Here is a 115343-nt window from a genome sequence, read left to right on the forward strand (position 1 = left end):
ACTCGGCCACCATCGCCTTCGGCCACGGCCTTTCCGTTGCGCCGCTGCAGGCGGTGATGGCGGTGAACTCCATGGTGAACGGCGGCTACCTCATCCCCCCCACCTTCCTCAAGCGCGACCAGGACGAAGCGCAGAAGGTGGCGGCGCGGGTGCTGAAGACCGAGACTTCCGACAAGATGCGCTACATCATGCGCCTCAACGCCGAGAAGGGCACCGCCAAGAAGGCCGACGTGGCCGGCTACATGGTGGGCGGCAAGACCGGCACCGCCGAGAAGGTGGTGAACGGGCGCTACGCCAAGAACAAGCTGCTCACCTCCTTCACCGCCGTCTTCCCCATGGACAAGCCGCGCTACCTGATCCTGGTGATGCTGGACGAGCCCAAGGCCACGTCCGAAACCTATGGCTTTGCCACCTCCGGCTGGAACGCGGCCCCCACCGCCGGCAAGATCGTGGAGCGCATCGCCCCCATGCTGAACGTGGCGCCGCGCCAGAACCTGCCCACCGCCGACCAGATGCTGCGCAACGCCTCGCCGAAGGTGGCGGAGCGGCAGTGACCGGCCGGGACGGACGCCCCGCCGGCCCCGCCATCCGCGCCGACCTCCCCTGCAACCGGCGGGCGTGACAACCCACCGGCCCGATGCCAAAGAACACCGGTTGCCGCATCGGGACGCGAGACGCCGATGGCTCGACCGCCGGGAGCCGGCGGCGCCAATACCGAACACAGGAGGCTCCGACGACCGTCCAGACCCTCGGATCGCTCCTCGGCGGTCACGCCCGCATCCTGTCCGCCCATGGCGCCGACCAGCGCATCACGGGGGTGACGGCGGACAGCCGCAAGGCGAAGCCGGGCTTCCTGTTCGTGGCGGTGCCCGGCACCCACGAGGACGGCGGCCGCTACATCCTCGACGCCATCCGCCGGGGCGCCATCGCCATCGTGATGGAGCCCACGGCCGGCCTCATCGAGACGCCCCGGGGCGTCACCTTCGCCTTCTCCCTCGACGTGCGCCGCTCGCTGGCGCTGGCGGCGGCGCGCTTTTATCCGCGCCAGCCGGCGGTGATCGCCGCCGTCACCGGCACCGCCGGCAAGACCTCGGTGGCCTATTTCCTGCGCCAGATCTGGGCCCATCTCGGCCATCAGGCCGCCTATCTGGGCACCATCGGCCTCATCACGCCGGACGGCGCCACCTATGGCAGCCTCACCACTCCCGATCCGGTGGAACTGCACGCGACCCTTGACCGGCTGGCAGGCGCCGGCATTACCCACATGGCGCTGGAGGCCTCCTCCCACGGGCTGGACCAGCGGCGGCTCGATGGCGTGCGGCTGGCCGCCGGCGCCTTCACCAACCTCGGCCGCGACCATCTGGACTACCATCCCACGGTGGAGGCCTATTTCAAGGCCAAGCTGCGCCTGTTCACGGAGCTGCTGCCGCCGGACGCGACGGCGGTCGGCGTGCTGGACGCGCCCTATGCCGCCACCGCCCTCGCCTGGGCCGAGACGCGCGGCCTGAAGACCGTGAGTTTCGGCGACGACTTCTCGTGCGCCACCATCGAGGTGCTGGACGTGACGCCGGCCGGCGCCGGCCAGCTGATCCGCTTCGGCGGCGGGCTGGAAATCGCGCTGCCCCTCGCCGGCCGGTTCCAGGCCGACAATGCCCTGGTGGCGGCCGGCCTCGCCATCGCCTGCGGCGCCGGGCGCGCGGAGGCGCTCGGCGCGCTGGCGCACCTGAAGGGCGTGCCGGGCCGCCTGGAACGCATCGGCGACGACCCGGTCCGGCCGGTGTTCGTGGACTATGCCCACAAGCCGGAGGCCCTGGCCGCGGTGCTCGACACCCTGCGCGGAGCGGTCACCGGTCGGCTCATGGTGGTGTTCGGCTGCGGCGGCGACCGCGATCGGGGCAAACGCCCCATCATGGGCGCAATCGCATCGCAGAAGGCCGACCTCGTCATCATCACCGACGACAACCCCCGCAGCGAGGCGCCGGCCGACATCCGCGCCGAGATCCTGGCCGCCGCGCCCGGAGCGCGCGAAATCGGCGACCGGCGCGCAGCCATCCGCGCCGCCGTGGCGCTGATGGAACCGGGTGACGCCCTGGTGGTGGCGGGCAAGGGCCATGAAACCGGCCAGATTATCGGCGACCGCACGGATCCGTTCTCGGACGCGGCGGAAGTCCTCGCCGCACTCGCGGAGGTTCGAGCATGACCATCGGCGCCCGCCGCCTCTATCGTCCCGACGAGATCGCCGCCGCCATGTCCGCCACCGCGCGCGGCCCGGTGGGCGAGGTCTCCGGCATCTCCATCGACAGCCGCACCCTGGCGCCGGGCGACGCCTTCTTCGCCATCACCGGCGAGAACACCGACGGCCATGATTACGTGGACCGGGCGCTAAAGGCCGGGGCCGCCGTGGCGGTGGTGGCGCGCGCGCGGGCCGACCGCTTCCCGCCCGACGCCCCGCTGCTGCTGGTGGACGACGTGCTCGCCGGGCTGACCGACCTCGCCCGCGCCGCCCGCGCCCGCACGGCGGCGGGCATCGTCGCGGTCACCGGCTCGGTGGGCAAGACCACCACCAAGGAGGCGTTGCGCCTGGCGCTCGGCGCGGATGGGGAGACCCACGCCTCGGCCGCCTCCTACAACAATCACTGGGGCGTGCCGCTGTCGCTGGCGCGGCTGCCGCAGACCGCCCGCTACGGCGTGTTCGAGATCGGCATGAACCACCCCGGCGAGATCACGCCGCTGGTGCGGCTGGTGCGGCCCCAGGTGGCCGTCATCACCACCGTGGAGCCGGTGCACATCGCCCAGTTCTCCGGCATCGAGGAGATCGCCGACGCCAAGGCGGAGATTTTCGACGGGCTGGAGCCGGGCGGCACCGCCGTGCTGAACCTCGACAACCCGCTGTTCCCCCGCCTCAAGGCGGCCGCCACGGCCAAGGGCGTCGCCCGCATCGTCACCTTCGGCGCGGCCGAGGGCGCCGATGTGCGGCTCGAAACGGTGTCGCTGCAGCCGGCCTGCTCGGTGATGGTGGCCAACGTGATGGGCACCCGCGTCACCCTCAAGGTGCCCATGCCCGGCCGCCATATCGTGCAGAACGCGCTTGCGGTGCTGGCGGCGACCCGGCTGCTGGGGGCCGACCTGGCGCTGGCGGCCATCGGCCTTGGCCACCTCAAGCCGCCGCCCGGGCGCGGCGTGCCGATCACGCTGGCGCTGAAAGGCGGCCCCGCCACCCTCATCGACGAGAGCTACAACGCCAATCCCGCCTCCATGCGCGCCGCCCTCGACGTGCTGAGCCGCACCCCGGTGGGGTCGCGCGGCCGGCGCATCGCCGTGCTGGGCGACATGCTGGAGCTGGGCGAGGGCGCCGCCGCCATGCATGCCGGCCTGGCCAGCGCGGTGAAGGACGGCCGCATCGATCAGGTGTTCTGCTGCGGCCCGCTCATGCATGCGCTCTGGCAGGAGCTGCCGCCGGACCGGCGCGGCGGCTATGCCCACCATGCCACCCACCTGGAGCCCATGGTGGCGGCGGCGCTGCGCGCCGGCGACACGCTCATGGTGAAAGGCTCCAACGGCAGCCGCATGGGGCCCCTGGTGAAGAGCCTCTCCGACCGCTTCCGCACGAGCGAGGACGCGCTCCTCGAAGGATGACCCATGCTTCAGTGGCTAGCTGAGTTCCACCAGTCGTTTCCCGCGTTCAACGTGTTCCGCTACATCACCTTCCGCACCGGCGGGGCGGTGGTGACGGCGCTGCTGTTCGTGTTCATGTTCGGCCCGTCGATGATCTCGACCCTGCGGCTGAAGCAGGGCAAGGGCCAGCCCATCCGCACCGACGGGCCGCAATCCCACCTGCTGACCAAGAAGGGCACGCCGACCATGGGCGGGCTCATGATCCTGTCCGGCATCGTGGTGGCGACGCTGCTGTGGTCGAACCTCGCCAACCCCTATGTCTGGGTGGTGCTGCTGGTCACCCTCGGCTTCGGCATGATCGGCTTCTACGACGACTACCTGAAGGTCACCAAGCAGACCCACAACGGCCTGTCGGGCAAGGCCCGCCTCGCCATCGAGGGGGTGATCGCCGGGGTCGCGGTGGTGGTGGTCATGAACGTGGGCAAGCCCGGCCTCGCCACCTCGGTGTCGTTTCCCTTCTTCAAGGACCTGCTGCTGGACCTGGGCATCTTTTTCGTCATCTTCGGCGGCTTCGTGGTGGTGGCCGCCGGCAATGCGGTGAACCTGACCGACGGGCTCGACGGCCTCGCCATCGTGCCAGTGATGATCGCGGCCGGCACCTTCGGCCTCATCGCCTATCTCTCCGGCAACGTGGTGTTCGCCGACTATCTGCAGATCCACTACGTGGCCGGCGTCGGCGAGCTGGCGGTGATCTGCGGCGCGCTCATGGGCGCCGGCCTGGGCTTCCTGTGGTTCAACGCGCCCCCGGCCCAGGTGTTCATGGGCGACACCGGCTCGCTGGCGCTGGGCGGCCTCATCGGCACGGTGGCGGTGGCCACCAAGCACGAGATCGTGCTGGCGGTGGTGGGCGGCCTGTTCGTGCTGGAGGCGGTGTCAGTGATCGTGCAGGTGGCCTCGTTCAAGCTCACCGGCAAGCGCGTGTTCAAGATGGCGCCCATCCACCACCATTTCGAGCAGCTCGGCTGGACCGAGCCCCAGGTGGTGATCCGCTTCTGGATCATCGCCGTGGTGCTGGCCCTGATCGGCCTCGCCACCCTGAAGCTGCGGTAAGGAGCTATAGTGAGGACATGGGCCCTGCGGACACGCTCCGCCGGGCCCCGCCCTTCGACCGGCGATCGCCCGCGCTTCAGCGGGTCGGGCAGGTGCTGATGCCGAACGGCACATAGGCCGGGCAGAAGCGGAACACGGCGGTGAGCAGCATCAGCAGCCCCCACGCCCCGATGAGCCACGCCCACGCCCCGAGCACCGCCAGGACCGGCAGCGCCGGCGCCAGGAACGGCACCACCAGCAGCACCAGCCCCGCCACGAACCGCAGCACCCGGTCGAGGCCCCCAACATTCGCCGTCATGTCATCCTCCCTCAGCCTGTGGAATTAAACATTCCATGTTTTTAATGTAACCGTGAGTCAAGGCCTCTTTTCCAATCGGCCATTCTGTCGCACGCCGCCATCGCCCGATGTGCGAGAATGCTTCCCTCGCGGCGCGGCGCGGATTAGACGGGGGCGCGACACCGGCCAGCCGGCTTCGATTGCCCCGTCGAGACCATTGCGAGACTTTGCCAGCCATGACTCCCGTCACCGTCTTCAAGGACCAGACCGTCGCCCTTTTCGGGCTCGGCGGCTCCGGGCTTGCCACCGCCGAAGCGCTCAAGGCCGGCGGCGCCCATGTGATCGCCTATGACGACGCGGAGGCCTCGCGCCGCACGGCCGGGGAGGCGGGCATCCTGGTCCAGGACCTCCACGACATCGACTGGGCGCCGGTCCAGGCGCTGGTCCTGGCGCCGGGCGTGCCGCTCACCCATCCCGCGCCGCACTGGTCGGTCGAGCTGGCGCAGCGCGCCGGGGTCGAGGTGATCGGCGACATCGAGCTGTTCTGCCGCGAGCGCCACGCCATCGCCCGCCGCTCACCGTTCATCGCCATCACCGGCACCAACGGCAAGTCCACCACCACCGCCCTCATCACCCACATCCTGCGGGTGGCCGGGCGCGACGTGCAGATGGGCGGCAACATCGGCACCGCCATCCTGTCGCTGTCGCCGCCAAAGATCGGCCGCGTCCATGTGGTGGAGTGCTCGTCCTACCAGATCGACCTTGCCCCCAGCATCGACCCCTCGGTCGCGGTGATGCTGAACGTGACCCCCGATCACCTCGACCGCCACGGCAGCATCGAGAATTACGCGGCCATCAAGGAGCGCCTGGTGTCCGGCGTGGAGGGCGGCGGCTCCGCCGTGGTCGGCGTGGACGACGACTTCTCCGCCGCCATGGCCGACCGCGCCGAGCGGGCCGGCAAGCACGTGGTGCGCCTGTCGATGCGCCGGCCACTCGCCGACGGCATCTGGCGCGACGGTGAGACCCTGGTGGTGTCCGAAGGCGGGGCCGAGCGCTTCCGCCTGAACCTCGGCGGCATCGGCTCCCTGCGCGGCGTGCACAATGCGCAGAACGCCGCCGCCGCCTATGCCGCCGCCCGCGCCGTGGGCGTGGCACCGGAGATCATCGCCGTGGCCATGGCGCGCTTTCCCGGCCTTGCCCACCGCATGGAGCAGGTGGGATCGAAAGGCGCGGTGCTGTTCGTCAACGACAGCAAGGCCACCAATGCCGACGCCGCCGAGCGCGCGCTGGTGAGCTTCGAGGACATCTTCTGGATTGCCGGCGGCAAGCCCAAGGCGGGCGGCATCGCCCCGCTGGCGCCCCATTTCGGGCGGGTGGCCAAGGCCTATCTCATCGGCGAGGCAGCAACCGCGTTCGCCGAAACCCTGGGCGAGGCCGTGCCCCACGCCATCGTCGGCACGCTGGAGGCGGCAGTGGCGGCGGCGGCGCGCGATGCGGAGGCCTCCGGCCGTGCCCATCCGGTGGTGCTGCTCTCCCCGGCCTGCGCCAGCTTTGACCAGTATCCCAATTTCGAGGTCCGGGGCGACGCCTTCTGCGAGCTGGTGAAGGGGGTTCCCGACATCGTCCTGCGCCCGCGCGCCACGCCGCCGGCGGCGCAGAAGGAGCAGCCCCGCTCCGGCCACGGCATGTCGCCCCACGGCGCCCCGCACGGCATGCCGAAAGGCATGGGACACCCGGGCGGGCATCCGGGTGGCGGACATCCCGGTGGGCATCCTGGAATGGGGCACCCCGGCGGGCATCCAGGCGGCGGGCATCCCGGCGGGGTGCCGCGCAAGGGACCGGCGGGCGGGCACTGAGGGCCCCGGCGCAGCGCCATCGCCGCTCCCGAAGGCTCAGGGGCGGCGGGCGGCGCCGTGCAGGAACAGCCTGATGCAGCGGCGGATGTGGCTGCGCTGCGCCTCCGCCTCCGCCTCCGGCCAGTGGACCGCACCGCCGGCCTGCGGCAGGACGGCGCCGAACACCATGTCCATGAGGATGCGCGCCATGGCGGACGCATCGTCCAGCACCAGCCGGCCGTCGGCGGCCGCGGCCGCCAGCCACGCGGCGAGGTCGGCCCGCGCCCGCTCGGCGCCCGCCCGCTCCACAATCTCCGCCAATTCGGGATGCCGCGCGCCCTCGCTCACCACCAGCCGCAGCAGCGCCCGGCGCGCGCGGTCCTCCTCCGGCGAGATGTCGATGCGGAAGATGGCCTCCAGCGCCCTGTCGAGCGGCAGGTGGGCATGGTCGCCGGGCAGCGCCAGCATGCTGTGGCGATGGGCCTCCACCACCGCGGCGAACAGCTCCGCCTTGCCGGGAAAGAAGCGGTACAAGGTGCGCTTGGAGATGCGGCATTCCGCCGCCACCCCGTCCATGGTGGTACCACCGTAACCCGCGCACACGAAAAGGTGATGGGCCCCGGCGACGATGGCGGCGCGCTGCACGGCGTCAGGCGCCGCCTTCGGCCGGCCGGGCCGGCGCAGCCCCGGTGCCGGATTGGAAGCATTCTCAAGGGTGGCCGGCGCCTTGACAGGCCTCGCGCGGCGCATGCATCTCCCCCACATTGACAGCGGCACCCGTCGACAATATGGGTCCTTCAAAGTTTCTTAAATAGTCTCTTCAGTGCGATTTCCTTGCCTCCTTGGTCACGGCCTGAGGGCGGAGGCTTTGATCGACATGTCATCCTGGGTGCCAGGCGCTTTCGGGCGATCCGGCTTCCGGGGGAGCGCGGGAGTGTCGTGCCTGCACGAAGGTGAAAGCCGCGTGAGCCACCGCGTCCATCGACCCCGTTTCCCGCACGCCCTGTTCCCGCGGGCCTTGCGCCTCGGTCGTGCCCGTGCCCGCATCGCCCCTGCGCGTGCCGCCGCGCCGCGCGCGATCAGCGCGCTGGCCCTGGCGGCGCTGCTCGGCGGCTGCGCGGTGGGGCCCGACTATGCCACCCCCGCCTTCGACCTGCCGGCGCGCTGGTCCGACCAGGCGGCGGCGCGGGCGGAGCCGGCAGCCCCGAAGCTCGCGCACTGGTGGGAGCGCCTCAAGGACCCCACCCTCAACGGGCTGGTCGCCACCGCCGTGGACGGCAATCTCGACGTCGCCGCCGCCAAGGCCCGCATCCGCGAGTCGCGCGCCACCTATCGCCAGCAGGTGGGCGGCCTGTTCCCGCAGGTTGACTTCTCCGCCTCCGGCACGCGCGGGCAGAACGGCTCGCGGGTCTCCAGCGGCGGCGACATCACCGTGGGCGGGCTCTACACCCAGTACCAGGCCGGCTTCGACGCCTCCTGGGAACTGGACCTGTTCGGCGCCAACCGCCGTGGCGTGGAGGCCGCCGCCGCCGCCGCCCAGGCGGCCGAGGACGACCTGCGCGGCACGCTGCTGACCCTGGTCGGCGATGTCGCCTCCAACTATGTGGCGGCGCGCGGCTACCAGGCGCGCATCGCCCTGGCCGAGCGCACCGCCGGCGCCCAGCGGGAAACCGCCGCCCTCACCCGCACCAAGCTGGAGGCCGGCGCCGCCAACGCCATGGATGTCGCCAACGCCGCCGGCCTTGCCGCTTCCACCGAAGCCAACATTCCCGGGCTGAAGGCGCAGCTCGCCCAGTCCATCCACCGCCTCGGCGTGCTCACCGGGCAACCGCCGGCCGCCCTCGCCGGCCGGCTCCAGCGCGGCGGCCCCATCCCCAACCCGCGCGCGGCGGTGGCCAAGGGCGTGCCGGCCGACGTGCTGCGCAATCGTCCCGACGTGCGCCAGGCCGAGCGGACCCTGGCCCAGTCCACCGCCCTGGTGGGCCAGGCGGAAGCCGCGCGCTACCCGGCGATCAGTCTCACCGGCAACATCAACACCGCCGGGACCAAAGTGGGTGACCTGGTGCGCGGCTCCACCATCAGCTGGTCCTATGGGCCCACCTTGAGCGTGCCGGTGTTCACCGGCGGCCAGCTCAAGGCGGCGGTGGAGGTGGCGCAGGCCCAGCGCGACCAGTCGTTCGTGGCCTACCATGCCGCCATCCTCACGGCGCTCGAGGATGTGGAAAACGCTGCGGTGGGCCTCAACCAGGAGCGGGTGAAGGCCGGCAAGCTCGGCCAGTCGGCGGCGTCCTACCGCGACGCGGCGCGGCTCGCCCGCGCGCTCTACCAGAGCGGCTCCACCAGCTTCCTGGAAGTGCTGGACGCCGAGCGCTCGCTCTATTCGGCCGAAGACTCCCTGCTGCAGAGCCAGGTCGCCATCGCCACCGACTATGTCGCCCTCAACAAGGCCCTGGGCGGGGGCTGGGATGGCGCCATGGACGTGACCACGCCGGCGGTGGTGGACACCAATGCCGGACCTCACTTTTCCCCTGTTCAACCATGAGCTGCCCGTGCCCCACCGCCCGATGCCGTGCCCGGCCGCGCCGTTGACCGCGCCTTCCCCCTCCCCCGCCGCCAGGAGCCGCAAGTGAGCGCCCTCAAGTCGAGCGCCGCCCGTTCCGGCCAGCGCCGGGTCATCCTCCTCGCTGCCGTGCTCATCGCCGGGCTGCTCGGCCTGTACCTCTACAAGGACGCCCTGTTCGCGCCCGAGCCGGTGAAAATGATGACGGCCCGCGTCGCCATCGGCACGGTGGAAGAGACAGTGCTCGCCACCGGCACGCTGAAGCCGGCCAAGCTGGTGGCCGTGGGCGCGCAGGTGTCCGGCCGCATCACCGCGCTCAAGGTACGGCTCGGCGACACCGTGCGCCAGGGCGACCCGGTGGCCGAGATCGATTCCGTCACCCAGCAGAACGCGCTTCGCACCGCCGAGGCGGCCCTCGCCAACGTGCGCGCCCAGAAGCAGGAGAAGGAGGCGAGCCTGGTGCTGGCCCAGCAGACCCTGGCCCGCCAGAGGAAGCTGATCGCCCAGACCGCCGTATCCCAGGCCGATGTCGAAACCGCCGAGGCCAGCGTCGCCACCACCCGCGCCCAGATCGCCGCCCTCGACGCGCAGATCGCCGAGGCGGTGGTGGCGGTGGACACCGCCCGGGTCAACCTGGGTTATACCCGCATCACCGCCCCCATGGACGGCACCGTGCTCTACATCGTCAGCCAGGAAGGCCAGACGGTGAACGCCGCCCAGACCGCGCCCACCATCATCATCCTGGGCGACCTCGCCAGCATGATGGTGCGGGCGGAAATCTCGGAAGCCGACGTGGTGCGCGTCAAGGCCGGCCAGAAGCTCTATTTCAACATCATCGGCGAGCCCGACCGGCGCTATGAGGCGGTGCTCGAATTCATCGAGCCGGCGCCCGAATCCATCACCAGCGACAGCGCCGTATCCACGTCGTCGTCCAGCACCAGCAAGTCGAGCTCGTCTTCCTCCTCCAGCTCGGCGGCCATCTATTACAACGGCATCTTCTATGTGCCGAACCCTGACGGACGCCTGCGCACCTACATGACGGCGGAGGTCCACATCATCCTCGGCCGCGCCAGGGATGTGCTCACCATCCCCTCCGCCGCCCTCGGGCCGCGCCAGCGCGACGGGCGCTACGCCGTGCAGGTGCTGGACGCCGCCGGACAGGTCACCAGCCGCGCCGTGAGCGTCGGCCTCAACAACAAGACCCTGGCCGAGATCGTCAGCGGCCTGGAGGCCGGGGAAACCGTGGTCACCGGCCAGCTCACCCCCGGCGCGGCGCCCAGCGGCGCCCGGCGCGGCCCGCCGCCGCCGCCCATGGGCCTGTGAGGGAGGCGCCTGTGAGGGAGGAGCTCGCGAGGGATGCCGCCATGGCCACGCCGCTGATCGAACTCACCCAGTTGCGGCGGGAGTATCCCGCCGGCGAGGGCGTGCTCACCGTTCTCAAGGACATCGACCTCACCATTCATGAAGGAGAGATGGTGGCCATCGTCGGCGCCTCCGGCTCCGGCAAGTCCACCCTCATGAACATCCTGGGGTGCCTCTCCCGCCCCACTTCCGGCAGCTACCGCATCGCCGGCCGCGAGACCGCCGACCTGGGGCCGGACGAGCTGGCGGCGCTGCGCCGCGAGCATTTCGGCTTCATCTTCCAGCGCTATCACCTGCTGGGCGAGCTGACGGCGCTGGGCAACGTGGAGATTCCCGCCATCTATGCCGGCTGGACCGCCCAGGACCGCCGCCAGCGGGCACTGGGGCTGCTCGGCCGGCTCGGCATGGGCGACCGCACCGGCCACCGGCCCGGCCAGCTCTCCGGCGGCCAGCAGCAGCGTGTCTCCATCGCCCGCGCGCTCATGAACGGCGCCCAGCTGATCCTGGCGGACGAGCCCACCGGCGCCCTCGACAAAAGCTCCGGCGAAGAGGTGTTGCGCATCCTCGACGAGCTCAACGCCGAGGGCAAGACCATCGTCATCGTCACCCACGACATGAGGGTAGCCGAGCGAGCCGCGCGCATCATCGAATTTTCCGACGGCGCCATCATCTCCGACCGGCGCACCGGCAAGGCCCGCACCCCACCGGCCGCCGCCGCCGACCGGGGCGAGCCGGCGGCCGCCGGCGCCGCCGCCACCCGCTCCTGGCAGGCGCTGGCCCTGCGCTTCCAGGAAGCCTTCCGCATGGCGCTGCTGGCCATGAACGCGCACCGGCTGCGCACCTTCCTCACCATGCTGGGCATCATCATCGGCATCGCCTCGGTGGTGTGCGTGGTGGCGCTGGGCGAGGGCTCGCGCCAGAAAGTGCTCGCCAACATCTCCAGCCTCGGCACCAACACGCTGGAGGTGTTTCCCGGCAAGACCTTCGGCGACGTGCGCTCGGGCAAGATCACCACGCTCGTGGTGCCCGACGCCAAGGCCCTGGCCGACCAGCCCTATGTGGCGGCGGTGACACCCACCGTGTCCACCTCCAAGACGGTGCGGTTCGGGCCGGTGGAGGCCAGCGCCCTCGTCAACGGCGTGGGCGAGCAGTATTTCGCCGCGCGGGGCAGCAAGCTGGCCCAGGGCCGCTTCTTCGACGCCGAGGCGGTGCGCACCTATGCCCAGGATGCGGTGATCGACGAGAATACCCGCAAGACCCTGTTCTCGGACTTCTCCGGCGATCCCATCGGCCAGGTGATCCTGGTGGGCGACGTGCCGTGCCGCGTGGTGGGCATCACCCAGCTGCAGCAGGGGGGCTTCGGCTCCAGCCAGAACCTCGCCGTCTACCTGCCCTACACCACGGTGCAGGCACGCATTCTCGGCACCACGGCGCTGCGCTCCATCACCGTGCGGGTGAACGACGACACCGACACCGCCTTGGCCGAGCAGGCGGTGACGGCCTTCCTCACCCAGCGCCACGGCAAGCAGGACTTCTTCATCCTCAACACCGACGACATCCGCAAGACCATCACCTCCACCACCGAGACGCTGACACTGCTGATCGCCGCCATCGCCCTCATCTCGCTGCTGGTGGGCGGCATCGGGGTGATGAACATCATGCTGGTGTCGGTGTCCGAGCGGGTGGGCGAAATCGGCGTGCGCATGGCGGTGGGCGCGCGGCGCTCCGACATCCTCCAGCAATTCCTCATCGAGGCGGTCTTGGTGTGCCTCATCGGCGGCGTGCTGGGCATCGCCCTGGCGCTGGGGTTCGGCGTGCTGTTCGCCTATGCGGGGTCGAACTTCACCCTGGTCTATTCCACGGCGTCCATCGTGGTGGCGTTCGTCTCCTCCAGCCTGATCGGCGGCCTGTTCGGCTTCCTGCCCGCCCGCAACGCCTCCCTGCTCGACCCGGTGGAAGCGCTCTCGCGCGATTGAAGGGGCCGGTCAACGACGCGAACCGGGCTTGATGAAGGAGATTTTAGTGTACACTTCAGATCGGCAGAGCGTCATATTCCTTCCGGAAAATGGCTGGAATGACGCGTTTAAGCAGAATTTTTTTCAAATTCATTAGCATCCATTTTCATACGGAAGCCATGATATCATTTTAATAAAATATAATACTCATGATATAATTTATATATTTCTAATTAAATGAAAATAAATTATAATGAAACATTAAATACCATAATATTTAATTCTTATACGCCGAATTTATTTTTACGGACCAGATCTTACGCGGATTTATACGTACAAATATTATGGCGAGACCCGACATGTTGCCATGGTCATGGTCGATGAGGAATGCTTCGTCGTAGTCTACACGATGCGAAGCCAAGCGCTTCGCCTCATCAGTGCATGGAAAGGAGGCCGCGATGAGCGCGCCGATTATGAAGCGGGCCTCGCTCGAGGAGATCCGCAGGATGAAGCAGGCGAATGAGCTGTTTCACAATCCCGACGCCCGCGAGGGCGAAAGCCTCGGCGCGGATTTCTGGGCAAAGGCCGACATTCAGGCGCCGGCCAAGCGCCGTTCCGTCCATCTGAAACTCGATCCCGAGGTCTTTGACTTCTTCTTCGAACAAAGTCACGGCAAGGGTCACCTGACGCGCATGCAGAATGTCCTGAAAGCCTATGTGAGGGCCCACAAGCCGGCCTGATCGGGGCCCTGCCCTCAGCCGCCGTCCGGCCCCGGCGCCCCGGCGTGGCCGGCTTCCCAGCCCAATATGGCGCGCTTGCGGGTGAGGCCCCAGTGGTAGCCGGTGAGGTCGCCGCTCTTGCCCAGCACCCGGTGGCACGGCACCACGAACGAGATGGGGTTCTTGCCCACTGCCGCGCCCACCGCCCGCGCCGCCCTGGGCTTGCCCACATGGGCGGCGATGGACGAATAGGTGGTGGCCCGGCCCATGGGGATGCGCAGCAGCGTCTCCCACACCCTGATCTCGAAATCGGTGCCGATGAAGACGATGCGCAACGGCTGGTCGCCCCGCCAGGACGCGGGATCGAAGATGCGCGCCACCAGCGGCGCCGTGGCGGCGGCGTCCTCCACATAAGCGGCGTTGGGCCAGCGCGCGCTCATGTCGGCGAACGCCGCCGCGTCCTCCCCCGCCTCGGCGAAGGCGAGGCCGCACAGGCCGCGCGCCGTGGACATGGCCAGCGCCCGTCCGAACGGCGAGGGATGAAACCCGTAGCGGATCACCAGACCCGCGCCGCCGGTCTTCCACTCCCCCGGCGACATGGCCTCGTGCACCACGAACAGGTCGTGCAGCCGGCCGGGCCCGGACAGGCCCAGCTCGAAGGCGGCGTCGAGCACGTTCGGGCATTCGGCCAGGATGCGCCGGGCGCGGTCCAGGGTCACCGCCTGCAGGAAGGCCTTGGGCGTCAGCCCGCACCAGCGGCGGAACAGCTCGGTCAGCGCGCGCGCGGTGACGCCGGCGGCGGCGGCGATCTCCTCCACCTCGGGCTGGCGGCGCGCCTGCTGCGAGATATGGGCCACGGCGCGGCGAACCACGTCATAGTCGCGGGCGGCGATCTCCAGAGGGGTGGCGGGCATCGCGATCATGGGACCTGAAGCGGGAGGTCTGCGCAGGACGGGAACATCGAGCACCGGCACGGGGGTGTCTCCATCACGGGGAACGTGCCGCATTTCAGCAGGCCGGGAAAGCCCGGCCCACCCGATTTCGCCGGCCCAGAACTCTGGCGGGGGAGGTCCGGCGCGGCGGCCGGTGCCGCCTCCGCCCGCCCGCTCCCAGGGCTGGACGCCGTGGGCGCGTCGTGCGCATCAGCTCGCCGGCTTGCCCGAGGCCAGGGCACCGAAGCGTTCGGCGAAAACCAGGTCTTCCAGCGGCAGGCGCTTGCGCCAGCCGGCCCGCTCCAGGTCGGGCGTGGCCTGGAACTGCTCCACGTAGCCCATGCATAGCAGGGCGATGGGGACGATGGGGTCGGGAATGCCGAGGATGGCCTTGAGGTCGGCCAGCGCGAGGATGGAAACCCAGCCCACGCCCAGGTTCTCCGCCCGCGCCGCCAGCCAGATGTTCTGCACCGCGCAGACGGTGGAATAGATGTCCATCTCGCTCTGGTGGGTCCGTCCCAGCACCACCGGCCCGGCGCGGTCGCGCTCGCAGGTCACGCACAGCAGCAGCGGCGCTTCCGTGAGGCCTTCCAGCTTCAAGGTGCGGTAGAGCTGCGCCCGCTCCGGCTCGAACAGCGCCGCCGCCTCCCCATTGGCGCGGGTGAAGGCGCCGTGCAGGGCGGACTTGGTGGCGGGATCGCGGATGACAATGAAGTTCCAGGGCTGGAGAAACCCCACCGAGGGCGCCGCATGGCCGGCGGCGAGCACCCGGCCCAGCACGTCGTCCGGCACCGGATCGGGCCGGAAATCGCGCCGCACGTCCCGCCGCTGCGCGATACAGCGGTAGATGGCGGCTCGCTCGGCGCAGGAGAAGCCGTCCGGGTGGCGCGGATCGTCCTGCGGCCCGTCGTCATGGTCCAGATCATGCCGTTCCATGTCGCTCCCTCCCGCTTTTCTATTTTCCAGCCATTCGGCGTCCATTCGCCACGTCGGTCAAGGCCATGATGGCGCCTTCACGGCCTGTTGCCCGGGGGCGGGCCGATGAGGCGTTCGACGGCCTCGCGCCACAGGCCGATGCGGCGCCGCCGTTCGGAGGGTTCCATGCGCGGCTCGAACCGCCGATCGCGGCGCCAGCTGGCGGCGAAGGCCTCCGGCGGCGGAAAGAACCCGTTCGCGAGACCAGCCAGATAGGCGGCGCCGAGAACGCTCGCCTCGCGCTGGTGCGGCCGGTCCACCGGCGCGCCGATCAGGTCGGCCAGGCGCTGCAGGGTGAAGTCGGAGGCGGTCATGCCGCCGTCCACGCGCAGCACCGTGTCGCGGCCGCCGGTGTCGGCCCAGTCGGCGTGCATGGCCTCCATCAGGTCCAGGGTCTGGAAGCACACGCTCTCCAGGGCCGCCCGCGACAGCTCCGCCGGGGTGGTGCCACGGGTGAGGCCGAACAGGGCGCCGCGCGCCTCGGGCCGCCAATAGGGCGCGCCGAGGCCGACGAAGGCCGGCACCAGGATCACATCCTGTGCGTCGTCGGCGAGGGCGGCGAGGCGGTCGCCATCGGCGGCGCTGGCGATCACCTTCAGCCCGTCGCGCAGCCACTGCACCGCCGCCCCGGCAATGAAGATGGCGCCTTCCAGGGCGTAGGTGCGCCGGCCATCGAGCTGGTAGGCGATGGTGGTCAGGAGCCGGTGGCGCGAGGCCACCGGAACCGGCCCGGTGTTGAGCAGGGCGAAGCAGCCGGTGCCATAAGTGGATTTCATCATGCCCGGGGCGAAGCAGGCCTGGCCGACCATGGCCGCCTGCTGGTCGCCCGCCACGCCGCGAATGGGAATGGCGGCGCCGAACAGCGCCGGATCGGTGGCGCCGAAATCGGCGGCGCAGTCCATGACCCGGGGCAACAGCGCTTCCGGCACCTGGAACAGGGCCAGCATGTCCGCATCCCAGCGACCGGCATGGATGTCGAACAGCAGGGTGCGGGCGGCGTTGGTGGCGTCGGTGGCGTGCACCCGGCCGCCGGTCAGGTGCCAGAGCAGGAACGAATCCACCGTGCCGAAGGCCAGCTCGCCCCGTTCCGCCCGCGCCCGGGCGCCCGGAACGGCATCGAGGATGAAGGCGATCTTGGTGGCGGAGAAATAGGGGTCGATGACGAGGCCGGTGGTGGCGCTCACCTTCGGCCCGTGTCCCTGCGCGATGAGCCGGGCGCACGCCTCCGCCGTGCGCCGGTCCTGCCAGACGATGGCGCGATGAATGGGCCGGCCGGTGGCGCGGTCCCACACCAGGGTGGTCTCGCGCTGGTTGGTGATGCCGATGGCCGCCACGTCCGCGGCGCCCGCGCCGGCCTCGGCAAGGACGGCGCGGGCGCACTCAAGGGTCGTGCGCCAGATGTCTTCGGGCTCCTGCTCCACCAGACCCGGGGCGGGGAAATGCTGGGGCAGCTCCTGCCGGGCCTGGGCGGCGATGGAGGTGTCGGGCCGCACCAGCACCGCGCGCGACGAGGTCGTGCCCTGGTCCAGGGCGAGAATCATGGACGTCATCGGTCCTCTCTTGTCCGGCCGCCGCCGGCCGGTTCCACGACGGCCCGGGCGATGGCCGGCACCGGGAACGCATCGGGCCGCGCGCCGGCGCGCGGCATCATCCCCGCCGGGCCACGCGCAGCGCCATGTAGGTGGCGAGCGCGGCCTGGTCCTCAAGCCCCAGGCGCAGGCCCAGCTTGGTGCGGCGCCACAGCACGTCGTCGGCGGTGTGGGCCCATTCCGTGTCCATCAGGTAGTCCACCTCCCGCTGGCACAGGTGGGTGCCGAACCAGGGGCCGAGGTCGTCCTCGCCCCTGACCCCGTCCAGCAGGCGATAGGCGCGGGTGCCGTAGGCGCGGGCCAGCCGGCGCAGCAGCGCCGGGTCCAGCTCGGGAAAGGCGCGCCGCATCTGCGCCACCAGCGTGTCGAAGCCCTGGCGGGGGAAGTCGCCGCCCGGCAGCGGGGCGGAGCCGGTCCAGGGGCCGCCGGTCGGCGACAGGTGGGGCGCGAGCCGGGCCAGCGCCGCCTCGGCCAGCCGGCGATGGGTGGTGATCTTGCCGCCCAGGACGGTGAGCAGCGGCGCGGTGCCCCCGGCGGCGTCGAGGGTCAGCACATAGTCCCGGGTGGCGTCCTGCGCCCTGGCGGCGCCGTCGTCGTGGAGCGCCCGCACCCCCGAGTAGCTCCACACCACGTCTGCCGGCTTCACCGGCGCCGCGAAATAGGCGCTGGCGGCGGCGCAGAGATAGAAAACGTCCTGCGGCGGCGGCGCCACGTCGTCGGGGTGCCCGGCGTAATCGCGATCGGTCGTGCCGATCAGGGTGAAATCCCCCTCGAACGGCAGCGCGAACACCATCCGCCCGTCGCTGTTCTGAAAGATGTAGCCGCCCGGATGACGGAACAGCCCGCGCACCACGATGTGGCTGCCCTGGACCAGCCGCACGCCGGCCGGGGCGGCCACGCCCGCCGCCCCATCCACCTGCGCGGCCCAGGGGCCGGCGGCGTTCACCAGGACCCGCGCGCGGACCTCGCGCGGGTGGCCGTCGTGGGAGATCTGGATGACCCACAGGCCATCGGCCCGCCGCGCGCCGGTGACCGGCGTGCGCGGATGGATGCGGGCGCCGCGCTCGGCGGCGTCGCGGGCGGTGAGCACCACCAGCCGCGCGTCTTCCACCCAGCAGTCGGAATATTCGAAGCCGCGCGTGAAGCCGGGCTTGAGCGGGGCGCCCGCCGGATCGCGCCGCAGGTCCAGGGTGCGGGTGCCGGGCAGGCGCTGGCGCCCGCCCAGATGGTCATAGACCCACAGGCCGAGCCGCAGCATCCAGGCCGGCCTCAGGCCCGGGTGGTGGGGCAGCACGAAACGCAACGGCCAGACGATATGGGGAGCGATGCCCCACAGCACCTCGCGTTCCGCCAGCGCTTCCCGCACCAGGCGAAAGGCGCCGTGCTCCAGATAGCGCAGCCCGCCATGGATGAGCTTGGTGGACGCCGACGAGGTGCCGCCGGCGAGGTCTCCCTTGTCGAACACGATCACCGAAAGACCACGCCCGGCGGCGTCGCGGGCGATGGCGGCGCCGTTCACCCCGGCGCCGACGATGGCCAGATCGAAGATCGCAGCCTCATCGTCGATCTGCGGCGTTCCGGTCATTCCACCTGCTCCCGCCCGGCGGCCCGGTTCTCAGCCGGAGAGTCGATCCCGCGGAGAATCGGCGGCCCGCCGTCCCGACCATGGCGGCTCCGCCGGCCGCGTCAACTGCAATCACGGCGGGCCTCTCTCTCTTGCGGCGCAGCATGAGCGGGGGCTGGCAAAAGCCGGTGAATGCCTTGCGCAAGCGAAGCCGGCGGGCCAGCATGGCGGCAACGAGAGACCCGCGCCAAGCGGGCTCCGGTTCGAGGAAACGGGTCCGCAGCGGACCCGCGCAAGGAGCTTGTCCACATATGAGCCTGACCCGTCGCACCCTGTTGCAGGCGAGCGCCGCCACCGCTTTGGCGGGGGGCGTCTTCGCCCCGTTCGTGGCGCGCGCCCAAGGGCCCGAGTTTTCCTACAAATACGCCAACAACCTGCCCGTCACCCACCCCATGAACGTGCGCGCCGGCGAGATGGCCGAGGCCATCCGCAAGGACACTGGCGGGCGGGTCGAAATCAACATCTTCCCCTCCAGCCAGCTCGGCGGCGACACCGACATGCTGAGCCAGCTGCGCTCGGGGGGCATCGAGTTCTTCACCCTGTCGCCGCTGATCCTGTCCACCCTGGTGCCGAACGCCTCCGTCAGCGGCATCGGCTTCGCCTTCCCGGATTATCCGGCGGTGTGGAAGGCCATGGACGGCAAGCTCGGCGAATATGTGCGCGGGCAGATCGCCAAGGCCGGCATCATCGCCATGGACAAGATCTGGGACAACGGCTTCCGCCAGATCACCACCTCCACCAAGCCGATCGAGACCGCCGCCGACCTCAAGGGGTTGAAGATCCGCGTGCCGGTTTCGCCGCTGTGGACCTCCATGTTCAAGGCGTTCGGCTCCGCCCCGGCGAGCCTCAACTTCGCCGAGGTCTACACCGCGCTGCAGACCGGTACCGTGGATGCCCAGGAAAATCCCCTGGCCATCATCTCCACGGCCAAGCTGTACGAAGTGCAGAAATATTGCTCGCTCACCAACCACATGTGGGACGGCTTCTGGTTCCTGGCCAACCGCCGCGCCTTCCAGGCCCTGCCGGAGGACCTGCGCACCATCGTCGCCGGCCACATCAACGCCGCCGGCCTGAAGGAGCGCGAGGACGTGGCGGCCCTGAACGCGCAGCTGCAGAAGGACCTGACCGCCAAGGGCCTCGCCTTCAACCCCACCACGCCGGACAGCTTCCGCGCCGAGCTCAACAAGGCCGGCTTCTACGCCGAGTGGAAGGGCAAGTATGGCGACGAGGCGTGGTCGATCCTGGAGAGCTACACCGGCAAGCTGGCCTGAGCGCCGGACCCGGGGAGATGGGCGGCGGGCGGGAGCGCCGGCCGCCGCCCGGCACGCGATGCCCGCCCTCTTGCGCGCCCTTCGGTTCACGCGCCGCGTCCGGGCCAGCCTGGACACGGCTTCTCCCTGGACGCGCCTTCCCGACACGAACCGGCGGCCACATTGCCGAAAACGCCTTGCACCGGCGGTCCCGGCCTTTGACCGGCGCCCGGCGGGTTCGCTCGGACGCCGCGCGGGCCTTAGCGCCGCGCGGCCCCGGGTGTCACGAGCGATAGGCGCGCGTCACCATGGCCAGGCCGGCGGAGGCGCCCGTCCCGAAGTTCCCGGTCAGCAGGGCGAGCGCCGCCCCGGCGCCGGACATGACCTGAGGGGCGGCCTTGGCCGCGGCGGGAATCCGGATTTCGAGAGCGCCGCTCGCCGCCAGTTCGATCCGGAACGAGAATTCTTCCGCCGGAAACAGGTCGCGGTACTTGGCGATGGTCGCCGCCAGTTCCTTGTGAAAGGTGCTCTGCACCGTGGTGCCGTTGGCGGGATCGGCATCGCGTCGCGCCGGATCGACCTTCACCCGACCCGTGCGCGCCTGTTCGGCCTGCGCCAGGTCCGCCCGGTAGAAGGCGTTGAGGGACTGCCGCAGGTCCTCATTGTAGCGGAACAGGTTCACGACCTGGTTGGTGATGCCGATCTGGCCCCGGAACACCTTGGCGTGCCGGACGGCGATGGCCCTGGCGTTGGTGATGGCCCTTTCCTGCGGCGTCTCGACGAACCTCACCACCCGCACCTATGTGGAAATCGCAACCAGGGTCCGCCCCGACCTGCCTGATGATCCGATTTGACGAGGGGTCCCGATGACGTGTCCGGTCCGCGCCTGACCTTGCGCGGAACGCGGCCGTTCCAGCCGGAGTCCCGGCCCGGCACGCGGGACGCGAGGAACCCGGGGCGCACCGCTGCTGTTGCCGCCAGCGGGCGGGCGGGCTACCACCTGTTCATGGACCAGTTCGTTCGCCTCCTGATGCGCATGTCCCTCTGGGTGCGACGGCCGCCGTCGCGCATGCAGATCCTGATCATGGCGGCGGTGGTCGCCCTGGCTGCGGCCTGCTTCGCCATCGAGGCGATCTGGGGCTGGCCATCCTGGCTGACGGCGAACCAGGCGCCGCGCAATCTGGGGTTCCGCCCGCTGTGACGGGCCGGCGCGCCTTTGCCGGCGGCCACCCTCCCTTGTCGCCCTCCCCTTGCCTTTCGCGCCGGCCTCCTGTAACCAACGCGCCTTCGGACCGGCCGGCGAAAAAGGGCTGCCGCGACGGTTCGTCTCGCTCAACAGCAACAAGAGGCTGAGCGTCCCCGCCCGCAAGGCGCGAGAGGTCGCGGCCACGGAGAGCCAAATGCCCAAGATGAAGACCAAGTCGGGAGCCAAGAAGCGCTTCCGCCTCACGGGTACTGGAAAGGTCATCGCCGCCCAGGCCGGCAAGCGCCACGGCATGATCAAGCGCACCAACAACCAGATCCGCAACCTGCGCGGCACCACCATCCTGAGCGAAAGTGACGGGCGGGTCATCCGCAAGCACTTCCTGCCTAACGGCTGACGCCCCAAGCGATCTGAAGGAGCAATTCCATGGCCCGCGTGAAACGTGGCGTTACCGCCCACGCCAAGCACAAGAAGGTCTACAAAGCCGCCAAGGGCTTTTACGGCCGTCGCAAGAATACCATCCGCGCCGCGAAGTCCGCCGTCGAGCGGTCGATGCAGTATGCGTATCGCGACCGCAAGGTGAAGAAGCGGAATTTCCGCGCCTTGTGGATCCAGCGCATCAATGCCGGCGTGCGCGCGCTCGATCTCGACCTCACCTATTCGCGATTTATCGATGGTCTCGGCAAGGCCGGGATCGAGGTCGATCGCAAGGTGCTCTCGGATATCGCCATCCATGAGCCCGAGGCGTTCAAGGCCCTGGTGGAGCAGGCCAAGGCCGCCCTGGCCTGACCCTTCCGCCTTCCGAGACCTTAAAGAGAAGCCCCGGCGGTTCACCGTGCGGGGCTTTTCCGCTTGTGGCCTCCCCCTCTATAAGCGGCGCGACCCTCGCCCGACCCGGCCGGCGACCCCAATGTCCCGGCCGCCACGGCATGGCCCCTGTGCGGGGCGCGCCTCCGCGACGACTGGCAGCTGAAGGACCTCCCATGTCCGACCCCGTCACCACCGACCCCGCCGCCCTCGACGCCCTGGAGCAGGAGATCGGCACCGCCGTCCTGCGGGCCGGCGACGAAGCCGCCCTGGAGCAGGTGCGCATTTCCGCGCTCGGCAAGAAGGGGCAGGTCTCCGAGCTCCTGAAGTCCCTCGGCGGCATGACGCCCGACGAGCGCAAGGTGAAGGGCCCGGCCATCAACGGCCTGCGCGATCGGGTGCAGGAGCTCATCGGCAAGCGCAAGGCGGCCCTGCGGACGCAGGCGCTCCAGGCGCGCCTCGCCACCGAGACCGTGGACGTGACCCTTCCCGTGCGCGAGACCCCGGCCGAGACCGGGCGCATCCATCCCATCTCGCAGGTGATGGAGGAGCTGACCGCCATTTTCGCCGACATGGGCTTCTCGGTGGCGGAAGGCCCGGACATCGAGGACGACTTCCACAATTTCACCGCGCTGAACTTCCCGCCCGGCCATCCCGCCCGCGAGATGCACGACACCTTCTTCCTGCCCCCGGACGCCACCGGCGCCCGCAAGGTGCTGCGCACCCACACCTCGCCGGTGCAGGTGCGCACCATGCAGTCGAAGACGCCGCCCATCCGCGTCATCTGCCCCGGCCGCACCTATCGTTGCGACAGCGACCAGACCCACACCCCCATGTTCCACCAGGTGGAAGGCCTGGTGATCGACAAGGGCGCCCACCTCGGGCACCTGAAATGGATCCTGGAAGAATTCTGCAAGGCCTTCTTCGAGGTGGAAGGGGTGAAAATGCGCTTTCGCCCCTCCTTCTTCCCCTTCACCGAGCCATCCATGGAAGTCGACATCCAGTGCGACCGCTCCCGCCCGGGCGAGATCCGCTTCGGCGAGGGCAGCGACTGGCTGGAGATCCTCGGCTGCGGCATGGTGCACCCCAATGTGCTGCGCAATTGCGGGCTCGATCCGGATGAATACCAGGGCTTTGCCTGGGGCATGGGCATCGACCGCATCGCCATGCTGAAATATGGCATGAGCGACCTGCGCGCCTTCTTCGAGGCCGACATGCGCTGGCTCTCCCACTACGGCTTCCGCCCGCTCGACCTGCCCACCCTGGCCGGCGGCCTGAGCGCGTAAGGAGCAGGACCCATGAAGTTCACTTATTCCTGGCTTCAGGAGCACCTGGAGCCCACCGCGTCCTTCGAGGCCATCGTCGAGCGCCTCTCCCTCATCGGCCTGGAGGTCGAAGGAGTGGAGGACAAGGCCAAGGCGCTTTCGGCCTTCGTGGTGGGAGAGATCCTCGCCGCCGCCAAGCACCCCAATGCGGACAAGCTGCAGGTGTGCTCGGTGTCCATCGGCACCGGCGAGCCGGTGCAGGTGGTGTGCGGGGCGCCCAATGCCCGCGCCGGCCTGAAGACCGTGTTCGCGGCCCCCGGCACCGTCATCCCCACCAGCGGGATGCAGCTCAAGATCGGCAAGATCCGCGACGTGGAAAGCCGGGGCATGCTGTGCTCGGCGCGCGAGCTCGGCCTCTCCGAAGAGCACGACGGCATCCTGGAGCTGCCGGCGGATGCCCCCGTCGGCGCCCCGTTTGCGCAGGTGATCGGCCTCGACGACCCGGTGGTGGAGATCGCCGTGACGCCCAACCGCGCCGATTGCCTCGGCGTCGCCGGCGTGGCGCGGGATCTCGCCGCCGCCGGCCTCGGCGAGCTGATGGCGCCGCGCATCAAGCCGGTGGAGGGAGCCTTCCCCGCGCCCGTCAATGTGCGCCTCGACTTCGGCGACACCCCGTCGCTGTGCCCCGCCTTCGCCCTGCGCGTCATTCGCGGCGTGAAGAACGGGCCCTCGCCGCAATGGATGCAGGACAAGCTGCGCGCCATCGGCCTGCGCCCCATCAACGCGCTGGTGGACGTCACCAACTTCCTCACCTTCGACCGCAACCGCCCGCTCCACGTGTTCGATGGCGGCAAGGTGAAGGGTGATCTGGTGGTGCGCCGGGCCAGGGCGGGCGAGACCCTGCTGGCCCTCGACGGCAAGACCTACACCCTCGACGACACCATGTGCGTCATCGCCGACGACGCCGGCGTGGAGAGCCTGGCCGGGGTCATGGGCGGCGAGGCGTCCGGCTGCGACGAGGCCACCACCGACGTGGTGGTGGAATCGGCCCTGTGGGACCCCATCAACATCGCCCAGACCGGGCGCAGGCTGGGGCTCAATTCCGACGCCCGCTTCCGCTTCGAGCGCGGCATCGATCCCGCCTTCACCCTGCCGGGGCTGGACCTGGCCACCCACCTGATCCTCGACATCTGCGGCGGCACGCCGTCCGAGGTGGTGCTGGCGGGCGCCATTCCCGACACCACCCGCACCATCGCCTTCCCGCTCACCGAGGTGAAGCGCCTCACCGGCCTTGAGGCCAGCGAGCAGGAAATCCGCCATGTGCTCGGCGCCCTGGGCTTCGCCGTCTCCGGCGCCGCGCCGGTGCTGGACGTGGTGCCGCCCTCCTGGCGCGGCGACATCGAGGGCAAGGCGGACCTGGTGGAAGAGGTGGTGCGCATCCTGGGCCTGGAGCGCGTGCCCTCCACCGAGCTGCCGCGCGGCGACGATGCCAGGAAGCCCATCCTCACCCCGCTGCAGCGGCGCAGCCGCAAGGCGCGCCGGGCGCTCGCCGCGCGCGGGCTGGTGGAGGCCGTGACCTGGTCGTTCGTTTCCCACGCCGAGGCCGAGCAGTTCGGCGGCGGGGCGCCGGCGGTGGCGCTGTCCAATCCCATCGCCGCGGAGTTGTCCGACATGCGGCCGAGCCTGCTGCCGGGGCTTATCCGCGCCGCCAAGGCCAATGCCGCCAAGGGCTTCGCCGATACCGCCCTGTTCGAGGTGGGCCAGGTGTTCGCCGGCGACCAGCCGGCCGACCAGCGCCAGCACGCCTCCGGCGTGCGCCACGGCAGCGCCAAGCCGTTCGGCGCCGGCCGCCATTGGGCGGGGGCGGCGGGGCGCGTGGATGCCTTCGACGCCAAGGCCGATGCCCTGGCGGCGCTGGCCGCCGCCAACGCGCCGGCCGCGAACCTCCAGGTCACCGCCGACGCGCCCTCCTGGTACCATCCCGGACGCTCCGGCACCTTGCGCCTGGGGTCGAACGCCATGGCCCATTTCGGCGAGATCCATCCGCTGGTGCTGGAAGCGCTGGACGTGGACGGGCCGCTGGTTGCGTTCGAGATCGTGCTCGACAAGATCCCCGAGCCCAAGGCCAAGCCGACGCGGGCGAAGCCGCAGCTCGACTTGTCCCCGTTCCAGCCGGTGACGCGCGATTTCGCCTTCGTGGTGGGGCGCCAGGTGCCGGCGGCGGACATCCTGAAGGCTGCCCAGGGGGCCGACAAGAAGCTCATCACCGGCGTCGGCCTGTTCGATCTCTACGAGGGGGCGGGCATCGAGGCGGACAAGAAGTCGGTGGCGGTGGAAGTCACCCTCCAGCCGCGCGAGCGCACCTTGACCGACAAGGAGATCGACGAGGTGGCGGGTAAGATCGTCGCCGAGGTGACCAAGAAGACTGGCGCGGTGCTGCGCGGATGATGATGCGGCCGCGCGGTCTCGCCGGGAGCGAGGCCGCGCGGCTTTCCTGCGCCGTCGCGGGCGATCGGCCTCAGGTGCCGCGCAGGGCCTTGAGCTTGATCCGCTCGAGCTCCTCGTCGGTGAGGGCGCCGGAGCGGTGCAGTTCGGCTGCGGCGTGCAGATCGGTGATGGAGCCGCCCTCCGGCGCGCCGGCGCGATAGAAACGGTACGCCAGGAACCAGCAGAGCGGCAGGGAGATCGGCCAGGACGGGATCAGCAGTTCTGCGATCACCGGAGCACCGTGGAAAACTTGAAGCTGTTCGCGGTGTCGGACATGTCCTCTCCTTGCGCTGCCACGCACTGGTTGTGCACTGCACGTTTTCGCAATTTAAGAGAGCATTAACGGGAAAATAAACATAAAAGTGTAGCGGGGCTCGCGCACACCCGTCCATGCGCGCCCCTGCGCGCGAACTTCGTGCCGGCATCACTGATTAGGTCACACTTTTCGTGCTATGCCCCCCGACCCAGAAGACACGCTTGGCATGCCGTATGGAGAAGCGCTTCATGTTCCCGATCCCGAAGCCCGTCCTGACGCCCAACACCTACGCCTATGAATCCGAGCCCATGGTGAAGCCGACGGGGTTCCGGGAATACGACGCCCGCTGGCTGTTCCAGAAGGAAATCAACCTGATGGGCATCCAGGCGCTGGGCATGGGCCTCGGCACGCTGATGCATGAGATGGGGGTACGGCCGGAGATCGTGACCGGCCACGACTTCCGCGGCTATTCCTCCTCCATCAAGTACACGCTGGTGAGCGGGCTGATGGCGGCGGGCATCAAGGTGCACGACATCGGCCTCGCCCTGTCGCCGATGGCCTATTTCGCCCAGTTCGCCCTGGACGTGCCGGCGGTGGCGATGGTGACCGCCTCCCACAACGACAACGGCTGGACCGGCGTGAAGATGGGCGTGAACCGCCCGCTCACCTTCGGGCCGGACGAGATGACCCGCCTGAAGGAGATCGTGCTTGCCGCCCGCTTCGATCTGCGTGGCGGCGGCGCCTATCATTTCGTGGAGAATTTCCCGGACGTCTATGTGAACGACCTCACCGACCGGCCCAAGCTCAAGCGGCCGCTGAAGGTGGTGGTGGCCTGCGGCAACGGCACCGCCGGCGCCTTCGCCCCGCGCGTGATCGAGGCGCTGGGCGCGCAGGTGATCCCGCTCGACTGCGCGCTCGACCACTCCTTCCCCAAGTACAACCCCAATCCCGAAGACCTGGAGATGCTCCACGCCATGCGCGACGCGGTGCTGGAGCACAACGCCGACCTGGCGCTGGGCTTCGACGGCGACGGCGACCGCTGCGGCGTGGTGGACAACACCGGCGAGGAGATCTTCGCCGACAAGATGGGTGTTCTGCTGGCCCGGGACCTCGCCAAGCTGCACCCCGGGTCCACCTTCGTGGTGGATGTGAAGTCCACCGGCCTGTTCGCCACCGATCCGGAGCTGATCGCGCTGGGCGTGAAGGCCGACTACTGGAAGACCGGCCATTCCTACATGAAGCGGCGGGTGAACGAGAGCGGCGCCCTGGTCGGCTTCGAGAAGAGCGGCCACTATTTCTTCAACGCGCCGGTGGGGCGCGGCTATGACGATGGCCTGGTTTCCGCCATCGCCGTGCTCGACATGCTGGATCGCGCCCCCGGCAAGTCGCTGGCGGAGCTGCGCGAGGGGCTGCCCAAGACCTGGTCGTCTCCCACCATGTCGCCCCACTGCGCCGACGAGGCCAAGTATGGCATCGTCGAGAAGGTGGTGCAGCACTACGAGGCGAAGGCCGCCGAGGGGGCGCTGGTGACCGGCCAGAAGATCCGCGACCTGGTCACCGTCAATGGCGTGCGCGTCACCTGCGAGGATGGCTCGTGGGGCCTGGTGCGCGCCTCCTCCAACAAGCCGGAGCTGGTGGTGGTGGTGGAGAGCCCGGTTTCCGAGGCCCGGATGCGCGAGATGTTCGCGGAAGTGGACAGCGTGCTGCGCACCCATCCGGAAGTCGGCGCCTACAACCAGACCATCTGAGCCCGCGCGGCTCCGGCCAGCGCTTCCGCTCGGCATCGCGCGGGGACCGGCATGCCGGTCCCCGTTTCGGTTCGGCCGCGGGCCCGGGCCCGCTCAGGCGTTCTCCACGGCGCAGGCGGCGTCCTCGACCTCGGGGCCGGCGCGCCGCTCCGAGAGATAGGCGGTCGCCATCGCCGCCACCGGCACCACGCCCGCCACCAGCGGCACCGCCCACAGCCCCGGCCCGGCATCGATGATGAAGCCGCCCAGCGCGGCGCCGATGGCATTGCCCAGGTTGAAGGCCGCGATGTTGAAGGACGAAGCGAAGGTCTGCCCGGCGCCCTCGGCCTTTTTCAAGACCCACATCTGCAGCGGCGCCACCGTGGCGAAGGCCACCGCGCCCAGCACGCCCACCGCCACCACGGCGGCGATCTTGTTGTCGAGGGCCGGCGCCAGTGCCACCAGCACCACCGCCAGCAGGCCCAGGCTGCCGTAGACGGTCGGTACCAGCCAGCGGTCGGCGAAGCGCCCTCCGGCGAGATTGCCCACCACCAGGCCGGCGCCGAACACCAGCAGGATGGGGGACACGGCCGCCTCGGAGAAGCCGGCGATGCGCGTCAGCATGGGCGCGATGTAGGTAAAGGCGGCGAACACGCCGACCCAGCTCAGCACCGTGGTGGCGAGCCCCAGCAGCAGCGCCGGCCGGCGCAGCACCTTGAGATCGTCGGCAAGGCGGGTGGCCGCCGGCACGCCGTGGTCCTTCGGCACCAGGGTGGCGATGATGGCGAGCGCCACCAGCCCAACGCCGGTGACCGCCAGGAACGTGGCGCGCCAGCCGGCGAGCTGGCCGAGCCAGGTGCCGAACGGCACGCCCAGAATGTTCGCCACAGTGAGGCCGGTGAACATGATGGCGATGGCGGACGCCTTCTTGTTGGCGGGCACGAGGTCGGTGGCCACCACCGAGCCGACGCCGAAGAAGGTGGCATGGGCAAAGGAGGTGAGCACCCGCGCCGCCATCAGCCATCCATAATCGGGCGCCAGGGCGCAGGCGAGGTTGCCCAAAGTGAACACGGCCATCAGCCCCAGCAGAACGTTCTTGCGCGGCCAGCGGGCGGTGAGCGCGGTGAGCAGCGGCGCTCCCACCACCACGCCCAGGGCATAGCCAGAAATGAGCAGGCCAGCGGCGGAGATGGAAACGCCAAGATCGGCGCTGACCTCCAGCAGCAGGCCCATGATGACGAATTCCGTGACGCCGATGCCGAATGCGCCGGCAGCGAGCGCATAAAGTGCGACTGGCATGATTGCGCGCTTTCTCGAAAGGAGGCCCGATCCCGCCGGGCGGATGCAACGCAACATGGACCCCAGACGGCTCATGAACTAGCATGCGGAAGGTCATAGCATTCCTGATTTGAAGTCACAGATGGGCCAGGAGCCGTATCGCGATCCCAACCGATTCACCGAGATGGAGGTGTTCACCCGCGTGGTGGAACGGGGCGGCTTTTCCGCCGCCGCCCGCGCCTCCGGCCTCACCCCTTCGGCGGTGAGCAAGCTGGTGGCGCGGCTGGAGCGGCGGCTGGGGGTGCGGCTCATGGTGCGCACCACCCGCAGGCTCCAGCTCACGCCCGAGGGCGCCGCTTTCTATGAGCGCTCGGCGCGCATTCTCGACGAGATCGCCGCCGCCGAGCAGGAGGCCGCCGCCGGCGCCGCCCCGCGCGGGCGGCTTCGGGTCAACAGCTCGGTAAACTTCGCGATGGCCTATCTGCTGCCGCTGGTGCCCCCCTTCCTCGAGGCTCACCCGCAGATGAGCATCGAGGTGACGGTCACCGACCGGGTGGTGGACCTGATGGAGGAGCGGGCCGACGTGGCCATCCGGGTCGGCCCCATGCGCGAGTCCCGTCTCGTGGCGCGCAAGATCGCCAACAGCGGCGCCATGGTGGTGGCGGCCCCCGCTTATCTTGCCCGCATGGGGATGCCGCAAACGCCGGACGATCTCGCCCGGCACAACATGCTGGGCTTCTCCTTCAGCCGCATCGTCGAGGGCTGGCCGTTCCGCGACGGCGCCGGCGGCATCGTCTCGGTGCCGCCGCGCGGCAACGCGCTGGTGAGCGACGGCGAGGCCATGCACGCCCTCGCCCTGGCCGGCCTGGGCCTGGCGCGGCTCGCCGAATTCCAGGTGCGGGCGGAGGTGGCCGATGGCCGCTTGGTACCAGTGCTGGAGCATCTCAACCCGGGCGACGCCGTCGACGTGCACGCGGTCTACATGGGCGGCTCCGGCCCGCTCTCTGCCCGTATCCGCGCCTTCGTGGACTTCCTCGCCGCCGAGGTGCGGATCTGACCTTTGCCGGCGCATAGCAGAAGGGCGATGCACGCCCTCCGTACCGCGGGCGCCGCGTTAGGATCCAGACTCACAACCAGTCGCAGACGGTGGCGGTGGGGAAGGTGGCGGCGAGGCGGTCGTGGCGGGTGGCGACACGCCGGAAGTCCTTCAGCCGGCAGGACATGCGTTCGATGGCGTTGCGATCCCCGTAGAGCGCTGGAAAGGCGCAGGGTTTCCAGCGCCGCTTGGCCTTGGGCGGGATGTTCGGCCGGGTGCCCGCCTGTTCCACCTGACGGCGGACCGCGTTGCTGTCGCAGCCTTTGTCCCCATGCAGGATGCGGGCGTTCGGCATCTGCCGGAGCAAGCTCGCCGCGGCTGTGCGGCCGGCCACCTGGCCGCCGGTGAGCAGGAAGGCGATGGGCCGGCCGCTGCGGTCGGTCAGCGCGTGGATCCTGGCGGCGCGGGCGTTCCGGGGGCGGCCGATGGCCTGGGCCCGCTCCCCCCTGTCCCGCCCGAGGCCGAGCCGGGGGCCTTGACGGCGGAGCTGTCGATCAGCACCTGCGCGGGCGGCCCGCCGGCTCCGGCGAGCGCCTGGAAAGCGCCTGGAAGAGGCCGCTCCCCCCTTGGCGGCCCCCGCGGACATTGCGATTGTAAAGGGTCTTGCGCGGACCATGGTCGGCTGGCACATCGATCCAGCGTCCGCCGGACTTCAGCGCATGGATGATCCCGCCGATCACCCGGCGGTCATCCACACGCGGCTTGCCGCGCATGTCATTCGGCAGATCGGGCGCGATCCGCGCAAACTGCGCATCCATCAGCCAGAACAGGTCCCGTTTCATCGGCACGTCCTCCCGGATGCCGGGAATCACAACCCAGGCCCGACGCCAACCAGGTCATGGGGCCGCACCCTGATCGAGCTGTCCAACGGGCTGCGAGACCTGATGCCTGACGCAGGACGGAAGGGCGTGACGTATCGGCCGACAGCTTCAACGGCGCTGGCGATGCTCGCCTCGTTGTCGCGGGCCGTCTTCTGCGCGGCGTGCAGGGATCCCGCGTCGCCTTCGAGGAGAGGTGGCCGCTCGCGATCTGCGTCGGAGGCTTTCTCCGACACGATGCCGGTGCGGATCGGTTCGACCGTGCGTGTAGCTGCGTGTCGTCTCGGCGAGGCGGCGGCTGAGGGATTGCACACGATCGCGCTATGCAGCGAACGCAGCCCACAGGGTGACGGCCATGGACCGCGCGGCCGGGGACAGAATGTCTCGGGCGAGATGCGTAGTCATAAGCTCATCCCGCCACCCCTAAATGTAATAGTCACAAGAATTCTCCCATCATAGATCTAACGATAAATTTATGTGAGTAAATTTTTTATACAAGTGGTGGCAGATATTTAGTTGATCAGGCTAAGTTCTGGATCGCCTATCACGAATAACGTCTCTCCCCCCCTTCCGCGCGGGCGCGGAGCGATAACGAGCGAGCGCAGTGGCGCCCCCCTGTCCGGCGTCCCGGTGCGACCTATCGGAGCCGACCACGCCACGCCGAGGAACCGATCCGAGCGGCGGTGATCTGGGGCGAGGACCAGATCTGGCGAAATGCAGTCCAGAAGGCTTTGCCCCCGGATGCAAACGGTTCGCGAAAAGTGAAATCCAGAAGACCGAGCGTCCAGTTCCCGGTTATCGCGCTGGCAGCGCGGTGACGAGCGGTATTCAAAACGCGCGCGGCACGCCTCTGCGTCCATCGGCGCGGGGAGCAATGCGGTGGAGGTCCCGCTTTCAAGCTATACAATCCGGTTTCAGCCCCTCAATAATTCATGAGACCGCAGAGACGATCAAGAGCAGGACACTCCGCATGCGTTCCGTTTCGATCAAAGTCAGAATTCTCCTTCTGGTCGGGGCATTCATGGTCGGCCTGCTCGCCATTACCGCCGTGCTGCTGGCGGATTTGCGGAGCAACATGATCAAGGAACGCAAGCGCGACGTGAGCCATGTCGTGGAAGCCGTCATTTCTCAGATCAAGGGCCTCCACCAGGCCGCGCTGGACGGCAAGATCACCGGGGACGAGGCCCGAAGGCGGGCGGCCGACCTGATCCACCAGACCCGGTACGACGACACGAACTATCTGTTCGTCTATGACTTCGACGGCCGGGGCGTGCTGCACGCCATCCGGCCCGACCTCGAAAACATAGACCGCATCAACGAGACCGACTCGAAGGGCCAGTTGTTCGTCCAGCGCCAGATCGCCAATGCCAAGGCCGGCGGCGGCTTCACCAGCTTCTATTTCCCCCGCCCGGGCCCGGACCGGACCCCGGTACACAAGATCTCCTACGAAGCGCCGTTCGCACCCTGGAAATGGGTGGTCCTGTCCGGCGTGTACATGGACGACATCGACGCCACCTTCTACGCCGACCTGAAAGTGCTCGGCCTCGTCATCGTCGCCGTGCTGGCGGTGCTCGGCGCCGCCGCCTTCTTCTTCTCGCGCTCCATCACCCGGCCACTGGACGCCCTGTCGGCGGACCTGCGCGCCATCGGCGACGGCGACCTGGGCGTGGAGATCGCCACCGCTGCCCGCACCGACGAGGTGGGCGCCATCGGCAAGAGCGTGGTCTACATGCGCGACCGCATGCGCGAGGGCGAGCGCCTGAAGCGGGAGCAGGCAACCCACGAGATCGCCGAACGCAACGTCCTGGCCCGGCGCGAAACCCTTGCCACCGCCTTCGTGGCGCGCATGCAGCAGCTTGCCGCCGGCTTCGCCGGCTCCTCCTCGGAGGTCGCTGACGCGGCCAAGAACCTCTCCGCCACCGCCGAGCAGACCTCGCAGCAGGCGAACGTGGTCGCCGGCGCGGCGGAGGAAGCCACCGCCAACGTGGAGACCGTCGCCGCCTCCTCCGAGGAGATGGCCGCCTCCATCCGCGAAATCAGCAGCCAGGTGGCCCATTCGGTCCAGATCGCCGACACCGCCTTCACCGAGGCGGAAACGTCCAACGCCCGCATCGCCGAGCTGGCGGCGGCGGCGGCGGCCATCGGCGATGTCATCAACCTCATCCGCAGCATCGCCGACCAGACCAACCTTCTCGCCCTCAACGCCACCATCGAGGCGGCGCGGGCGGGCGAAGCCGGCCGTGGCTTCGCGGTGGTGGCGGAAGAGGTGAAGGAACTGGCCCACCAGACCGCCAGGGCCACCGAGGACATCGGCGCCAAGATCGCCGAAATCCAGCAGGCGACCGACAGCTCGGTGAAATCCATGGGCGGCATCGCCCAGGTCATCTCCACCATCAAGGAGATCGCCTCGGCCATCTCCGGCGCGGTGGAGCAGCAGAGCGCGGCCACCGCCGAGATTGCCCACAACTGCCAGCGGGCCGCCACCGGCACCCATCAGGTGATGCAGAATATTTCCGGCGTGGGACAGGCGGCCGGCATGACCGGAGCCGCCTCCACTCAGCTCATGGCCCTGTCGTCCGGCCTATCGGGGCAGGCGGTCGAGCTGCGCAAGGTGGTGGACACCTTCGTGGCCGACTTCGCCGCTGCCGCCTGACCCCGGCAGGAAACCGGGCGGCCGGAGGTTGGCAGAGCCGCCGGGGGTCGTGACCTTGCTGCAGGGAGCCTTCGCCGGGCCGTCCCGGCGCCAGCGAAGGGGCTGGGCCAAGTCATGAGCGGCAAGTCATGAGCGGCAAGTCATGAGCGGCAAGTCATGAGCGGCAAGTCATGAGCGGCAAGTCATGAGCGGCAAGTCATGAACCCCGCCCGCCGCTCCGCCCGGGCGGAGCGGCGGGCGGAGCGCGGACGCGTCCCAGGGCGCGTCCCGGGGTCCTGCCCCTCGACCGCTCAGCGGTCGTCGTCGCGGTCCCGCCCGAAGGAGAGGATCTCGCGCTTGCCGGCGTGGTTGGCCGGGCCGACGATGCCCTCGTTCTCCATGCGCTCCATGAGGCTGGCGGCCTTGTTGTAGCCCACCTGCAAGCGGCGCTGGATGTAGGAGGTGGAGGCCTTCCGGTCGCGCAGCACGATCGCCACCGCCTGGTCGTAGAGGTCGCCGCCGCTCTCCCCCAGCTCCCCCTTGTCGAACACCGCGTCGTCGGAGCCGGCGGGGCCCTCGGCCTCCTCGTCCTGGACCACGTCCTCCAGGTATTCCGGGCCGCCCTGCGCTTTCAGGAAAGCCACCACGTGCTCCACCTCCTGGTCGGAGACGAACGGCCCGTGCACGCGGGTGATGCGCCCGCCGCCGGCCATGAACAGCATGTCGCCCTGGCCCAGCAGCGTCTCCGCTCCCATTTCGCCGAGGATGGTGCGGCTGTCGATCTTGGAGGTCACCTGGAACGAGATGCGGGTGGGGAAATTGGCCTTGATGGTGCCGGTGATGACGTCCACCGAGGGGCGCTGGGTGGCCATCACCAGGTGGATGCCGGCGGCGCGGGCCATCTGGGCGAGACGCTGGATGGCGCCCTCGATCTCCTTGCCGGCGACCATCATCAGGTCGGCCATCTCGTCGACGATGATGACGATATAGGGCAGCGCGGTGAGGTTCATCTCCTGCTCTTCGAAGAGCGCCTCGCCGCTTTCCTTGTCGAAGCCCACCTGCACCTGGCGCTTGATGACCTCGCCCTTCTCGCGCGCCTCGGCCATGCGGGCGTTGTAGCCGTCGATGTTGCGCACCGCGAGCCGCGCCATCTTGCGGTAGCGGTCCTCCATCTCCTTCACCGCCCACTTGAGGGCGATGATGGCCTTCTTGGGGTCGGTCACCACCGGGGTCAACAGGTGCGGGATGCCCTCGTAGACGCTGAGTTCCAGCATCTTGGGATCGATCATGATGAGCCGGCAGGCATCCGGCGTATGCCGGTAGAGCAGGCTCAGGATCATGGTGTTGATGGCCACCGACTTGCCCGACCCGGTGGTGCCGGCCACCAGCAGATGCGGCATGCGGGCAAGGTCCGCGATCACCGGCGCGCCGCCGATGGTCTTGCCCAGGCAGAAGCCGAGCTTGGCGCGGGCCTCATCGAACTCGTGGGCGGCCAGAAGCTCGCGCAGCCACACGGTCTCGCGCCGCCGGTTGGGCAGCTCGATGCCGATCACGTTGCGCCCTTCCACCACCGCCACGCGCACGCTCACCGCGCTCATGGAGCGGGCGATGTCGGCGGCGAGCGCGATCACCCGCGACGACTTCACGCCCGGCGCCGGCTCGAACTCGTAGAGGGTCACCACCGGGCCGGGGTTGGCGTCGATGACCTCGCCGCGGATGCCGAAGTCGCGCAGGACCTGCTGCAGCATGGCCGAGCTCTGGTCGAGGAACTCCTCGGACAGCTCGTAATCGGGCTCCAGCGCCGGCGGCTCGCGCAGCAGGTCGATGGGCGGCAGATGATAGCCGAAGGCATCGTGGGCCGGTTCCGCCACCGGCACCACCGCCGGCAGCCCGGCGGCCACTGGCAAAGCAGGCACGGGCGCGCTGACGGCGTCCGCCTCCGCAGCCGGCGCGGGTTCGATCGCGTCACCGGCAGCCGGCCCGGCGGCCACGGGCGGGGCGCCGGCGTTGATGCTCAGATTATAGGGCTGCCAGGCGAAATGGGCGCTGATGAGGCTGGCGGCGCGGGTCGCCGTCTCCACCTCGGGGGCGGGCGCCACCGGCTCAGGCGGCAACAGGTCCTGTTCCCCGATCGCCGGCAGGGCCAGCCGGCCCACCACGATCAGCCGCGCCAGCGGGCGCAGGTGCGCGGGGGCCAGCGCCTCAGACATTGCATCAACCGCCACCGGGGCGGGCGCGGGAATCTCGGCCGCTTCAACGACGACGGGCGCCGGAGCGGCCGTCACCGGAGCGATCAGCTCCATGTCGGCCCGTTCCGCATCCGCCGACTCGGCCGCGACAGGCTCCGGCGGCACCGGCTCCAATTCACGCGCCGGGTCACACGCCACCTCAGGCGCCGAGTCGGACGCCAAGTGGGACGCCAAGTCGGACGCCAAGTGGGACGCCAAGTCGGACGCCAAGCCGACTGCCGGCTCGGGCAGCACGTCGGGCCCCATGTCGAATGCCGGTGGGATCATCGGGGCCGAAGCCTCGGCCATCACGTCATCGGGCCCCGCATCGGACGGCGCGGCGCCGGCCTCGAAGCCATCCGCCACCGCCAGAGTCGCGGCGGCGGCGGGTTCCAGCGACGGGCCGGCGCCGAGCAAAGCAGATGCACCGTCGAGCGCCGCCGCCGTCAGCTGCGCCAGCGTGCCATCGAAGGGCGCCCCGTCGAGGGGCACGGACACGAGGTCGGCATCATCGGCCGCGCCGTCAAAGTCACCGGCCACGGCGAGGTCGGCCGGGGTCGCGTCCATATTCTCCACCGCCGCCACGAAATCGGCAGCGGCTTGGTCGACAATGGCGGCGAAAGCGACGCTCTCGCTCACCTCCGGCCGCGGATTCGCGTCAAGGAGCGTCAGGTCGGTTGCGAACGGCGCTGCCACGCTGGCGGCCATGCCGTCGACGAGATCGCCAACCGGCGCCGCCGTGAGGACGCCGCACCCAAGATCCAGCGCCGCCGCGACCGCGGGCTCTGCCACGGAAACCATCGCGTCGCTCTCGAACTGCGAAGCGCCGGGCGCCTCCTGTGCCATGGCGTCGGCTGTGGCGGGCGTTTCCGACACGTCCTCGGGCGGCATCGTGACCGCGAAGCCGGCCACCGGATGGCTCGCATCCGCTGCCGTCCCGAGCTCTGGCACCGCGACGGGACCGGCATCCGTCATCACCGCCATCGGCGCGGCGATCTCGGGATCGCCGCTGCGGCCCTCGCCGAGGCCGGGCTCGTTCTGCCGTGCATCGTGCCACGACAGGACCGTCTCGACCCCGTGCTCGTCCACGCTCCAGCCCTCGGCGGTGCTGGCGCTGTCCGCCTCCGCGCCGAACGGCATATCGCGACCGTCACGGGGCGCGCGCAGGGCGGGCAGGTCGGCGAACGCCTGCTCCAGGGCTTCGAGATCGGCGCGCACGCTCGGCACCGGCGGCGGCTCATCGGCAACGTCCAGCGGCATCTCCAGGAAATGCCACGATGCCCCGGCGGTGCCGTAGCTGGGCAGCGGCACATCCGGCGGCGCCTCCTCCGGCGGGCGCAGGAAGTGGTCCGGCGTACGGGTAAAGCGGGTGTTCTGGTCGAGCGTGAACGGCCGCAGCCAGCTCGGCACGAAATCGGCGTTGATCCAGCTATGGACCGTGGAGCCGCCCAGATTCTCGAGGGCCACGCCCTCGTCCTCCTCCGAAACCAGGAGCGAGGGGAAATTCACCATTCTCGGAGGCTGGTTCGAAGACGACATCGGAGCAAACCCACAGCTACGCACTATCCATCCAGGCATAGGCGGGTGACATTAAAAGGAGGTTTCGGGTCCCGCCCGCCCCCCCGCGCGCGCCCTCTTTCTTGTGCATGCCACTGGGGAAGGCGGCGGGACGGGCGCGCCTCGTGCCATCGGCCCCGGGCCTCGACCGGCACCAACCGGGCCTCCCTCACCCGCTGGCCCGGTTGCCCCCCGGCGGGGAAACCCTTTAAGAGCGCTCCCAGCAGCCGGTGGCCCGCCGGCGCCGAAGGTCCGCGCAGCCCATGGCTTCAGCTTCCGTCCTCATCATCGGCGCCGGACCGGCCGGCCTGATCGCCGCCGAGCGCCTGTCCGCAGCCGGCCACGCCGTCGCCGTGCACGACAAGATGCCCTCCCCCGCGCGCAAGTTCCTGATGGCCGGGCGCGGCGGGCTCAACCTCACCCATTCCGAACCGTTCGACGCCTTCCTCGCCCGCTACGGCGCGGCGGCGGCGCGGCTGGAACCGGCCTTGCGCGTGTTCGGGCCGAACGACCTGCGCGCCTGGGCGGAGGGACTCGGGGAGCCCACATTCGTGGGCAGCAGCGGCCGGGTCTTTCCCCACAGTTTCAAGGCGAGTCCGCTGCTGCGGGCCTGGCTGCGGCGCCTCGCCGCCCAGGGCGTGAGCATCCACCCCCGCCATCATTGGCTGGGCTGGGACGCGGACGGACGCCCGCGCTTCGCCACGCCCGAGGGCGACATCACCCTGGCGCCCGCGGCGACGCTGCTGGCGCTGGGCGGCGGCTCCTGGCCACGCCTCGGCACCGATGGCGGCTGGGTGGCGCCGCTGCGGGCGCAGGGCCTCGCGGTGGCGGAACTGAAGCCGGCCAACATGGGCGTGCGCGTCAGTTGGACGCCCCTGTTCCGCGCCCGCTTCGCCGGCACGCCGCTCAAGCGCGTCGCCGTCACCTGCGCCGGCGTCCGGGTGCGCGGCGAGGCCATGGTGACCGAGGCCGGCCTTGAGGGCGGCGCCATCTATGCGGTGTCCCGCGCCATCCGCTCCGCTCTCGGCGAGGAGCCGGGCCCGCGTCCCGTGGCGCTGCATGTGGACCTGCGTCCCGACCTGGAGACCGCCGCCCTTGCCGCGCGGCTCGGCGCGGCCGGCTCCCGGCCCTCCTTCTCCAGCCTGCTGCGCAAGGCCGCCGGCCTTGCGCCGGTGGCGGCGGGCCTGCTGCGCGAGGCCATCGGCGCCACCCGCCCGCCCGACCCGCTGGCCTTGGCCCGGATCATCAAGGCGGTGCCGCTGGCCGTCACCGGCACCGGCGATCTCAGCCGGGCCATCTCCAGCGCCGGAGGGCTGGCCTGGGACGAGGTGGGCCCGGATTTTCAGCTGAAGCGGCTGCCGGGGGTGTTCGCGGCCGGCGAGATGCTGGACTGGGAGGCGCCCACCGGCGGCTACCTGCTACAGACCTGCTTCGCCACCGGCGTAGCGGCCGCCGGGGGCATCGACGCCTGGCTCAGCCGCTGAAGCCGCCGCCATCGAGATAGGCCTGCTCCTCCGGCGTCGTCTCGCGCCCCAATATGCGGTTGCGGTGGGGGAAGCGGCCGAAGCGGGCGATGGCGTCCTCATGCACCTGGGCGAACGCGAGCCCCTCCGCCTCCCCTGCCGATTGATACAGGGCGACGCACCGGCGCTGGTGGCGAAGGTCCTCCGCATGCATGAACGGCAGGTAGAAGAAGCCGCGCAGGCTCGGCGGCGCGTTCACCTCCGCCGCCCGATCGAAGCCGCGCGCCAGCGCCGCCTCGGCGACGGCGAGCGCCCTGTCGTCGGTGGCGAAGGCGCGGGGCGTGCCCCGGAACACGTTGCGCGGCACCTGGTCCAGCAGAATCAGCAAAGCGGCCGCGCCATCCGCCGTCTCCCGCCAGTCGGCGTGCGCGCCGGCCGCCACCGCCTCATGGAGAGGCAGCAGGCGGGCGCGGACCTCCGCATCGAAGGCCGGCCCGCCGCCGAACCAGCGGGCGCGCCCGGCTGCCCGCCACCACGCCAGGATCGCGGCCGGATCGTCGCTCATCGAACCAACCCGGGGGGCGCGAGGGGATTGTCGGTGAGGGCGGCGCGGTCGGGGGCGTCCACCTCCGGCACGCCGAGGAAGGCATTGAACAGGCGCTCGATCACCTTGGGGTCGAGATCCCGCACGATCATCACCAGCCGGGTGCGACGGTCGTCGTCAGGCCAGGCCGGCAGCCGCGCCGGCGGGTGGAGCACATGCTGCACGCCATGCAAGACGATCGGTGCCTCCGGCTCCTCCTTGAGCTTCACGATGCCCTTGAGCCGCAGCAGGCTGGCGCCGTGGGTGGCGCGCAGGAGGTCCAGGAACAGGTCGAGGGTGGCGGCGGGAATGGCGGCGTCGGTGGCGAGCGTGAAGGCGCGGATGCGGCCGTCATGACGATTGGGATCGCCGCCGCCCTGTTGGCCCGCCTCCTGTTGAGCCGCCACCGCCTCGGCGGCGAGCCAGCGGGCTACGTCCGGTGTCTTGGAGGACGGATCGTAGAGGCCGGCGCCGAGCAGGGTGGCGGCGCTGGCGTCCCGCGCCTCCAGCAGCACAGCGCCGGGGGCGAGGCGCGTCAAACGGGCGCGCAGGGCATCGAACGCGCCGCCGCCAGGGGCGAGCAGATCGGTCTTGGTCAGCACCAGACGGTCGGCCATGGCCGCCTGCTTCACCGCTTCCTCGTGGGCATCGAGGGTCGCCATCCCGTTCACCGCGTCGATAACGCAGACGAGGCCGTCGAGCCGGTAGCGCAGGGCGAGATAGGGGTGAGTCATGAGGGTGTGCAGCACCGGCGCCGGGTCGGCAAGGCCGGTGGTCTCGATAAGGACGCGGCTGAACGGCGGCAGCCGATCATTGTCGCGCCCGCGCAGCAGGTCTTCCAGCGCCGCCACCAGATCGCCGCGCACGGTGCAGCACAGGCAGCCCGAGGAGAGCATGACAATGCCCTCCTCCACCGGCCGCACGAACAGATGATCGAGGCCGATCTCGCCGAATTCGTTGATGAGAACGGCGGTGTCCGCCAGCGCCGGATCGGCCAGCAGCCGGTTGAGCAAGGTGGTCTTGCCGGCTCCCAGGAAACCGGTGAGCACGGTGACGGGGAGAGGCGGCGGCGGCCCCCGGCGGAGCGGGGCGGCGTCCTGGGATGCGGGAACGGGCATGCGGCCAAGCTATCCCATCCCGCCCGCCCGCGCACCCCCGCAAAGGGTGGTCAGGTGGGGGCGAAAAACCGGCGCCGGAAGCCACGCGCGCGGTCCGGACACGGCGGCTGTCCGGACGCGGCGACGGTGAGCGCGCTGTCGGACAAGGCCCGCCGCGTACCGAGCCGGCCGGAGGCCACGTGTGCCGCCGCCCCGGCGACGCATTGGGGCTCCTGCATCCTGGATCGCCCTGCCCCACCTCCGCCCGGCGCGGGACAACGCGAGAGGTCCGTCCCGGCCAGCACGTCCGCGCTCGGCGGTGGCCCGCCCGGCCAAGCCCAAGCGCGCAGCCAAACCAAGCAAAGCCACACCGGGCGAAGCGAACGCCGCCAGGAGAAGAAGAGGTCAGAGAACAAAGGGGTCCGGCCAGATGCGCTCGACACAGCAGCGCCGGGACCACCACCGGCATCTGGGATCGACACGATATCGACCCGCCCTGCGCCGCGCGGGACGCGTGCCCTTCGAAGGCTGCTTGGAGCCGGTTACTCGGCGGAGGTGGCTGCCGCGGGCGCGCCGTCGTCGTCCGAAGCAGGCGGACGCGGCATGGCCAGGGGCTTGGGGGACAACAGCTTGGGCTTCGGGGCCGCCGCCGCTTCCACCGGCTTGGCTGCCTGCACCGGCTTCCGGGTGCCGGTCGCGGATTCGGCCACCGCGTTCGCCGGCTTCTTCGCCGGCGGCTTGCCAGCCGGAGTGCCGGAGGCCGAGGCCGCCTTGGCGTCCCCCGGCTTGGTCGCCGGCTTCTTGCCGTCGGGCGCGAGCTTGGCGGTGGCCGCCGCCGGCTTCTTCGGCTTCTCGTCCTCGTCCGGCGCATAGGCCGAATCGAGATCCTGCGGCGCCGCGCGGGTGCCCACATAGACCGGAACCGGCGGCATGGACGGCGGCAAGGTCTGCAGCAGATCGGCACCGGAGCGCGGCAGGGTCGGATTGCCCGCCGCCAGGGCGAACGAGATGGCGCGGTTGCTCACGCCCGGCCCGTCGTCGTCGGCTTCCGAGGCGGTGACCGCCCGCTTGCCGCCGCAGACATAGGGCTTCATGTCATAAGGCGTGCCGCCGGTGTTCTGGATCGACGAGAGCATGGGCGCCGCCGCGCCGAAGATGCCCCAGGACCCCTGGAAGCCTTTCTCGAACAGCATCGCCGCCTCTTCCGCCCGCACCGTGCCCGAGCGGGCGCCGAGCACCACGGCAATGAGGCGCTTGCCGCCGCGCGTGGCGGTGGCCACCAGATTGTAGCCCGAGCCGCAGACGAAGCCGGTCTTCATGCCGTCGGCGCCGGGATAGCGGTCGATCAGGCGGTTGTAGTTGCGCAGCACGCGCTTGCCGAGCTTGATGGCCGGGATGCGGAACAGCATCTCGTGCTCGGGAAAATGATAGATCAGCGACCGCGCCAGGATGGCGAGGTCGCGGGCGGTGGACACCTGCCCCGGGTCCGGCAGCCCGTTGGGGTTCTCGTAATGGGTGCCGGTCATGCCCAGATGCGCGGCGGTGGCGTTCATCTCGTCGACGAAGCCGGACATGGAGCCGCCTACGCCCTCCGCCACCACCATCGCCATGTCATTGGCCGACTTCACCAGCACCATCTTGAGGGCATTGTCGAGGGTGACCACCGTGCCCGGCTTGAAGCCCATCTTGGAGGGCTGCTGCGATGCGGCGAAGGCCGAGACGGTGAGCGGGGAGTCCAGGGTCAAACGGCCGTTCTTGACCGCGTTCAGCGCCACATAGACCGTCATCAGCTTGGTGACGGAGGCCTGGTACCACGGCTTGCCGGCGTCCTGCTGCTCCAGCACCCGGCCGGTGTCGGCCTCCACCAGCAGCACCGGATTGGCGCGGGCCGCGCCAGCGCAGAGGCCTGCCAGAAGAACGGCGGCGGCGGCCAGCCGCGCGAGGCCGGCGGCAAAAATGGAGTTCGAGCGCGCCAACCTGTTCCGCTCCTGTGTTGGAAGGAGGCCCCCGCCTGAAGTCCCCTTTCCTACCCGCTTTCGCAGTCGCGGAAAAGTCGAAAGCTCGAACCGGCGACGGGATACGCGCTAAAATCCCCGGGAGCCCTGGCGCCGGCCGGCCACAATCTTGCCGAAGTCTGCGCCACCACCGGAAGGACTTGGGCTTCGCCGCAGTTCAGCCCTCCGCCACCGGCGCACCACCCGCCGCGGCGCCGGCCATGAACTGGGCGCGGGCAAGCGCGGCGAAGCGACCACCCAGGTGCACCAGTTCGTCGAAGCTGCCGTCTTCCACCACCCGCCCATGCTCGAACACCAGGATGCGGTCGGCATTGCGCACGGTGGCCAGGCGGTGGGCGATGACGAAGGTGGTGCGGCCCTTCATCACCTCGTCCAGGGCGGCCTGCACCTTGGCCTCGGTGGCGGCGTCGAGGGCGCTGGTGGCCTCGTCGAGGATGAGGATGGGCGGATTCTTCAGCAGCGCGCGGGCGATGGAGAGGCGCTGGCGCTCCCCGCCGGAGAGCGCCCGGCCGCGCTCGCCCACCACCGCCTCCAGGCCGAGCGGGTTGCGCTCCACCAGCTCCAGCGCCTGCGCCCGGGCCAGCGCCGCGCGCAATTCCGCGTCCGTGGCGTCGGGCTTGCCCACCCGGAGATTGTCGGCGATGGAGCGGTTAAACAGCAACGGCTCCTGGAACACCACGCCGATGCTCCGGCGCAGCGACGACAAGGTGGCGTCGCGAATGTCCATGCCGTCGATGCGGATGGCGCCCGACTGCGGGTCGAACACCCGGTGCAGCAGCGCCAGCGCGGTGGACTTGCCGGCCCCGGTGGTGCCCACGAAGGCGAAGGTGCGGCCCGGCGCGGCGTGGAACGACACGTCCTCCACCGCCGGCCGCTTGCCGTCGTAGGAGAAGGAGACGTCGTCGAACACCACGTCGCCCTTCACCTGCGCCAGCGGCCGGGCATCGGGCCGGTCGCGCACCGCGCCGACGGTGTCCAGCACGGCGAAGAACTGGCCGAGCCGCGGTGCCGACAGCAGCATGCGATTGAAGAAGCTCACGGTATAGTCCAGCCGGCCGATCAGCATGTTGGCGAAGGCCACGTAGGTGACGATCTCGCCGATGCCGGCGAGGCCATGCACATAGAGCCAAGTGCCGATGAGCAGAATCGCGAGGATGGTCAGGGTGGTGGCGGCCTTGGTGGCCATGGACACCACCGCCCACCACGACAGGACCGGGATCTGCACCGCCAGCACCCGGCTCACGGTATCCCTGAGCCCGCTCACCTCCGCCTCGATGCGGGTGTAGCTCTGGATCACCGCGACGTTGCCGAGGGCGTCCGAGGTCTGCTCGGCGAGATCGGAATTATACTCCTCCACCTGCCGCTGCATCGCCTCGGTGCGGCGGATGACCAGGGCGGTGACGACGCCGAACACCACCATCAGCGCGATCAGCACCAGCCCCAGGCGCCAGTTGATCCAGATGCCCACCGGCACCAGCACCAGCAGCGAGAAGATGGCGGCGCAATCGTCGCGAAAGAACGACAGCCACAGCCCCCACAGGGCGTCCACCCCCTCCAGCATCACCTTCAGCAGCCGCCCGGAGTGGGTCTCGCCGTGGAAGCTGAGGGGCAGTTGCAGCACATGCTCGAAATACTGCGCGAGCACCCCCAGCCGGCGACGGTGCGACAGCCGGTCCGCATGCAGCGAGATCAGCACCCCGGCGCCGATGTTGAACAGGCCGAAAGCCACCCACGCCCCCAGCAGCGGCGTGAGGTCCTGAAAGGTCGGCAGCCGCGCCGCCGCCTGCGCCGTCGCCAGCGCGTCGATGATGCGGCCGAACAGAATCGGCTCGGCGAACTGCGCCATGGCCAGGACAAGATTGCCGATGGCCAGCAGCGCCCCCATCCTCGCCTGCGGCCCGAGCAGGGAAATCGTGCGCAGATAGATGCGGATCAGGTTCATGGCGGCCCCCGGCGACGTGGCCGCAAGATGAGCCGAGCCCCGCGCCCCGCGCAAGCCTCGCGCCGCACCGCACGCGCGCCAGCTCCGACGCGGCGATTGACGGACGCCCCCCGCCCCCCTATAAGCCTGCCCAACTCAGGCGGCCCCGGCGGCCGGAGCCCAGAGGGTATTGCGTGCAGATCGCGCCGTGCAAGGCGCCACAATGCCCGCAGACCGTCATCTCTGAGCCCCGTCACCCGCTGGCACCGTCCCTCGGCCGCGACCAACCAGATATCCGGAGAACGACCCGTGAAGCGCACCTATCAACCCAGCAAGCTCGTGCGCAGCCGTCGCCACGGCTTCCGTGCGCGCATGGCGACCCGCAACGGCCGCAAGATCATCGCCGCCCGCCGCGCCCACGGCCGCAAGCGCCTGTCGGCCTGATCGCGGGCCACGCGGAGCCCGCAGACCGTGGATAAGCTCCGCAAGCGCCGCGATTTCCTGGCCGCCGCCAAGGCGGAGCGCGCAGGCGTGTCCGCCTTCCTTCTCCAGGGGCGCGACCGCGGCGACGACGGCCAGGTCCGCATCGGCTTCACAGTCACCAAGAAAACCGGCAACGCGGTGGTGCGTAATCGCATCCGCCGCCGTTTGCGCGAGGTGGCGCGGAAAGTCGTGCCAGGGGCCGGGCGCGCCGGCTACGATTATGTGATGATCGCCCGCGAACAGGCGCTTCACGCCGCCTTCGACACCTTGCTGAGCGACCTCGCGCGGGCCCTGCGCAAGCTGCACGATCCCCCGCGGTCCCATCGCGCGCCCAGCGGCCGGCGCCCGCCTAAGACCCCCGCGCGGGATACAGCGGGCGCGCCGGACACCGGGACCGCCACCGACGGCGCGGCAAATTCGCGATACCCCGGACCGCGAAAACGCGGTACAGGCAGCGCCGGAGCCGAAGGGCAGGACGCGGCGACGCGGCGCGGTCCAGCCGCGCCCACCGACGCGGCGGCGCCAGGCGATGCCCTGCATCCCGACCAGAGAATCAGTTCCGACCCCCAGTCCGACCCCCAGGCGCCATCCGCCGACGGAGGCCATCCGGCATGAGTGACAACCGCAACATGATCATCGCCATCGCACTGTCGGTGGCGATCCTCATCGGCTGGCAGTATTTCTTCGGCATTCCGCAGGCGGACCGGCAGCGCCAGGCGGCGGAACAGCAGCGCATCGCCGCCCAGCGCGACGCCGCCGCCTCCGCGGGCGCCACGCCCCAGCCGGGCGCGGTCCCCGGCGCCGTGCCCCAGGCCGGCCAGCCCAGCGCGCCGGCGCGGCCCCTCACCCGCGAGGAGGCCGTCGCCGCCACGCCGCGCGCGCTCATCGAGACCCCCCGCCTCAAGGGCTCCATCTCGCTCCGGGGCGGCCGCGTCGACGACCTGCTGCTGACCGAGTACCACGAGACCGTCGACCCCAAGAGCCCGAACATCGTGCTGCTCTCGCCGTCCGGCGCGCCGCACCCCTTCTATGCCGAGTTCGGTTGGACCTCGGCCGCCGGCGCCGGCGTCAAGGTGCCCGGGCCCGACACGCTGTGGAGCTCCAGCGGCGGCAAGCTCGCCCCCGGCGCGCCCCTGGTGCTGACCTGGGATAACGGCGGCGGCCTCACCTTCCGCCGCACCTTCACGGTGGACGACCACTACATGTTCGCGGTGAAGGACGAGGTGGACAACAAGACCGCCGGCGCCGTCACCCTCTATCCCTACGCGCTGGTGTCGCGCCACGGCCTGCCCAAGGTCGAGGGCTTCTACATCCTGCACGAGGGCCTGATCGGCGTGCTGGGCGACGCCGGCCTCCAGGAAATCGCCTATTCCAAGCTGGACAAGGACAAGCCGCAGACCTTCTCCGCCACCGGCGGCTGGCTCGGCATCACCGACAAGTACTGGGCCGCCACCGTCATTCCCGACCAGAGCGTGAAGGTGGACGCCAAGTTCTCCAGCGCCCTGCAGGGCGGCACGCCGACCTTCCAGGCCGACTTCCTGGCCGCCCCGAAGACGGTGGAGCCCGGTGCCAGCGTCGCCAGCAGCGCCCAGCTGTTCGCCGGCGCCAAGGTGGTGCAGGTGGTCGACGGCTACCAGCGCACCTATGGCATCGACCGCTTCGACCTGCTCATCGACTGGGGCTGGTTCTATTTCATCACCAAGCCGCTGTTCCTGGCCCTGGACTGGATCTATCGCCTGGTCGGCAACTTCGGCGTCGCCATCCTGATCGTGACGGTGATCCTGAAGGGCATCTTCTTCCCGCTGGCCAACAAGTCCTACGCCTCCATGGCCAAGATGAAGGCGGTGCAGCCGGAGCTCACCTCCATCCGCGAACGCTACGCCGACGACAAGGTGAAGCAGCAGCAGGCGATGATGGAGCTGTACAAGAAGGAAAAGATCAATCCGGTGGCGGGCTGCCTGCCCATCCTGATCCAGATTCCGGTGTTCTTCGCCCTCTACAAGGTGCTGTTCGTGACCATCGAGATGCGGCACGCGCCCTTCTTCGGCTGGATCCGCGACCTGTCGGCGCCCGACCCGACCACCCTGTTCAACCTGTTCGGCCTCATTCCGTGGGACCCCTCGTCGGTTCCGGTGATCGGCACCTATCTGATGCTGGGCGCCTGGCCGATCATCATGGGCATCACCATGTGGGTGCAGATGAAGCTCAATCCGGCCCCGCCGGACCCGACCCAGCAGATGATCTTCAACTGGATGCCCATCATCTTCACCTTCATGCTGGCCCATTTCGCCGCCGGCCTGGTGATCTACTGGGCCTGGAACAACACCCTCTCGGTGTCGCAACAGGCGCTCATCATGAAGCGCAACGGCGTCAAGATCGAGCTGTGGGACAACATCAAGAGCGCCTTCAAGAAGAAGGCGCCCGCCAAGAGCTGAACCGCCACCGCACGGCCGGCGGCGCGCCCCCGAAGCCAGACGCAGAAGCGGCGGCCGAGATCCTCGGCCGCCGTTTTCGTTTCAGCGGGAGCACCCAGTGAACGGCGGCACGTCTCCGATGCCGGCGCGCGCCCGCCCGGCCCAGGGCGCCGTCCGACGGAGTGCAGAACCGTGCCGTGATATGGCGCAGGCGACAGCCCGAAACCCGCTCCCGACGCCCTCGGGCAGTCCCGGGAACCGGCCTGGGCCCACACGGGCAGGCAGCCCTTGCCGCGCGCCCTTCTGCGCCGCCATCCGGATTTCGGAACCGGCACCCGCGCGACCATCGAGCCTGCCTGCGCGCCCCGCGCCCCCCCCCCGCGCCTGAACAGCCCGATGACCTCCGGTTGAACCCATACGACGGTTACCGAGCGAACCGATCGGACACCGCTCAAGACCGGGGCCGATGCCAGGAGGCCCCTGCCCGCGCTTCCGGCGACCCGCCATGAAGTGAGGCGCCGCGTCACAGCCGCGATCGGCACCCGGCGCCACGCCCTTCCACACCCATCCATCCGATACGCCAGACAGGCGCGCGCCCGCTCCGCAACCGTCGCCGGCGACGGAACAGAGCCTGTGCGGTATGGAATTGCGCCGGAAGGACGCCTGTCAGCGCTTCGACGACCGTGCCGTGACGCGCGGCGATCCGGGATGCGCCGTCAGGCGCCGCGCGCCCGCAGCACCGCCTCCGCCGCCTCGACGAAGCCGGCGCCGCCGGGGCCTCGCGCGATCCAGGCTGGCGCCACTGGAATCTGGTCCAGGTACCGGGTCACGGTGCTCACCCCCACCGCATGGGGGAAGTAGCCGAACATCGGCGCGTCGTTGACGGAATCCCCCACATAGAGCACCTGGGCGCGCGCCGCGTCGGGGGACACGCCGTAGCTCTCCTGAAGCACGCGCTTGGCCATGGCCAGCTTGTCGTAGCCGCCGCGCCAGCCGAGCACCCACAGATTGTTGACCGTGACATCGGCCCCCGCCGCACCCAGCGCGGAAACGATGGCGGCGCGTGCCGCCGCATCCTCCGGCTGGGAAAAGGCGATGCTGGTCAGACGAAAGGGCTGATCCTCGGCGAACACGGCGCCGGTTTCCGCGCTCACCCCATCGGCGATGCGCGACAGCTCGGCAAAAACCGCTGCCCGGCCAGCCGCGCCGTGCCAGAAGACGCGCTCCAGGCCATGACCGGAGGCGGCACGGCGGAAGAAGAAGCCGCCGTTCTCGCCGATGACCCCATCCACCGGCCACATGCGGGCCATCTGGTCGCACCACCCCGCCGGTGCAGCCGTCACGGGAATGACGACGATGCCCGCCGCCTGCAGCCGCTCCAAGGCGTCATAGGTGCGGGCACCGAGACGGCCGTTGAAGGTCAGCGTCTCGTCCATGTCAGTGAGGACGAACCGCACATCGCGGAAGGTCGCTGCTTCCGCCTCGCTCAAAGGGCGCATGGGCCACGCTCCGGTTGCCGGCGGCCGCGACCGGGCACCCGCCGCTATGAAGGCATGGGCTGAAAAGAAAAAGCCGACCGCCCGGGCGGTCGGCCTTCCGATCCGTCCGGCGCTGGGCTCAGCCGCCGGCCACCGGCAGGGGAATCGGCTGCGGGCCCAGGGCCACGCGGCGCGAATCGCGCCGCTCCACGTCCCGGTCCGCATACGGCAGTTCCAGGCGCTCCCATACATCCGACAAGGCCCGCGCCAAATGAGCGATGAGAGCATCGTCATGGAAAGGCGTGGGAGTGATGCGCAGGCGCTCCGTGCCGCGCGGCACGGTCGGGTAGTTGATGGGCTGGATATAGATGCCGTACTCGGCCAGCAGCAGGTCGCTCGCCATCTTGCAGGCCTTGGCGTCGCCCACCATCACCGGCACGATATGGGTGGGGGTCTCCATCTGCGGCAGGCCGGCGGCGGCGAGCGCCGCCTTCACCTTCGCCACCTGGGCGCGCTGGCCGGCGCGCTCCGCCTGGGAGTCCTTGAGGTGGCGCACGGAGGCGGTGGCGGCCGCGGCGACGGCCGGGGGCAGCGCCGTGGTGAAAATGAAGCCGGGCGCATAGGAGCGCACCGCATCGATGATGACGCGCTTGCCGGTGATGTAGCCGCCCACCACGCCGAACGCCTTGCCCAGCGTGCCCTCGATCACGTCGATGCGATGCATGACGCCGTCGCGCTCAGCCACGCCGCCGCCGCGCTCGCCATACATGCCGACCGCGTGCACCTCGTCGAGATAGGTCATGGCGCCATAGCGCTCGGCGAGGTCGCAGATGCCGGCCATGGGGGCGATGTCGCCGTCCATGGAATAGACGCTCTCGAACGCCACCAGCTTCGGCCGGTCGCCGGCCGCCTGGAGCAGTTCCTCGAGGTGGCCGAGGTCGTTGTGGCGGAAGATCGCCTTCTGGCGTCCGCCCTGGCGCACGCCCTCGATCATGGAATTGTGGTTCAGCTCGTCGGAGATCACCACGCAATCGGGAATGAGCTTCACGATGGTGGAGATGCCGGTGGCGTTCGACACGTAGCCGGAGGTGAAGACCAGACCGGATTCCTTGCCGTGCAGATCCGCCAGCTCGCGCTCGAGCATCACGATCTCGTGGCTGTTGCCGGAGATGTTGCGCGTGCCGCCGGCACCGGCGCCGCGGGCCTGGGCCGCCGCGCACATGGCTTCCACCACCTTCGGATGGCTGCCCATGCCGAGATAGTCGTTGGAGCACCACACCACGATGTCGCGCGGACCGCCCGGGGAATGCCACACCGCGCGCGGAAACTGGCGCGCGTCGCGCTCGATCTCGGCGAAGGTACGATAGCGGCGCTCCTTGCGCAGAGCGTCGATGGCGTCAGCGAAGAAATGATCGTAATTCATTCCGGACCCTGCAGACAGCGCGCGGATCGCGGGCGAACGATCCTGCGTTCTTTTGATATTATAGTTTCAGCTTGCTCCTTGTATTGATGCCAATCAACCCCCCGCGAGGGGTGCGCGGCGATCCGGCGCGGACGCCCCCGGCAAAGCCTGATGGGACAGGCATCGGCGGGGCGCGGCGGCCGCCTGTCCCGCGTCGTCGGAGGCGCTGGAAACCCGCCTTGATTTTCATCAAAATGCCACTTGCGTCGGCAGGCGGGGTGTCCTACATCCGCCTCGCCCAAATTCGCACGTGCCTGTGGTCGCGTGTCGGTCGGTAGGATCTCCGGACAAGAGGCCGGAAAGCTGCCAGGACGACCGATAGCCGGAGGGAACCGGCCCACCCCGCTCCTCACTGCGGGGGACGTGACTTGAAGCAACGACGTAAGGGCTTTTTTGGTCTGCTGGCCCTCCAAAGGTCGGCGGCGCTGAAGAGGCACTACATCTTGCCGGCCGTGCGGAGCGGGTCTTCCCCTCCAAGCGTGCGCAGTCGTCTTTCCCGTGGGGTTTCGGCCTTCGCGGGTGGCTTGGCTGCCGTTCGGTCCCATGATGCGGCCGGTTGAAAGACCGGCGAGGCGGGCATGACCCGCGGCTTGAGACGGCGCGTCCACATCGCCGCCCCACCGCCGGTGCATGCCCCGAATGGGCCAGATGCCCCACCTTCTCGTCGAAGGCGGGAGCGGTCCCGTTCGTCCTGTCGGCGCGCGGATTGTCCGCGTTTCACTGAGGCTTCAGGTCACGGAGAGGACACCATGACCGACCGCATCCGCGAGTTCCTGCGTACCCGACGCGAAGACGGCCCCTGCGTGGTGGTCGACCTCGACGTGGTCCGCGCCAATTACCAGGCGTTCGCCCGCGCCCTGCCCGACACCCGCGTGTTCTACGCGGTGAAGGCCAATCCCGATGCGGCCATTCTGAAGGCCCTGGAGGAGATGGGCTCGTGCTTCGACTGCGCCTCCACCGGCGAGATCGAGATGGTGCTGGCCACCGGCGCCGGCGCCGAGCGCATCTCCTTCGGCAACACCATCAAGAAGGAGCGCGACATCGAGCGCGCCTACAAGATGGGCGTGCGCCTGTTCGCCGTCGATTCCTACGAGGAAGTCGAGAAGATCGGCCGGGTCGCCCCGCGCTCCAAGGTGTTCTGCCGCATCCTGTGCGACGGCGCCGGCGCTGAATGGCCGCTGTCGCGCAAGTTCGGCTGCGAGCCGGAACTCGCCGTGGACGTGCTGGAGCACGCCCATCGCCTGGGCCTCACCGCCTATGGCGTGTCCTTCCACGTCGGCTCGCAGCAGAAGAACGTCAACGCCTGGGATAGCGCCCTGGCCTCCGCCGCCACCATCTTCCGCGCCTGCGCCGAGCGGGGCATCTCGCTGGCCATGGTCAATCTCGGCGGCGGCTTCCCCACCCGCTACCTCCAGGACGTACCGGCCGCGCGCGCCTATGGCGAGGCGATCTTCTCCTCGCTGCGCCGTCATTTCGGCAACCGCATTCCCGAGACCATCATGGAGCCGGGCCGCGGCATGGTGGGCAACGCCGGCCTCATCGAGGCCGAGGTGGTGCTGATCTCCCGGAAGTCCGACACCGAGGCCATGCGCTGGGTGTATCTGGATATCGGCAAGTTCGGCGGCCTCGCCGAGACCATGGACGAGGCCATCCGCTACCCGCTGCGCACCCCCCGCGACGGCGACGACACCGCGCCGTGCGTGCTGGCCGGCCCGACCTGCGATTCGGCCGACGTGATGTATGAGAAGACGCCGGTGGACCTGCCCCTGTCGCTCTCCATCGGCGACAAGGTCATCATCGAGGCCTGCGGCGCCTATACCACCACCTATTCGGCGGTGGCGTTCAACGGCTTCCCGCCGCTGAAATCCTACGTGATCTGATCGCGCCCGGCACGGCGCGGACGCCCCACCCGGCCCAGCCTTTCCGGCGGCCGGCAGGGGCATGAAACCGGGATGCCGCGCGCAGTCCCGGAGCGCCCTGTGCTGCCGCGACATCAGCTCCCTCTCGGCACCGGCGTCCGCCGTCCGAGGGCGATGAGGAGGGGCCATCCCCTCGTCTTCCGCATCCGCCCCACCCAAGGCTTGCCATCCTGGCCCTGGCCTGGTCGCTGTCGCGACCGGGGCGGCGTTCTTCACGTCTCGGTTCGGGCACGGGAGCTGCCGGTGACTGACATTGTGCTGGAATCCGTGGAAGATGTGGCCGCGCGCGAGGCGCTGCTCGACCTCTGCATGGGCGAGGACCGCCGCGCCAAAGCGTCCGAGCGCCTGCGCGAAGGCCGCGTGCCGGCGGACGGGCTCGCCTTCTCGGCCCACGGCCCGGACGGCCGCCTGGTGGCGACCCTGCGGCTGTGGAACGTTTGCGCCGGCCCCGGCCGGCCGGCCCTGTTGCTCGGCCCGCTGGCGGTCCATCCCTGGTTCCGCAAGGACGGCCTGGGCGGCGCCATGATGCGCGCCGCGATCGCGGCAGCGCATGCCCAGGGCCATGGCGCCGTGGTGCTGGTGGGTGATGCGCCTTATTATGCGCGCTTCGGCTTCTCGGCGCAGCAGACCGGCGCACTCTGGATGCCCGGTCCGTTCGACCCGGCCCGCCTGCTCGGCCTGGAACTGACGGCCGGAGCGCTGAACGGCGCCCGCGGCCTCATCAGCCCCACCGGTGCGGAGATCGCCCGGCCGTCCCTCGCCGAGCTGATCGCCGGCACCGAGCGCCGCTCAGCCTGAGCCGCGCCCTCCGGTCCGCTGGCGTCCGGCCCCGGCGCTCGCGGCGGCGGGAGCGAGAGTGCCCGGCCCCATCGTGAGCCGGGCCCGAAGCGCGCGCCCGAAAGCTGGTCGCACCCGTGGTGCGCGTGAGCCCCTCCACTGGAGCGAACAGGACCCCGCCCCGCAGGGGACGTCCTCACGCGGGGCCCGCGGGCCGCCGGCACCAATCCGGCCCCACGCCCCGGCGGCGCCGCAGCCCCCCATCGGCATCGGCCTGCGGAATGGGCTTGCGGAATGGGCCGGCAGCATGGGCTTGCCGGCCCGGAGCACCCCGCCGAAGCCAGGGGCCCCTGCCCCTGCGGGCCGCCGCGATCCCCTGCCCGATTTGCGCCTCCGCGCGGCAACCGTACGAATGCCGGACGCGCCGGACTCCGGCACCTGCCGCAGGCCCGTCCGCGCTGGCGTCACGACCCGCACGGCGGTGGCGCGCCGGGACTTGGCCCGGAAAACTGGCCCGGAAAACTGGCCCGGAAAATTGGCCCGGAAAACTGGCCCGGAAAATTGGCTCCGGCCTTTGGCCCCAGCACCTGGGGCCAACACCTGGGCCCAACACCTGGGCCCAACACCTGACCTCAACACCTGGCTCAGGCGACTGGCACCGCCCCCGGGCGTCGATGCCCCCACCTCCCGGATATGAAAAAGCCTCCCTCCCCGAACGGGGAGAGAGGCCAGAACAGGCGCGACGGCTGGGCCGTTCAGCGCACGATGATGTTCTTGAACTGCCAGGGGTCTTCGAGGTCGATGTCCTCCGGGAACAGCTTCTGGCGGCCGGTCAGGGGGGTCCAGTCGGTATAAACGCCGATCACCGGGCCGAGATAGGGCGTCTGCACCTCAAGGCAGCGATGGAAGTCCATCTCGTCGGCCTCGACGATGCCGGCGTTCGGGTTCTCCAGCGCCCAGACCATGCCGGCGAGCACCGCCGAGGTCACCTGCAGGCCGGTGGCGTTCTGGTAGGGCGCCAGTTCCCGCGCCTCCTCGATGGAAAGCTGGGAGCCGAACCAATAGGCATTCTTGGCATGGCCATAGATGAGCACGCCCAGCTCGTCCGCGCCATCGACGATCTCGTGCTCGTCCAGGATCGACCACTTGCCCTGGAAGTGCCCGCCGTTGCCGAACATCTCATGCAGCGACAGCACCGCATCGTTGCTGGGGTGGTAGGCGTAGTGGCAGGTCGGCCGGTAGACCACGGCGTCGCCGTCCCGCACCGTCAGGTAATCGGCGATGGAGATGGCCTCGTTGTGGGTGACCAGGAAGCCGTATTGCGGCCCCGGGGTCGGCGTCCAGGACCGCACGCGGGTGGCGGCGCCGGGCGAGAGCAGGTAGATGGCGGCGCCGCAACCGGCGGCATGGGTGCGCGCATCCGCCGGCAGCGCCTTCTCGTGGGTTCCCCAGCCCAGCTCGGCCGGCTGCAGGCCCTCCGAGACGAAGCCTTCCACCGACCAGGTGTTGACGAACTGGCCCATGGGCTTGGGGTTGCGGGCGCGCTGGGTGTCGCGCTCCGCCACATGGATGCCCTTCACGCCCAGGGCCCGGGCCAGCTGCGCCCATTCCTCCCGGCTCTTGGGCTCGGGCCGGTCGAGGCCGGTGTCGGCGGCGATGTTGAGAAGCGCCCGCTTGACGAACCACGACACCATGCCGGGATTGGCGCCGCAGGTGGACACCGCCGTGGTGCCGCCGGGATTGCGCCGGCGCGCCGCGAGCAGGCTCTCGCGCAGCGCATAATTGGTGCGCGCGGCGTTATCCACGCTCTCGTCGAAATAGAAGCCCTTCCAGGGCTCGATGACCGTATCCACATAGAGCGCGCCAAGCTCGCGGGTGAGTTCCATCACCGCCACCGAGGACACGTCCACGGAGAGATTGACGCAGAAGCCCTGGCCACCGCCATGGGTGAGAAGGGGCGTGAGCAGCTCGCGGTAGTTTTCCGCCGTCACCTCGGACTGGATGAAGCGGATGCCGCGCGCATCGAGCAATTTGCGGTGCTCCGCCACCGGGTCGATCACCACCATGCGCTCGCGGTCGAAGTCGAAATGACGCTCGATCAGCGGCAGCGCGCCGCGACCGATGGACCCGAAACCAATCATCACGATGGGGCCGTCGATCGTCGCGTGTACCGGCCAGTCGCTCATAATAGGGAACACTCCTCCAGGATGACGCCCGCTCAAGGGGCCGAGGCACCATGGAGTTGCCAAGCGTTGCCGTCAACAGGCGTTCAGTCGCGCCCCGCCGAAAACACCTTGCGATTTCGACATCAGGCATGACCCGATTGTCTTGATGCAAATCGTAAAGCTGCCGACCATCGCCCGCCCAAGATGCAGAAGCCGCCGCTTTTTGCGCCACGACTTGCGATGTCTTTCCATGTCTTGCAACTTGGCGCGGAGCAGCGCCGCGGGCGTCGAAAAGCTGTCATAATAGCTTCACCGCAGGTGCGTTCTGCTTCCTCAATTTTCCATCATCCATTTGATTCAAGACTACTTTCTCCCGCCGGGGCTGGCCTCGGCGTCAGCGCAGCCACAGGCCGGATCGCACGGCGGCGAGCAGTGTCAGCCCATAGGCGAGGATGGCCAGGGCCAGTGCCGCGAACAACGCCGCCAGCGACCCGGTGAGGCGCAGCGCCAGCCAGCCGCCGCCGAGCGCGATGGCCACCCGCAGGAAGCCGGCGGCGAGCGGCCAGAACAGGCGGCCGGCGCCCTGCGAGGCGAAATAGAGGGAGAGACCGACCCCGAAGAAGCCGTAGACCGGCCCGACCGTGCGCAGATAGGCGCTGCCCGCCTCGATCATCGCCGGGTCGGCGCTGAAGAGGGCGAGCCACGCGTCCGGATACAGCGCCGCCGCGACGCCGATGGCCTGCGTGACCGCGAACGCAAGACCCGCGCCGGCCATGGCGGCCGCCAGCGCCCGATCACCGCGCCCGGCCCCCATGTTGGTGCCGACCATGGCCACCATGGGGGCGCCGATGCCGAAGATCAGCGGAATGAGCAGGTATTCCAGCCGCACGGCCGTGCCGAAGCCGGCCACCGCGCCGACGCCGGCATGGGCGGCGACCAGGGCGGTCGCACCGGCGATGACGACATTGGTCTGGATCGACTGCACCGCCGACAGCGCGCCCACCCGCAGGATGCCGGCCAGCAGCGCCCAGCGCAGCCGCACCCAGCGGAGGCAGGCGGCATTGCGTCCCGAGAGGATGTACCAGACCATGGCGCCGGCGCCGCCGGCATAATAGGCGACCAGGGCCACCCCGCCCCCGGCGATGCCGAGGCCGGGAACCGGGCCGAGGCCAAAGATCAGCACCGGCGAAAGCGGAACTAGCAGCAGCACGCCGACGCAGGTCACGACGGCGGGAAACAGCATGTTGCCGGTGCCGCGAATGACGCTGGCGAGGCCGTTCATCAGCCAGGTCAGGGCATTGCCGGCGAACACCACGTTGGAATAGAGCAGCGCCGCCTCCAGCGCGCCGCCGGTGCCACCAAGAGCGCCGTAGACCGGCCGCCCGAACAGCAGGAACAACGCCGAAAAGGCGAGCCCGAGCACAAGGCTGACGACCGCCGCGTGCAGCACCAGGGCATCCGCCGCCTCGCGCCGGCCGGCGCCCAGCGCGCGCGCCACCGCCGAAGCGATGCCGCCGCCGACCGCCCCGGCCGAAATCGTGGTCATCAGCATCACCGCCGGAAACACCAGCGCCATGCCGGCCAGCGCATCGGTCCCGAGCTTCGCCACCCACCATGTCTCGATCAGTCCCGCCGAGGCCTGAGCGAGCATGATGAGCACATTCGGCCAGGCGAGCCGGATCAGCAGCGGCAGCACCGGCGCCTCGACCAGGCGCCGGGTGCGCGGATCCACCTCACGCCTGTCCCCGGTGCGGGGGTCCGTCACGGCGGCAAGATCGGTCATGGGCCAGACCTCCTCACAGCGCCTCGAGCGCCAGGGCGATGCCCTGGCCGCCGCCGATGCACAGCGTCACCACGCCCTTCGACAGGCCGTCGCGCTTCATGGCATGGAGCAGGCGCGTGACCAGGATGGCGCCGGTGGCGCCGATGGGATGGCCATGCGCCACGGCGCCGCCTTCCACGTTGACGATATCCTCCGGCAGGCCGAGGGCGCGGGCGACGGCGATGGGCACGGCGGCGAAGGCCTCGTTGATCTCGATCCGCTCGACGTCGCCGAGGGTCCAGCCCGCGCGCGCCAGCGCCATGCGCACCGCCGGCACCGGGCCAAGGCCGAACAGGCCCGGCTCGACGCCCGCCACCCCATGGCCGGCCAGCCGGCCGAGCGGCGCGATGCCCCGGCCCTCGGCGAAGCCCCGCTCGGCCACGATCATCGCCGCTGCGGCGCTGTTCAGGCCCGGCGCATTGCCGGCGGTGATGGTGCCGTCAGGCCGGAATGCCGGCCGCAGCTTGGCCAGCGCCTCCACCGTGGTGTCCGGGCGCGGCGCCTCGTCCTCCAGGAAGACTTCGACGCCCCCGCGCCCCTTCACCTCCACCGCGACGATCTCGCCGGCGAAGCGGCCCTCGGCCCGGGCCGCCGCGAAGCGCTGCTGCGAGCGCGCCGCGAATGCGTCCTGCTCGGCGCGGGTGATTCCCAGCCGGGTGACGAGGTCCTCGGTATGCCAGCCGGAGTGGGCGCCGGAGAAGGCATCGTTGAGCCCGTCGGTGAGCATGCTGTCGAGGACCTGCGCCGGCCCCATGCGATAGCCCCAGCGTGCGCCCTCCATGAGGTAGGGCGCACGGTCCATGTTCTCCATGCCGCCGGCCACCGCCACATCGGTGGCGCCGGCGGCGATCTCCTGGGCGACGGTCAGGATCGCCTGGGCCCCGGAGCCGCACACCCGGTTCACCGTCATGGCCGGCACCTCCACCGGCAGGCCGCCGTGAATGGCGGCCTGCCGGGCCGGATTCATCCGGTTTCCGGCCTGGATGACGTTGCCCATGACGACGCTGCCGATGGCAGCCGGCGCCACCCCGGCGCGACGAACCGCCTCGCGCACGGCGACGGCGCCGAGCTCGACGGCAGGTGTTCCTTTCAGCGAGCCGTTGTAGCCGCCGATGGCGGTGCGGACCGGGTGGGCGATGACGATGTCACGGATGCTCATGCTGTTCTCCTGCGGCCTGCCCAGGGGTGGCGAGGGGGGGGCGAGGGGGCGAAGGGCCTCACGCCACCGGACGAAGCGGAGCGTCGGTATCGCCACGCTCGAGCGCGACTGCGGCGGCGGCGCCAGCGTCCGGGGCGGCGCTGACGGCATCGAGGCGCGCGAGTTGGTCGGCGGACAGGGTCACCGCGACGGCGCCCAGATTGCTGGCGAGCTGGGCCAGGGAGCGCGGCCCGATCAGCGGAATCGCGCCTCGGCGCCCGGCCCAGGCGATCGCCACCTGATCCGGGCTCGCGCCCAGCTCCGCCGCCACCGCCAGCACGGTATCGAGGATGGCGGTGCGCTGGGCGGTGTTCTCCGCCTGGAACACCTTGCCGCCGAGCGCCTCGGCCCGCCCCTTCGTGGCGCCCCGCTGATCGCCGCGGTATTTTCCGGTCAGCATGCCGCCGCCGAGGGGCGACCAGGTGACGGCGGCGAGGCCCAGGGCCGCCGTGGCCGGCAGGAGGTCGGCCTCGGGGCCGCGCCGCACCAGGCTGTATTCGAACTGCGCCGCCGAGATCGGCACCGCCGCCCTCAGCTCCGCCAGCGTCACCGCCCGGGCGAGGCGCCAGGCGGGGAAGTTCGACAGGCCGGCGTAGAGGATCTTGCCCGCCCGGGCGAGATCGTCGAGGCCCCGGACGATCTCCTCGGAGGGCGTGACGCCATCGGGATGATGCACCCAGTACAGGTCGATGCGATCGGTGGCGAGGCGCCGGAGGCTGGCATCCACCGAGGCCACCATGGCCTTGCGGCTGTTTCCGGTGGCGAGGCGGCCGGGGCTGGGGACGGCGCCGTGGGAAAACTTGGTCGCCAGCACGAAATCGTCGCGGCGCCCCCGCAGCAGCCGGCCGAGGAACTCCTCCGACTGGCCGAACTGGTAGACGTCCGCCGTATCGATGAAATTGCCGCCCGCATCGGCATAGGCATCGAGGATGGCCGCACTCTCCGCCTCGTCGGCGCCGTGGCCCCAGCGGCCGCCGAAATTGGCGGTGCCGAGCGACAGTTCGGCAACCTGCAGGCCGGTCTGCCCGAAAAGCCTGTACTTCATGGAACACGTCCTTTTCGGAAGGGACCGGTACGGCGTCCGGGATGGGACGACGCGGGTCCGGAGAGCGGAGGCTCTATACGGGCATATACCCCCATAGAGCCCGACAACATCACAGCAGGTCCAGCACATCGACCACCGCGCGCAGCTTGTCGGCGCCCACCTTGGTTTCGACAGCGCTCTGGCAGGCGGCCCAGAGCGGATGTGCCTTGGCCAGCAGATCGGCGCCCGATTCCGTGAGGCGAACCACGGCCTCGCGCTGGTCCTGATCGTTCCGCCCGGTGGCCAAGGCCCCGAGGCGCTCCAGGACACGCACATTTCGCCCCACCGTCGAGCGGTCGAGCCCCTGGAGTTGCCCCAAGGTCGTCAGGCTCACCGGCTGCCGGTGCGCCACCACGCGCAGCAAGGCATATTGCGCGATGTTGATGCCGAGCGGCGCCAGCGCCGCGTCATAGGTCGCGGACAGCCGGCGGGCGGCAAGGCGAAGCGTGTTGCAATGGCACGACGAGGGCATGGATAAGTGTATATACCCGTTTCTGGGCGCTGTACAGACCTGAACGCACGCGCCGACGCCTCACCCCGCCGCGCCGGAGGGCTTCGGGGCGGCCGGCCGCGGCATCTCATCCACCTGCCGCAGGTCGGGGAACAGCCGCATCCAGGCCGCGACCACCATCAGGGTGCCGATGCCCCCCGCCAGTCCCGCCCCCACTGGGCCGAGCAGCGCCGCCACCATGCCGGATTCGAACTCTCCGAGCTGGTTGGAGGTGCCGATGAACAGGGAGTTCACCGCGCTCACCCGACCGCGCATCTCATCGGGCGTGGAGAGCTGGACCAGCGAGGATCGGATCACCACGCTCACATTGTCGGCGGCGCCGGTGACGAACAGCGCGAACAAAGACAGGATAAAGTTCTGCGACAGGGCGAACACCACGGTGGCGAGGCCGAACACCGCCACCGCCGCGAACATGGTGGGCCCGACCCGGTGGCGCAGCGGCAGGCGCATCAGCACCAGCGCCATCAGCATCGCCCCCACCGCCGGGGCGGCGCGCAGCAGGCCCATGCCCTGCGCGCCCACATGCAGCACATCCCGCGCGAAGATGGGCAGCAGCGCCGTGACGCCCCCGAGCAGCACCGCGAACAGGTCGAGGGAGATGGAGCCCAGCACCACCGGCTGGCGGCGGATGAAGGACAGGCCCGCCAGCAATGACGCCAGCGTCAGCGGCCCGCGCCGATCCGCCACCGCCCGATGGCGGATGCCCAGCATGGCGACGGTGGCGGCGCCATAGCAGAGCGCCGCGCCGGCGATGGGCGCGATGGGGCCGAACATATAGGCGAGGCCGCCGAGGGCGGGCCCGATGATGGTGGCGGCCTGGATCGCCGAGGACGAGACCGCCAGCGCCCGGGGCAGCAGCGCTCCCGGCACCAGCCGGGGCAGCAGCGCCGAGAGGGTCGGATGCTCGAACGCCCGCGTGGCGCCGATCACCGTCACCGCCACATAGAGCCCGACAATCCCCGTGGCGCCGCTGGACAGACCGATGCCGAGCGCCGTCAGCGTGGCGGCGGCCACGGCGAGGCACGCCACCACGATCCGCCGGCGGTCGAACGTGTCCGCCACATGCCCCACCAGCAGCGACAGGCACAGGATCGGCAGGAACTGGGCAAGGCCCACCAGGCCGAGCGCCACCGCGCTGCCGGTCATGTCGTAGATGAGCCAGCCGATGGCGACCCCCAGCATCTGGAAGGCCAGCGCCGAGGCGACCCGACCGATCCAGAAGCGGACGAAGTCCGGGTGATCGCGCAGGCGCACGTCGGCGATCGGGCTCAAGGCGGACACTCCGGCACGGAAACGCGGGACCCGCGCCCGAATCCGCAGGCGGGGAAAGGACAGGGAACCATATTATCAGGCACGCTGACCAGCACGTTCTCGCGCAAGGACGCCAGAGGCGCACCGCGAACGCCGCCACACGCGCCATGGTCGCGCGGAACAGCCGGGCGACCCAACGCCTGCATGGGCGTTTCGCGCAGGGAGCGTGGGGAGACGATGCGCGGAAAGGATGTAAGAATCAGGCAAAAGCGCGCGCCGGGAGAGAGCGCTTTGCCGCACCGCTCGGCCACACGCCGACGTCGCCGTTCACAACCAGGCACCGGGCGTTCGGCTGCACCATTCCGCGCGAGGAAGGGTACTGCAAGATGCGCAGTCCAAGACGCGCGGTGCCAGGGAGGCGCGGGCAACTCCCTGCAGCGAAGGTCGCCCCTCGGCCCACGGGCGGAGGCCCGGCAGAATACATCCAGCGGCGCCGGACGCGCCGCCGGCGCGCGTTCTCAGTCGCTGGCGAGAATGTGGTTGCGAACGATGGGGTAGACCTGCCCCGCCCACTTGCGGCCGGAAAACACGCCGTAATGACCGACGCCCGCCTGCATGTGGTGCCGCTTGCGATGCGGACGCAGGTTGACGCACAGATCCTGCGCCGCCACCGTCTGGCCGAGGGAGCAGATGTCGTCGCGCTCCCCTTCCACCGTGAGCAGGGCGGTGCGGCGAATGGCGCCGAAGTCGAGCGGACGGCCGCGATACGTCAACTCCCCCTTCGGCAGGCGATACTCCTGGAAGACGTAGCGCACGGTCTCGATATAGAAATCCGCATCCAGGTCGAGCACCGCGAAATATTCATCGTAGAATGATTTCGTGGCTTCCGCCTTCTCCTCATCCCCTTCGGCCAGATTGTTGTAGAGATCGAAATGCGCCTTCATGTGGCGCCCGACATTCATGCTGACGAAGGCGGTGAGTTGCATGAACCCCGGATAGACCCGCCGGCCCGACCCCGCGAAGCCCTTCGGCACCCGCGAGATGAGGTTGCGCTCGAACCAGCTGATGGGCTTGGTGACGGCGAGCTGGTTCACCGCCGTGGGATTGATGCGGCAGTCGATGGGCCCGGCCATCAGCGTCAGCGAGCGCGGCGTGGCCGGATTGGCGTCCTGCGACATCACCGCCGTGGCGACCAGCGACTGGACGCACGGCTGGCACACCGCCAGCAGGTGGGCCCCGGGACCGAGCACCTCCAGGAAGCGGATGACATGCTCCACATAATCGTCGAAGCCGAACGGCCCCGCCGAAAGCGGCACGTCGCGGGCATTGTGCCAGTCGGTGATGTAGACGTCGTGATCGGGCAGCAGGGTCTTGACGGTGTTCACCAGCAGCGTGGCGAAATGCCCCGACAGCGGCGCCACCACCAGCAGCCGCGGCTGCTCCACCTCCACGTCCTTCTTGAAGCGCAGCAGGGTGCCGAACGGCAGCACCGCCGTCTTCTCCTCGGTCACGGTGGCAGTGCGGTTGCCCACATCGACGGTGCGGATGCCGAAATCCGGACGCCCGTGGCTGAGGCCCGCGCGCTCCACCAGCTCGCAGGCCGCCGCGAGATGCCGCAGGCCGGCGTGGCCGTATCCGTTGACGAGGGGACCGCTGAGGGTCTGCCGCGCCAGCCCCGCCGCGAACCGCAGCGGCTGCATGAGGTCGGCCTGGGCCTGATATGCCAAATACTTCATGGCTGACGACACCACCGGGTTCCAGCAGGCGCTGAGGGCATCGAACGAAGAAAAGACCCGATCATGAGGCTGAACCGTCCTTCCGCTCTGAATTCGACGTTACGCGCTTCCGCGCCGAAAGCGAAACCTTAAGTTATTGTCGCAGGTGCGTTTTTTCTCTTTCCCGGCGGCCTGATCGGATGTACCTGTTAAAGAGATATTGAAGCGAGGCGTGGTGCATTGCAACATGCTTCGTGACCGGGACGGAAGGTTTGTCGCCCTCGCCATCCTCCTGCTCGGCGTACCGTTCGTCAGTCCCTCCCTCTCGTCGTGAAGCCCGTGGCACAACCGAGGCGTATGGCAAACATGGCAACTCTCACCATCTCCAGCAAGAATTACTCGTCCTGGTCGCTGCGCGGCTGGCTCTTGTGCAAGATGGCGGGCCTCTCCTTCGAGGAAGAGCGCGTCCCGGTCGACGACCCCGATGCCAAGGCGGAGCTGCTGCTGCTGTCCCCGTCGTTCCTGGTGCCGCGTCTGGTGCTCGACGACATCACCGTCTGGGACACCCTCGCCATCGCCGCGGTCCTGGCCGAGATCTTCCCCGAGGCGGGCATCCTGCCGGCCGACCGCGCGGTGCGCGCGCATTGCCTCTCCATCTCGGGCGAGATGCATTCGGGCTTCGCCAACATGCGCTCGGCCCTGCCCATGAACATCAAGGCCCGCTACCCGGGCTTCAAGGTGTGGGCCGGAGCCCAGGCCGACATCGACCGCATCCTGGCCATCTGGCGCGGGTCCCTCACCGCCCACGGCGGACCGTTCCTGATGGGCCCCCGCCCGAGCCTGGCCGACGCCATGTACGCGCCGGTGTGCTCGCGCTTCTCCACCTACGACGTCCCCCTCGACGCCACAACGGCCGCCTATCGCGACCGGATCATGGCGCTGCCGGCGATGCAGGAATGGATCGACGGCGCCCTGTCCGAACCGGAGGAGATGGAGGAACTGGACGTCGAGTTCTGAGCCGTCGCGGCACCGCGCCAGGCTGCCGCCACCCCGGGCCTCGCGCCGCGAGACGGCGTGCCTCCGTCATGGGGCAGGATCCGTGCCGTGATCGGGCGGCGCCGTTCGCATGAGACCCAACGCCGATGCGCTTAGCTCATGGCGTCGGGTCCAGCCCGCGCTGCGCTTGAGCGGACCCACTTGGCGCCGGTCAACGGGGCCGATGGTATGAGGCCGAATCGGCCGCCAGGCCCTCGGTAAGGCGCTCTGGCGAAGTCCAAGGACGGCGGGTGAACCAAGCGGCCTAAGGCGATGGACCACTCTTTGGGTGTGCGCGGGCGCCGGCCGGGAGCGGCGATGGCGCTGCCGCAGCGGAGTGCCGCGGCCCAATGGCATGAACGCGCTGCCCGGTGGACCGGGCCGGGCCCGTCGACCGCTTTCACCGGCACGACATGGCGCGGCTTCGCCACCGCCGCGGGGGGCGCCCTTTTTGTCCCCTCCCCCCCGTTGCAGCCCTCCTCGCTTCCGCCATTGTCGCCCACTTGCCGCCCACTTGCCGCCACGCCTCGCGCGGCGGCCTCCCCGAGGTCCCCGCATGCTGGCCACGACCGCGCTCATCGGCTTCCTCGTCCTGGTGCTCGCCGGGGTAGTCAAGGGCGTCATCGGCATGGGCCTGCCGACCGTTGGCGTCGGCCTGCTCAGCGTGCTGATGACGCCGGCCCATGCGGCGGCGCTGCTGATCGTGCCCTCGGCGGTCACCAATGTCTGGCAATTCGCCACCGGCCCGGGACGCGGCGCCACCCTCAGGCGTTTCGCCACCATGATGGCGGCGCTGGCGGCGGGCACGCTCACCGGCGGCTGGATGCTGGGCGGGCTTGCCTCGCCGCTGGCCCTGCCGGCCCTGGGCTGCACCTTGATCCTTTATGGCGCGCTCGGCCTGTCGCGGCTCACCCTCGCGGTGCCGCGCCGGTGGGAGCCGTGGATGTCGCCGCTGATGGGCTTCGCCACCGGCCTCGTCACCGGCACCACCGGCGTGTCGGTGATGCCGTCGGCGCCGTATCTCCAGGCACTGGGCCTGCCGCGTGACGACCTGGTGCAGGCGCTCGGCCTCACCTTCACCGTCTCCACCTTCGCCCTGGCCGTCACCCTGGCCCTGCCCGGCGGGGCGGCCGACGCCCTGTTCGCCGATCCGCTGCTGCTCCTCGCCTCCGCCGCGGCGCTGGTGCCGGCGCTGATCGGCATGGAGCTCGGACGCCGGCTGCGGCTCGCCACCTCCCCGGCGGTGTTCCGCCAGGTGTTCTTCGGCGGGCTGGCGGTGCTGGGGCTTTACATGGTGGGGCGCAGCCTCGCCTGAGGCCGCGCCCCCGTCCCTCACTCGGACAGGCGATGGATGTCGTGCACGACGATGCCGATGTCCTCCGGCTTCTTCAGCCACTCCTTGCGCTTCAGGGTCTTCACCGTGTCTTCGTAGCCGGTCTGCCAATGGTCGCGCATGGAGGCGTTGGAGAACTCGTAGTCCTTCGATTCCCGCTCGTAGGCCTTTTCCTGGTAGATCAGGTGACAGATGTTGACCGGGCCGGAGGCGGCGTAGTCGTCGATGAGGGCCAGATCCTCCTCGGTGCGCAGTTGCTCGGGGATGCGCTGGAGTGCGTCATAGAGCTTGGAGCGCAGCTCCTGCACCCGGCGGAACACGTCGGTGGTGTAGCGGGTGCGGCTGGAATAGCCGATATCCTTCTGGCGCTCGCTGACATCGAACATATCGCGCGGCAGCGTCCCGCGGGCGCTGAACAGGTCCACCTGGAACACCAGGGCGCTCGGGTGGTCGGGCTGGTCGAGCAGGAATTGCAGCGGGGTATTGGAGACGACGCCGCCGTCCCAATAATATTCGCCCTCGATCTTCACCGCCGGGAAGCCCGGCGGCAGCGCGCCCGACGCCATGATGTGCTCGGGGCCGATGACGTTTTTCTTGTTGTCGAAATAGATGAAATTGCCGGTGCGCACGTTCACCGCGCCCACAGAGAAGCGCTTCTGCCCCGAATTGATGAGGTCGAAATCCACCAGCCGCAGCAGCGTGTCGCGCAGGGGCGAGGTGTCGTAGAAGGAGGTGGCGCCGGGCGCCCCCGCCGGCAGCAGCCAGGGATTGGGCACCCGCGGCTTGAAGAAGCCCGGCTGGCCCTGCAGGATGGTGAGGGTGGCGCTCACCTGGTTGCGGAACTGGCGGAAGATGTCGCCATCGAGCGCCCAGGGCGAGGCCTTGCGGGCGGAGATGGTCTCCCAGAACTCGCGCAGGCGCGGCACCCGGTTTTCCGGCGTGTTGCCGGCGATGATGGCGGAGTTGATAGCGCCGATGGAGACGCCGGAGATCCAGTTGGGCTCGCATCCCACCTCGGCCAGCGCCTCGTAGACCCCCGCCTGATAGGCGCCGAGCGCGCCGCCGCCCTGGAACACCAGGGCGATGCGGTCATACGTGTTGACGATGTCACACAGATCGGGCGGCAGTGTCTTGGCGCTCGGGCTGGCGGTCATGGCGCTCTCCTGGCGTTTGGTTCGAGGCCGCGCGGCGGCGCCACCCCGGCAGGGCCCGGCCGGGTGCGGCGCGCGGCGCGGTCATGACATGAAGAAGGAGCCGGCGCCGTCGCGGCGCCGGCCGGGTCGCCGCAGGCGGCGGATCAGGTCGCCGGCGCGGCGAGATAGTCGTGGATCACGGAGCCCATGCCGAGGGTGAGGTCCGCCTTCAGGTGCACGGCCGAAAGCACCTCCAGCACCGGCAGCTCAGACACCGTGCACAGCGCGTGCGGATAGAGGCCGAGGGCGGCGGGGCCGACCCAGCACTCCTTGAGCGTCACATCCTCGAGGAAGTAACGCACCAGCTCGCACACCCGCGGCGAGCCGTCCACATGGGGAATGATCTTCAGCATGTAATTGGGCGCCAGGAGGGAGGCGAGCACCTTCTCCTTGTCGGCGGCCACATGCTTGTAGCCCATGGTGCCGGTGGCGCAGAGCACGCTGCCATAGTGGAGCGTGCCCACCAGCGTGTCCTTTTCCACCTTCAGCTTGGGACAGGCGAACTTCTTGGGGAAGCCCCACAGCTCGCGGCCACCGGCGATGGGCGATTCATCGTCCAGGTACATGGCATGGACGTAGCCGCCCTCGACCCCATTGAACTTCACCGGAATGACCTGTCCGGTCTCGGTGTAGTCGCCGAAGCCAGTGGAGTCCGGCATGCGGATGAACTCGTACTTGACGATCGGATCGACGATCTCGAGCGGCTCCGGCACCACCTTTTCCAGGGCGGCGCGATCGGTGCGGTAGGTGATGGTGAGGAATTCGCGATCGATGAAACGATACGGGCCCCGGGGGTAGGAGGGGCTCGTGAGCGGCATGGAATAAGCGGTGCGGCGGACGTCGTCGATCTTCATCGGCGGTTTTCTCCGGCTGCGCGGGTCTCGCGGACGCGGGACGCGGCGGGCACGTTAGCGAATAAAGCGCCGCCGTGACAGCCCCGCGACGCGAATTACCCAAGTCCGCCAACCCGTTCCTGCGCCCGTCCGGGGCCACGGAAGGCCGTTAGAAGGCGAGCAGCCCGGCCCTGCCGCTTTCGGTGCCGAACACCACCGCCCCGCCCGCCGGATGCCAGGCGACGGCGCTGACCGCATCGCCGCCCGCGGCGGCGGTGGGCGCGCGCAGGAGGATCTCGGCGCCATCGGTGATGCGGGCCATCATCACCATGCCATCCTCATAGCCGATGGCCAGCACCGGGTCCTTGGGGTGGGGGGCCACCACCGTCACCCGCGTGGTGGGCGAGGGCGCCAGCATGGTGGGCTGCTTGCCCATGGGCCCGTCCTTGGACTGGAACGGCCACAGGATCGCCTCGCCCGAGCCGGAGCTCGCCAGCCACTTGCCATCGGCGGTGAAGGCGAACGACTTCACGCGGGAGGGATAGCCGCTCATGCGCATATGGGCGCCATCGGCCACGCGCCAGCCATGCAGGGCCGCTTCCTGCATGGTGGTCACCACGAACCGGCCATCGGGGGAAAAGACGACGCCCAGGTGCGAGCCCTTCCAGCCCAGCACGTCGGGCTTGGCGCCCGCCGCGTTCGGAAACCACAGCGTCACGCCGCCGTAATGGGCGATGGCGAGCCGCAGCCCCTTGGGCGCAAACGCCAGCCCGCCCACGGTGGAGGGCGCCTCGAAGCTCCGCGCCTCGCCCTTGGCGCTCAGCACATGGGCGGTCTTGCCGGCGGAATAGGCGACGGCGCCGTCCGGCCCCAGGGCGACGCGGTCGATCCAGCGGCCCTTGTGCTCGGCCAGCACGCGGGCGCCGCCCTCGGCGGTGGTTTCCACCACCTTGCCGTCGTCGCCGCCGGTGACGAGGCGGCGACCGTCGCCGGCGGCGGCCAGGATGGCGCCGCCATGGGCCCCCACGGTCGCCGGCTCCGTCCCCGCTCCCTGCAGCACCACCTTGCCGTCGCCGGTCACGCACGCTGGCGCCGCCCCGAGGAAGGCGACGGCGATGATCTCGCCGGGAACCGCGAACGGACGGACCTTGTCGGTGAGGCTGGACGGGGCGGAGGACATGAAACGCTTCTCCCGAAACGCGGCGGCCGCGGAATGCCCCCCTTTAGGCATCCCGCGGCCGTCATCGCAAGGAAAGTTCGCGCCCGCCCGATGGCGGGGCGCCTCAGCGGCCGGTGGCCACCAGCGGGCAGCCGCCCTCGCTCAGGGGCCGGAACGCCTCGTCGCCGGGGATGACGCGGATGAGCTTCAGATAATCCCAGGGGTATTTCTGCTCGGCCGGGGTCTTCACCTGCAGCAGGTAGAGGTCGTGGACCATGCGCCCGTCCTCGCGGATGCGGCCGCCATGGGAGAAGAAATCGTCCACCGGGGTCGCCTTCATCTCGCCCACCACTTTCTCGGTGTCGGTGGTGCCGGCGGCCTTCACCGCCTTCAGATAATGCAGGATGGCCGAATAGGTGCCGGCCTGGCCCATGGTGGGCATGGCCTGGTGGCGCTCATAGAAGCGCTTGGACCAGGCTCGCGTCTCGTCGTTCAGGTCCCAGTAGAAGCCCTGGGTGAGGATGAGGCCCTGGGCGGTGGGCAGGCCGATGGCGTGGATGTCGGTGATGTGCAGGTAGAGTCCGGCCAGCTTCACGCCCGACTGGGGAATGCCGAACTCGTTGGCCTGCTTGATGGCGTTCACCTGGTCGGCGCCGGAATTGGCGAAGGCGATGAGCTTGGCGCCGGCCCCCTGGGCCTGCAGCAGGTAGGAGGAGAAATCGGTGGTGCCCTGGGGATGCTTCACCGCCCCCACGATGGTGCCGCCGCTCTGCTCCACCGCCTTGGCGGTGTCGCGCTCCAGCGCCGTGCCGAAGGCATAGTCGGCGGTGATGAAGAACCACGGCCCGTCCTTGGCCAGCGACTTGCCGGTGCCGGCCGCGAGCGCATAGGTGTCGTAGGTCCAGTGGATGCCGGTGGGCGCGCAGGCCTTGCCGGTGAAGTCCGACGAGCCGCCGGTGGAGGCCAGCACCAGCTTGTTCTTGCGCCGGCCGATCTCCTGCACCGCCAGCAGCACGGAGGAGGTGGGAATGTCGGCGATCACCTCCACCCCGTCCTCGTCGATCCAGCGGTTGACCAGCGCCGAGCCCACGTCCGGCTTGTTCTGGTGGTCGCCGGCCACGATCTCGATCGGGCGGCCCAGGACGCTGCCGCCGAAGTCTTCCACCGCCATGCGGGCGGCGATGACCGAACCGGGGCCGGCCATGTCCGCGTAAATGCCTGACTGGTCGTTCAGCACGCCGATCTTGAGCGGCGCCGGATCGGCGAAAGCCGCGCCGGCCGCCAGGCTGAACACGGCCGCGAGGGCGGGGAGAACACGCATGAAAAGGCTCCGGTGAACTGTCGGCCGCCTCCATAGGCGACAAGATCGAGGTATTCAATCAATATAACGTCGGGTGACCGTATTTTGTCATTTCCACAAAAATTAACTGGTATTTTGAGGCCAGCCGGCCTTTGCCATTTCTGGCGGCTCTGGCCTATGAGCGGAGCGTGATGTTTCCGACGCCCCTGCCCATCGACGCCGTCCTCGGCGACCTCGCCGCGACCCTGGCCGCGACTCCCTCCGCCGTGCTGGTGGCGCCGCCCGGCGCCGGCAAGACGACCCGCGTGCCGCTGGCGCTCCTGGACCAGCCGTGGGTGAAGGGCGGCCGCATCCTGGTGCTGGAGCCGCGCCGGCTCGCCGCCCGCGCCGCGGCCCACCGCATGGCCCAGACCCTGGGCGAGAGCGTGGGCGACACCGTGGGCTACCGGGTGCGCCTGCGCGCGGAGGTGTCGCGCCGCACCCGCATCGAAGTGGTCACGGAAGGCGTGTTCACCCGCATGGTGCTGGACGATCCCGAATTGTCCGGCGTCGCCGCCGTGCTGTTCGACGAATTTCACGAGCGCAGCCTCGACGCCGACCTGGGGCTGGCGCTCGGCCTCGACAGCCAGCGCGGCCTGCGCGACGACCTGCGCCTGCTGGCCATGTCGGCCACCCTCGACGGCGCCCGCGTCGCCGGCCTCATGGGTTCGGGCGAGACCGCGGCACCGGTGGTCGAAAGCCAGGGCCGCGCCTTCCCGGTGGACACCCGCTACCTGGGCCGCGACGCCCGCGCGCCCATCGACCGGCAGATGGCGGATGCCGTCCTTGAAGCGCTGGCCCGCGAGCGCGGCTCGGTGCTGGCCTTCCTGCCGGGTGCCGCCGAGATCCGCCGCACGGAAACCCTGCTGCGCGAACGGGTGCGGGACCCCGACATCGACATCGTTGCCCTGTTCGGCGCCCTCGACGCGGCGGAGCAGGATCGCGCCGTGCTGCCCGCCCCCAGGGGCCGGCGCAAGGTGGTGCTGGCCACCTCCATCGCTGAAACCTCGCTGACCATCGAGGGGGTGCGGGTGGTGGTCGACAGCGGCCTCGCCCGGGTGCCCCGCTTCGAGCCGGACGTGGGCCTCACCCGGCTGGAAACCGTACGCGTCTCCCGCGCCGGCGCCGACCAGCGGCGCGGCCGCGCCGGCCGGACCGAGCCCGGCGTCTGCTACCGCCTGTGGGGCGAGGGCGAGACCGCCGCTCTGCCCGCCTTCGCCACCCCGGAAATTCTCGCCGCCGACCTCACCGGCCTGGTGCTGGACCTCGCCCGCGTCGGCGTGCGCGATCCCGTAGCACTGCCCTTCCTCGACCCGCCGCCGGCCCCGGCGGTGAGCGAGGCGAAAGCGCTGCTGCACCAGCTCGGCGCGCTTGATGCCGATGGCGGCGTCACCCCCCTGGGTGCCCGCATGGCGCGGCTGCCGCTGCCGCCGCGCCTCGCCCACATGGTGGTCATGGGCGCCGACCAGGGCGCGGGCGCGCTGGCGGCCGAGATCGCCGCGCTGGTGTCCGAGCGCGGCCTCGGCGGCGAGGGGGCGGACCTGACCCACCGGCTGGACGGCTTCCGCCGCGACCGCTCGCGCCGGGCCGACGACGCCCGCCGGCTCGCCGCCCGCTGGAGCGAACTGGCCGGCGGCGTGCGCGCCGGCAGCGGCAGCCCCTCCCCCGCGGCGCTGCTGGCGCTCGCCTATCCCGACCGCATTGCCAAGGCACGCGGCGACGGTACCCGCTTTCTGCTGGCCAACGGGCGCGGCGCAGTGATGGACCCGGCCACGAGCCTGGCCCGCGCCCCGTTCCTCGCAGTGGCGGAAGTGAGCGGCCGCGCCGACGCCGCCCGCATCACCCTGGCCGCGGCCCTCACGGCGGACGAGGTGGAATCCCAGTTCGCCGACGCCATCACCGAGGGCACGGACATCAGCTTCGATGCCGGGGTCGGCGCGGTGCGGGCCCGGCGGGTGCGCCGGCTGGGCGCGCTGGTGCTGGCGGAAGCCCCCCGGCAGGTGCCGGCCGATGGGGAAACCGCCCGCATCCTGGCGGCGGGCCTCGCCGGCGCCGACCTGTCGCGCCTGCCCATGAGCGCGGCGCTCCGGCAATGGCGCGGCCGGGTCGCGTTCCTGCGTGCCGCCGAGGGCGACGACTGGCCGGACCTGTCCGACGCCACCCTGGCCGCCACCACGGACGCCTGGCTGGCGCCGTTCCTCGAAGGCATGACCACGCGCGCCGACATCGGCGCCGACACTGTGTCCAACGCCCTCCATGCCCTTCTGCCGCGGCCGCTCGCCGCGCGGCTGGATGCGGAGGCGCCCACCCATTTCACCGCGCCCACCGGCTCCCGCCTCGCCGTCGACTACGCAGCGGAGGGCGGCCCCCAGGTGGAGGTGCGGGTACAGGAGCTGTTCGGGCTCAAGACCCATCCCGCCGTGGCCGGCGGCCGGGTGCCGCTCACCCTGGCGCTGCTGTCGCCGGCGCACCGGCCGATCCAGGTGACCAGGGACCTGCCACAATTCTGGCGCGGCTCCTGGCGCGACGTCCGCGCCGACATGCGCGGGCGCTACCCCAAGCACCCGTGGCCGGAGGACCCGGCCGAGGCGCCACCCACCACCCGCGCCAAACCGCGCGGAACCTGAACCGGCGCGCCGGGCCGGCGGCTCAATCGGCCGGCGGCAGGGCGCGCGGACGACCGGCCTCGTCGATGGCGACGAAGGTGAACATGGCCTCGGTCACCTTGGTGGTCTCCTCGCTGGCGCGGGCGCGCCGCCAGGCCTCCACCGAGATGCTCATGGACGTGCGCCCCGACTTCACCAGATGCGCGAACAGGCTCACCTCGTCGCCCACCATCACCGGAGACAGGAAGCTGATGGCCTCCACCGCCACCGTGGCGGCGCGACCACGCGACCGGCGGGCGGCCACGTTGCCGGCGGCAAGGTCCATCTGCGACATCAGCCAACCGCCGAAAATATCCCCGTTCGGATTGGTGTCCGCCGGCATGGCGATGGTCCGGATCACCGGAATGCCATCGGGCATCTTTGCCTCTTTCGCGTACATCCTCAAATCTCCAGCGGTCCGGAGCCGGCCCCGGCTCCCCTCTCCCGATTAGACAGAATCCAGATTCAAAACACCGAAATTTGATCCATCTCAGAGAATCGATCCGGCACCTGTGGCTATATCCACTCGTCCATGTCTTTTCGGGGCAGACAGGGCATGGATAACCGGCTCCGCCCGGCTGTGTGGGCGGAGCCGGTATCTTCTTTTTTGCATTTTCTCTCTCAAGCTCGAATTTCGCATATCTGCTTTCCGTTTTGCGCCCGACGGCGCACGGGCGCCGATCGCTGCGCTGGAGAGACCCGCCATGCCATCCCACATCCGGAACTCCCTCGCACAGGCGCGTGACCGCATGGCCGCCACCGTTCACGCCGCCATGCGCGCGACGCGACGCGGGATCGGCATCCGGCCTCCGCACCAAGCGCATGAGGCCGGCATCCGCAACCTCCTGCGCGGCCTGTCCCTGCCTAGCCTGCGCCTGCCGGGCCTGCGCCTTGGCGGATTGCATCGGGGCGGACCGGGCGGCATCGGCATGGTGGCGGCGCTCGGAAGCGCCCTGCTCGGCGCCGGGCCGGCGGCAGCCTGCACCCGGGCCACCTATCTCGGCGGTGACGGCGTGGTGGTGACCGGCCGATCCATGGATTGGGCCGAGGACATGCGCACCAACCTCTGGGCCTTTCCCGCCGGCATCGCCCGCACCGGCGCCGCCGGCGCCAACACGCCGAAATGGGTCTCCAAATACGGCAGCGTCATCGCCTCCGGCTATGACGTGGGCACCGCCGATGGCATGAACGAGGCCGGCCTGGTCGCCAACCTGCTGTACCTCGCCGAATCCCAGTATCCCGAGCCCAACGGACGGCCGGCGCTCTCCATGAGCCTGTGGGCGCAATATGTGCTCGACAATTTCGCCACCGTGAACGAAGCGGTGGAGGCGCTCTCCAAGGAGCCGTTCGTGGTGGTGACGGCGGTGCTGCCCAACGGGCGGGCGGCCCAGCTCCACCTCGCCATCTCCGACGCCTCCGGCGACAGCGCCATCTTCGAGTATCTGGGCGGCAAGCTGGTGATCCACCACGGCCGCCAGTACCAGGTGATGACCAATTCGCCGTCCTACGACCAGCAGCTCGCCCTCAACGCCTATTGGGCGGACATCGGCGGCACCGTGTTCCTGCCCGGCACCTTCCGTGCGGCGGACCGCTTCGCCCGCGCCAGCTTCCTCATCACCGCCCTGCCCACCAAGGCCGAGCCCGCCATCATCACCGCCGTGCCGGACCACACCTACGCCAACCAGGCGGTGGCGTCGGTGGCCGGCGTCATGCGGGCGGTGAGCGTGCCTCTGGGCTTCATCACCCCCGGCCAGCCCAACATCTCCTCCACGCTCTGGCGCACCGTGAGCGACCAGAAGAACCGCGTCTATTTCTTCGATTCCGCCACCAGCCCCAACGCCTTCTGGGTGCCGCTGGCGGACCTGGACCTGAAGCCCGGCGCGCCGGTGAAAAAGCTCACCCTGACCGAAGGCAGGGTCTATTCCGGCAATACCGCCAAATCCTTCGAGCCGGCGACGCCATTCACCTTCCTTCCAGTCGAGGTGAAATAGCGGAGCCACGGGGCGCGAAGGGGCGCCAACGGCGGCAGGCGGCTATCGGGGTCCAGGCGCGAGCAATGTCACGCCGCGCATTGACTTTCGCCCCCCACGTCCTGTATCGAACCCATCTTCGCGTGGGCGAACGCGCCCGCACCCCAAAACCGACCGAAAGAAGCCCACCCACGGCGTCTTCCCCAAGACCGCCGCTGAGGCGTGGCTGAACACGAAAGCGAGACAGAATGTTCGCGGTCATCAAGGCAAACGGCAAGCAGTATCGCGTCGCCGCCGCCGACAAGATCACCATCGACCACCTCGAAGCCGATGTGGGCGCCATCTTCACCTTCCCGGTGCTGCTGCTGAGCGGCCAGACCACCGTGGTCGGCACGCCCCATGTGAATGGCGCCACCGTCACCGGTGAAGTGGTGGAGCACACCCGCGGCGACAAGGTCATCGCGTTCAAGAAGCGCCGCCGGCAGAACTCGCGTCGCAAGCGCGGCTTCCGTGCCGACCTCACCGTGGTGCGCATCACCGAGATTTCGGGCCTGGGCGAGACCGTCAGGGCCGAGGCCGTCACCCAGGTTTCCAGCACCGAAGGCGCGCCGGCTGTCGAAGCCGCTGCCGACGCCTGATCTGATCGAGGAGAGCAACAATGGCTCATAAAAAGGCAGGCGGCTCGTCCCGTAACGGTCGCGATTCCGAAGGCCGGCGCCTGGGCGTGAAGCGCTTCGGCGGCCAAGCGGTCATCCCCGGCAATATCATCGTGCGCCAGCGCGGCACCAAATGGCACCCCGGCACCAATGTGGGTATCGGCAAGGACCATACCCTGTTCGCCCTGGTGGAAGGCAAAGTCGAGTTCCGCACCAAAGCCAACGACCGCACCTATGTATCGGTCGTCCCCGTCGCCGCCGAGGCGGCAGAGTAAGCGGCGAGACCTGACACATGCAGGATCCCGCCGGTCTCGTTGAACCCGGTGGGAGCCTTGAGTCAGGGCCCCGAAGCCGCAGGACCGGCCAGGTCGAGCAGGCGCTTCGAGGACTGGATCACGAACCGACCGGGGAGACGAGACGTCTTCCCGGTTTTCGTTTGTCCAGCCGACAGGAGCCCGCCATGACACTCGTTGAAGCCCGGCTTGCGCCGCCACTCGCGGAATTGAGTATCCCCGTCCTCGAAACCGATCGGCTGGTGCTCCGCGCGCCGCGCCTCGAGGACGTCGCAGCGGTCGCGGAGCTCGCCAACAACCGCAAGATCGCGGAAATGACCGCGAACCTGCCGTTTCCCTATCGCGCCTCCGACGCCCATGCGTTCGTGGAGACCCTCGGCGCCACCCCCAACTCGGCCACGTTCGCGCTGTTCCTGAAGCGCGAGGGCAATCTCGCGTTCGCCGGCATGTGCGGGTTCGGCCGCCGCCCCACCGAGACCACGCCCGAGATCGGCTATTGGGTGGGCGAGCCACTGTGGGGCCTGGGGATCGCCACCGAGGCGACCCGCGCGGTCATTGACTACATGTTCTCGCACACCGGCATCGAGGTGGTCGCCGGTGCCGCCCGGGTGGTCAATCCCGCCTCGCGCCGGGTGCTGGAGAAGTGCGGCTTCCAATGGTGCGGGGTCGGCCTGTGCCAGGTCCGCGCGCTCGGCGCCTCGGTGCCGGTGGACCGCTTCCAGCTCGACCGGCGCACCTGGGCGTCGCTGCGGGCCTGGGGCTCCACCGCCCTGCCCCATCTGCGCGCCGCCGCCCATTGACCCCATCGGCCGGGACACCCGGCCGATGCCCGCCGGGGCCGACGCATTGCCGTTGCGGCAGGCCTTGCGCCGCGCTCGCGCAGGCGCCATCACACGGCGAACCGATCGCCGGAACTGGACGCCATGAGCAAGCACCATCACGAACTGCCCTATCGCCCCTGCGTGGGCCTGTGCGTCTTCAACGCGGCCGGCAAGGTCTTTGTCGGCCGTCGCATCGGCGGCGCCGAGCATGTGGACGCCACCCATTCCTGGCAGTTGCCCCAGGGCGGCATCGACAAGGGAGAGGACCCGCTCGACGCCGCCCTGCGCGAGCTTTATGAGGAAACCTCCATCCGCTCGGTGGCAAAGCTGGGCGAGGTGGAGGACTGGCTATCCTATGACCTGCCGGGGCGCATCGCCGGCGAGGCGTGGAAAGGCAAGTATCGCGGCCAAACCCAGAAGTGGTTCGCCCTCCGCTTCACCGGCATCGACGGCGAGATCAACATCAAGACCCCGGGCGGCGGCGGCCATAAACCGGAGTTCATGGATTGGCGCTGGGAGGATATCGAGCGCATCACCGAACTCGTCATCCCGTTCAAGCGGCAGGTCTATGAGGACGTCCTGAAGAACTTCCGCCGCTTCGCCGGCGCCTGACCGGCGCCGATCGAGCCTCTTCCGTTCGCATCGGCTCACGGAAGAGGCTCTCAAATATTGGTCCGACGCATTTTTCACGCAGACCGGCCGCAGATCGCGTGAATGCTCTATCTCTTTGTTTTCACGCATTTCCTTTACGCGAACCAGCTTCCACTTCGCTCGGAAATGCTCTAGCGGGAGGCCGCGGCGAGGGCGCGGCGGCCCAGCATGTGGCTTTTGGGATCGTTCACCGAGCACACCGCGATCAGCCGGTCGCCGGCGAAATAGCGCACGCAGAAGCGGCGCCCGGCCACGTCACCCTCCACTTCGCTCCGGGTGAAGCCGTCGATCAGGCCGGCGATCTGCAGCTTCACGTCGTACTGGTCAGACCAGAACCAGGGCACCGGATCATAGACGATCGCGCCGCCCACCATGGCCCGCGCCGCCGCCTTGGCCTGATCGATGGCATTCTGCACCGATTCCAGCCGCACCCGCCGGCCGTAAAGGGCGCTGGGGAGCGAGGCGACGTCGCCCGCCGCATACACGTTTGCAGCGCTGGTGCGGGTGGCGGCGTCCACCTTCACCCCATTGTCGAGGGCAAGGCCCGCCGCCGCTGCCAATTCCGCATTGGGCTCCGCGCCCACCGCCGCCAGCACCAGATCCGCCGGCAGGTGACGGCCATCGGCGAGTTCCACCCCCGTCACCCGCTCCCGGCCCATGAGCCGGGCCACACCCACTCCGGTGAGCACGGTCACGCCCTGCCCTTCATGCAGGGCGCGGACGAAGACGGAAACGGTCGCGCAGGCGACACGAGCCAGGAGGCGCGGCTGTCCTTCCACCACCGTCACCTCCAGCCCGAGCTTGCGCGCCTTCGCGGCCACCTCCAGACCGACATAGCCGCCGCCGATGATGACGAGGCGGGCCCCAGGCAGCGCCGCCGCACGGAACCGTTTCACATCGTCGATGGCGCGGATGGAATGGACGCCAGGAAGGTCGGCGCCCGGCACCGGAAGCGCCCGGGCGCGGGTGCCGGTGGTGAGCAGCAGCGCGGAATAGGGCTGACGGCTGCCGTCCGCAAGCTCCACCGCCTGCTCCGCCGGCAACAGCCGCTCCACGGGAACGCCCAGATGCACCGCCACACCGTTGTCGGCGTAGAATGTCGGCGCCTTCAATTCCAGCCGCTCCTCGGCCAGCTCATCTCCAAGATAGGCCTTGGACAGGGGCGGACGCTGATAGGGGAGGTACGGCTCCGCGCCGTAGAGCACGATGTCGCCGCCATAGCCCTCAGCCCGCAGCGACGTGATGGCCTGCGCCGCCGCCTGGCCGGCGCCGACGATGACGAAGGGGGCGCTCACGCGCCGCCCCCCGCCTTCAGCTCCGCCAGCCGGGACGCGACGAAGTCGAGCCGGTCCTGGCCGAAGTAAAGCGCGCCGTCGACGATGTAGGACGGCGAGCCGAACACCCCGGCGGCGATGGCATCGGCCGTGTTGCGCGCCACCTGCTCGGTGGCGGCAACGCTGTCGGACCGCGCGACGAGACCGGCGCCATCGAGCCCCACGCCATCGGCGAGGCGCACGAGACTCTCCCGCTGCGAGATCTGGATGTCCCGCGCCCACACCGCAGCGAGGCAGGCGCCGATGAGATCGGCCGGGTCTGTTCCCTCCAGCTGCGCGGCGGCGATCAGCCGGCAGGCCGGCAGGGTATCGGTGGGCCAGAACGCCGGCTCGGTATTGATGGGAAGGCCGGCGCGGGCGGCCCAGCGCACAATGTCGAGCTTGCGATAGGCATTGCGCTGGGGCGATTGCTTGGCCGGTGCGGTGGAACCACCGGCGGCAAACACCTGGAGGATGTCCACCGGTCGCCAGAGGATGCTGGCGCCGGCCGCGCGCGCCACGGCGCGCAGGCGCTCATGCCCCAGATAGGCATAGCCGGATTGCGGGCTGAAATAGCAGATGATCTCGGACAACGGGGCAGTCCCTTGAAAAGAGAGGGCGGCCCACCTCATCGCGGCGGGACCCGGCGCCAGAATACATGCTCCCGCGCCGCCCCGCTTCCCCTGTTTGATGCCCCCTTAGGAGTCCCCCCAGCGCCACCGGCGCGGCAACCTGCAGGAGGCGCCGGGACTCGGCCCGGGCCGGATCAGGAGTCCGCGTGTCCCAAGACCTCCTCGGCCTCAAAGCCATAGGTGCGGCCGCAGAACTCGCAGGTGACGGAAACCTTGCCGTCGTCCTGGATCATGCCGCGCCGGTCATCGGCGGAGAAGGAGGCCAGCACCCCGGCCACCCTTTCGCGCGAGCAGGAACAATGGGCGCCCATGGCCAGTGGCTCGTACACCCGCACCCCGCGTTCGTGGAACAGGCGATACAGCAACCGCTCGCTGGCCAGGTCCTTGTCGACCAGCTCCACGTCCTCCAGCGTCGCCACCAGGGAGCGCGCCTCCACCCAGGCGTCGTCCTCGTCCAGCGTATGCCCTGCCGTGCCCTCCGGCGCATCGCCCGGCGCCATGTCGGCCATGCGGGCACGGGAGGGGTCGTCGGGCAGGAACTGGGCCAGGAGGCCGCCGGCCCGCCAGGAGGAGGCGCCCCCGCCGGCCCGCATCTCCTCGCCCACGGCGAGGCGCACCCGGGTGGGGATCTGCTCCGATTGCTGGAAATATTCGTGCGCCGCCGCCTCCAGGCCCTCACCGTTCAGCGCCACCACCCCCTGGTAGCGATTGGCGGACAGGCCCTGGTCGATGGTCATGGCCAGGTGGCCGCGCCCGAGCAGCGCCGCCGGCGCGGTGGCGTTGCGCCGTTGCGCCTCGGCCAGCGCGTCCGTGTCGTAGCGAGCGTAGGCGCGGATCTTGTCCGGGCTCACGAAATCCGCCACCACCATGTTCACCGGACCGTCGGTCTGGGTCTGGAGAATGAAGCGGCCCTCGAACTTGAGCGACGAGCCCAGCAGCACCGCCAGCGCCACCGCCTCGCCCACCACGCGCTTCACCGCCGGGGGATAGTCATGGTGCGCCAGCACCGCATCGAGGGTGGGCCCGAGGCGGACGATGCGCCCCCTCAGATCCAGGGCGTCCACCTGGAAGGCGGTCACCACGTCGTCCTGCGTCGCGGCGCCGGCGCCGCGCGAGCGCTCCTTGCCCATGCGCCTCTCCTTCACCCGTTGCGCGGGGCCGGAACGCCTGCCGGCCGCCACGATCCTGTCCGTCCGAGAGACGCGCCGTCCGTCAGCCCGCCGCGTGGAAGCACCACGCCAGAATGCCCTTCTGGGCATGCAGGCGGTTCTCGGCCTCATCGAACACCACCGACTGCGGCCCGTCCATCACCTCCGTGGTCACTTCCTCGCCACGGTGGGCCGGCAGGCAGTGCATGAAGATGGCGTCCTTGTCGGCGCGCGCCATGAGGGCGGCGTTCACCTGATAGGGCTTCAAGAGATTGTGGCGCCGCTCGGCCTCCTTGTCGCCCATCGACACCCAGGTGTCGGTGAGGACGCAGTCCACCCCCTCCACCGCCTCCTCCGGGTCCCGCATGAAGGTGACCTTGGCCTTGGTGCGCTTGACGAAATCCTTGAGCTGCTGGCGCGGGCCGAGCTCCTTGGGCGTCGCCACCTTCATGGAGAAATCGAAGCGCTCCGCGGCATGCACCCAGGACGCGAGCACATTGTTGGCGTCGCCGGTCCAGGCTACCTGCCGCCCCTGGATCGGGCCGCGGTGCTCCTCGAACGTGAGCACGTCCGCCATCACCTGACAGGGATGGGAGATGCGGGTGAGGCCGTTGATGACCGGCACTGTGGCGAAATTCGCCAGTTCCAGCAGATCATCATGATCCAGGATGCGGATCATGATGGCGTCCACGAACCGCGACAGCACCCGGGCGGTATCGGCGATGGTCTCGCCGCGCCCGAGCTGCATTTCCTGGCCGGTGAGCATGATGGTCTCGCCGCCGAGCTGCCGCATGGCGACATCGAACGACACACGGGTGCGCGTGGAGGGCTTGTCGAACACCATGGCCAGGGTCTTGCCGGCAAGGGGGCGTTCCGCCTCCCCCGCCTTGCGCCTGGCCTTCAGTTCCTTGGAGACCTCCAGCACCCGGCGCAGCTCGGCCGCCGGGATCTCCGACAGGTCGAGAAAATGACGCACGCCATTCCCCGTCATTCCGCAGCTCCCTTGACCGGAGCAAGAGCCAGGCCCGCCTCCAGCCGCACACACGCGGCCTCGATCTTCTCCACGGCCAAGTCCGCCTCCGCCTCCGAGACCACCAGCGGCGGCAGCAGCCGCACCACGTTATCGGCCGCGCCGGGGGCGAGCAGCCCTTCGTCCCGCAGGGCCGTCACCAGGTCGCCGGCGGGAACCCGCGCCTTGAGGCCGAGCAGCAGGCCCTGCCCGCGCACCTCCTCCAGCACCGCGGGATGGCTCGCCACCACCGCCCCGAGCTTCTGCTGGAGCCGGGAGGAAATGGCGTTCACATGATCAAGGAAGCCCTCCGCCAGAACCAGGTCCAGCACCGCATTACCCACCGCCATGGCGAGCGGATTGCCGCCATAGGTCGAGCCATGCGTCCCCAAGGTCATGCCCTTGGCCGCGTTCTCGGTGGCAAGGCATGCCCCCATCGGGAAGCCGCCGCCGATGCCCTTGGCCACCGCCATGATGTCGGGGGTGACGCCGGACCATTCGTGGGCGAACAGCTTGCCGGTGCGACCGACACCGGATTGCACCTCGTCCAGCACCAGCAGCAGGCCCTTCTCGTCGGCGAGCGCGCGCAGCCCCTTCAGGAAGCTGTCGGGTGGCACCCGCACGCCACCTTCGCCCTGCACCGGCTCCAGGAGGATGGCGCCGGTATAAGGCGTGACCGCCGCCTTGACCGCATCGAGGTCCCCGAACGGAACCTGATCGAAGCCCGGCAGCGCCGGCTCGAAACCTTCCAGATACTTGGCATTTCCGCCGGCGGAAATGGTCGCCAGCGTCCGGCCATGGAACGCGCCCTGGAAGGTGATGATGCGGTTCTTCTCAGGATTACCGTTCGCGAACTGGTATTTCCGCGCCATCTTGATGGCGCACTCCAGCGCTTCCGCACCGGAATTGGTGAAGAACATGGTATCCGCGAAGGTGACTGCGGACAGGCGCGCGGCCAGGGCCTCGCCACCGGGAATACGGAACAGGTTCGAGGTGTGCCAGAGCTTCTGCGCCTGAGCGCTCAGGGCCTCCACCAGATAGGGGTGGGCGTGGCCGAGCACGTTCACCGCGATGCCGGCGGTGAAATCCAGGAAACGTCGCCCGTCCGTCGTGACGAGCCAGCAGCCCTCTCCCCGCTCGAACTCGAGGTCGATGCGCGCATAGGTCGGCAGAACGGCGGTGATCACGTGATCCTCCTGAAAACGCGTCCGCCCGGCGACGAACCACCGGGCGCGAACGACGCCTCCACTCCTGGTTGCGAGCCAAGGTCTCGTGGGAAAAGAGACTTCCCCCGCGCGATCGGCCCTTGGGGCGCCCCGCGTCGTGCGGGACAACCGGACACCTCGACCCAGGGACCGTCAAGATCCCTGAACAGGGGTCCGGGCAGGCGAGAATTAAAAAGGGCCGCCCCAGCGGGGGGAGCGGCCCGACGAAGATCATACTAATGATCGCGCGCGCGAGGTCAACCGATCAGAGCACCACGCCGGAAGCTCCCGCGCGAAATGGTGCAGACGGGCAACGATCTGGGGAAAACGACCGGCGAATGTTAACCGACTCTGTCGCGCCGAAAGCCCATATTGTAGCGTAGCCTCCATCGCCTACGATATCTCGTGCGATCAAGCTTCCTGGGACCTATGGGTTGTTAACCTTCCCCATGCGCGGCGCATGAGGGCTCGGGAAGGGAGTCCGGGACATCTGCGGCAGCATGGCGGTGCTGCCGGTGAGGTGTCGACGCGGCGCCGCATTGAGCCGGCGCCGGCAAGATGCGGCAAATTGGAGAAGAGCGATGAGCTGGAATGACGAGCGCGTCGAACTCTTGAAGAAGCTCTGGAGCGAAGGCCTCTCCGCGAGCCAGATTGCGAATGAACTTGGAGACATCACCCGCAACGCGGTGATCGGCAAGGTGCATCGGCTCGGCCTGTCGGGCCGGGCCAAGACGGCAACCGCGCCGACCCGCCCCCAGCAGCAGACGCGGCCCGGCGGACGTCCCGAGGCGCCCCGCGACCCGTCGCGTCCGCAGCGCCCGGCCACGCAGGGCAACACTGCGCTCGCGGCGGAATTCGACGACCTGCCGGAGGAGGCTCCCGCTCCGGCTCCGGTTCCGCAGGTGAGCGGCAATGTGGTGCCGATGGCGCAGCGTTGCACCATCATGAACCTGACCGAAAGCACCTGCCGCTGGCCCCTGGGCGAGCCCGGGACGGAGAGCTTTTACTTCTGCGGCGCGAAAAGCAATCCGGGCATGCCCTATTGCACCCAGCACGCCCGCATTGCCTACCAGCCGGTCCAGGACCGGCGGCGCGACCGGCGCCTCGCCTATCTTTGAGACCCGTCGGCTTCGGAGCGACGCAGCTGCGGCCGCGTCGCTCTGAAGGGCGGGAGGCATACCAAGACGGCCGCAGGCGACATCGCCCGCGGCCGTTTTCGTCTAGACCCTCACCGAATGGCAAAGACACCGCGCCGTCGGGGGGCCATCGCATCCGCCGGCCCGCCTCCTCGCCCAGGGCACGGAACACTCGGCGGTCCCGTCGACGGCCGCGCCCGGACGGCCGCGCCATCAATGGGCGCGTGCGAACATCTCGTTGAACGAGTAGCCCGCCCCCCGCACGGTGCGGATCGGGTCCGACTGGCGACCACGGTTGATGGCCTTGCGCAGGCGGCCGACGTGCACGTCCACCGTGCGCTCGTCGATATAGACGTCCTGGCCCCACACCCCATCCAGCAGTTGCTCCCGCGAGAACACCCGGCCGGGGCTCTGCATCAGGAATTCCAGCAAGCGGAACTCGGTCGGACCGAGATGCACCTCGCGCCCGGCCCGGTGCACCCGATGGGTCTCCCGGTCCAGCTCGATGTCGCCGGCCCGCAACAGGGTCGCCACGTGCTCGGGCTTGGCCCGCCGCAACAGGGCCCGCACCCGCGCCACCAGCTCCGGCACAGAGAACGGCTTGACCACATAATCGTCGGCGCCGGTCGCCAGACCGCGCACCCGCTCGGTCTCCTCTCCGCGTGCCGTCAGCATGATGACGGGGAGGCGCTCGGTCTCCGGCCGGGTCCGCAGGCGCCGGCACAATTCGATGCCCGACAGGCCCGGCAGCATCCAGTCGAGGATGACCAGATCCGGCACGCTCTCCCGCAGTCGCGTCTCGGCATCGTCGCCGCGCCCGACATTCTCGACCGCATAGCCCTCCGACTCCAGGTTGTACCGAAGCAGGAGGGTCAGAGGCTCCTCGTCCTCGACGATCAGAATGCGCGCCGGCACAGAACTTCACCCATGTCCCACACCCCTATCGTCGAGCCGCCGGATCGGCGGTGGCCGCTCCAGCGGCCCCGTGTCAGCCCTGTACCGTGCGGCCGGGGAAGGCCACGGTGGTATCGCTCGATGCATCGGCCTTCGGCCGGCTTTCGGGCAGCACCTGTCCGGTGACCATGTAGTATACGACCTCGGCGATGTTTGTCGCATGATCCCCCATGCGCTCGATATTCTTGGCGCAGAACAGGAGATGCGTGCACACCGAGATGTTGCGCGGATCTTCCATCATATAGGTCAGAAGCTCGCGGAACAGCGAAGTGTACATGGTGTCGATGGCGTCGTCGCGGCCCCACACGTCCAGCGCCTTGGCCTCGTTGCGGCCGGCATAGGCGTCGAGTACCTCCTTGAGCTGCTCCAGCACGAGTTCCGACATGTGCTCCACGCCGCGCACCAGCTGCTGCGGATGGTACTCGCCCTCGATGGCGATGACGCGCTTGCCGACGTTCTTGGCCAGGTCACCGATGCGCTCGATGTCGTTGGCGATGCGGATCGCGGCCACGATCTCGCGCAGGTCGGAGGCCACCGGCTGGCGCTTGGCGATGACCAGCACCGCCTTGTCCTCGATGTCCCGCTGCACCTGGTCGACAACGGCGTCGAGACCCACCACCTTCTGGGCCAGCACCGCGTCGCGCTTGATGAGGGCGGTGACGCTGTCCGCCACCAGGCGCTCGGCCTGGCCTCCCATCTCCACGACCTTGCGGCCGATTTCCTTGAGCTCGACGTCGAACGACGTCACGGTATGGTCGGGCATCTGAAGCATTCCTCTCCCCTCAGCCGAAGCGGCCGGTGATGTAATCGCGGGTCTTGATTTCCTTCGGATTGGTGAAGATCACGTCCGAAGGCGCCACTTCGATCAGTTCGCCGAGATAGAAGAAGGCGGTATTGTCGGCGCAGCGCGCCGCCTGCTGCATGTTATGGGTGACGATGACGATGGTGAAGTCGCGCTTCAGCTCGTCGATGAGGTCCTCGATCTTCGAGGTGGAGATGGGATCCAGCGCCGAGGTCGGCTCGTCGAGCAGGATCACTTCGGGCTTCACCGCGATGGTGCGAGCGATGCACAGGCGCTGCTGCTGGCCGCCGGACATGCCCAGCGCCGACGTGTGCAGGCGATCCTTGGTTTCGTCCCAGATGGCCGCCTTGCGCAGGCACCATTCGACGCGCTCGTCCATCTGCGCCTTGTTCAGCCGCTCGTGCAGCTTCACGCCGAAGGCGATGTTGTCATAGATGGACATGGGGAAGGGCGTCGGCTTCTGGAACACCATGCCGATGCGGGTGCGCACCACGGTGGAGTCCAGCTCCTTGCCGATGATGTTCACGCCATCGAACAGCACCTGCCCCTCGGCGCGCTGGCCGGGATAGAGGTCGTACATGCGGTTGAACACGCGCAGCAGCGTGGACTTGCCGCAGCCCGACGGGCCGATCATGGCGGTCACGCGCTTCTCGGGAATATCGAAATTGATGTTCTTCAGCGCATGGCCCTGGCCATAGTAGAATTGCAGGTTCTCCACCTTGAGCTTGACCGGCGCCGGCGGCGTGTCCGGCCGGGCCGCGACCGAAGTGGCGATGCTGAGGGTGGGATCGACCGCAGACGTCATCTGAGCCTCACTTGAAATTGGATGTCCCGGAGCCAGCCGGGCTGGAGATGTTCTGTGACCCGGCGCCAAGGGCGCCGGGCGGCATCGGCGGCGCGCCCAGGTCAGTGGCCGCGCGACAGCACCAGGCGCGAGGCCACGTTGAGCACCAGCACGCCCACCGTGATCAGCAGCGCGCCGGCCCAGGCCAGGGCCACCCAGTCATCGAACGGGCTGCCGGCATACTGGTAGATCGCCACCGGCAGGCTGGCCATGGGCTTGCTGAGATCCAGCGACATGGAGTTGTTGCCGAGCGAGGTGAACAGCAACGGCGCCGTTTCGCCCGCCGCACGGGCGATGGCGAGCAGCAGGCCGGTGACGATGCCGGCCCGCGCCGCCCGCCAGGTGATGAACATCACCACCTTCCACTGGGGCGCGCCGAGGGCGAAGGCGGCCTCGCGCAGGCCCACCGGCACCAGGTTCAGCATGTCCTCGGTGGTGCGCACCACCACCGGGATCACCAGGATGGCGAGCGCCAGCGCGCCGGCCCAGCCGGAGAAGCCGCCCAGCGGCACCACCAGCAGGGTATAGATGAACAGGCCGACCAGGATCGAGGGGGCCGACAGCAGGATGTCGTTCACGAACCGGGTGGCGGAGGCAATCCGCGTGCCGCGGCCGTTCTCTGCCAGGAAGGTCCCGGCGAAGATGCCGATGGGCGCGCCAATGGCCACCGCGATGCCGACCTGGATCAGCGAGCCGATGATGGCGTTGGCGAGACCGCCACTCTGCCCGGGAGGGGCGGTGACATTGGTGAACACCGTGAGGCTGAGCGCCGGCAGGCCGCGGGCGAGCAGGGTCCACAGGATCCAGGCGAGCAGGAACAGAGCGAAGACCGCGAAGCCCGTGGACAGGGCCTTGACCAGATTGTCCTTGGCGCGGCGGGCGGCGAGCGAAGCCATTGTGGTCCCCCCGGCTCAGTCCATCCGCGAGCGCACGAGCGCCCGGGACAGAGCCAGCACGATGAACGAGATGACGAACAGGATGAAGCCGAGCTGCAGCAGCGAGGTGAGCTTCAGCGAGCCGAGCGGCGCCTCAGGAAATTCGTTGGCGATGGTGGAGGCGATGGTGGCGCCGGGCGCGAACAGGGAGGCCGACAGGCGCGTGGCATTGCCGATCACGAAGGTGACCGCCATGGTTTCACCCAGGGCGCGGCCGAGACCAAGCATGATGGCGCCCACCATGGCCGTGCGGCCGTAGGGCACCGACACGTTCTTGTACACCTCGTAGGTGGTGGCGCCGACGCCGTAGGCGGATTCCTTCAGCATGGCGGGAACCGATTCCAGCGTCTCCACGAACATGGCCGTGATGAAGGGCAGGATCATCACCGCCAGGATGAGGCCGGCGGTGAGCATGCCGGAGCCCAGCGGCGGCCCCTGGAACAGGAGGCCGAGCACCGGCAGCTGGCCCAGGGTGTCGATCAACGGAGGCTGCACATAGGCCGCCATCAGCGGCACGATCACGAAGAAGCCCCACATGCCGTAGATGATGGAAGGCACCGCGGCGAGCAGCTGCACCGCCACGCCGACCGGCCGCTTGAGCTGCTGGGGCGCGATCTCGGTCAGGAAAAAGGCGATGCCGAACGACAGGGGCAGCGCCACCACGACGGCGATCACGGCGCTGAACAGCGTGCCGTAGATCATCACCAGGGCGCCGTAATTCTCGGTCACCGGGTTCCAGCTGGCGGTCCAGATGAAGTCGATACCGAAGTGCTGAAGCGCCGGCAGGCCGCCGGAGAACAGCTCGGCGATGATGAGGCCAAGCAGGATCAGGACGAAGATGCCGCTCGCCCACAGCAGGGCGACGAAGACCGGATCGGAGATCCTGCCCGTGCCCTTCGCCTTGCTGATGGGCTCGACCGGAGCCGTCCCCATACCGTCCATCGTCGCGTCCATCTGATGCCCATCCCCGCGCACCCCGGCGCGCCCTGAGTTGCAACCACACAGCTGCGCCCCCGAATGCCGGGCCGCATGACATTTTCCGTGCCGGTCCGCGCCCGGCCGCGCCCGCAGGCGACCCGCCGGAACCTGCCGCGCCGGACCGGAGCCCGGCGGCGGATGGCGACACGGCGGACCAGCACGACCGCGCCCCGTCGCCTGTCCCTGCCCGCGCCTGGCGCGGACAGGGATAACCTTCGTCAGAACACGCGGATCAGCGCACCGGCTTGCCTTCGGGGGTCAGGATTTCCTTGCGGAAGGCTTCCTCGACCCGCTTCACCACCGCTTCCGGCAGCGGGATGTAATGCAGCTTCTCAGCGATCTCACGGCCTTCCTTGCCGTAGGCCCAGGAGAAGAACTCCATGGTCACGCGCGAGGTCTCGACGTTCTTGGGGTCCTTGGGCAGCAGCACGTAAGTGGGGCTGACGATCGGCCAGGCAGCCTCGGCCGGAGCGTCGATCATGGACGCGGCGAAGTCCTTCGCATTGTCCCAGTCGGCGGCGGCGGCGGCGGCCTCGAACGCCTTGGTCTCCGGCGACACGAACTTGCCAGCCTTGTTCTGGAGCTGGGTGACCACCAGGTTGTTCGCGGCGGCGTAGATGAACTCCACGTAGCCCACGCCACCCTTGGTGTTCTTCACGTTGCCGGTGACGCCCTCATTGCCCTTGGCGCCAGCGCCGACCGGCCACTGCACCGAGGTGGCCGAGCCGACCTTGGACTTCCACTCGGGGCTCACGGCCGAGAGGTAGGAGGTGAAGATGGCGGTGGTGCCCGAGGAATCCGAGCGATACACCGGAACGATGGCCTGCGACGGCAGCTTCACGCCGGGATTGAGATCGGCGATGACCTTGTCGTCCCACTTGGTGATCTTGCCGAGATAGATGTCGGCCAGCACCGCGCCGGTCAGCTTGAGCTGGTTGGTGGCGATGCCGTCGAGGTTGACGGTGGCGACCACCGAGCCGATCACGGTGGGGAATTGCAGCAGCTTGCTGGCGGCGAGCTTCTCGCCCGGCACGGTGGCGTCGGAGGCGCCGAAGTCCACGGTGCGGTTGATGATCTGGTTCTGACCGCCGCCCGAGCCGATGGACTGGTAGTTCAGCGCGTTGCCGGTCTTCTCCTTGAACTTCGCGCCCCAGGATTGGTAGACGGGCGCCGGGAAGGAGGCGCCAGCGCCGGTAAAATCGACGGCCTGAGCGCTGCCGGCGAACATCATGCCGGCCACGGCGAAAGCGCCGAGAGCAGTGGTGAGCTTCACGATTTCTCTCCTTACCAATGTCATTGCTGCCCGACGACCCCGGCGATCCATTCGCACCCGCGATCCCCATCCGCCGCGGACAGCGGATGTTCATGCGCGGCGCGCTTGCGACCCCGGCCGTGACGCAACACTGGGCTACGGACTTCTAGTCCGTTCGCGCCAAGGTTCTATGACCACGACATGACGCGCCTATGACAATACAGGCCCTTGTTTTTTCGTCATTATTTTTTCTGATCCGGCGAAAGATCCAGCCGCACCGTAAAAGTCGCGCCAGCGCCGAGGGTGCTGTCGATCGACAGCCGGCCGCGATGGCGGGCCACGATATGCTTCACGATGGCCAGCCCGAGCCCGGTTCCGCCCTGGTCGCGGCTGGCCGCCACGTCCACCCGATAGAAGCGCTCGGTGAGGCGCGGCAGGTGCTCGGGGGCGATCCCGGGGCCGAAATCCCGCACCGACACCACCGCCACCGGGCCCCGCGGGCCGGGCTCCTCGCCCAGCGTCACCTGCACCGCCCCGCCGCCGGCGCCGTACTTCAAGGCATTCTCCACCAGGTTCTCGAACAGGCGGATGAGCTCGTCGCGATCGCCGCGCACCGGCAGCCGCGCGGCCTCGCGCCTGACCTCCAGCGCCACCCCCCGGTCGGCGGCCAGCGGCGAGAGGGTGTCGCAGACATGGGTGACGATCCCCGACAGCTCCAGGGTGGTCTCCGGCTGCACGTGGGCGTTCAGCTCGATGCGCGACAGAGAGAGCAGATCGTCGATCAGCCGCGACATGCGCCGCGCCTGGGCCACCATGATGGCGAGGAACCGGTCGCGCGCGGCGGCGTCGTTCCGGGCCGGCCCCTGCAGGGTTTCGATGAAGCCCGACAGGGAGGCCAGCGGCGTGCGCAGCTCATGGCTGGCATTGGCGACGAAATCGGCCCGCATCTGCTCCACCCGGCGTTGCTGGGTCAGATCGCGGAAGGTCAGCAGCACCGCGTCCGGCGCCGTCGCCGGCCGGCGCGCCGCGCCCGCATCCAGATGCAGCGGCACCACATGGGCCTCGAGCCAGCGATCGAGGGGCACGCGCTCGGCGAACTCCACCCGGCGCGACAGCCCGTCGGTGGCGGCGGCCCGCACCGCGTCCAGCACCTCCGGAACCCGCACCAGGAACGACAGCGGATCGCCGACCCGCGCCGGGCCGATGGCCAGGGCCACCCGGGCATTGGCGGTCACGATCTCCCCCTCGGGGGTCAGCAGCAGAGCCGGCTCCGGCAGCGCGCGGACCACCGCCTCGACCTTGGCGTCGCCACGGGCCGGCGGCGCGGGCGGCGGCGTCTCCACGATCGGCGCCGGCTCGGCAACCGGCGACGGCCATGCCGCGGCAAGCGCCAGCAGTCCGCCTAAGACCAGGCCCAGCAGCGGATCGAGCCATTGAAAGCCGACCCCGACCGCCCCCAGCACGAGCGCCGCCAGCACCAACAACCGGCGGGGCCGGTCGCCCCCCAGGGCACCGCCCCCGGGGGGTGCGCGCCTTTCCTGCAAGCTCCGGTCCTGCGCGTTCATGGCCCCTCCCTGCCGCCCCTCGGCGCGCGAGGCGCCCGCGCCACGCCCGGCACCTCGCCCCGCGATGGCCGGCGAGGGAGACGCGGCCTGTCCGGGTCGGCGGCGAATCATCGCCCCGCCCAGGTCGGAACGGCCATGTTCGCCGGGCAGCGCGAAGGCATTACGACACTTCGCCCGTCCGGGCGAGCCCGCGCCGCCACGTGCCCGATGCGATAGCGTGACGTAATGTGAACGAACACGCGCCCGATGTTACCGGACGACAGGAGCGCGTCTGCTATGACACGTCCGGAAAGGGAGGTCCTCATGGCGGCGATGCGAGTATTTCGGGCAGCGGGCGGCACCACCCTCGCGGGAATGGGTCTCGGGCTGTGTCTCGGGCTGGGCTCCGCCGTGGCCGACCCGCTGCCCCTGCCCACCGCCGATTTCAGCCTCAAGGCCAGCCTGCCGCGCGGCGCCACCATGGACCTCTCCCACAGCCAGGGACGGATGCGGGTGGAGGTGAGCAAGCCGGAAGTGCCCGGCAGCGTGGTCGGCATCATCGACCTCAAGGCCCGCCGCATGGTGATGCTGGCGCCCAATTTGCCGAAGATGGCGGTGGAGATCGAGCTGCCGCCCGAATATGTGGCCGGCGCCCTCACCGGCACCGGCACCAAGGGCGGCAGCTCGCAGGTGGCGGGAGAACCGTGCGACATCTGGCAGGTGGACCCGCCGCTCGACCGCAAGATCGGCCCGACCCAGGCCTGCATCACGCCCGACGGCATCGCCTTGCGCACCGAGGCCGATATTCAGGGGACCCGGCGCATCCTGTATGAGGTCACGAACCTTACGCGTGGCCCGCAGGACCCCCGGCAATTCGAGCTGCCGCCGGGGGTGAAGGTGATGAAGGTGCCCCAGGGCAAGCTCGGCGGCATGCTGGGACTTCCCGGCGCCGCGAAGCCCTGACGCCGGAGCCGGAGAGACCAAGCCCCGGAATTCGAGACCGCATCCAGGGGCGCGAGCTAAACAGCTAAGGCCTGCACGACCCCGCTTCGGAGGCCGGCGCTCCCTCCGCGCGGCATGTGGCCGGCCCGGAGGGCGCCGGATATGGAACATCGGCCTCCCCCGGCCACGCCTCGTCCACGCCTGCGGTCGTGACCCGGACGACCCTCAGCGGGACGCGCGACGCGCGAGGTCGGCCGCCTTGTCGGCGGTGAGCGCGGGAGCCGCCTCCACCGCCGCCTCGCCGGATGCCGTCGGGACCTGCGACGCCTTTCGCCCCCCGAAGCTGAAGGTGCCGAGCCGGATCTCCCTGAACCCCAGCAGGGTCAGCGCGAGGGCGAACGGCACGATGTAATAGAACAGGCGGAAGATCAGCAGCGCGCCGACCATCTCGTTCACATCGAACTGGGGCAGCGCCAGCAGCAAGGCGGCATCGAACACGCCGAGCCCACCCGGGGTGTGGCTGGCGAAGCCGAGCAGGGTGGCGGTGACGAACACCACCGCCAGCGACACCGGGTCGATGTAGGGCTGCGCCGGCATCAGCATGTACATGGCCGCCGCGCACAGGCTGAGGTCGAGGATACCGATGCCCATCTGCACCAGGGTCGAGCGGCCGGCCGGCAGCGTGACGAACCAGGACGAGCGCCCGATGTTGCGCGGCGCCAGCGACACCCAGACCACATAGGCGGCGAGCAGGACCAGTGCGGCGATGCCAATCAGCCGGTTCACCATCGGCGGCAGCCGGTCCACCGCCGTTGCCGCCTCCGGATGGATGGTGATGCCGAGCCCCAGCACCGACAGGTTGCCGAGCCAGAAGGTGAGGCCGGCGATGAAGCAGATCTTGGCGACGTCGATAGCGCCGAGGCCCCAGGCCGAATAGATGCGGTAGCGCACCGAACCGCCGGTGAAGACGGTGAAGCCCACGTTATGTCCGATGGAATAGGAGCAGAAGCCCGCCAGCGCCGCCACCCGATAGGGCACCGCGTCCTTGCCGATGGTCTTGAGCGCGAACCAGTCGTAGAAGGTCAGCGTCAGATAAGCGCAGGCCACCAGGACGAAGGCCGCGCCCACATGCAGCGGGTCCTTGTCGCCCAGCGCCTTCATCACCTCCGCGAACGAGAGCTTGTGCAGCATGCGGTAGAGCGCGACCGCGGCGATCGCCATGACCGCAAGACTCGCCACCAGCCCCAGACCGTGCAGCCCCACCTTGTCGCGCAGGAACGCCCAAACCTTGGAAAGACCCGATCGCACACCCATACCGACACCATCCCCCGCCCGTGGAAGGCCTGTTCGCACACAAGAGCACGCATCTTCCGTAACGTGAATGCCTTTTCCCCTGCCTCGCCGACGTGAGAAAGGGAGGACCGAACCCGGCGGGCCGGGCGTCCTGGCCGTGCGAGAGGGGACAAAGCACCAAAAAGCGTCAGCTTGCGGGCAGGCCCCTACAACTTCACGGGATAGCCGATCTCCACGGTGCGCGCCCGCGGCAGGCCGAAACGGTCCACCGAGCGCTCGGCATTGCGGGCAAGGAACGCGAACACATGGGCCACCAGGTCGCGCAGCCGCGCCAGCTCGTCCGGCGGGATGATGCGCTCGTGGCCGATCACATAGACGGCGGCGTCCGGGTCGATGCCCCGCGCGCTCAGGGCCGGGCCCAGCACCGAGGGCACGTCGATCTGCTGCATGTAGCCAAAGCGCAGATCCACCCTGACGAAATTCTCGTTCAGGGTGGTCACCCGCACCCGGTCCTCCACGGAGACGCGCGGCCGGGCGGCGATCCAGACCGAGACGATGACCGCCTTCTCGAAGCGCACCTTGAGCAGGTCCGCCATGCGCGACAGCGCCACCGGCGTCATGGCGCCCGCGCGCGACAGGAAGATGGCGGTGCGCGGCGCCTCCACGTCGTTGGAGCGGTCCTTGCGGCCGATGAAGGAATCCAGCGGCTCGGTGAAACGCACCTGCTGGGCGACCACCGCCTCGAGGCCGCGCCGCCAGCTCACCATGACCAGGATGATGATGCCGGCGATGGTCAGCGGCAGCCAGCCGCCGTCGTGCAGCTTGGTGAGGTTGGCGGAGGCGAAGGAGAAGTCCACCGTCAGCACGCCCACCGCCATCACCCACACCGCCGGCGCCGGCCAGCCCCAGGCCCGATGGACCTGGGCGATGAACAGCACCGACGTGGTCACCATGGCGAACGCCACCGCGATGCCGTAGGCGGAAGCCAGCTTCTCCGAGGCGCCGAAGCCGATCACCACGGCGATGCAGGAAATCATGAGCAGCCAGTTCAGCCGGCCCACATAGATATGCTGCTCGTTGTGCTCGGAGGTGTAGCGGATGCGCATGGGCGGCAGGTAGCCGAGCTCGATGGCCTGCTTCGCCAGCGAGAACACGCCGGTGATGATGGATTGCGAGGCGATCACCGTGGCCGCCGTCGCCAGCACCAGGAGCGGGATGTCGAACAGGTCGGGCGACAGGTCGTAGAACGGGTTGCGCACCGCGTTCGGGTCCACCAGCAGGATGGCCCCCTGGCCGTAGTAGTTGAGCAGCAGCGCCGGCATGGCCACGAACAGCCAGGCCCGGGCAATCACCTTGCGGCCGAAATGGCCCAGGTCCGCGTACAGCGCCTCGCCGCCGGTGACCGCCAGGAAGCAGGCGCCCAGGATGACGCCGGCCAGCCCCGGGTGCGCCAGCATCAGCATGATGCCGTGGCGCGGATCGAACCCGGCCAGCACCTGCGGCGCCTGCACGATGCCATAGACGCCCAGCGCCGCCAGGGCGCTGAACCAGATCAGCATGATCGGCCCGAAGAAGGAGGCGATCCGCTCGGTGCCCAGGCGCTGCGAGAGGAACACGGCGAGCAGCACCAGCACGGTGAGGATCACCACCCAGTGCTCCAGCTCCGGCGAGATCACCTGCAGGCCCTCGATGGCCGAGAGCACCGACATGGCCGGCGTGAGGACGCCATCGCCGATGAGCATGGCCGAACCGATGAGGCCCGCCGCCAGCAGATACCAGCGCAAGCCCAGGGCGCTGCGGTGCAGGTCCAAGAGCGTCACCAGCGCGAGGATGCCGCCTTCGCCGTCGTTGTCCGCCCGCAGCACCAGCATCACGTATTTCACCGTGACGGAGAGGATGATGCTCCAGGTGATGAGCGAGAGCAGGCCGAGCACGTCCTCGCCCATGAAATTGGTGCCACCGACGGCCAGCACGCCCTGCTTCAGGGCGTAGAGGGGGCTGGTGCCGATATCACCGAACACGACGCCGAGGGCGCCGATTTCCGCTGCGAAAGGCAGGAGGCGCGTACGGTCGCGGGTAAAGCTGGTGGCCATGGAGCGTATCCGGCCTTTCAGCGCGCGCGCCGACGGGAAAGGAAAAGCATGCGGATCAAGATAACGCCATCACCCTGGCACCAGGTCGCGCCCTGTGACCCGAACGGAGCTTCGATCAAGGGAGGCCCCCGCAGCACTTGATCCCGCATCATAGCGGCTGCTTCACACCTAGCCCTGTTCGCGGGGGATGACAATGCGCCGCGAGACGCCGGCGTCGAGAAGCCCGCGGGCCGCCGGGACATTTGACCTTCGCCCGCATCTCCCCCATGAGCGGACGGTGAGACAGACATCGCCATGACCTTCCGCGCCAGCATCCTCACCCTCTATCCGGAGATGTTTCCCGGCCCGCTCGGCCATGCCCTGGCCGGCAAGGCGCTGGCGCGGGGCCTCTGGAGCCTGGAGGCGTCGCAGATCCGCGACTTCGCCCTCGACCGGCACCGCTCCGTGGACGACACCCCGGCCGGCGGCGGCCCGGGCATGGTCATGCGCGCCGACGTGCTGGCGCGCGCCATCGATGCCGCCGCCCCGCCCGGCGACCCCCGCCCGCGCCTGCTGATGACCCCGCGCGGCCGCCCGCTGACCCAGGCCCGGGTCCGCGCGCTGGCGACCGGGCCGGGGGTTGTGCTGCTCTGCGGCCGGTTCGAGGGGGTGGACGAGCGCATCGTCGCCGCCCGCGGCCTGGAGGAGGTCTGCGTCGGCGACGTGGTGCTCTCCGGCGGCGAGGCCGCGGCGCTGCTGCTGCTGGACGCCTGCGTGCGCCTCATTCCCGGCGTCATGGGCAAGCTGGCGAGCGGCGAGGAGGAGAGCTTCTCCCAGAACCTGCTCGAATATCCGCAATATACCCGCCCCCAGGTGTTCGAGGGCCTGTCCATCCCCGAGGTGCTGACCTGCGGCGACCACGCCCGCATCGCCCGCTGGCGCCGCGCCGAGGCCGAAGCCGTCACCCGCGCCCGCCGTCCCGACCTGCTGGCCGCGCCCCGGTCCGCGCCGGAAACGGAAAGGGAATGACAACCGCCGCGTTCTCGGGTATGGAGCGCCGTCCCCTGAACTTATAACGACACGATGTGGCGCCGGGGCCAGCGCGGGGAAGACCGCGTTCGCGTCCGGCGGCTGCTAGAGGTTGGTGACATGAACATCATTGAAACGCTGGAAGCCGAACAGGCTGCCAAGCTCGCCGAGAAGCGCGCGACCCCGGAGTTCCAGCCGGGCGACACCGTCATCGTCAACGTGAAGGTGGTGGAAGGCGAGCGCAGCCGCGTGCAGGCCTACGAGGGCGTCGTGATCGCCCGTTCCGGCGGCGGCCTGAACGAGAGCTTCACCGTCCGCAAGATTTCCTACGGCGAGGGCGTGGAGCGCGTGTTCCCGATCTATTCGCCGCTGATCGATTCCATCAAGGTGGTGCGCCGCGGCAAGGTGCGCCGCGCCAAGCTTTATTACCTGCGCGACCGTCGCGGCAAGTCGGCCCGTATCGCCGAGCGCCAGGACCGCTCCGCCGATGGCAAGGTGAAGAAGAGCTCCGCCGCCAAGTGACGGACCGGGGGCAGGCCGCCGGTCCGCCCTCGCCGCCTGGGATTCAACGCCGCCGGGCCCACCGGCGGCGTTTCTGTTTCAGGGGCGCGGGCTCCGGTCATCCGCGCGGCGGATCGGTGTCCACCAGCCGGCCGTAAAGCCCCTCCGGGTCCGCGTCGAAGGCCCGGCGGATGGCGCCGAGGGCGGTGACGCCGCCGCGATAGCTGGCGCCGCCCACATGCAGCCAGCCGTCCACCAGCATCTTCGGCTCGCTCCAGCCGCCGCCCGCCTCGGGCACCGCCACGGTGCGCACTTTGGGCCAGGTCATCGCCTTGACGTCCAGCGTGCGGTAAAGCACGTGCCAGTTGCGCCCGCCGGTATCGGTTCCAAGCAACCGGTCGGGGCCGAAATCCAGCGGCAGCTCCGCGAGGCTGCCGTCGAACACCGAGAACCCGGGCCACAGATACCAGGCCTTCACCCGGGTGCTGGGCCGCTTGGCGCCATAGACCGGCTGATGCGCCACCGTGGCGCCGAGATCCATGGGCTTCAGCGCCACCAGATCGTGATCGAGCAGGGCGAACGCCTTCGGCGCCACCGGACGGATGACGTTGTGGAACACCCAGTTGGCGGCGGCCGCGTGGGAGCGGGCGGAGCGGGTGCGCACCAGCGGCGCCGGCGGCAGCGGCAGGTAGGGCAAGCCCTTCTCGGCCGCGATCACGGCGTGGGCGGCCCGCGCCTCCGGATCGGTGGAATTGTCGCACACCAGCAGCGGCGTGTCCGGCAGGAACCTGCGCATGGAATCGGCCAGCAGCGCCACCGCCTCGGGCACGTTATAGGCGATGGTCAGGGCGAGGGTCTCCGCCCTCCGGGCGCTCAGTGCCCGCACCACGGCATCCTGGCCGGCGGCCACCCGGCCGCGATAAAGGCGGTCGAGCGCGGCATAACGGGCGTGATTGACCCAATGCAGCCCGGGCACCTGAGCCAGCCGGCCCGACAGCACCAGCGGCTCCACCGCCTTGACGCGGGCCAGGCGGAACGCGCGCAGCTTCGGCCCCTTCATGCCCCCACCCCCGCTCCAGCCCGATGCCGGGCGCCCAGACGCAGGCGCCCGTAAAGACCATCGGGATCGGCCTCGAACGCCTTTCGCACCGCGTTGAAGGCGCGGTCGCGCCAGCCGTGGCCCGCCCCGCCCGCGTGCAGCCAGGCGTCGGCCATCAAATGCGGTTCCGCCGTACCGGTCTCCGCATCGCTCACGAACACCGTCCGCACCGTCGCCCAGCTCAGCGCGTCGCGGTCGAGCCCACGGTACAGCACGCCCCAGTTCTGCCCCCCGGTATCGAGGGTGAGCGGCGTGTCGGTGCCGAAATCGAGAGGCAGGTCCTTCACCGCCTCGTAATCGAACACGCTGTAGCCCGGCCACAGATACCAGCCCGGCCCCTCGGTGGCGGTGCGCACCATGCCGTAGCAGGGTTGCCGGGCCACGGTGGCGGCGAGATCCACCGGCGCCAGCGGAATGAGGTCATGGTCGATCAGCGCGAACACCTTCGGCGCCGCCGGCCGGATCAGATTGGCGAGGATCCAGTTGAGGGCCACGGCATGGGAGCGCGAGCCATTGCGCCCGCCGCGGTAGGGCGAGGGGGGCAGCGCGCAATACGCCACGCCGCGCGCGGCGCACAGGGCGGCGATGGCCGCCCGCGCCTCCGCCTGGGTGGAATTGTCGCAGACCACCAGGGGCGTGCCCGGCAGATGACGAGCCATCGCCTGCATCAGCAATGCCACCGCTTCCGGCGTGTTGAAGGCGACGGTGAAGGCGAGCGTGCCGCCCTGGTCCGCCAGGGCGCGCACCAGCGCTTCCTGCCCGGGCGCCCGGCGGCGGCGATAGATGCGATCCACCAGCGTGTTGCGCAGCCGCCGCAGGCGGTGGGCCAGCGGCGCGCCGACCAGCCAGTGCGACAGCGGGTAATCCTTAAGAGCGCGCATGACGCCTGCCTCCTATTGCACTGGCCCCGGCGCCGATCCGGCGGCCGCACCGGGAACCACGTCGGGAGCCGCGTTGGGGGCGCCCCGCCCGCCGTCCACCAGCGCGAACAGCCGGGTCCCGCCCGTTCCGTCGGAACGCGGGAAGCGCCCGAGCAACTTGAAACGCTCGGGATGAGCGGCCAGCACCGCCTCCATCCGCCGCGCGAGGGCGTCGTCCGCGCCGCCGGAACGGTCCTCGATCGCCAGGTAGCCGGCACCGAGCCGGCCAAGCCCGGCAAGCAGATCCTCGTGCGCCGCCGACGGCGAATTCGCCGCGGACGGATCCGATACCGGGGCCGCCAGCGCCACCCGGGCGGGGACCACATAGCTGCGGCGCCGATGATCGCGCTGCGCCACCGCCGCCACCAGCGCGCCTTCGCCGGTCTCGTCGGCGAACACCAGCACCACCGGCGGCCCGCTGGCATCGGCGAGGAAGGTCTGGGCCGCCGCGTCCATGCCGATGACCGGCTTGGTCGCCACCATCATCAACGCAGGCAAGGCGGCAAGGAGCATCACCAGCGCCACCGCCAGCCCGGCCAGGGTGGTCCAGTCGCGGGTGACGAGGCGGATCAGGCGCAGGCCGCCCGCGGCCGCCAGGATCACGGCGGGCGCGCAAAGCGGCAGCACGCTCGCCGGGCCCGCCGGCGGGGCCATCGCCAGCGTCGCGGCGAAACACACGCTAACCAGCAGCAGGACCAGCGGCAGCGGCTCCGCCGTGGCGCGGCGGGTGTCGGCCAATGCAAAGGCGCCGCCCGCGGCCGCAAGCGCCAGCAGCACCGCGCCGAGCTGATGCCACAAGGCGCCCGCCTCGGCCAGCAGTCGCGCGTCGGGCCCAGGCACGGCCGCCGGCGCCGCCGCCGACACCAGCGGATAGGTGCCGATGGTCCACGGCCCGGCGAGGATCACGATCAGCAGCAGCGGCAACCAGAATCCCCGCTCGCGCAACAGGCGGAAGCGGCGGGTGACGAGCACCGCCATCGGCGGCAGCAGCAGCAGCGCCAAGCCTGTGGCCTTGGTGAGGATGGCGGCCGAGGCCAGGAGGCCGAACAGCAGGCCGGTCCGCAGCGATCGGCTCCTGAGGTAGGCCGCGTAGGCGAATGCCGCCCAGAGGATCAGCAGCGACAGGGGCAGGTCGAGGCCGACGACCAGGATCGCCTCGCGCAGCGCCGGCAGCACCAGCAGCACCGCCCCGACCGCGACGCCCGGCAGGAGCCCGAGCCGGTCCGCCGCGACCCAGCCGGTGCTGGCCACCAGCAGCGCGGCCAGCACCGCCGGCAGCAGCAGCACCGCCGGCGTCGAGGGCTCCAGCAGCGTGAACCAGATGCCCTGCAGGACGTAATAGAGGGGGGGCCAGAGGCCGAGCACCACACGCGGATAATGCAGGCCGTAATCGGCGAGGAAAGCGAGCGGGGCGGGCCAGTCGGAGCCCAGATACTGGGCCACCATCAGGCCTGTCACCACATGCCCGGCCTCATCTGCACGGGTGGCCGAGAACTCGGCCATATAGGCGCCGGCGGCGCGTTGCTGCAGCCCGACGATGACGGTGACGAGCGCCGCGAGGATGAGGAAGCCAAGGCCGTGCAGCGCGGCGGTGCCGAAACTCCGGGGGCCGTCGACCCGCGCCAGGTCCTGCGCCAACTTGCTCCTCCGCCGGTGATCTCCGCCCGCCGCGCGCAGACGGCGGCGCTCGCGCGATGCGCGCGGTCCGGCCGGACGCGGCGCGCTCAGCCTTCTAGAAGGAGATGCCGCCGCCGTCCATGCCCGCGTTGCAGAAGCGGGCCTCATCCCTCTCCGGGGGCCGGAAGCACGGCGGCCGGACAAGCGCCGCGGCCGGGGCGCACCCGGCGCGAACCTGCCGGGACGGCGGGCCGCTTCAGGTGCGCCGTTCGGCCTTGCTGAAATTGTTCAGATGCCCCTCACGCTCGGCCTGCTTGCGCCAGACCTTGGCGGCGGCCTTCAGCTTGGCATCGGGAGCGATGCGGGACATCAGCCGATCGAGCTTCTGGCCCCCGCACTTCGGACAGACCGGGGTGTCGGAGAAGCCGACCAGCAGTTCGCTGTCCGTGTTGCAATCCTGACAATGAAAGCCATAGAGCGGCATGATGCGGCCTCTGCACCGGCACCGACAGGTGCCTTGAAGGGACTGGCGCCGCGCCCGGAAACGCCCGACCAGACAGCGGCGGGCGCACCGGGGGCATTGCCTGATGACCGACTTCAAAGCAAATCTCACGCCAGGAGGCGCTTATCCGCGCGCTCAGCGCGGCACCGTCAGTCGTCCCTCCCCATCGAACGGAAAGAAGGGATTGTGAGCCACCTCCCACAGGTGGCCGTCGGGATCGGCGAAATACCCGCTGGTGCCGCCCCAGAACACCGCCTGGGCCGGCTTCACGCACCGGCCACCCGCCGCCACCGCCCGGGCGATCACGGCAGCCACCGCCTCCGCCTCGGACACGTTGCACGCCAGGGTGTGTCCGCGGAAGACCGGAAGCGCTTCGAAGGCGACACCCACGGCGGCGGCATCCCGCCGCTCCAACCCCATGGCTGTATAGAACGCGCAGGCGCGCGGGAGATCGGCGACGCCGAGAGTGACCAGATGCAGGCGAAGGGACACGTCGGGCGACATGCGGGACCTCAATCGAACAGGGAGAGTTGCTCGCCCATCGGCTTCGGCCGGCGGAAATGGGCGGTGGACAGCCGCGCTCCACGGCCATCCAGGCGCAGCCGGCGGGCGGCGATCTCGAACCGCCGGCCCAGGGTCCAGGCATAGGGCCCTTCCCCACGCATCCGGCCGCCGAATTCGGAATCATAATCCTTGCCGCCCCGCATCTGACGCATCAGCGTCAGCACGTGGCGCGCTTTATCCGGGAAGTTCGCCACCAGCCACTCCCGGAACAGGTCGGCAACCTCCAGCGGCAGGCGCAGCAGCACATAGCCCGCCTCCTGCGCGCCGGCGGCCTTGGCCGCGTCGAGGATGCGCTCGAGCTCCATGTCATTGAGGGCCGGGATCAGCGGCGCCGTCATCACCGCGGTGGGAATACCCGCCTCGCTCAGCCGCTGCAGGGTGCCCAGCCGGCGCTGCGGGCTCGCCGCGCGGGGCTCCATGATGCGGGAGAGGTGGGGGTCGAGGGTGGTAATGGACACCGCCACCTTCACCAGCCCCTTCTCCGCCATGGGACCGAGAATGTCGATGTCGCGCGCCACGAGGCCCGACTTGGTGACGATGGCCACCGGATGCCCGAAATCCCTGAGCACCTCCAGGATGCGGCGCGTGACCTGATACTGCCGCTCGATGGGCTGGTAGGGATCGGTATTGGTGCCCATGGCGATCACCCGCGGCTGATAGCTCGGGTGCGAGAGTTCCCGCGCCAGCAGTTCCGGCGCGTCGGGCTTGACGAACAGCCGGGTCTCGAAATCGAGGCCGGCGGACAGCCCCTGATAGGCGTGGGTGGGCCGCGCGAAGCAGTAGACGCAGCCGTGCTCGCAGCCCCGATAGGGATTGATCGACCGGTCGAAGCCGACATCCGGCGACTGGTTCCGGGTGATGACCGTGCGCGCCCGTTCCTCGGTCACCTCGGTCTTGAACGGGGGCAGGTCCTCCAGGCTCTGCCAGCCGTCATCGAACCGCACCCGCGCCGCCGGCTCGAACCGCCCGGCCGCGTTGGACAGCGCGCCACGCCCCCGCCGCCGCTCGGCCGCGACGTCGGCCTCCGCCGCCGGGGCGATCGGCTCGGGCCCCGCCGGCTCAGCCTGCGGCGCGCCGCCCTCCCCCGTTCCGAGCCGACGCGCCTCGACCCGGGCCTGCCGCGCCCCGGCCCGGTCCGCATCCAGACGGCCGCGCCCGCGGGGGCCCGCCCCGGAATGCTCCATCGACACGGACAGGGGCGTGGGCGTGGGCGTGGGCGTGGGCGGCGCCACCGATTTGGGCTGCCCGGTCCTGGCGGGCTGCGCCCGGATCGCTCCGGTCAGCGCTTGCCGCGCCTTCGGTGGCGGCGCCGCGGCCTCAAGGTCACGATAGCGCGGAACGCCCTCCAGGTCGGGAAGCGCCGGCTGCAAAACGGGGCGGGAGGGAGCGTTCAGGTTCATGAATCAAAATCTAACACCCGACCTTGAACAAAACAAGAACGTATAGTTGAAAATCGGCCTCCGGAGGGTGTTTGCGCCTTGGCGAGCGACCACACTCCATTGTACGCTGAAGTACGCTGCCGACAGCGGTTGCCAGATGTCGGAGCCTCGGATAAAGCCCGTAGAGGCTATGCGCCGGAGGGAGAACAACATGGCGGATCATGCGACGATCGAGTACGCCACCGCCGACGGCAATGATTATGCCGAGCACCTGCGCACATACGCCTTGTTCACGGCGCTCACCAAATGGGGCACCGTTTCGGTCGCCGCCGTCCTCGTCCTTATGTGGATCTTCCTCCTCTGAGCCCTAGAAGGCGCGGAGCACTGGAGACATCTCAGATGAAAATCGCTGTCGTCGCCGAGGTTGACCTCGGCGAGCCGAGGGTCGCTGCGACCCCGGATACGGTGAAGCGTCTCGTGGCCCTCGGCGGCACCGTCGTCGTCGAGAGCGGCGCGGGCATCAAATCCGGCATCCTCGATGCCGAATATGTCGCCGCCGGCGCCACCCTTGCCGCATCCGCGGCGGATGCCCTGTCCGGTGCGCAAGTGGTACTCAAAGTGCGGCGCCCAGAGGAAGCCGAACTTTCGTTGTATACATCGGGAGCCCTGGTGCTCGCCATCATGGACCCGCATGGCCACGACGCCGCGCTGGCGGCCATGGCGCGGGCCGGCATCTCCGCCTTCGCCATGGAGCTGATGCCGCGCATCACCCGTGCCCAGGTGATGGATGTGCTGTCGTCCCAGGCGAACCTCGCCGGCTATCGCTCGATCATCGACGCGTCCTACGAGTTCGGCCGCGCCTTCCCGCAGATGATGACCGCCGCCGGCACGGTGCCCGCCGCGCGCATCTTCGTGATGGGCGCGGGCGTCGCCGGCCTGCAGGCCATCGCCACCGCGCGCCGGCTCGGCGCGATCGTCACCGCCACCGACGTGCGGCCCGCCTCGAAGGACCAGGTGGCCTCGCTGGGCGCCAAGTTCATCGCGGTGGAGGACGAGGAGTTCAAGCAGGCGGAAAGCGCCACCGGCTACGCCAAGCCCATGTCGGCCGAATACCAGGCCAAGCAGGCGGCCCTGGTCGCCGAGCACATCAAGAAGCAGGACATCGTGGTCACCACAGCGCTCATCCCGGGCCGGCCGGCGCCGCGCCTGCTGAGCTCGGAGATGGTGGCCTCCATGCGTCCCGGCTCGGTCGTGGTCGACCTGGCGGTGGAGCGCGGCGGCAATGTGGAGGGCTCCGTCGCCGGCCAGGTGGTCGAGATCGGCGGGGTCAAGATCATCGGCCATCACAACATGCCGGGCCGGCTGGCCGCCTCCGCGTCTCCGCTCTACGCGAAGAACCTGTTCAACTTCTTTGAGACCATGGTGGACAAGTCGGCCAAGACGCTGGCGGTGAAGTGGGACGACGAGCTGGTGAAAGCCACCCTGCTCACCCGCGACGGCGCCGTCGTGCACCCCAACTTTGCGCCGAAGACCGATGGAGCCGCGCAATGAGCCCCGTGACTGCTGAAACCGCAGCCGACGCCGCCGCCCAGGCGCGCGCCGCGGCCGAGATCGCCCGGCAGGCGGCCGAGGCGGCGCAGATCTACGCCGACCAGGCGGCCTCCGCCCTTGGCGCGGTGGCCCATGCCGCCACCGGCGGCGCCATCGACCCGTTCGTGTTCCGCCTCTCCATCTTCGTGCTGGCGGTGTTCGTGGGCTATTACGTGGTGTGGTCGGTGACCCCGGCGCTGCACACCCCGCTGATGAGCGTCACCAACGCCATCTCGTCGGTGATCGTGGTGGGCGCGCTGCTTGCCGTGGGCGTCTCCACCGTCGGCGACGCCTCGCACGCCTGGTGGGCGCGCGCGTTCGGCTTCATCGCCCTCATCCTCGCATCGGTGAACATCTTCGGCGGGTTCCTCGTGACCAGCCGCATGCTCGCCATGTATTCCAAGAAGAAGTGAGGCGCGCGACATGAACGCCAATATCGCCGCCCTGCTCTACCTCGTCTCGGGCGTCCTGTTCATCCTCGCCCTGCGCGGCCTCAGCCATCCCACCACCTCGCGGCAGGGCAACCTGTTCGCCATGGTCGGCATGACCATCGCCGTGCTTACCACTTTGGCGCTGCAGCCGCCGTCGGACGTCGTCGGCTGGGTGCTGGTCATCGCCGGCCTCGGCATCGGCGGCGGCGTCGGCGCAGTGGTGGCCAAGCGCATCGCCATGACCGCCATGCCGCAGCTGGTGGCGGCCTTCCATTCACTGGTGGGCCTTGCCGCGGTGCTGGTGGCGGCGGCCGCGCTCTATGCGCCGCGCGCCTTCGGCATCGGCGACCCGGGCCACCTGCACGGGGCGAGCCTCGTGGAAATGTCGCTGGGCGTGGCCATCGGCGCGATCACCTTCACCGGCTCGCTGATCGCCTTCGCCAAGCTCAACGGCAACATGAGCGGCAAGCCCATCATGCTGCCGGCGCGGCACCTCATCAATGCCGGCCTCGGCCTGCTGCTGGTGGTGCTCATCATCGCCTTCGTGGCCACCGGCCACATCGGCCTGTTCTGGATCATCACCATCCTGGCGCTGGTGCTGGGCGGCCTGCTCATCATCCCCATCGGCGGCGCCGACATGCCGGTGGTGGTGTCCATGCTGAACTCCTACTCCGGCTGGGCCGCGGCCGGCATCGGCTTCACCCTGGGCAACACCGCGCTCATCATCACCGGCGCGCTGGTGGGGTCCTCGGGCGCCATCCTCAGCTACATCATGTGCAAGGGCATGAACCGTTCGTTCGTCTCCGTCATTCTCGGCGGCTTCGGCGGCGATGCCGCCGCGGCCGGACCTGGCGGATCGGCGGAAGACCGCCCGGTGAAGCAGGGCTCGGCGGACGACGCCGCCTACATCATGCGCAACGCCGAGAAGGTCATCATCGTGCCCGGCTACGGCATGGCCGTGGCCCAGGCCCAGCACGCCCTGCGCGAAATGGCCGACTTCCTGAAGGAAGAGGGCGTCGAGGTGAAGTACGCCATCCACCCGGTGGCGGGCCGCATGCCCGGGCACATGAACGTGCTGCTGGCGGAAGCCCAGGTGCCCTACGACGAGGTGTTCGAGCTGGAGGACATCAACTCCGAGTTCGCCCAGGCCGACGTCGCCTTCGTCATCGGCGCCAACGACGTCACCAACCCCTCCGCCAAGACCGATCCAGCCTCGCCCATCTATGGCATGCCGGTGCTGGACGTGGAGAAGGCCAAGACGGTGTTGTTCATCAAGCGCGGCATGTCGGCGGGCTACGCCGGCGTCGAGAACGAGCTGTTCTTCCGCGACAACACCATGATGCTGTTCGGCGACGCCAAGAAGGTCACCGAGGACGTGGTGAAGGCCTTCGGGCACTGAGCCTGTCCGGCCGGAGCGGCAGGCCCGGCCGGACATCCGCCGCATTGACGGCCGCCGGGCACCGCCCCGGCGGCCGTCGCGCGTTAAGCAACCGCCGCGCCGACGCCGCGCGAGCGCGTTTTCGCGTTTCAACCGGCCGCGAAAAGCCTCTACTATCGCGGCGCAACGCGGGACAGAGGGCGGAGTCGCCGGCGGGCGACGGCGGGGGAGGTCGCGCGCCGGAACGCATCCGCCGAGGCAAGGGGGCCATGGGGTGAGGGTTCGAGCGTTTCGCAGCGTCGTCACGCCGGCCGGAGTGGTGCGCGCCGCCGGCGCCATCTCCTGCGGTGCCCGCCCACGTTGCACCGGCCGCCCCGGGGAGACGCGCACCTCCCGCCCCCATTCCCGCCGCAACGCACCGGGTCTCTCGTGACGGTCCCCCGCGGCACCATCCGCCTCCAGTTCCATCAAGGCTTCCCGCTGGACGCGGCGGTGGCGCAGGTGGACTATTTCGCCGATCTCGGCCTCAGCCATGTGGTCGCCTCGCCGATCCTCGCCACCCGCCCGGGCCTTGCCGGCGGGGTGGTGGACCACGACGTCGTCTGTCCCCGCCTCGGCGGCGAGGCGGCGCTGCAGCGGCTGGTGACGGCGCTACGCCGCCGGCAGATGGGCCTCATCCTCGACCTGGCGCCGGGCCACATGGCCGTCGGCGGAGCCGACAACGCGAGCTGGCTGGACCTGCTGGAATGGGGCCGCGACAGCGCCCGCGCCCCATGGTTCGACGTGGACTGGCAGGGCGCCGACGCGGGCGCGCGCGACAAGCTGCTGGTGCCGCTGCTGGACCGGCCCTACGGCGCGGCCCTCGCGGCCGGCGCCCTGCAACTGACCTTCGACGCTGCCCGCGGCGCCTTCCTGGTGCGCCACCAGGAGCACGCCTTCCCGATTTCGCCACTGGATTACGGCCCGCTGCTGGAAGCGGCGGGCCTCTCCGGCGCCGACCGGCTGGCGGCACCGTTCATCCGGCTGCCGCGCCTGCGCCCTCCGGCGGCGGAGGTGGCGGCCGCCCGGCAGCATCTCTGCACCCTGGCAGCCAAGCCGGAAGGGCGCGCGCTGGTCGCGGCCGCCATCGGCGCCTTCGACGGGCGTGACGAAGCGGGGCGCGCCCGCCTGCACCGGCTGCTGGAGCGGCAGGCCTATCGCCTCTCATGGTGGGGCACCGCCGCCGACGCCCAGAACTGGCGGCGCCATCCGGACAGCCCGCTGCTGGCGGCGATCCGCGTCGAGCGGCCAGACGTCTTCGACGCCACCCATGGCACCGTCGTCCGGCTGTTCGGGGACGGACTGGCGGACGGCTTCGTCATCCAGAACTGGGACCTGCTCGCAGACCCCGCCGGCTATGCCCGGCGCCTCAGGTTAAAGCTCGAGGGCGCCGCCAGTCGGCGGCCCGCGGGACTGTCCGGCACGCCCTACCTCGTGGCCGCCACCGTGGCCGAAGGCGAGACGGCGCGCCCCCGCGACTGGGGCGTGGCCGGCACCAGCGGCGCCGAGGCGCAGGAAGCCCTGGGGGCGGTGTTGCACGATCCCGCCGGGGCCACCGCGCTGTCCGACCTGTGGACCTCGACCACCGGCGAGCGCCAGCGCTACGACGACCAGCGCGCGGCCGCCCGCCGCCAGGCCCTGCGCGCCAGCTTCGGCGGGCAGCTCAAGGCGGTGGCGCGCGCGCTCCACGCCGTGGCGCTCAGCGACCTGCACACCCGCGACATCACCCTCGCCGCCGTCGAGCGCGTGGTGAGCGAGGTCGCGGTGGCGCTCACCGCGCGCCGGACCTACGCCGGGCTCAACGGCTTCGACGCCGCCGATGCCGCCCTGTTCGCCACCGCCCTCGCCCGCGCCCGGCGGTGGATCGCGCCCCTCGACGCGGCGGCCGCGGATCATCTCGCTGGCTGGCTCGGCGGCGAGGCCCCGCGCCAGATGGGGGATTTCGAGCGCGCGGGCGCCCGGGAACACGCCATCACGGCGTTCCAGCAGCTCACCGCCGCCCTCGACCGCGTGGCCATGGACGACATGCTGCTCTACCGCTACGGCCGTCTGGTCTCACGCAACGAGCCGGGCGCCGACCCCGCGCGCCTGGGCCTCGGGCCGGAGGACTTCCACACCCGCATGGCGGCGCGGGCGGTCCAGGCGCCGCACGGGCTCACCTCGACCGCCGGCCCCGGCCGCAAGCGCGGCGAGGATGCGCGGATGCGGCTCGCGGTGCTCAGCGCCGTGCCCCGGGAGTGGGACAGCGTGCTGCGGCAGATGCTGGAATCCACCCGGTCGTTCCGCTCCCGCCTGGCCGATGGCGCCGCCCCGGAGCCGGCCGACGCCGTGATCCTGCTCCAGACCCTGGTCGGCGCCTGGCCGCTGGCCCTGCGGCCGGACGATGCGCTGGGCCTCGGCGACCTCCATGACCGGCTGCAGCCCTGGTGGCTGAAGGCGATCCGCGCCGCCCGCCGGCGCACCGGGCCGCTCCTGGGCGACCCCGGGTATGAGCATGGCTGCGCCCAGTTCCTGTCCACCCTGCTGCAGGCGCCGGCCGGCGCGCCGGCACGCCGGCTGATCGCCGACACGGTGGCGCGGCTCGCCTCCGCCAGTGTCGTCAACGCCTTGTCCCACACGGTGCTGAAACACACCGTGCCGGGCGTTCCCGAGCTGGCCCAGGGCGCAGAATTCTGGGATCTCGGCCTGGAGGACGGAGACAGCGCCCGCGCGGTCGACTATCTGGCGCGCGGCGCCAGCCTGACGGTCGGCGCCAGCCCCCAGCTTCTCCTCGAGACCTTCCACGACGGGCGGGTGAAACAGGCCACCATCGCCCGCCTGCTGCGCCTGCGCGCCGCCCAGCCGGCCCTATTCCGCGACGGCAACTACCAGCCGCTGGCGGTGGACGGTCCCCACGCCGCCCACGCCCTGGCGTTCGCCCGCCGTCACCGCGACGCGCTGGTCGTCACCGTGGTGACCCGGCTGGCGCCCGCGCTCCTCGGGCCGGAGGCCGCCCTGCCGCGCGTGGCGCCCGGCCGTTGGGACGATACGCGGATACGCCTGCCCGACGACGCCGGCGACCTCATCTTCCGCGATGCCCTCACCGGACGGGAACTGAGCGGCCAGCATGGTCACATCGAGCTGGCAGCCCTGCTGCACGCCTTCCCCGCGGCGGTGCTCGTGAAATCGTGACCGGGCGCCCGGGAACGCCGCCAGCCGGCCGCCGTTGAGGGACAAGGCCGCCTCACGGCCGCCGGCAGTGCCCGGCGCCGCGCGGCCAGGGAGCAGTCCATGACCCATCACAGAAGCCCCGACCGGCCCCAGGCCACCGCGCCCAAGCCGGCCCCCGCGCCTGCGGCTTGCCGCACACCGGAGGCCATCGGGCGCCAGCTCGACGCCGAGCTGGAGCAGAGCTTTCCGGCCAGCGATCCGCCATCCATGGTCCGCGACACGCCCTCCACCATGTGCGGCACCAGCGCCGAACCGCCAGCCACGGCGACGGCCAAGCCGCGCGAGGGCAAGGCCAGGCGCCCCCACGCCTAGCGGACCCGGCCACCACGCCGGACCTGACGGAGCGATGCGGCAGCCTTCCAGGGGCAGTTCCCTGAAACGCCGGGGAGCGGGGCCCCGGACGCGGCGTCGGCGCTCTGGGTGGCGGCGCGATCGGAAGCCGGTTCCCGCCCCCGGGGTGACCACGGAGGCCACGAACCGCCCTGTGAACCGCCATCGGAACATCGCGTGCGTGGTGCTGCGCACGGAAGCGACGCCACGGTTTCATCCCGCCGTGGCGCCCTCAGGCGATGGGGAGTTCCCCCTCTTTAAGCCGCGGCCGGCCCGGACCGGGGGCGCTGCGGACGGGGGCGGCCGGGACCATCCTGCGGGGCGGGAATGAACTCCGCATGATCGGAGGGAATGAGGTCGAACCGCCCCTGCCGCCACGCCTCGCGCGCCGCCTCGATGCGCTCCAGCCGCGACGAGACGAAATTCCACCAGATATAGCGTGGCCCCTCCAGCGCGGCCCCGCCCAGCAGCAGCACCCGCGCGGCGGTGCGGGCACGGGCCTGGGTGACGAGACCGTTGCGGATCACCAACATGCGGCCAGCCGGGAACACCGTGCCGTCCACCTCCACCTCGCCCTCCAGCAGATAGAGTGCGCGCTCCTCGTGCTCGGCATCCACCGGCAGCATGGCGCCCGGGGCGAGGCGTGCATCCACATAGACCGCCGACGCCGCCAGCGGCACCGGTGCGCGCGCGCCGAACGCCGTGCCCAGGATCACCCGCGCCGAGACGCCGGCGTCCTCCAGCAGCGGCAGCGCCTCGGCTCCAGCATGGACGAAGGTCGGCGGCCCGTCCTCGGCCGCCTGCGGCAACGCCAGCCACAACTGCACCCCGGACAGGGCGCCGCCATCCGCCTTCACCCGGTCGCCATGGCGCTCCGAATGCACGATGCCGCGTCCGGCGCTCATCAGGTTCACCGCGCCGGGGGTGATGACCTGCTCGGTGCCGAGGCTGTCGCGATGGATCATCGCCCCCTCCAGCAGGTAGGTGACGGTGGCGAGGCCGATATGCGGATGGGGCCGCACATCCTCCGCCTGGCCGGGGCCGAAGCGCACCGGCCCCATGCGGTCGAAGAAGATGAAGGGGCCGATCATCTGCCCCTGGGTGGAGGGCAGCACGCGGCCCACCTCCATGCCGCCAATGTCGCGACGGCGCGGGACCAGGACGGTTTCCACCGCCGCGCAGCCGGCGGCATCTCCGGGCTCGGGATCGGGACAGGGAACGAAGCTCATGGTGTCGCCTCCGCGGGGCGCCCTGCCATCCGGGCCGCCCGCCGGCATCATAGGGCGGGCGCAGGACTGGGGCATCACGTCCCCGAGAGGCCACCGTTGCCGCCGCCTTTCGCGCCAGCCCGGGGGCGCGCCGGGCCACGGCTCGACCGGTTCGACAGACCCGAGCGGGCGAACGCCCCGCGGCGCGGAGCGGCGGAGCCCCGCCCCGGCATGAAAAAAGGGCCCGGCCGCACGGCCGAGCCCCTTCTCGATGCGATCGGTGGACGCGAAACCGCGCTCAGGCCATCTCGCTCACGCTCTTGCGCTCGTTGCGCTTGCGCTCGTTGGGGTCGAGGTAGCGCTTGCGCAGACGGATGGACTTGGGGGTCACTTCCACCAGCTCGTCGTCCTGGATCCAGGCCAAGGCGCGCTCCAGGGTCATGCGGATCGGCGGGGTCAGGCGCACCGCCTCGTCCTTGGAGGTGGTGCGGATGTTGGTGAGCTTCTTGCCCTTGAGCACGTTCACTTCCAGGTCGTTGTCCCGGTTGTGGATGCCCACCAGCATGCCCTGATACACCTTCCAGCCGGGCTCGATGATCATCGGGCCACGATCTTCCAGGTTCCACAAGGCATAGGCCACGGCCTCGCCCTGCTCGTTGGCGATCAGCACGCCGTTCACCCGGCCGGCGATCTCGCCCTTATAGGGGGCGTAATCGTGGAACAGCCGGTTCATGATGGCGGTGCCGCGCGTGTCCGTGAGCAATTCGGACTGGTAGCCGATGAGGCCGCGGGTGGGGGCGTAGAACACCAGGCGCTGGCGATTGCCGCCGGAGGGGCGCATCTCCACCATCTCGGCCTTGCGCTCGCTCATCTTCTGCACGACGGTACCGGAATATTCCTCATCCACGTCGATGAGGACTTCCTCGATGGGCTCCAGCACGGTGCCGGTGGCCTCGTCCTTCTGGAACACCACGCGCGGACGCGAGACGGCCAGCTCGAAGCCCTCGCGGCGCATGGTCTCGATCAGCACCGCCAGCTGGAGTTCGCCGCGGCCGGACACATAGAAGGAATCCTTTTCCGTGGATTCCTCGATCTTGAGGGCCACGTTGCCTTCCGCCTCGCGGAACAGGCGGTCGCGGATGACGCGGCTCGTCACCTTGTCGCCCTCGGTGCCCGCGAGCGGGCTGTCATTCACGATGAAGGTCATGGTGACGGTGGGCGGGTCGATGGGCTGGGCCGCCATCGCCTCGGTCACCTCGGGGGCGCAGAACGTGTCGGCCACCGTGCCCTTGGAGAGGCCGGCGATGGCGACGATGTCACCCGCCACGCCCTCCTCGATGGGCTGGCGCTCCAGGCCGCGGAAGGCGAGGATCTTGGACACGCGGCCCTGCTCCACCAGGGAGCCGTCCTGCGCCAGCACCTTGATGGCCTGGTTCGGCTTGAGCGTGCCGGAGGTGATGCGCCCGGTGATCATGCGGCCGAGGAAGGGGTTGGCTTCCAAGAGCGTGCCGATCATGCGGAACGGACCTTCGTTGACGGTCGGCGCCGGCACATGCTTCAGTACAAGGTCGAACAGGGGCGCCATGCCCTGGTCGGATGGGCCTTCCGGGCTGTCGGCCATCCAGCCGCTGCGGCCGGAGCCGTAGAGGATGGGGAAATCGAGCTGCTCGTCGGTGGCGTCGAGCGCCGCGAACAGGTCGAACACCTCGTTGATGACCTCGGTCGGACGGGCGTCGGAGCGGTCCACCTTGTTGATGGCGACGATGGGTTTCAGGCCGATCTTGAGCGCCTTGCCCACCACGAACTTGGTCTGGGGCATGGGGCCCTCGGCGGCGTCCACCAGCACGATGGCGCCGTCCACCATGTTCAGGATGCGCTCCACCTCGCCGCCGAAGTCGGCGTGGCCGGGGGTGTCGACGATGTTGATGCGGGTGTCCTTCCAGACCACCGAGGTGGCCTTGGCGAGGATGGTGATGCCGCGTTCCTTTTCCAGGTCGTTGGAATCCATCACGCGCTCGGCCACGCGCTGGTTCTCGCGGTAGGAGCCCGACTGCTTGAGCAATTCGTCCACCAGGGTGGTCTTGCCGTGGTCGACGTGGGCGATGATGGCGATATTGCGCAGCTTCATGAGCGTCCAGCACCAAAACGCGAGACCGAGTTCCTCGGGCCCGCCTGAGAAGAGGGAGTTTTGCGGCGCAAAATACACACAAAGGGCCGAAGATCAATGCTGCGCTGGCCTGCGCTGCCACACCATGGCATGTGGGCGGCCGGCGGACCGTAGCTTGCAGGGCATTTCAGGCGGGAGGTTTCATGCAGTTCGACGAGATCCTGTTCGGCCTCCTCGTCAGCGCCATCACCATCGCCATGCAGGCGGTGCTCACGTTGTTCTTGATGCGCGCCCTGCAGCGGCGGGCCCGCCGCCGGGTGAAGGAACATTCGGTCCCGGTGCTGCTGGCGGTCATGTGCGGCACCGGGGCGGTGCTCACCCTCGGCCATTTCCTGCAGGGCATGGTCTGGGCCCTGCTCTACATCCTGGTGGGGGCGGCGCCAGCGCCTATCGCCTTCTACCTGGCCCTGGAGAACTTCACGACGCTCGGCTACGGCGACGTGCTGCCCGCCCACGAATGGCGCCTGCTCGGCCCCATCACCGCCGCCAACGGCGTGCTGATGTTCGGCTGGTCCACGGCGCTGCTCTACGCGGTGCTGAACCGCGCCATTCAGACCCTGCAGCTGGATTGAGGGTAAGGCGGGCCACTGCAGGTAAACTGAAACCAATCGCCTCCGCTTCAACTTTAGCTATAGTGGATCGCACCCGAGAAACGGATTCGCCCGGAGCGATGCAGCCGGGCCGTCCGGTCCCGACGCAATCGAGAGCGCTTTGCCGATCGGACCGGATAGGGTTCGATGGGAACGGGCTCCAGGCCGGCAGCGATCCCACCATGACGCCACCCTCGCCCCCCGGAGACGAAAACACCCCCCGCCCGGACGGTGATCCAAGCCGGGCTCCCGGCCGGCGCATCGGCGCCCGCGACGGCGAAAGACTGGCCCGCATCATGGCGAACCTCCCCTTTTTCAAAGACATTTCGCCGGACGCCGTGGCCGCGCTGCTGGCCTCCGGTACCCGCATCGAGGCTGCGCCGGGGGAGCTGCTGATCCGCCGGGGCGACCCCAGCACCTTCGCGCTGCTGATGGTGGAAGGCATCGCCGACGTCCTCATCGACACCCCCTACGAGCAGGTGGAGCTGGCCGCCTGCGAAAGCCCAACCATCATCGGTGAAATCGGTGCCTTCACCGGGGTCGAGCGGACCGCCCACGTGAAGGCGCGCACCGCGGTGACGGCAGTCAAGCTCTCGTCCGACGTGCTGGCGCGGGCGGCCCAGGCCCATCCCAGCCTGCTGGCGGCGGTGATGCACCAGTTTGGCCAGCGGTTCGCCACCTTCAACCGGGCGTTCGGCTTCTACGCCAACGCCCTCAATGCCCTGGAACGGCGCGCCTTCGACCTGCGGCTGCTGGACGACCTGCGCAACCCGCTGCCGGAGCTGGTGAACTTCAGCGCCTCGTTCCGCCGCCTGGCGGAAGAGCTGATGGTGCGCGAGGCCGAACGCCGCGAGCTCGCCAATGCCGCCGCCATTCAGCGCGCCATGCTGCCGCCGCCCCTCGACGGCGCGGTGCTGGGCGGACGCGCCGACATCTATGCCGAGATGCGGCCCGCCCGCGAGGTGGGCGGGGACTTCTTCGATTATTTCACGTTGGCCGACGGCCGCCTGGTGGTGACCATCGGCGACGTCGCCGGCAAGGGCATCCCGGCGGCGCTGTTCATGAGCGCCACGCAAACCGTGCTGCGCACCGTGCTGCGCCACGAACGCGACCTCTCGGACGCCATGGCCGACGCCAATGCCCTGCTGTGCGCCAACAACAGCGAGAGCCTGTTCGTCACCGTCTTCTGCGGCGTGCTCGACCTCGACACCGGCGTGCTCGATTATTGCAGCTGCGGCCATGGCGACGCGCTGGTGCTGCGCGCCACGCGCGAAATCGAGCAGCCACCGGTCAGCGGCATTGCCCTCGCCATGATGGAGGACCAACCGTTCTCCGCCCGCCGGATCCAGCTTCAGCGCGGCGACCGGCTGATGCTGTTCACCGACGGGCTCACCGATGCCGCCAATCCCGAGGACCAGCGCTTCGGCGACGGGCGGCTCAAGGAGGCGTTGCGGCGGGCGGGCCACCTGCGGGTGGCGCCCTTCGTCACCAGCGTGCTCGACGGCATCGAGGCGTTCGCCGGCGAGGCGGCGCAGTTCGACGACATGACCGCCCTGGCCGTGAGCTTCCACGGCGCGCCGGACCAGCCGTAGCGACCCGCCTCATCAGCCGGGGAACAGATCCTGGTCGCAGGCGGTGAGCACCAGATCGCTCAGGGTGAAGCGATCGAAATCCAGCGGCGTGTCCGGGGCCAGGATCGAGCTGTCGGACTGGCGCACCAGCGCCCAGATGGACTCGACGACGATCCGGCTGCCCAGCAGGCCCAGGTGCACGCCGCCCGGCCCGGCGGCGGCGCCGGCCTCGGCCAGGATGTAGAACCACAGCGGCGTGGCTGCGGCGAACGGGGCCGCCGCCTCGCGCTGGTGCGCCGGCAGCGCGTCCAGCAGCCCGGCGCCCGCGAGCGGGGCGATGCCCAGCGCGCGCGCCACCGCCTGGCCGGTGGGCAGGCCGAGGCGATACCCCTCCAGGAGGTGATGGGAGGCGATGGCGGCCACCGTCTGCGGCGCCCCGGCCAGCTGGGTGTCGAAGGCCCGCGCCCGCTGCGGGGCCCGCGCCTCCAGCGGCAGGAAGCCTTCCCAGCCGATGATCCAGTGCTCCGGCAGGCTGGACGGGCCACGGCCCGCCGTGCCCAGGGCGAAGCGGGTCGCCAGCGCCCCGCGCTCGATATTGTGGAAGTTGACGTTGTAGTCGTAGCTGGCGCGCATCATCGTCGGCGCCAGGGCGAAGGCGGCGGCGCTGAACTCCACGGGCATGGCCGAGTCCGCCGGCCGTTCCGCCGGGAGCAGG

General features: G+C 69.8%; 95 protein-coding genes and 1 pseudogene (2 of these 96 running past the window's edge). 44 read left to right on the forward strand and 52 right to left on the reverse strand.

Annotated features, from left to right (window positions below; translation table 11 throughout):
* From V5F53_RS15635 to mraY, 4 genes are all read left to right on the forward strand, one after another.
* A protein-coding gene (locus V5F53_RS15635; protein ID WP_393995404.1) for a peptidoglycan D,D-transpeptidase FtsI family protein crosses the window boundary here: on the forward strand, positions 1–554 show its end. Its footprint begins 1144 nt before the window's first position; only the last 554 of its 1698 coding nucleotides appear in the window; its start codon lies beyond the left edge, outside the window; the stop codon is at positions 552–554.
* A gap of 83 nt (positions 555–637) precedes the next feature.
* Positions 638–2200 (forward strand): UDP-N-acetylmuramoyl-L-alanyl-D-glutamate--2,6-diaminopimelate ligase, encoded by a 1563-nt coding sequence (locus V5F53_RS15640; protein WP_393994939.1) that lies wholly within the window; start codon positions 638–640, stop codon positions 2198–2200.
* On the forward strand, positions 2197–3636 hold the full coding sequence (locus tag V5F53_RS15645) for a UDP-N-acetylmuramoylalanyl-D-glutamyl-2,6-diaminopimelate--D-alanyl-D-alanine ligase (RefSeq protein WP_393994938.1): 1440 nt from the start codon (positions 2197–2199) through the stop codon (positions 3634–3636). Before V5F53_RS15640 ends, V5F53_RS15645 begins: the two co-directional genes overlap by 4 nt.
* Before the next feature lie 3 nt (positions 3637–3639).
* Positions 3640–4725 (forward strand): phospho-N-acetylmuramoyl-pentapeptide-transferase, encoded by a 1086-nt coding sequence (gene mraY / locus V5F53_RS15650; RefSeq protein WP_393994937.1) that lies wholly within the window; start codon positions 3640–3642, stop codon positions 4723–4725.
* Positions 4726–4801: 76 nt separating this feature from the next.
* Here mraY and V5F53_RS15655 read toward each other — a convergent pair whose 3' ends face one another.
* Complete coding sequence (locus tag V5F53_RS15655) at positions 4802–5023, reverse strand: YgaP family membrane protein (RefSeq protein WP_393994936.1); 222 nt, start codon at positions 5021–5023, stop codon at positions 4802–4804.
* Between the two features lie 215 nt (positions 5024–5238).
* Here V5F53_RS15655 and murD point away from each other — a divergent pair, with 215 nt between their 5' ends.
* Positions 5239–6858, forward strand: coding sequence for a UDP-N-acetylmuramoyl-L-alanine--D-glutamate ligase (gene murD / locus V5F53_RS15660; protein ID WP_393994935.1), 1620 nt, complete (start codon positions 5239–5241; stop codon positions 6856–6858).
* Positions 6859–6894: 36 nt separating this feature from the next.
* Here the strand turns inward: murD and V5F53_RS15665 are convergent, their stop codons facing one another.
* Positions 6895–7587, reverse strand: coding sequence for a TetR/AcrR family transcriptional regulator (locus V5F53_RS15665; protein ID WP_393994934.1), 693 nt, complete (start codon positions 7585–7587; stop codon positions 6895–6897).
* Positions 7588–7882: 295 nt separating this feature from the next.
* Here V5F53_RS15665 and V5F53_RS15670 point away from each other — a divergent pair, with 295 nt between their 5' ends.
* The 4 genes from V5F53_RS15670 to V5F53_RS15685 all read left to right on the forward strand — a co-directional run bounded on the left by V5F53_RS15670 (position 7883) and on the right by V5F53_RS15685 (position 13454).
* A complete protein-coding gene (locus V5F53_RS15670; protein ID WP_393995403.1) occupies positions 7883–9379 on the forward strand; it encodes an efflux transporter outer membrane subunit in 1497 nt (498 codons plus the stop codon).
* An 84-nt stretch (positions 9380–9463) separates the two neighbouring features.
* Positions 9464–10720: an efflux RND transporter periplasmic adaptor subunit gene (locus V5F53_RS15675; protein WP_393994933.1), complete on the forward strand. Its 1257-nt coding sequence runs from the start codon at positions 9464–9466 to the stop codon at positions 10718–10720.
* A 41-nt stretch (positions 10721–10761) separates the two neighbouring features.
* Positions 10762–12735 carry a MacB family efflux pump subunit gene (locus V5F53_RS15680; RefSeq protein WP_393994932.1) on the forward strand — a complete coding sequence of 658 codons (1974 nt, stop codon included), beginning with the start codon at positions 10762–10764 and terminating at the stop codon, positions 12733–12735.
* A 437-nt stretch (positions 12736–13172) separates the two neighbouring features.
* Complete coding sequence (locus V5F53_RS15685; RefSeq protein WP_509212451.1) at positions 13173–13454, forward strand: BrnA antitoxin family protein; 282 nt, start codon at positions 13173–13175, stop codon at positions 13452–13454.
* Positions 13455–13468: 14 nt separating this feature from the next.
* Here V5F53_RS15685 and V5F53_RS15690 read toward each other — a convergent pair whose 3' ends face one another.
* The 4 genes from V5F53_RS15690 to V5F53_RS15705 form a co-directional block, all read right to left on the reverse strand.
* Positions 13469–14347, reverse strand: coding sequence for a methylated-DNA--[protein]-cysteine S-methyltransferase (locus tag V5F53_RS15690; RefSeq protein WP_509212453.1), 879 nt, complete (start codon positions 14345–14347; stop codon positions 13469–13471).
* Positions 14348–14575: 228 nt separating this feature from the next.
* Positions 14576–15301: a 5,6-dimethylbenzimidazole synthase gene (bluB, locus tag V5F53_RS15695; protein WP_393994929.1), complete on the reverse strand. Its 726-nt coding sequence runs from the start codon at positions 15299–15301 to the stop codon at positions 14576–14578.
* Between the two features lie 77 nt (positions 15302–15378).
* On the reverse strand, positions 15379–16890 hold the full coding sequence (glpK, locus tag V5F53_RS15700) for a glycerol kinase GlpK (RefSeq protein ID WP_393994928.1): 1512 nt from the start codon (positions 16888–16890) through the stop codon (positions 15379–15381).
* Between the two features lie 97 nt (positions 16891–16987).
* Positions 16988–18514 carry a glycerol-3-phosphate dehydrogenase gene (locus V5F53_RS15705; RefSeq protein WP_393994927.1) on the reverse strand — a complete coding sequence of 509 codons (1527 nt, stop codon included), beginning with the start codon at positions 18512–18514 and terminating at the stop codon, positions 16988–16990.
* Between the two features lie 290 nt (positions 18515–18804).
* Between V5F53_RS15705 and V5F53_RS15710 the strand changes: the two genes are divergently transcribed.
* Positions 18805–19824: a TRAP transporter substrate-binding protein gene (locus V5F53_RS15710; RefSeq protein WP_393994926.1), complete on the forward strand. Its 1020-nt coding sequence runs from the start codon at positions 18805–18807 to the stop codon at positions 19822–19824.
* A gap of 262 nt (positions 19825–20086) precedes the next feature.
* Here V5F53_RS15710 and V5F53_RS15715 read toward each other — a convergent pair whose 3' ends face one another.
* On the reverse strand, positions 20087–20593 hold the full coding sequence (locus V5F53_RS15715; protein WP_393994925.1) for a hypothetical protein: 507 nt from the start codon (positions 20591–20593) through the stop codon (positions 20087–20089).
* Between the two features lie 60 nt (positions 20594–20653).
* Here V5F53_RS15715 and V5F53_RS15720 point away from each other — a divergent pair, with 60 nt between their 5' ends.
* From V5F53_RS15720 to pheT, 5 genes are all read left to right on the forward strand, one after another.
* Positions 20654–21004 (forward strand): hypothetical protein, encoded by a 351-nt coding sequence (locus V5F53_RS15720; protein WP_509212455.1) that lies wholly within the window; start codon positions 20654–20656, stop codon positions 21002–21004.
* 199 nt (positions 21005–21203) lie between these two features.
* The gene (gene rpmI / locus V5F53_RS15725) at positions 21204–21404 is read left to right on the forward strand and encodes a 50S ribosomal protein L35 (RefSeq protein WP_237346208.1); all 201 of its coding nucleotides are present in this window, start codon (positions 21204–21206) and stop codon (positions 21402–21404) included.
* Between the two features lie 29 nt (positions 21405–21433).
* Complete coding sequence (rplT, locus tag V5F53_RS15730; protein ID WP_393994923.1) at positions 21434–21796, forward strand: 50S ribosomal protein L20; 363 nt, start codon at positions 21434–21436, stop codon at positions 21794–21796.
* Between the two features lie 194 nt (positions 21797–21990).
* On the forward strand, positions 21991–23100 hold the full coding sequence (pheS, locus tag V5F53_RS15735) for a phenylalanine--tRNA ligase subunit alpha (protein WP_393994922.1): 1110 nt from the start codon (positions 21991–21993) through the stop codon (positions 23098–23100).
* Between the two features lie 12 nt (positions 23101–23112).
* Complete coding sequence (gene pheT / locus V5F53_RS15740) at positions 23113–25527, forward strand: phenylalanine--tRNA ligase subunit beta (protein ID WP_393994921.1); 2415 nt, start codon at positions 23113–23115, stop codon at positions 25525–25527.
* A 70-nt stretch (positions 25528–25597) separates the two neighbouring features.
* Here pheT and V5F53_RS15745 read toward each other — a convergent pair whose 3' ends face one another.
* Entirely contained in the window at positions 25598–25798 is a 201-nt protein-coding gene (locus tag V5F53_RS15745; RefSeq protein WP_393994920.1) for a hypothetical protein, read from the reverse strand.
* 272 nt (positions 25799–26070) lie between these two features.
* Between V5F53_RS15745 and V5F53_RS15750 the strand changes: the two genes are divergently transcribed.
* On the forward strand, positions 26071–27570 hold the full coding sequence (locus V5F53_RS15750; protein ID WP_393994919.1) for a phosphomannomutase/phosphoglucomutase: 1500 nt from the start codon (positions 26071–26073) through the stop codon (positions 27568–27570).
* Between the two features lie 93 nt (positions 27571–27663).
* On the opposite strand, the gene V5F53_RS15755 is transcribed toward V5F53_RS15750, so the two are convergent.
* Complete coding sequence (locus V5F53_RS15755) at positions 27664–28848, reverse strand: MFS transporter (RefSeq protein WP_393994918.1); 1185 nt, start codon at positions 28846–28848, stop codon at positions 27664–27666.
* A 121-nt stretch (positions 28849–28969) separates the two neighbouring features.
* On the opposite strand from V5F53_RS15755, the gene V5F53_RS15760 reads away from it, so the two are divergent.
* Positions 28970–29884, forward strand: a complete 915-nt coding sequence (locus V5F53_RS15760; protein WP_393994917.1) for a LysR family transcriptional regulator — start codon at positions 28970–28972, stop codon at positions 29882–29884.
* A gap of 70 nt (positions 29885–29954) precedes the next feature.
* Here the strand turns inward: V5F53_RS15760 and V5F53_RS15765 are convergent.
* Positions 29955–30705, reverse strand: a pseudogene (locus tag V5F53_RS15765) (IS5 family transposase).
* A gap of 1006 nt (positions 30706–31711) precedes the next feature.
* Here V5F53_RS15765 and V5F53_RS15770 point away from each other — a divergent pair.
* Positions 31712–33394: a methyl-accepting chemotaxis protein gene (locus V5F53_RS15770; protein WP_393994916.1), complete on the forward strand. Its 1683-nt coding sequence runs from the start codon at positions 31712–31714 to the stop codon at positions 33392–33394.
* Positions 33395–33684: 290 nt separating this feature from the next.
* Here V5F53_RS15770 and V5F53_RS15775 read toward each other — a convergent pair whose 3' ends face one another.
* Positions 33685–37113, reverse strand: a complete 3429-nt coding sequence (locus tag V5F53_RS15775; protein ID WP_509212459.1) for a DNA translocase FtsK — start codon at positions 37111–37113, stop codon at positions 33685–33687.
* Positions 37114–37421: 308 nt separating this feature from the next.
* On the opposite strand from V5F53_RS15775, the gene V5F53_RS15780 reads away from it, so the two are divergent.
* A complete protein-coding gene (locus tag V5F53_RS15780; RefSeq protein ID WP_393994914.1) occupies positions 37422–38642 on the forward strand; it encodes a BaiN/RdsA family NAD(P)/FAD-dependent oxidoreductase in 1221 nt (406 codons plus the stop codon).
* On the opposite strand, the gene V5F53_RS15785 is transcribed toward V5F53_RS15780, so the two are convergent.
* The 4 genes from V5F53_RS15785 to V5F53_RS15800 form a co-directional block, all read right to left on the reverse strand.
* Positions 38632–39186 (reverse strand): DUF924 family protein, encoded by a 555-nt coding sequence (locus tag V5F53_RS15785; protein ID WP_393994913.1) that lies wholly within the window; start codon positions 39184–39186, stop codon positions 38632–38634. The two genes, V5F53_RS15780 and V5F53_RS15785, sit on opposite strands and share 11 nt — an antisense overlap.
* The gene (locus V5F53_RS15790) at positions 39183–40322 is read right to left on the reverse strand and encodes a CobW family GTP-binding protein (RefSeq protein ID WP_393994912.1); all 1140 of its coding nucleotides are present in this window, start codon (positions 40320–40322) and stop codon (positions 39183–39185) included. The genes V5F53_RS15785 and V5F53_RS15790 overlap by 4 nt, the downstream gene beginning before the upstream one ends.
* Positions 40323–40843: 521 nt before the next feature.
* Positions 40844–42277, reverse strand: coding sequence for a D-alanyl-D-alanine carboxypeptidase family protein (locus tag V5F53_RS15795; RefSeq protein WP_393994911.1), 1434 nt, complete (start codon positions 42275–42277; stop codon positions 40844–40846).
* 196 nt (positions 42278–42473) lie between these two features.
* Complete coding sequence (locus tag V5F53_RS15800) at positions 42474–44258, reverse strand: glucan ABC transporter ATP-binding protein/ permease (protein ID WP_393994910.1); 1785 nt, start codon at positions 44256–44258, stop codon at positions 42474–42476.
* A 288-nt stretch (positions 44259–44546) separates the two neighbouring features.
* Here V5F53_RS15800 and rpmH point away from each other — a divergent pair, with 288 nt between their 5' ends.
* From rpmH to yidC, 3 genes are read left to right on the forward strand one after another with little or no spacing between them, the layout of a single operon-like run.
* Positions 44547–44681 carry a 50S ribosomal protein L34 gene (gene rpmH, locus V5F53_RS15805; protein ID WP_393994909.1) on the forward strand — a complete coding sequence of 45 codons (135 nt, stop codon included), beginning with the start codon at positions 44547–44549 and terminating at the stop codon, positions 44679–44681.
* Between the two features lie 27 nt (positions 44682–44708).
* Positions 44709–45335 carry a ribonuclease P protein component gene (rnpA, locus tag V5F53_RS15810; RefSeq protein WP_393994908.1) on the forward strand — a complete coding sequence of 209 codons (627 nt, stop codon included), beginning with the start codon at positions 44709–44711 and terminating at the stop codon, positions 45333–45335.
* Positions 45332–47155 (forward strand): membrane protein insertase YidC, encoded by a 1824-nt coding sequence (gene yidC, locus V5F53_RS15815; RefSeq protein ID WP_393994907.1) that lies wholly within the window; start codon positions 45332–45334, stop codon positions 47153–47155. Before rnpA ends, yidC begins: the two co-directional genes overlap by 4 nt.
* Positions 47156–47850: 695 nt before the next feature.
* On the opposite strand, the gene V5F53_RS15820 is transcribed toward yidC, so the two are convergent.
* Together V5F53_RS15820 and hemA are read right to left on the reverse strand one after the other, a co-directional pair.
* A complete protein-coding gene (locus V5F53_RS15820; RefSeq protein WP_393994906.1) occupies positions 47851–48633 on the reverse strand; it encodes an HAD-IIB family hydrolase in 783 nt (260 codons plus the stop codon).
* A gap of 118 nt (positions 48634–48751) precedes the next feature.
* Positions 48752–50035, reverse strand: a complete 1284-nt coding sequence (gene hemA, locus V5F53_RS15825) for a 5-aminolevulinate synthase (protein ID WP_393994905.1) — start codon at positions 50033–50035, stop codon at positions 48752–48754.
* Positions 50036–50823: 788 nt separating this feature from the next.
* Between hemA and V5F53_RS15830 the strand changes: the two genes are divergently transcribed.
* Positions 50824–51954 (forward strand): type III PLP-dependent enzyme, encoded by a 1131-nt coding sequence (locus V5F53_RS15830; RefSeq protein ID WP_393994904.1) that lies wholly within the window; start codon positions 50824–50826, stop codon positions 51952–51954.
* A gap of 282 nt (positions 51955–52236) precedes the next feature.
* A complete protein-coding gene (locus V5F53_RS15835) occupies positions 52237–52791 on the forward strand; it encodes a GNAT family N-acetyltransferase (RefSeq protein ID WP_393994903.1) in 555 nt (184 codons plus the stop codon).
* Positions 52792–53525: 734 nt separating this feature from the next.
* Here V5F53_RS15835 and V5F53_RS15840 read toward each other — a convergent pair.
* The 7 genes from V5F53_RS15840 to V5F53_RS15870 all read right to left on the reverse strand — a co-directional run bounded on the left by V5F53_RS15840 (position 53526) and on the right by V5F53_RS15870 (position 62537).
* Positions 53526–54956: a homospermidine synthase gene (locus V5F53_RS15840; RefSeq protein ID WP_393994902.1), complete on the reverse strand. Its 1431-nt coding sequence runs from the start codon at positions 54954–54956 to the stop codon at positions 53526–53528.
* Between the two features lie 373 nt (positions 54957–55329).
* Positions 55330–56718 carry an MATE family efflux transporter gene (locus V5F53_RS15845; RefSeq protein WP_393994901.1) on the reverse strand — a complete coding sequence of 463 codons (1389 nt, stop codon included), beginning with the start codon at positions 56716–56718 and terminating at the stop codon, positions 55330–55332.
* A gap of 13 nt (positions 56719–56731) precedes the next feature.
* Entirely contained in the window at positions 56732–57916 is a 1185-nt protein-coding gene (locus tag V5F53_RS15850) for a thiolase family protein (protein WP_393994900.1), read from the reverse strand.
* 58 nt (positions 57917–57974) lie between these two features.
* The gene (locus V5F53_RS15855) at positions 57975–59000 is read right to left on the reverse strand and encodes an aldo/keto reductase (RefSeq protein WP_393994899.1); all 1026 of its coding nucleotides are present in this window, start codon (positions 58998–59000) and stop codon (positions 57975–57977) included.
* A gap of 109 nt (positions 59001–59109) precedes the next feature.
* Entirely contained in the window at positions 59110–59511 is a 402-nt protein-coding gene (locus tag V5F53_RS15860) for a MarR family winged helix-turn-helix transcriptional regulator (RefSeq protein ID WP_393994898.1), read from the reverse strand.
* A gap of 60 nt (positions 59512–59571) precedes the next feature.
* A complete protein-coding gene (locus tag V5F53_RS15865; protein WP_393994897.1) occupies positions 59572–60822 on the reverse strand; it encodes an MFS transporter in 1251 nt (416 codons plus the stop codon).
* A 497-nt stretch (positions 60823–61319) separates the two neighbouring features.
* Positions 61320–62537, reverse strand: a complete 1218-nt coding sequence (locus V5F53_RS15870; RefSeq protein WP_393994896.1) for a polyhydroxyalkanoate depolymerase — start codon at positions 62535–62537, stop codon at positions 61320–61322.
* Between the two features lie 345 nt (positions 62538–62882).
* Here V5F53_RS15870 and V5F53_RS15875 point away from each other — a divergent pair, with 345 nt between their 5' ends.
* Both V5F53_RS15875 and V5F53_RS15880 read left to right on the forward strand, forming a co-directional pair.
* A complete protein-coding gene (locus tag V5F53_RS15875) occupies positions 62883–63533 on the forward strand; it encodes a glutathione S-transferase family protein (protein WP_393994895.1) in 651 nt (216 codons plus the stop codon).
* Positions 63534–64107: 574 nt separating this feature from the next.
* Complete coding sequence (locus tag V5F53_RS15880; protein ID WP_393994894.1) at positions 64108–64866, forward strand: sulfite exporter TauE/SafE family protein; 759 nt, start codon at positions 64108–64110, stop codon at positions 64864–64866.
* 17 nt (positions 64867–64883) lie between these two features.
* Here V5F53_RS15880 and V5F53_RS15885 read toward each other — a convergent pair whose 3' ends face one another.
* The 4 genes from V5F53_RS15885 to V5F53_RS15900 all read right to left on the reverse strand — a co-directional run bounded on the left by V5F53_RS15885 (position 64884) and on the right by V5F53_RS15900 (position 69390).
* Positions 64884–66038 (reverse strand): patatin-like phospholipase family protein, encoded by a 1155-nt coding sequence (locus tag V5F53_RS15885; protein ID WP_393994893.1) that lies wholly within the window; start codon positions 66036–66038, stop codon positions 64884–64886.
* A gap of 143 nt (positions 66039–66181) precedes the next feature.
* Positions 66182–66931 (reverse strand): acetoacetate decarboxylase, encoded by a 750-nt coding sequence (locus V5F53_RS15890; RefSeq protein WP_393994892.1) that lies wholly within the window; start codon positions 66929–66931, stop codon positions 66182–66184.
* A 148-nt stretch (positions 66932–67079) separates the two neighbouring features.
* Positions 67080–68090: a WD40 repeat domain-containing protein gene (locus tag V5F53_RS15895; protein ID WP_393994891.1), complete on the reverse strand. Its 1011-nt coding sequence runs from the start codon at positions 68088–68090 to the stop codon at positions 67080–67082.
* Between the two features lie 103 nt (positions 68091–68193).
* Positions 68194–69390, reverse strand: a complete 1197-nt coding sequence (locus V5F53_RS15900) for an ABC transporter substrate-binding protein (protein WP_393994890.1) — start codon at positions 69388–69390, stop codon at positions 68194–68196.
* A gap of 170 nt (positions 69391–69560) precedes the next feature.
* Between V5F53_RS15900 and hrpB the strand changes: the two genes are divergently transcribed.
* Positions 69561–72035: an ATP-dependent helicase HrpB gene (hrpB, locus tag V5F53_RS15905; protein ID WP_393995402.1), complete on the forward strand. Its 2475-nt coding sequence runs from the start codon at positions 69561–69563 to the stop codon at positions 72033–72035.
* 22 nt (positions 72036–72057) lie between these two features.
* Here hrpB and V5F53_RS15910 read toward each other — a convergent pair whose 3' ends face one another.
* A complete protein-coding gene (locus tag V5F53_RS15910; protein ID WP_393994889.1) occupies positions 72058–72453 on the reverse strand; it encodes an acyl-CoA thioesterase in 396 nt (131 codons plus the stop codon).
* Between the two features lie 529 nt (positions 72454–72982).
* On the opposite strand from V5F53_RS15910, the gene V5F53_RS15915 reads away from it, so the two are divergent.
* From V5F53_RS15915 to V5F53_RS15935, 5 genes are all read left to right on the forward strand, one after another.
* Positions 72983–74044, forward strand: coding sequence for a linear amide C-N hydrolase (locus V5F53_RS15915; protein ID WP_393995401.1), 1062 nt, complete (start codon positions 72983–72985; stop codon positions 74042–74044).
* Between the two features lie 227 nt (positions 74045–74271).
* On the forward strand, positions 74272–74661 hold the full coding sequence (gene rplU, locus V5F53_RS15920) for a 50S ribosomal protein L21 (RefSeq protein ID WP_393994888.1): 390 nt from the start codon (positions 74272–74274) through the stop codon (positions 74659–74661).
* Positions 74662–74681: 20 nt separating this feature from the next.
* Positions 74682–74954, forward strand: a complete 273-nt coding sequence (gene rpmA, locus V5F53_RS15925; protein ID WP_393994887.1) for a 50S ribosomal protein L27 — start codon at positions 74682–74684, stop codon at positions 74952–74954.
* Positions 74955–75139: 185 nt separating this feature from the next.
* Positions 75140–75772, forward strand: a complete 633-nt coding sequence (locus V5F53_RS15930; protein WP_393994886.1) for a GNAT family N-acetyltransferase — start codon at positions 75140–75142, stop codon at positions 75770–75772.
* 123 nt (positions 75773–75895) lie between these two features.
* Positions 75896–76405, forward strand: a complete 510-nt coding sequence (locus tag V5F53_RS15935; RefSeq protein ID WP_393994885.1) for an RNA pyrophosphohydrolase — start codon at positions 75896–75898, stop codon at positions 76403–76405.
* Between the two features lie 170 nt (positions 76406–76575).
* Here the strand turns inward: V5F53_RS15935 and V5F53_RS15940 are convergent, their stop codons facing one another.
* The 5 genes from V5F53_RS15940 to V5F53_RS15960 all read right to left on the reverse strand — a co-directional run bounded on the left by V5F53_RS15940 (position 76576) and on the right by V5F53_RS15960 (position 81733).
* Positions 76576–77739 carry an NAD(P)/FAD-dependent oxidoreductase gene (locus tag V5F53_RS15940; protein ID WP_393994884.1) on the reverse strand — a complete coding sequence of 388 codons (1164 nt, stop codon included), beginning with the start codon at positions 77737–77739 and terminating at the stop codon, positions 76576–76578.
* Positions 77736–78350 (reverse strand): 2-hydroxychromene-2-carboxylate isomerase, encoded by a 615-nt coding sequence (locus V5F53_RS15945; RefSeq protein ID WP_393994883.1) that lies wholly within the window; start codon positions 78348–78350, stop codon positions 77736–77738. The genes V5F53_RS15940 and V5F53_RS15945 overlap by 4 nt, the downstream gene beginning before the upstream one ends.
* A gap of 173 nt (positions 78351–78523) precedes the next feature.
* Complete coding sequence (locus tag V5F53_RS15950) at positions 78524–79519, reverse strand: Hsp33 family molecular chaperone (RefSeq protein WP_393994882.1); 996 nt, start codon at positions 79517–79519, stop codon at positions 78524–78526.
* An 82-nt stretch (positions 79520–79601) separates the two neighbouring features.
* Positions 79602–80528 carry an ornithine carbamoyltransferase gene (gene argF / locus V5F53_RS15955; protein WP_393994881.1) on the reverse strand — a complete coding sequence of 309 codons (927 nt, stop codon included), beginning with the start codon at positions 80526–80528 and terminating at the stop codon, positions 79602–79604.
* Positions 80525–81733 carry an aspartate aminotransferase family protein gene (locus V5F53_RS15960; RefSeq protein WP_393994880.1) on the reverse strand — a complete coding sequence of 403 codons (1209 nt, stop codon included), beginning with the start codon at positions 81731–81733 and terminating at the stop codon, positions 80525–80527. Before V5F53_RS15960 ends, argF begins: the two co-directional genes overlap by 4 nt.
* A 599-nt stretch (positions 81734–82332) precedes the next feature.
* On the opposite strand from V5F53_RS15960, the gene V5F53_RS15965 reads away from it, so the two are divergent.
* Positions 82333–82869, forward strand: coding sequence for a GcrA family cell cycle regulator (locus V5F53_RS15965; protein WP_393994879.1), 537 nt, complete (start codon positions 82333–82335; stop codon positions 82867–82869).
* A gap of 231 nt (positions 82870–83100) precedes the next feature.
* On the opposite strand, the gene phoB is transcribed toward V5F53_RS15965, so the two are convergent.
* From phoB to V5F53_RS16000, 7 genes are all read right to left on the reverse strand, one after another.
* Entirely contained in the window at positions 83101–83802 is a 702-nt protein-coding gene (gene phoB, locus V5F53_RS15970; protein WP_393994878.1) for a phosphate regulon transcriptional regulator PhoB, read from the reverse strand.
* A gap of 73 nt (positions 83803–83875) precedes the next feature.
* Positions 83876–84604 carry a phosphate signaling complex protein PhoU gene (gene phoU, locus V5F53_RS15975; RefSeq protein ID WP_393995400.1) on the reverse strand — a complete coding sequence of 243 codons (729 nt, stop codon included), beginning with the start codon at positions 84602–84604 and terminating at the stop codon, positions 83876–83878.
* A 19-nt stretch (positions 84605–84623) separates the two neighbouring features.
* Positions 84624–85448: a phosphate ABC transporter ATP-binding protein PstB gene (pstB, locus tag V5F53_RS15980; RefSeq protein WP_393994877.1), complete on the reverse strand. Its 825-nt coding sequence runs from the start codon at positions 85446–85448 to the stop codon at positions 84624–84626.
* A 101-nt stretch (positions 85449–85549) separates the two neighbouring features.
* Positions 85550–86383: a phosphate ABC transporter permease PstA gene (gene pstA, locus V5F53_RS15985; protein WP_393994876.1), complete on the reverse strand. Its 834-nt coding sequence runs from the start codon at positions 86381–86383 to the stop codon at positions 85550–85552.
* 15 nt (positions 86384–86398) lie between these two features.
* Positions 86399–87376, reverse strand: a complete 978-nt coding sequence (gene pstC, locus V5F53_RS15990; protein WP_393994875.1) for a phosphate ABC transporter permease subunit PstC — start codon at positions 87374–87376, stop codon at positions 86399–86401.
* Between the two features lie 256 nt (positions 87377–87632).
* Positions 87633–88673, reverse strand: coding sequence for a phosphate ABC transporter substrate-binding protein PstS (gene pstS, locus V5F53_RS15995; protein WP_393994874.1), 1041 nt, complete (start codon positions 88671–88673; stop codon positions 87633–87635).
* A 221-nt stretch (positions 88674–88894) separates the two neighbouring features.
* Positions 88895–90217 carry an ATP-binding protein gene (locus V5F53_RS16000; RefSeq protein ID WP_393994873.1) on the reverse strand — a complete coding sequence of 441 codons (1323 nt, stop codon included), beginning with the start codon at positions 90215–90217 and terminating at the stop codon, positions 88895–88897.
* A gap of 303 nt (positions 90218–90520) precedes the next feature.
* Between V5F53_RS16000 and V5F53_RS16005 the strand changes: the two genes are divergently transcribed.
* Positions 90521–91159 (forward strand): hypothetical protein, encoded by a 639-nt coding sequence (locus V5F53_RS16005; protein WP_393994872.1) that lies wholly within the window; start codon positions 90521–90523, stop codon positions 91157–91159.
* A gap of 204 nt (positions 91160–91363) precedes the next feature.
* Here V5F53_RS16005 and V5F53_RS16010 read toward each other — a convergent pair whose 3' ends face one another.
* Positions 91364–92452 (reverse strand): putative bifunctional lysylphosphatidylglycerol flippase/synthetase, encoded by a 1089-nt coding sequence (locus V5F53_RS16010; RefSeq protein ID WP_393994871.1) that lies wholly within the window; start codon positions 92450–92452, stop codon positions 91364–91366.
* 185 nt (positions 92453–92637) lie between these two features.
* A complete protein-coding gene (locus tag V5F53_RS16015; protein ID WP_393994870.1) occupies positions 92638–94524 on the reverse strand; it encodes a potassium transporter Kup in 1887 nt (628 codons plus the stop codon).
* A gap of 294 nt (positions 94525–94818) precedes the next feature.
* Here V5F53_RS16015 and trmD point away from each other — a divergent pair, with 294 nt between their 5' ends.
* Together trmD and rplS are read left to right on the forward strand one after the other, a co-directional pair.
* Positions 94819–95532 carry a tRNA (guanosine(37)-N1)-methyltransferase TrmD gene (gene trmD, locus V5F53_RS16020; RefSeq protein WP_393994869.1) on the forward strand — a complete coding sequence of 238 codons (714 nt, stop codon included), beginning with the start codon at positions 94819–94821 and terminating at the stop codon, positions 95530–95532.
* 120 nt (positions 95533–95652) lie between these two features.
* The gene (gene rplS / locus V5F53_RS16025; RefSeq protein ID WP_393994868.1) at positions 95653–96054 is read left to right on the forward strand and encodes a 50S ribosomal protein L19; all 402 of its coding nucleotides are present in this window, start codon (positions 95653–95655) and stop codon (positions 96052–96054) included.
* Positions 96055–96151: 97 nt separating this feature from the next.
* Here the strand turns inward: rplS and V5F53_RS16030 are convergent, their stop codons facing one another.
* The 6 genes from V5F53_RS16030 to V5F53_RS16055 form a co-directional block, all read right to left on the reverse strand.
* Entirely contained in the window at positions 96152–97093 is a 942-nt protein-coding gene (locus V5F53_RS16030; RefSeq protein WP_393994867.1) for a hypothetical protein, read from the reverse strand.
* Complete coding sequence (locus V5F53_RS16035) at positions 97090–98013, reverse strand: hypothetical protein (RefSeq protein WP_393994866.1); 924 nt, start codon at positions 98011–98013, stop codon at positions 97090–97092. Before V5F53_RS16035 ends, V5F53_RS16030 begins: the two co-directional genes overlap by 4 nt.
* Positions 98014–98025: 12 nt before the next feature.
* Positions 98026–99690, reverse strand: a complete 1665-nt coding sequence (locus V5F53_RS16040; protein ID WP_393994865.1) for a glycosyltransferase family protein — start codon at positions 99688–99690, stop codon at positions 98026–98028.
* Between the two features lie 235 nt (positions 99691–99925).
* Entirely contained in the window at positions 99926–100153 is a 228-nt protein-coding gene (locus tag V5F53_RS16045; protein ID WP_393994864.1) for an FmdB family zinc ribbon protein, read from the reverse strand.
* A 153-nt stretch (positions 100154–100306) separates the two neighbouring features.
* Entirely contained in the window at positions 100307–100675 is a 369-nt protein-coding gene (locus V5F53_RS16050; RefSeq protein WP_393994863.1) for a VOC family protein, read from the reverse strand.
* An 8-nt stretch (positions 100676–100683) separates the two neighbouring features.
* The gene (locus V5F53_RS16055) at positions 100684–101919 is read right to left on the reverse strand and encodes a PA0069 family radical SAM protein (protein WP_393995399.1); all 1236 of its coding nucleotides are present in this window, start codon (positions 101917–101919) and stop codon (positions 100684–100686) included.
* 406 nt (positions 101920–102325) lie between these two features.
* Here V5F53_RS16055 and V5F53_RS16060 point away from each other — a divergent pair, with 406 nt between their 5' ends.
* The 6 genes from V5F53_RS16060 (at position 102326) to V5F53_RS16085 (ending at position 109074) form a co-directional block, all read left to right on the forward strand.
* Positions 102326–102478, forward strand: coding sequence for an aa3-type cytochrome c oxidase subunit IV (locus tag V5F53_RS16060; protein ID WP_393994862.1), 153 nt, complete (start codon positions 102326–102328; stop codon positions 102476–102478).
* A 35-nt stretch (positions 102479–102513) separates the two neighbouring features.
* The gene (locus tag V5F53_RS16065; RefSeq protein WP_393994861.1) at positions 102514–103665 is read left to right on the forward strand and encodes a Re/Si-specific NAD(P)(+) transhydrogenase subunit alpha; all 1152 of its coding nucleotides are present in this window, start codon (positions 102514–102516) and stop codon (positions 103663–103665) included.
* Complete coding sequence (locus V5F53_RS16070; RefSeq protein ID WP_393994860.1) at positions 103662–104117, forward strand: proton-translocating transhydrogenase family protein; 456 nt, start codon at positions 103662–103664, stop codon at positions 104115–104117. The genes V5F53_RS16065 and V5F53_RS16070 overlap by 4 nt, the downstream gene beginning before the upstream one ends.
* Positions 104118–104127: 10 nt before the next feature.
* Positions 104128–105534: an NAD(P)(+) transhydrogenase (Re/Si-specific) subunit beta gene (locus V5F53_RS16075; RefSeq protein ID WP_393994859.1), complete on the forward strand. Its 1407-nt coding sequence runs from the start codon at positions 104128–104130 to the stop codon at positions 105532–105534.
* 408 nt (positions 105535–105942) lie between these two features.
* Positions 105943–108723, forward strand: a complete 2781-nt coding sequence (gene treY, locus V5F53_RS16080; protein ID WP_393994858.1) for a malto-oligosyltrehalose synthase — start codon at positions 105943–105945, stop codon at positions 108721–108723.
* 99 nt (positions 108724–108822) lie between these two features.
* Entirely contained in the window at positions 108823–109074 is a 252-nt protein-coding gene (locus V5F53_RS16085; protein WP_393994857.1) for a hypothetical protein, read from the forward strand.
* A gap of 275 nt (positions 109075–109349) precedes the next feature.
* On the opposite strand, the gene V5F53_RS16090 is transcribed toward V5F53_RS16085, so the two are convergent.
* Both V5F53_RS16090 and typA read right to left on the reverse strand, forming a co-directional pair.
* Entirely contained in the window at positions 109350–110321 is a 972-nt protein-coding gene (locus tag V5F53_RS16090; RefSeq protein ID WP_393994856.1) for a pirin family protein, read from the reverse strand.
* 277 nt (positions 110322–110598) lie between these two features.
* Complete coding sequence (typA, locus tag V5F53_RS16095) at positions 110599–112428, reverse strand: translational GTPase TypA (protein ID WP_393994855.1); 1830 nt, start codon at positions 112426–112428, stop codon at positions 110599–110601.
* A 182-nt stretch (positions 112429–112610) separates the two neighbouring features.
* On the opposite strand from typA, the gene V5F53_RS16100 reads away from it, so the two are divergent.
* Together V5F53_RS16100 and V5F53_RS16105 are read left to right on the forward strand one after the other, a co-directional pair.
* Entirely contained in the window at positions 112611–113039 is a 429-nt protein-coding gene (locus V5F53_RS16100) for an ion channel (RefSeq protein WP_393994854.1), read from the forward strand.
* A gap of 314 nt (positions 113040–113353) precedes the next feature.
* Complete coding sequence (locus V5F53_RS16105) at positions 113354–114649, forward strand: PP2C family protein-serine/threonine phosphatase (protein ID WP_393994853.1); 1296 nt, start codon at positions 113354–113356, stop codon at positions 114647–114649.
* Between the two features lie 12 nt (positions 114650–114661).
* On the opposite strand, the gene V5F53_RS16110 is transcribed toward V5F53_RS16105, so the two are convergent.
* Positions 114662–115343, reverse strand: the 3' end of a protein-coding gene (locus tag V5F53_RS16110) for a peroxidase family protein (protein WP_393994852.1). Its footprint extends 791 nt past the window's final position; only the last 682 of its 1473 coding nucleotides appear in the window; its start codon lies beyond the right edge, outside the window — the gene reads right to left on this strand; it ends in the stop codon at positions 114662–114664.

The sequence above is a fragment of the Xanthobacter cornucopiae genome, assembly GCF_043195065.2.
Lineage (GTDB): Bacteria > Pseudomonadota > Alphaproteobacteria > Rhizobiales > Xanthobacteraceae > Xanthobacter.

Coding starts and splice junctions, on each gene's coding strand:
- V5F53_RS15640 (WP_393994939.1), top strand. CDS start 638: ATGCCAAAGAACACCGGTTGCCGCATCGGGACGCGAGACGCCGATGGC.
- V5F53_RS15645 (WP_393994938.1), top strand. CDS start 2,197: ATGACCATCGGCGCCCGCCGCCTCTATCGTCCCGACGAGATCGCCGCC.
- mraY (WP_393994937.1), top strand. CDS start 3,640: ATGCTTCAGTGGCTAGCTGAGTTCCACCAGTCGTTTCCCGCGTTCAAC.
- V5F53_RS15655 (WP_393994936.1), bottom strand. CDS start 5,023: ATGACGGCGAATGTTGGGGGCCTCGACCGGGTGCTGCGGTTCGTGGCG.
- murD (WP_393994935.1), top strand. CDS start 5,239: ATGACTCCCGTCACCGTCTTCAAGGACCAGACCGTCGCCCTTTTCGGG.
- V5F53_RS15665 (WP_393994934.1), bottom strand. CDS start 7,587: ATGCGCCGCGCGAGGCCTGTCAAGGCGCCGGCCACCCTTGAGAATGCT.
- V5F53_RS15680 (WP_393994932.1), top strand. CDS start 10,762: ATGGCCACGCCGCTGATCGAACTCACCCAGTTGCGGCGGGAGTATCCC.
- V5F53_RS15685 (WP_509212451.1), top strand. CDS start 13,173: ATGAGCGCGCCGATTATGAAGCGGGCCTCGCTCGAGGAGATCCGCAGG.
- V5F53_RS15690 (WP_509212453.1), bottom strand. CDS start 14,347: ATGCCCGCCACCCCTCTGGAGATCGCCGCCCGCGACTATGACGTGGTT.
- bluB (WP_393994929.1), bottom strand. CDS start 15,301: ATGGAACGGCATGATCTGGACCATGACGACGGGCCGCAGGACGATCCG.
- glpK (WP_393994928.1), bottom strand. CDS start 16,890: ATGACGTCCATGATTCTCGCCCTGGACCAGGGCACGACCTCGTCGCGC.
- V5F53_RS15705 (WP_393994927.1), bottom strand. CDS start 18,514: ATGACCGGAACGCCGCAGATCGACGATGAGGCTGCGATCTTCGATCTG.
- V5F53_RS15710 (WP_393994926.1), top strand. CDS start 18,805: ATGAGCCTGACCCGTCGCACCCTGTTGCAGGCGAGCGCCGCCACCGCT.
- rpmI (WP_237346208.1), top strand. CDS start 21,204: ATGCCCAAGATGAAGACCAAGTCGGGAGCCAAGAAGCGCTTCCGCCTC.
- rplT (WP_393994923.1), top strand. CDS start 21,434: ATGGCCCGCGTGAAACGTGGCGTTACCGCCCACGCCAAGCACAAGAAG.
- pheS (WP_393994922.1), top strand. CDS start 21,991: ATGTCCGACCCCGTCACCACCGACCCCGCCGCCCTCGACGCCCTGGAG.
- pheT (WP_393994921.1), top strand. CDS start 23,113: ATGAAGTTCACTTATTCCTGGCTTCAGGAGCACCTGGAGCCCACCGCG.
- V5F53_RS15750 (WP_393994919.1), top strand. CDS start 26,071: ATGTTCCCGATCCCGAAGCCCGTCCTGACGCCCAACACCTACGCCTAT.
- V5F53_RS15755 (WP_393994918.1), bottom strand. CDS start 28,848: ATGCCAGTCGCACTTTATGCGCTCGCTGCCGGCGCATTCGGCATCGGC.
- V5F53_RS15760 (WP_393994917.1), top strand. CDS start 28,970: ATGGGCCAGGAGCCGTATCGCGATCCCAACCGATTCACCGAGATGGAG.
- V5F53_RS15770 (WP_393994916.1), top strand. CDS start 31,712: ATGCGTTCCGTTTCGATCAAAGTCAGAATTCTCCTTCTGGTCGGGGCA.
- V5F53_RS15775 (WP_509212459.1), bottom strand. CDS start 37,113: ATGGTGAATTTCCCCTCGCTCCTGGTTTCGGAGGAGGACGAGGGCGTG.
- V5F53_RS15780 (WP_393994914.1), top strand. CDS start 37,422: ATGGCTTCAGCTTCCGTCCTCATCATCGGCGCCGGACCGGCCGGCCTG.
- V5F53_RS15785 (WP_393994913.1), bottom strand. CDS start 39,186: ATGAGCGACGATCCGGCCGCGATCCTGGCGTGGTGGCGGGCAGCCGGG.
- V5F53_RS15790 (WP_393994912.1), bottom strand. CDS start 40,322: ATGCCCGTTCCCGCATCCCAGGACGCCGCCCCGCTCCGCCGGGGGCCG.
- V5F53_RS15800 (WP_393994910.1), bottom strand. CDS start 44,258: ATGAACCTGATCCGCATCTATCTGCGCACGATTTCCCTGCTCGGGCCG.
- yidC (WP_393994907.1), top strand. CDS start 45,332: ATGAGTGACAACCGCAACATGATCATCGCCATCGCACTGTCGGTGGCG.
- V5F53_RS15820 (WP_393994906.1), bottom strand. CDS start 48,633: ATGCGCCCTTTGAGCGAGGCGGAAGCAGCGACCTTCCGCGATGTGCGG.
- hemA (WP_393994905.1), bottom strand. CDS start 50,035: ATGAATTACGATCATTTCTTCGCTGACGCCATCGACGCTCTGCGCAAG.
- V5F53_RS15830 (WP_393994904.1), top strand. CDS start 50,824: ATGACCGACCGCATCCGCGAGTTCCTGCGTACCCGACGCGAAGACGGC.
- V5F53_RS15840 (WP_393994902.1), bottom strand. CDS start 54,956: ATGAGCGACTGGCCGGTACACGCGACGATCGACGGCCCCATCGTGATG.
- V5F53_RS15845 (WP_393994901.1), bottom strand. CDS start 56,718: ATGACCGATCTTGCCGCCGTGACGGACCCCCGCACCGGGGACAGGCGT.
- V5F53_RS15850 (WP_393994900.1), bottom strand. CDS start 57,916: ATGAGCATCCGTGACATCGTCATCGCCCACCCGGTCCGCACCGCCATC.
- V5F53_RS15855 (WP_393994899.1), bottom strand. CDS start 59,000: ATGAAGTACAGGCTTTTCGGGCAGACCGGCCTGCAGGTTGCCGAACTG.
- V5F53_RS15860 (WP_393994898.1), bottom strand. CDS start 59,511: ATGCCCTCGTCGTGCCATTGCAACACGCTTCGCCTTGCCGCCCGCCGG.
- V5F53_RS15870 (WP_393994896.1), bottom strand. CDS start 62,537: ATGAAGTATTTGGCATATCAGGCCCAGGCCGACCTCATGCAGCCGCTG.
- V5F53_RS15875 (WP_393994895.1), top strand. CDS start 62,883: ATGGCAACTCTCACCATCTCCAGCAAGAATTACTCGTCCTGGTCGCTG.
- V5F53_RS15880 (WP_393994894.1), top strand. CDS start 64,108: ATGCTGGCCACGACCGCGCTCATCGGCTTCCTCGTCCTGGTGCTCGCC.
- V5F53_RS15885 (WP_393994893.1), bottom strand. CDS start 66,038: ATGACCGCCAGCCCGAGCGCCAAGACACTGCCGCCCGATCTGTGTGAC.
- V5F53_RS15890 (WP_393994892.1), bottom strand. CDS start 66,931: ATGAAGATCGACGACGTCCGCCGCACCGCTTATTCCATGCCGCTCACG.
- V5F53_RS15895 (WP_393994891.1), bottom strand. CDS start 68,090: ATGTCCTCCGCCCCGTCCAGCCTCACCGACAAGGTCCGTCCGTTCGCG.
- V5F53_RS15900 (WP_393994890.1), bottom strand. CDS start 69,390: ATGCGTGTTCTCCCCGCCCTCGCGGCCGTGTTCAGCCTGGCGGCCGGC.
- hrpB (WP_393995402.1), top strand. CDS start 69,561: ATGTTTCCGACGCCCCTGCCCATCGACGCCGTCCTCGGCGACCTCGCC.
- V5F53_RS15910 (WP_393994889.1), bottom strand. CDS start 72,453: ATGTACGCGAAAGAGGCAAAGATGCCCGATGGCATTCCGGTGATCCGG.
- V5F53_RS15915 (WP_393995401.1), top strand. CDS start 72,983: ATGGTGGCGGCGCTCGGAAGCGCCCTGCTCGGCGCCGGGCCGGCGGCA.
- rplU (WP_393994888.1), top strand. CDS start 74,272: ATGTTCGCGGTCATCAAGGCAAACGGCAAGCAGTATCGCGTCGCCGCC.
- rpmA (WP_393994887.1), top strand. CDS start 74,682: ATGGCTCATAAAAAGGCAGGCGGCTCGTCCCGTAACGGTCGCGATTCC.
- V5F53_RS15930 (WP_393994886.1), top strand. CDS start 75,140: ATGACACTCGTTGAAGCCCGGCTTGCGCCGCCACTCGCGGAATTGAGT.
- V5F53_RS15935 (WP_393994885.1), top strand. CDS start 75,896: ATGAGCAAGCACCATCACGAACTGCCCTATCGCCCCTGCGTGGGCCTG.
- V5F53_RS15950 (WP_393994882.1), bottom strand. CDS start 79,519: ATGGGCAAGGAGCGCTCGCGCGGCGCCGGCGCCGCGACGCAGGACGAC.
- argF (WP_393994881.1), bottom strand. CDS start 80,528: ATGACGGGGAATGGCGTGCGTCATTTTCTCGACCTGTCGGAGATCCCG.
- V5F53_RS15965 (WP_393994879.1), top strand. CDS start 82,333: ATGAGCTGGAATGACGAGCGCGTCGAACTCTTGAAGAAGCTCTGGAGC.
- phoU (WP_393995400.1), bottom strand. CDS start 84,604: ATGCCCGACCATACCGTGACGTCGTTCGACGTCGAGCTCAAGGAAATC.
- pstB (WP_393994877.1), bottom strand. CDS start 85,448: ATGACGTCTGCGGTCGATCCCACCCTCAGCATCGCCACTTCGGTCGCG.
- pstA (WP_393994876.1), bottom strand. CDS start 86,383: ATGGCTTCGCTCGCCGCCCGCCGCGCCAAGGACAATCTGGTCAAGGCC.
- pstC (WP_393994875.1), bottom strand. CDS start 87,376: ATGGACGCGACGATGGACGGTATGGGGACGGCTCCGGTCGAGCCCATC.
- V5F53_RS16000 (WP_393994873.1), bottom strand. CDS start 90,217: ATGAACGCGCAGGACCGGAGCTTGCAGGAAAGGCGCGCACCCCCCGGG.
- V5F53_RS16005 (WP_393994872.1), top strand. CDS start 90,521: ATGGCGGCGATGCGAGTATTTCGGGCAGCGGGCGGCACCACCCTCGCG.
- V5F53_RS16010 (WP_393994871.1), bottom strand. CDS start 92,452: ATGGGTGTGCGATCGGGTCTTTCCAAGGTTTGGGCGTTCCTGCGCGAC.
- V5F53_RS16015 (WP_393994870.1), bottom strand. CDS start 94,524: ATGGCCACCAGCTTTACCCGCGACCGTACGCGCCTCCTGCCTTTCGCA.
- trmD (WP_393994869.1), top strand. CDS start 94,819: ATGACCTTCCGCGCCAGCATCCTCACCCTCTATCCGGAGATGTTTCCC.
- rplS (WP_393994868.1), top strand. CDS start 95,653: ATGAACATCATTGAAACGCTGGAAGCCGAACAGGCTGCCAAGCTCGCC.
- V5F53_RS16030 (WP_393994867.1), bottom strand. CDS start 97,093: ATGAAGGGGCCGAAGCTGCGCGCGTTCCGCCTGGCCCGCGTCAAGGCG.
- V5F53_RS16035 (WP_393994866.1), bottom strand. CDS start 98,013: ATGCGCGCTCTTAAGGATTACCCGCTGTCGCACTGGCTGGTCGGCGCG.
- V5F53_RS16045 (WP_393994864.1), bottom strand. CDS start 100,153: ATGCCGCTCTATGGCTTTCATTGTCAGGATTGCAACACGGACAGCGAA.
- V5F53_RS16050 (WP_393994863.1), bottom strand. CDS start 100,675: ATGTCGCCCGACGTGTCCCTTCGCCTGCATCTGGTCACTCTCGGCGTC.
- V5F53_RS16055 (WP_393995399.1), bottom strand. CDS start 101,919: ATGGAGCATTCCGGGGCGGGCCCCCGCGGGCGCGGCCGTCTGGATGCG.
- V5F53_RS16060 (WP_393994862.1), top strand. CDS start 102,326: ATGGCGGATCATGCGACGATCGAGTACGCCACCGCCGACGGCAATGAT.
- V5F53_RS16065 (WP_393994861.1), top strand. CDS start 102,514: ATGAAAATCGCTGTCGTCGCCGAGGTTGACCTCGGCGAGCCGAGGGTC.
- V5F53_RS16070 (WP_393994860.1), top strand. CDS start 103,662: ATGAGCCCCGTGACTGCTGAAACCGCAGCCGACGCCGCCGCCCAGGCG.
- V5F53_RS16075 (WP_393994859.1), top strand. CDS start 104,128: ATGAACGCCAATATCGCCGCCCTGCTCTACCTCGTCTCGGGCGTCCTG.
- V5F53_RS16085 (WP_393994857.1), top strand. CDS start 108,823: ATGACCCATCACAGAAGCCCCGACCGGCCCCAGGCCACCGCGCCCAAG.
- V5F53_RS16090 (WP_393994856.1), bottom strand. CDS start 110,321: ATGAGCTTCGTTCCCTGTCCCGATCCCGAGCCCGGAGATGCCGCCGGC.
- typA (WP_393994855.1), bottom strand. CDS start 112,428: ATGAAGCTGCGCAATATCGCCATCATCGCCCACGTCGACCACGGCAAG.
- V5F53_RS16100 (WP_393994854.1), top strand. CDS start 112,611: ATGCAGTTCGACGAGATCCTGTTCGGCCTCCTCGTCAGCGCCATCACC.
- V5F53_RS16105 (WP_393994853.1), top strand. CDS start 113,354: ATGGCGAACCTCCCCTTTTTCAAAGACATTTCGCCGGACGCCGTGGCC.